The organism is Micromonospora wenchangensis, from assembly GCF_002210435.1.
GTDB classification, from domain to species: Bacteria; Actinomycetota; Actinomycetes; order Mycobacteriales; family Micromonosporaceae; genus Micromonospora; species Micromonospora wenchangensis.
This window is the reverse complement of record NZ_MZMV01000004.1, coordinates 1-115,343: the sequence shown is the minus strand read 5'-3', so window position 1 is coordinate 115,343 and position 115,343 is coordinate 1. Positions and strand designations below refer to the sequence as shown.

At 72.6% G+C, this 115,343-nt stretch carries 92 protein-coding genes and 1 pseudogene (1 of these 93 running past the window's edge); 59 read left to right on the top strand and 34 right to left on the bottom strand.

Going from position 1 to position 115,343, the window contains the following annotated elements:
- From B5D80_RS03565 to B5D80_RS34960, 13 genes and pseudogenes are all read left to right on the top strand, one after another.
- Positions 1 to 578 carry the 3' portion of a sulfotransferase-like domain-containing protein gene (locus B5D80_RS03565; protein ID WP_088642317.1) on the top strand. 157 nt of this gene lie to the left of the window's left edge, so 578 of the gene's 735 nt are visible here — the last part of the coding sequence; its start codon lies off the left edge, out of view; its stop codon occupies positions 576 to 578.
- A gap of 148 nt (positions 579 to 726) precedes the next feature.
- The gene (locus B5D80_RS03560; protein WP_088642316.1) at positions 727 to 1,317 is read left to right on the top strand and encodes a hypothetical protein; all 591 of its coding nucleotides are present in this window, start codon (positions 727 to 729) and stop codon (positions 1,315 to 1,317) included.
- A complete protein-coding gene (locus tag B5D80_RS03555) occupies positions 1,307 to 2,329 on the top strand; it encodes a BtrH N-terminal domain-containing protein (protein ID WP_088642315.1) in 1,023 nt (340 codons plus the stop codon). The genes B5D80_RS03560 and B5D80_RS03555 overlap by 11 nt, the downstream gene beginning before the upstream one ends.
- 20 nt (positions 2,330 to 2,349) lie before the next feature.
- Positions 2,350 to 3,642 carry a DegT/DnrJ/EryC1/StrS family aminotransferase gene (locus B5D80_RS03550; protein ID WP_088642314.1) on the top strand — a complete coding sequence of 431 codons (1,293 nt, stop codon included), beginning with the start codon at positions 2,350 to 2,352 and terminating at the stop codon, positions 3,640 to 3,642.
- Entirely contained in the window at positions 3,639 to 4,469 is an 831-nt protein-coding gene (locus B5D80_RS03545) for a transketolase (protein ID WP_088642313.1), read from the top strand. Before B5D80_RS03550 ends, B5D80_RS03545 begins: the two co-directional genes overlap by 4 nt.
- A complete protein-coding gene (locus B5D80_RS03540) occupies positions 4,466 to 5,413 on the top strand; it encodes a transketolase family protein (protein ID WP_088642312.1) in 948 nt (315 codons plus the stop codon). Before B5D80_RS03545 ends, B5D80_RS03540 begins: the two co-directional genes overlap by 4 nt.
- A gap of 25 nt (positions 5,414 to 5,438) precedes the next feature.
- A complete protein-coding gene (locus B5D80_RS34735; protein ID WP_088642311.1) occupies positions 5,439 to 5,603 on the top strand; it encodes a lysine biosynthesis protein LysW in 165 nt (54 codons plus the stop codon).
- Positions 5,600 to 6,619 carry an N-acetyl-gamma-glutamyl-phosphate reductase gene (gene argC, locus B5D80_RS03530; protein ID WP_088642310.1) on the top strand — a complete coding sequence of 340 codons (1,020 nt, stop codon included), beginning with the start codon at positions 5,600 to 5,602 and terminating at the stop codon, positions 6,617 to 6,619. Before B5D80_RS34735 ends, argC begins: the two co-directional genes overlap by 4 nt.
- A 7-nt stretch (positions 6,620 to 6,626) precedes the next feature.
- Complete coding sequence (locus tag B5D80_RS03525) at positions 6,627 to 7,487, top strand: [LysW]-aminoadipate kinase (RefSeq protein ID WP_088642309.1); 861 nt, start codon at positions 6,627 to 6,629, stop codon at positions 7,485 to 7,487.
- A 2-nt stretch (positions 7,488 to 7,489) separates the two neighbouring features.
- On the top strand, positions 7,490 to 7,684 hold the full coding sequence (locus B5D80_RS03520; RefSeq protein WP_088642308.1) for an MbtH family protein: 195 nt from the start codon (positions 7,490 to 7,492) through the stop codon (positions 7,682 to 7,684).
- A 75-nt stretch (positions 7,685 to 7,759) separates the two neighbouring features.
- Complete coding sequence (locus tag B5D80_RS03515) at positions 7,760 to 15,103, top strand: non-ribosomal peptide synthetase (protein WP_158224108.1); 7,344 nt, start codon at positions 7,760 to 7,762, stop codon at positions 15,101 to 15,103.
- A gap of 3 nt (positions 15,104 to 15,106) precedes the next feature.
- Positions 15,107 to 18,244 carry a non-ribosomal peptide synthetase gene (locus B5D80_RS03510; protein ID WP_088642306.1) on the top strand — a complete coding sequence of 1,046 codons (3,138 nt, stop codon included), beginning with the start codon at positions 15,107 to 15,109 and terminating at the stop codon, positions 18,242 to 18,244.
- 62 nt (positions 18,245 to 18,306) lie between these two features.
- Positions 18,307 to 18,499, top strand: a pseudogene (locus B5D80_RS34960) (site-specific DNA-methyltransferase); the annotation flags it as partial.
- Positions 18,500 to 18,765: 266 nt separating this feature from the next.
- Here B5D80_RS34960 and B5D80_RS03505 read toward each other — a convergent pair.
- Positions 18,766 to 19,473, bottom strand: coding sequence for a TioE family transcriptional regulator (locus tag B5D80_RS03505; protein ID WP_088642305.1), 708 nt, complete (start codon positions 19,471 to 19,473; stop codon positions 18,766 to 18,768).
- A 65-nt stretch (positions 19,474 to 19,538) separates the two neighbouring features.
- On the opposite strand from B5D80_RS03505, the gene B5D80_RS03500 reads away from it, so the two are divergent.
- Together B5D80_RS03500 and B5D80_RS03495 are read left to right on the top strand one after the other, a co-directional pair.
- Positions 19,539 to 21,125, top strand: coding sequence for a DUF6194 family protein (locus tag B5D80_RS03500; protein ID WP_088642304.1), 1,587 nt, complete (start codon positions 19,539 to 19,541; stop codon positions 21,123 to 21,125).
- A 64-nt stretch (positions 21,126 to 21,189) separates the two neighbouring features.
- On the top strand, positions 21,190 to 21,936 hold the full coding sequence (locus B5D80_RS03495; RefSeq protein WP_158224107.1) for a nucleotidyltransferase domain-containing protein: 747 nt from the start codon (positions 21,190 to 21,192) through the stop codon (positions 21,934 to 21,936).
- A gap of 122 nt (positions 21,937 to 22,058) precedes the next feature.
- On the opposite strand, the gene B5D80_RS03490 is transcribed toward B5D80_RS03495, so the two are convergent.
- The 4 genes from B5D80_RS03490 to B5D80_RS03475 form a co-directional block, all read right to left on the bottom strand.
- A complete protein-coding gene (locus tag B5D80_RS03490; RefSeq protein WP_144081553.1) occupies positions 22,059 to 23,723 on the bottom strand; it encodes a glycosyltransferase family 39 protein in 1,665 nt (554 codons plus the stop codon).
- Between the two features lie 424 nt (positions 23,724 to 24,147).
- A complete protein-coding gene (locus tag B5D80_RS03485; protein ID WP_088642301.1) occupies positions 24,148 to 25,113 on the bottom strand; it encodes an ABC transporter permease subunit in 966 nt (321 codons plus the stop codon).
- Positions 25,110 to 26,009: an ABC transporter ATP-binding protein gene (locus tag B5D80_RS03480; protein WP_088642300.1), complete on the bottom strand. Its 900-nt coding sequence runs from the start codon at positions 26,007 to 26,009 to the stop codon at positions 25,110 to 25,112. The genes B5D80_RS03485 and B5D80_RS03480 overlap by 4 nt, the downstream gene beginning before the upstream one ends.
- Positions 26,006 to 26,401, bottom strand: coding sequence for a GntR family transcriptional regulator (locus B5D80_RS03475; RefSeq protein ID WP_088642299.1), 396 nt, complete (start codon positions 26,399 to 26,401; stop codon positions 26,006 to 26,008). Before B5D80_RS03475 ends, B5D80_RS03480 begins: the two co-directional genes overlap by 4 nt.
- A 68-nt stretch (positions 26,402 to 26,469) precedes the next feature.
- Between B5D80_RS03475 and B5D80_RS03470 the strand changes: the two genes are divergently transcribed.
- A complete protein-coding gene (locus B5D80_RS03470; protein ID WP_211291375.1) occupies positions 26,470 to 26,727 on the top strand; it encodes a histidine kinase in 258 nt (85 codons plus the stop codon).
- Between the two features lie 19 nt (positions 26,728 to 26,746).
- On the opposite strand, the gene B5D80_RS03465 is transcribed toward B5D80_RS03470, so the two are convergent.
- The gene (locus B5D80_RS03465; protein ID WP_144081552.1) at positions 26,747 to 29,581 is read right to left on the bottom strand and encodes a CHAT domain-containing protein; all 2,835 of its coding nucleotides are present in this window, start codon (positions 29,579 to 29,581) and stop codon (positions 26,747 to 26,749) included.
- A gap of 83 nt (positions 29,582 to 29,664) precedes the next feature.
- On the opposite strand from B5D80_RS03465, the gene B5D80_RS32725 reads away from it, so the two are divergent.
- On the top strand, positions 29,665 to 30,033 hold the full coding sequence (locus B5D80_RS32725; RefSeq protein WP_144081551.1) for a hypothetical protein: 369 nt from the start codon (positions 29,665 to 29,667) through the stop codon (positions 30,031 to 30,033).
- An 832-nt stretch (positions 30,034 to 30,865) separates the two neighbouring features.
- Here B5D80_RS32725 and B5D80_RS03460 read toward each other — a convergent pair.
- The 3 genes from B5D80_RS03460 to B5D80_RS03450 are packed head-to-tail and all read right to left on the bottom strand — an operon-like array spanning position 30,866 to position 34,004.
- Positions 30,866 to 32,479: a serine/threonine-protein kinase gene (locus tag B5D80_RS03460; protein ID WP_088642297.1), complete on the bottom strand. Its 1,614-nt coding sequence runs from the start codon at positions 32,477 to 32,479 to the stop codon at positions 30,866 to 30,868.
- Positions 32,476 to 33,330, bottom strand: coding sequence for a protein phosphatase 2C domain-containing protein (locus B5D80_RS03455; RefSeq protein WP_088642296.1), 855 nt, complete (start codon positions 33,328 to 33,330; stop codon positions 32,476 to 32,478). The genes B5D80_RS03460 and B5D80_RS03455 overlap by 4 nt, the downstream gene beginning before the upstream one ends.
- Complete coding sequence (locus B5D80_RS03450) at positions 33,327 to 34,004, bottom strand: vWA domain-containing protein (RefSeq protein WP_088642295.1); 678 nt, start codon at positions 34,002 to 34,004, stop codon at positions 33,327 to 33,329. Before B5D80_RS03450 ends, B5D80_RS03455 begins: the two co-directional genes overlap by 4 nt.
- Positions 34,005 to 34,220: 216 nt before the next feature.
- Between B5D80_RS03450 and B5D80_RS03445 the strand changes: the two genes are divergently transcribed.
- Positions 34,221 to 35,447, top strand: coding sequence for a cellulose binding domain-containing protein (locus B5D80_RS03445; RefSeq protein ID WP_088642294.1), 1,227 nt, complete (start codon positions 34,221 to 34,223; stop codon positions 35,445 to 35,447).
- 30 nt (positions 35,448 to 35,477) lie between these two features.
- Here B5D80_RS03445 and B5D80_RS03440 read toward each other — a convergent pair whose 3' ends face one another.
- The 3 genes from B5D80_RS03440 to B5D80_RS03430 all read right to left on the bottom strand — a co-directional run bounded on the left by B5D80_RS03440 (position 35,478) and on the right by B5D80_RS03430 (position 40,847).
- Entirely contained in the window at positions 35,478 to 37,835 is a 2,358-nt protein-coding gene (locus B5D80_RS03440; RefSeq protein WP_158224106.1) for a low temperature requirement protein A, read from the bottom strand.
- 265 nt (positions 37,836 to 38,100) lie between these two features.
- On the bottom strand, positions 38,101 to 39,585 hold the full coding sequence (locus tag B5D80_RS03435) for a poly(ethylene terephthalate) hydrolase family protein (RefSeq protein WP_425437153.1): 1,485 nt from the start codon (positions 39,583 to 39,585) through the stop codon (positions 38,101 to 38,103).
- A gap of 203 nt (positions 39,586 to 39,788) precedes the next feature.
- Positions 39,789 to 40,847: a polysaccharide deacetylase family protein gene (locus tag B5D80_RS03430; RefSeq protein ID WP_088642292.1), complete on the bottom strand. Its 1,059-nt coding sequence runs from the start codon at positions 40,845 to 40,847 to the stop codon at positions 39,789 to 39,791.
- Positions 40,848 to 41,070: 223 nt separating this feature from the next.
- Here B5D80_RS03430 and B5D80_RS03425 point away from each other — a divergent pair, with 223 nt between their 5' ends.
- On the top strand, positions 41,071 to 41,766 hold the full coding sequence (locus B5D80_RS03425) for a histidine phosphatase family protein (RefSeq protein ID WP_088642291.1): 696 nt from the start codon (positions 41,071 to 41,073) through the stop codon (positions 41,764 to 41,766).
- A 5-nt stretch (positions 41,767 to 41,771) separates the two neighbouring features.
- On the opposite strand, the gene B5D80_RS03420 is transcribed toward B5D80_RS03425, so the two are convergent.
- The 4 genes from B5D80_RS03420 to B5D80_RS32720 form a co-directional block, all read right to left on the bottom strand.
- Complete coding sequence (locus B5D80_RS03420) at positions 41,772 to 43,925, bottom strand: peptidase domain-containing ABC transporter (RefSeq protein ID WP_158224105.1); 2,154 nt, start codon at positions 43,923 to 43,925, stop codon at positions 41,772 to 41,774.
- A complete protein-coding gene (locus B5D80_RS03415; RefSeq protein WP_158224104.1) occupies positions 43,922 to 44,914 on the bottom strand; it encodes a TIGR04500 family putative peptide maturation system protein in 993 nt (330 codons plus the stop codon). Before B5D80_RS03415 ends, B5D80_RS03420 begins: the two co-directional genes overlap by 4 nt.
- Positions 44,911 to 45,894 (bottom strand): MvdC/MvdD family ATP grasp protein, encoded by a 984-nt coding sequence (locus B5D80_RS03410; protein ID WP_088642288.1) that lies wholly within the window; start codon positions 45,892 to 45,894, stop codon positions 44,911 to 44,913. The genes B5D80_RS03415 and B5D80_RS03410 overlap by 4 nt, the downstream gene beginning before the upstream one ends.
- A gap of 68 nt (positions 45,895 to 45,962) precedes the next feature.
- Positions 45,963 to 46,136: a putative ATP-grasp target RiPP gene (locus B5D80_RS32720; protein ID WP_144081550.1), complete on the bottom strand. Its 174-nt coding sequence runs from the start codon at positions 46,134 to 46,136 to the stop codon at positions 45,963 to 45,965.
- Between the two features lie 132 nt (positions 46,137 to 46,268).
- Here B5D80_RS32720 and B5D80_RS34725 point away from each other — a divergent pair, with 132 nt between their 5' ends.
- From B5D80_RS34725 to B5D80_RS33610, 5 genes are all read left to right on the top strand, one after another.
- Positions 46,269 to 47,663 (top strand): helix-turn-helix transcriptional regulator, encoded by a 1,395-nt coding sequence (locus B5D80_RS34725; RefSeq protein WP_144081549.1) that lies wholly within the window; start codon positions 46,269 to 46,271, stop codon positions 47,661 to 47,663.
- Positions 47,664 to 48,008: 345 nt separating this feature from the next.
- Positions 48,009 to 49,490: an endo-1,4-beta-xylanase gene (locus B5D80_RS03400; protein WP_088642287.1), complete on the top strand. Its 1,482-nt coding sequence runs from the start codon at positions 48,009 to 48,011 to the stop codon at positions 49,488 to 49,490.
- A gap of 131 nt (positions 49,491 to 49,621) precedes the next feature.
- Positions 49,622 to 51,163: a cellulose binding domain-containing protein gene (locus tag B5D80_RS03395; protein ID WP_088642382.1), complete on the top strand. Its 1,542-nt coding sequence runs from the start codon at positions 49,622 to 49,624 to the stop codon at positions 51,161 to 51,163.
- A gap of 367 nt (positions 51,164 to 51,530) precedes the next feature.
- A complete protein-coding gene (locus B5D80_RS03390) occupies positions 51,531 to 52,304 on the top strand; it encodes a hypothetical protein (protein ID WP_088642286.1) in 774 nt (257 codons plus the stop codon).
- A 194-nt stretch (positions 52,305 to 52,498) separates the two neighbouring features.
- Entirely contained in the window at positions 52,499 to 52,645 is a 147-nt protein-coding gene (locus B5D80_RS33610) for a hypothetical protein (protein ID WP_169733029.1), read from the top strand.
- Here the strand turns inward: B5D80_RS33610 and B5D80_RS03385 are convergent.
- Complete coding sequence (locus B5D80_RS03385; protein ID WP_088642285.1) at positions 52,635 to 53,213, bottom strand: helix-turn-helix transcriptional regulator; 579 nt, start codon at positions 53,211 to 53,213, stop codon at positions 52,635 to 52,637. The two genes, B5D80_RS33610 and B5D80_RS03385, sit on opposite strands and share 11 nt — an antisense overlap.
- Positions 53,214 to 53,260: 47 nt before the next feature.
- On the opposite strand from B5D80_RS03385, the gene B5D80_RS03380 reads away from it, so the two are divergent.
- On the top strand, positions 53,261 to 54,046 hold the full coding sequence (locus B5D80_RS03380; protein ID WP_088642284.1) for a class I SAM-dependent methyltransferase: 786 nt from the start codon (positions 53,261 to 53,263) through the stop codon (positions 54,044 to 54,046).
- A gap of 26 nt (positions 54,047 to 54,072) precedes the next feature.
- Here B5D80_RS03380 and B5D80_RS03375 read toward each other — a convergent pair whose 3' ends face one another.
- Positions 54,073 to 54,387, bottom strand: coding sequence for a hypothetical protein (locus tag B5D80_RS03375; RefSeq protein ID WP_144081548.1), 315 nt, complete (start codon positions 54,385 to 54,387; stop codon positions 54,073 to 54,075).
- 623 nt (positions 54,388 to 55,010) lie between these two features.
- On the opposite strand from B5D80_RS03375, the gene B5D80_RS03370 reads away from it, so the two are divergent.
- The 6 genes from B5D80_RS03370 to trpS all read left to right on the top strand — a co-directional run bounded on the left by B5D80_RS03370 (position 55,011) and on the right by trpS (position 62,145).
- Positions 55,011 to 56,879 (top strand): RiPP maturation radical SAM C-methyltransferase, encoded by a 1,869-nt coding sequence (locus B5D80_RS03370; protein ID WP_088642282.1) that lies wholly within the window; start codon positions 55,011 to 55,013, stop codon positions 56,877 to 56,879.
- Positions 56,876 to 58,246, top strand: coding sequence for a DUF5825 family protein (locus B5D80_RS03365; RefSeq protein ID WP_088642281.1), 1,371 nt, complete (start codon positions 56,876 to 56,878; stop codon positions 58,244 to 58,246). Before B5D80_RS03370 ends, B5D80_RS03365 begins: the two co-directional genes overlap by 4 nt.
- Before the next feature lie 104 nt (positions 58,247 to 58,350).
- The gene (locus B5D80_RS03360; RefSeq protein WP_211291374.1) at positions 58,351 to 58,650 is read left to right on the top strand and encodes a MoaD/ThiS family protein; all 300 of its coding nucleotides are present in this window, start codon (positions 58,351 to 58,353) and stop codon (positions 58,648 to 58,650) included.
- Positions 58,647 to 59,861: a cytochrome P450 family protein gene (locus B5D80_RS03355; RefSeq protein ID WP_088642279.1), complete on the top strand. Its 1,215-nt coding sequence runs from the start codon at positions 58,647 to 58,649 to the stop codon at positions 59,859 to 59,861. Before B5D80_RS03360 ends, B5D80_RS03355 begins: the two co-directional genes overlap by 4 nt.
- Positions 59,858 to 60,871 carry a 2-dehydropantoate 2-reductase gene (locus B5D80_RS03350; protein ID WP_088642278.1) on the top strand — a complete coding sequence of 338 codons (1,014 nt, stop codon included), beginning with the start codon at positions 59,858 to 59,860 and terminating at the stop codon, positions 60,869 to 60,871. Before B5D80_RS03355 ends, B5D80_RS03350 begins: the two co-directional genes overlap by 4 nt.
- Positions 60,872 to 61,029: 158 nt before the next feature.
- Positions 61,030 to 62,145, top strand: coding sequence for a tryptophan--tRNA ligase (gene trpS, locus B5D80_RS03345; protein WP_245854198.1), 1,116 nt, complete (start codon positions 61,030 to 61,032; stop codon positions 62,143 to 62,145).
- Positions 62,146 to 62,243: 98 nt separating this feature from the next.
- Here trpS and B5D80_RS03340 read toward each other — a convergent pair whose 3' ends face one another.
- Positions 62,244 to 63,095 (bottom strand): SAM-dependent methyltransferase, encoded by an 852-nt coding sequence (locus B5D80_RS03340; protein WP_245854197.1) that lies wholly within the window; start codon positions 63,093 to 63,095, stop codon positions 62,244 to 62,246.
- A gap of 536 nt (positions 63,096 to 63,631) precedes the next feature.
- Between B5D80_RS03340 and B5D80_RS03335 the strand changes: the two genes are divergently transcribed.
- From B5D80_RS03335 to B5D80_RS03325, 3 genes are all read left to right on the top strand, one after another.
- The gene (locus B5D80_RS03335) at positions 63,632 to 64,696 is read left to right on the top strand and encodes an SMP-30/gluconolactonase/LRE family protein (protein ID WP_088642276.1); all 1,065 of its coding nucleotides are present in this window, start codon (positions 63,632 to 63,634) and stop codon (positions 64,694 to 64,696) included.
- Positions 64,697 to 64,729: 33 nt separating this feature from the next.
- Positions 64,730 to 66,445, top strand: coding sequence for a PQQ-dependent sugar dehydrogenase (locus B5D80_RS34720; protein WP_088642275.1), 1,716 nt, complete (start codon positions 64,730 to 64,732; stop codon positions 66,443 to 66,445).
- Positions 66,446 to 66,747: 302 nt separating this feature from the next.
- Positions 66,748 to 70,545, top strand: coding sequence for a multifunctional oxoglutarate decarboxylase/oxoglutarate dehydrogenase thiamine pyrophosphate-binding subunit/dihydrolipoyllysine-residue succinyltransferase subunit (locus B5D80_RS03325; protein WP_088642274.1), 3,798 nt, complete (start codon positions 66,748 to 66,750; stop codon positions 70,543 to 70,545).
- A 77-nt stretch (positions 70,546 to 70,622) separates the two neighbouring features.
- On the opposite strand, the gene B5D80_RS03320 is transcribed toward B5D80_RS03325, so the two are convergent.
- Both B5D80_RS03320 and B5D80_RS03315 read right to left on the bottom strand, forming a co-directional pair.
- On the bottom strand, positions 70,623 to 71,273 hold the full coding sequence (locus B5D80_RS03320) for an FMN-dependent NADH-azoreductase (RefSeq protein ID WP_211291373.1): 651 nt from the start codon (positions 71,271 to 71,273) through the stop codon (positions 70,623 to 70,625).
- Positions 71,273 to 72,853 carry an FAD-dependent monooxygenase gene (locus tag B5D80_RS03315; RefSeq protein WP_088642273.1) on the bottom strand — a complete coding sequence of 527 codons (1,581 nt, stop codon included), beginning with the start codon at positions 72,851 to 72,853 and terminating at the stop codon, positions 71,273 to 71,275. The genes B5D80_RS03320 and B5D80_RS03315 overlap by 1 nt, the downstream gene beginning before the upstream one ends.
- 181 nt (positions 72,854 to 73,034) lie before the next feature.
- On the opposite strand from B5D80_RS03315, the gene B5D80_RS03310 reads away from it, so the two are divergent.
- The 8 genes from B5D80_RS03310 to B5D80_RS03275 all read left to right on the top strand — a co-directional run bounded on the left by B5D80_RS03310 (position 73,035) and on the right by B5D80_RS03275 (position 82,468).
- Entirely contained in the window at positions 73,035 to 74,060 is a 1,026-nt protein-coding gene (locus B5D80_RS03310; RefSeq protein WP_088642272.1) for a methyltransferase, read from the top strand.
- A 107-nt stretch (positions 74,061 to 74,167) separates the two neighbouring features.
- Positions 74,168 to 75,739 carry an MFS transporter gene (locus tag B5D80_RS03305; RefSeq protein WP_088642271.1) on the top strand — a complete coding sequence of 524 codons (1,572 nt, stop codon included), beginning with the start codon at positions 74,168 to 74,170 and terminating at the stop codon, positions 75,737 to 75,739.
- Positions 75,740 to 75,842: 103 nt separating this feature from the next.
- Positions 75,843 to 77,507, top strand: coding sequence for an FAD-dependent oxidoreductase (locus tag B5D80_RS34715; RefSeq protein WP_088642270.1), 1,665 nt, complete (start codon positions 75,843 to 75,845; stop codon positions 77,505 to 77,507).
- A gap of 7 nt (positions 77,508 to 77,514) precedes the next feature.
- Positions 77,515 to 78,270 (top strand): SDR family NAD(P)-dependent oxidoreductase, encoded by a 756-nt coding sequence (locus tag B5D80_RS03295; protein WP_088642269.1) that lies wholly within the window; start codon positions 77,515 to 77,517, stop codon positions 78,268 to 78,270.
- A 335-nt stretch (positions 78,271 to 78,605) separates the two neighbouring features.
- Positions 78,606 to 79,439, top strand: a complete 834-nt coding sequence (locus B5D80_RS03290; protein WP_088642268.1) for an AfsR/SARP family transcriptional regulator — start codon at positions 78,606 to 78,608, stop codon at positions 79,437 to 79,439.
- A 267-nt stretch (positions 79,440 to 79,706) separates the two neighbouring features.
- Positions 79,707 to 80,972, top strand: a complete 1,266-nt coding sequence (locus B5D80_RS03285) for a beta-ketoacyl-[acyl-carrier-protein] synthase family protein (protein WP_088642267.1) — start codon at positions 79,707 to 79,709, stop codon at positions 80,970 to 80,972.
- Positions 80,969 to 82,189 carry a ketosynthase chain-length factor gene (locus B5D80_RS03280; RefSeq protein ID WP_088642266.1) on the top strand — a complete coding sequence of 407 codons (1,221 nt, stop codon included), beginning with the start codon at positions 80,969 to 80,971 and terminating at the stop codon, positions 82,187 to 82,189. The genes B5D80_RS03285 and B5D80_RS03280 overlap by 4 nt, the downstream gene beginning before the upstream one ends.
- Before the next feature lie 24 nt (positions 82,190 to 82,213).
- Positions 82,214 to 82,468 (top strand): acyl carrier protein, encoded by a 255-nt coding sequence (locus B5D80_RS03275; RefSeq protein ID WP_088642265.1) that lies wholly within the window; start codon positions 82,214 to 82,216, stop codon positions 82,466 to 82,468.
- Between the two features lie 142 nt (positions 82,469 to 82,610).
- Here B5D80_RS03275 and B5D80_RS03270 read toward each other — a convergent pair whose 3' ends face one another.
- Both B5D80_RS03270 and B5D80_RS03265 read right to left on the bottom strand, forming a co-directional pair.
- Positions 82,611 to 83,048, bottom strand: a complete 438-nt coding sequence (locus B5D80_RS03270; RefSeq protein WP_088642264.1) for a nuclear transport factor 2 family protein — start codon at positions 83,046 to 83,048, stop codon at positions 82,611 to 82,613.
- Between the two features lie 11 nt (positions 83,049 to 83,059).
- Positions 83,060 to 83,509 carry a nuclear transport factor 2 family protein gene (locus tag B5D80_RS03265; protein ID WP_088642263.1) on the bottom strand — a complete coding sequence of 150 codons (450 nt, stop codon included), beginning with the start codon at positions 83,507 to 83,509 and terminating at the stop codon, positions 83,060 to 83,062.
- Between the two features lie 214 nt (positions 83,510 to 83,723).
- On the opposite strand from B5D80_RS03265, the gene fabG reads away from it, so the two are divergent.
- The 10 genes from fabG to B5D80_RS03215 all read left to right on the top strand — a co-directional run bounded on the left by fabG (position 83,724) and on the right by B5D80_RS03215 (position 93,950).
- A complete protein-coding gene (gene fabG, locus B5D80_RS03260; protein ID WP_088642262.1) occupies positions 83,724 to 84,509 on the top strand; it encodes a 3-oxoacyl-ACP reductase FabG in 786 nt (261 codons plus the stop codon).
- A 13-nt stretch (positions 84,510 to 84,522) separates the two neighbouring features.
- Positions 84,523 to 85,467 (top strand): aromatase/cyclase, encoded by a 945-nt coding sequence (locus B5D80_RS03255; protein WP_088642261.1) that lies wholly within the window; start codon positions 84,523 to 84,525, stop codon positions 85,465 to 85,467.
- The gene (locus B5D80_RS03250) at positions 85,460 to 87,058 is read left to right on the top strand and encodes a class I adenylate-forming enzyme family protein (protein ID WP_211291372.1); all 1,599 of its coding nucleotides are present in this window, start codon (positions 85,460 to 85,462) and stop codon (positions 87,056 to 87,058) included. Before B5D80_RS03255 ends, B5D80_RS03250 begins: the two co-directional genes overlap by 8 nt.
- Positions 87,059 to 87,085: 27 nt before the next feature.
- Positions 87,086 to 87,382, top strand: coding sequence for an antibiotic biosynthesis monooxygenase family protein (locus B5D80_RS03245; protein ID WP_144081547.1), 297 nt, complete (start codon positions 87,086 to 87,088; stop codon positions 87,380 to 87,382).
- The gene (locus tag B5D80_RS03240) at positions 87,379 to 88,149 is read left to right on the top strand and encodes an SDR family oxidoreductase (protein WP_088642259.1); all 771 of its coding nucleotides are present in this window, start codon (positions 87,379 to 87,381) and stop codon (positions 88,147 to 88,149) included. The genes B5D80_RS03245 and B5D80_RS03240 overlap by 4 nt, the downstream gene beginning before the upstream one ends.
- A 46-nt stretch (positions 88,150 to 88,195) precedes the next feature.
- Complete coding sequence (locus B5D80_RS03235) at positions 88,196 to 89,416, top strand: FAD-dependent monooxygenase (RefSeq protein ID WP_088642258.1); 1,221 nt, start codon at positions 88,196 to 88,198, stop codon at positions 89,414 to 89,416.
- A 22-nt stretch (positions 89,417 to 89,438) separates the two neighbouring features.
- Positions 89,439 to 90,221, top strand: a complete 783-nt coding sequence (locus tag B5D80_RS03230; protein ID WP_088642257.1) for a cyclase family protein — start codon at positions 89,439 to 89,441, stop codon at positions 90,219 to 90,221.
- A gap of 351 nt (positions 90,222 to 90,572) precedes the next feature.
- Positions 90,573 to 91,685: a ricin-type beta-trefoil lectin domain protein gene (locus B5D80_RS03225; protein WP_088642256.1), complete on the top strand. Its 1,113-nt coding sequence runs from the start codon at positions 90,573 to 90,575 to the stop codon at positions 91,683 to 91,685.
- Positions 91,686 to 91,785: 100 nt separating this feature from the next.
- Positions 91,786 to 93,075, top strand: coding sequence for a poly(ethylene terephthalate) hydrolase family protein (locus B5D80_RS03220; protein ID WP_425437151.1), 1,290 nt, complete (start codon positions 91,786 to 91,788; stop codon positions 93,073 to 93,075).
- 149 nt (positions 93,076 to 93,224) lie between these two features.
- A complete protein-coding gene (locus B5D80_RS03215; RefSeq protein WP_088642255.1) occupies positions 93,225 to 93,950 on the top strand; it encodes a response regulator transcription factor in 726 nt (241 codons plus the stop codon).
- Here B5D80_RS03215 and B5D80_RS03210 read toward each other — a convergent pair.
- The 4 genes from B5D80_RS03210 to B5D80_RS03195 form a co-directional block, all read right to left on the bottom strand.
- Positions 93,890 to 94,735 carry a polyphosphate polymerase domain-containing protein gene (locus B5D80_RS03210; RefSeq protein ID WP_088642254.1) on the bottom strand — a complete coding sequence of 282 codons (846 nt, stop codon included), beginning with the start codon at positions 94,733 to 94,735 and terminating at the stop codon, positions 93,890 to 93,892. The two genes, B5D80_RS03215 and B5D80_RS03210, sit on opposite strands and share 61 nt — an antisense overlap.
- Complete coding sequence (locus B5D80_RS03205) at positions 94,732 to 95,325, bottom strand: DUF4956 domain-containing protein (RefSeq protein WP_088642253.1); 594 nt, start codon at positions 95,323 to 95,325, stop codon at positions 94,732 to 94,734. The genes B5D80_RS03210 and B5D80_RS03205 overlap by 4 nt, the downstream gene beginning before the upstream one ends.
- Before the next feature lie 161 nt (positions 95,326 to 95,486).
- Positions 95,487 to 96,878: a carbohydrate-binding domain-containing protein gene (locus tag B5D80_RS03200; RefSeq protein WP_088642252.1), complete on the bottom strand. Its 1,392-nt coding sequence runs from the start codon at positions 96,876 to 96,878 to the stop codon at positions 95,487 to 95,489.
- A gap of 273 nt (positions 96,879 to 97,151) precedes the next feature.
- Positions 97,152 to 98,132, bottom strand: a complete 981-nt coding sequence (locus tag B5D80_RS03195) for an NAD(P)-dependent alcohol dehydrogenase (RefSeq protein ID WP_088642251.1) — start codon at positions 98,130 to 98,132, stop codon at positions 97,152 to 97,154.
- Between the two features lie 115 nt (positions 98,133 to 98,247).
- On the opposite strand from B5D80_RS03195, the gene B5D80_RS03190 reads away from it, so the two are divergent.
- Positions 98,248 to 98,955: a TetR/AcrR family transcriptional regulator gene (locus tag B5D80_RS03190; protein ID WP_088642250.1), complete on the top strand. Its 708-nt coding sequence runs from the start codon at positions 98,248 to 98,250 to the stop codon at positions 98,953 to 98,955.
- Between the two features lie 359 nt (positions 98,956 to 99,314).
- Positions 99,315 to 101,930, top strand: a complete 2,616-nt coding sequence (rph, locus tag B5D80_RS03185; protein ID WP_088642249.1) for a rifamycin-inactivating phosphotransferase — start codon at positions 99,315 to 99,317, stop codon at positions 101,928 to 101,930.
- A gap of 58 nt (positions 101,931 to 101,988) precedes the next feature.
- Here rph and B5D80_RS03180 read toward each other — a convergent pair whose 3' ends face one another.
- From B5D80_RS03180 to B5D80_RS03165, 4 genes are all read right to left on the bottom strand, one after another.
- The gene (locus B5D80_RS03180; protein WP_088642248.1) at positions 101,989 to 102,219 is read right to left on the bottom strand and encodes a ferredoxin; all 231 of its coding nucleotides are present in this window, start codon (positions 102,217 to 102,219) and stop codon (positions 101,989 to 101,991) included.
- Entirely contained in the window at positions 102,216 to 103,442 is a 1,227-nt protein-coding gene (locus tag B5D80_RS03175) for a cytochrome P450 (RefSeq protein ID WP_088642247.1), read from the bottom strand. Before B5D80_RS03175 ends, B5D80_RS03180 begins: the two co-directional genes overlap by 4 nt.
- A gap of 176 nt (positions 103,443 to 103,618) precedes the next feature.
- The gene (locus tag B5D80_RS03170) at positions 103,619 to 104,485 is read right to left on the bottom strand and encodes a hypothetical protein (RefSeq protein ID WP_088642246.1); all 867 of its coding nucleotides are present in this window, start codon (positions 104,483 to 104,485) and stop codon (positions 103,619 to 103,621) included.
- A 108-nt stretch (positions 104,486 to 104,593) separates the two neighbouring features.
- Positions 104,594 to 107,101 carry a S8 family serine peptidase gene (locus tag B5D80_RS03165; RefSeq protein ID WP_144081546.1) on the bottom strand — a complete coding sequence of 836 codons (2,508 nt, stop codon included), beginning with the start codon at positions 107,099 to 107,101 and terminating at the stop codon, positions 104,594 to 104,596.
- Between the two features lie 138 nt (positions 107,102 to 107,239).
- On the opposite strand from B5D80_RS03165, the gene B5D80_RS03160 reads away from it, so the two are divergent.
- Positions 107,240 to 109,009 carry a sigma-70 family RNA polymerase sigma factor gene (locus tag B5D80_RS03160; RefSeq protein WP_158224103.1) on the top strand — a complete coding sequence of 590 codons (1,770 nt, stop codon included), beginning with the start codon at positions 107,240 to 107,242 and terminating at the stop codon, positions 109,007 to 109,009.
- On the opposite strand, the gene B5D80_RS03155 is transcribed toward B5D80_RS03160, so the two are convergent.
- Entirely contained in the window at positions 109,006 to 109,593 is a 588-nt protein-coding gene (locus B5D80_RS03155) for a TetR/AcrR family transcriptional regulator (RefSeq protein WP_088642243.1), read from the bottom strand. The genes B5D80_RS03160 and B5D80_RS03155 overlap by 4 nt on opposite strands.
- 105 nt (positions 109,594 to 109,698) lie before the next feature.
- On the opposite strand from B5D80_RS03155, the gene B5D80_RS03150 reads away from it, so the two are divergent.
- The 3 genes from B5D80_RS03150 to B5D80_RS03140 are packed head-to-tail and all read left to right on the top strand — an operon-like array spanning position 109,699 to position 111,541.
- Complete coding sequence (locus B5D80_RS03150; protein ID WP_088642242.1) at positions 109,699 to 110,628, top strand: SDR family NAD(P)-dependent oxidoreductase; 930 nt, start codon at positions 109,699 to 109,701, stop codon at positions 110,626 to 110,628.
- Between the two features lie 50 nt (positions 110,629 to 110,678).
- Positions 110,679 to 111,041, top strand: coding sequence for a metalloregulator ArsR/SmtB family transcription factor (locus B5D80_RS03145; RefSeq protein ID WP_088642241.1), 363 nt, complete (start codon positions 110,679 to 110,681; stop codon positions 111,039 to 111,041).
- Entirely contained in the window at positions 111,038 to 111,541 is a 504-nt protein-coding gene (locus tag B5D80_RS03140; RefSeq protein WP_088642240.1) for an SRPBCC family protein, read from the top strand. The genes B5D80_RS03145 and B5D80_RS03140 overlap by 4 nt, the downstream gene beginning before the upstream one ends.
- A 52-nt stretch (positions 111,542 to 111,593) precedes the next feature.
- Here the strand turns inward: B5D80_RS03140 and argS are convergent, their stop codons facing one another.
- Positions 111,594 to 113,312: an arginine--tRNA ligase gene (gene argS / locus B5D80_RS03135; RefSeq protein WP_088642239.1), complete on the bottom strand. Its 1,719-nt coding sequence runs from the start codon at positions 113,310 to 113,312 to the stop codon at positions 111,594 to 111,596.
- A gap of 458 nt (positions 113,313 to 113,770) precedes the next feature.
- Positions 113,771 to 114,205 (bottom strand): PRC-barrel domain-containing protein, encoded by a 435-nt coding sequence (locus tag B5D80_RS03130; RefSeq protein WP_088642377.1) that lies wholly within the window; start codon positions 114,203 to 114,205, stop codon positions 113,771 to 113,773.
- Positions 114,206 to 114,533: 328 nt separating this feature from the next.
- Between B5D80_RS03130 and B5D80_RS03125 the strand changes: the two genes are divergently transcribed.
- Positions 114,534 to 114,827, top strand: a complete 294-nt coding sequence (locus tag B5D80_RS03125; protein WP_088642376.1) for an SCO4848 family membrane protein — start codon at positions 114,534 to 114,536, stop codon at positions 114,825 to 114,827.
- Positions 114,828 to 115,343: the final 516 nt, after the last annotated feature.

Genomic DNA, 115,343 nt, shown 5'->3' with positions numbered 1-115,343 from the left:
GTGACCGGGTCGTGCGCACCCCGCAGGGCGTGCTCGACGCCCTGCGCGCGGTCGCCGCCGAGCGGCCGGTGTTCTTCAAGGACACCATGGACTTCCACTACCCGGAACTGCTCGCCGACCAGGCATTCCTGACGGCCGCCACCCACACGTTCATCGTCCGCCACCCAACCGAGGCCATCGCCTCGCACTTCGCCCTGAACCCGAACCTGGGCCGCGACGAGATCGGCTTCGCCTGGCTGTACGAGGTCTTCGAAGCGGTGCGATCGGCGACCGGAACGACACCGACCGTGATCGACTCGGACGACCTGCTGGACCGGCCGGAGGACACCGTGCGGGCGTACTGCGCGGCGGTGGGCATCCCGTTCGTGCCGGCGGCGTTGAGCTGGCAACCGGGCATGCGGCCGGAGTGGCAGGCGACCGGCCGGTGGCACCGGTCGACGAGTCTGACCGCGGGTTTCGGGCGGCGTGAGGCCGGCGACGGTGCCGCGGTGGTCGACGCGAATCCGGTGCTGCGGGGCTACCGCGATTACCACCTGCCGTACTACGAGCGGTTGCGGGAGGTCGCGCTCCGGCCCTGACCACCGGCCCGGAAATAGTCAGCGGGATTACCTGGGGAGTACTTCGAGGGGCCGATCAGGCCATTCGCGGTAATCACCGTGCAGACGAAACGAGGGATTCGGCGGCCTAGATTGGTGCCATCGCAGTGCGTACCAGCGAGGGAGAGACATGACCGTCTCCAGTACCGTTTCCCGCCAGCGTGATCCGGTCGACATATCCCGTCACCGCAACAACATCGCCATCTCGTCGGCGACGGCGACGAAGGCCGGTCACTTCAACGTGTGGGGCAACTCGTTCGCTGCCGAGCACCTGCCGGCCGGCGGAAGCCTCGTCCACGTGGCAGGCGTACCCTTCCGGTTCCCGCCGGTCTGCGCCGGCCCGGACAACGTCCGCTGCGAAGGACAGTTCGTCCCCGTGACGGAGAGCCGTTACGACTGGATACACGTCCTGGCCGCGGCCGAGCGGCGCTGCGAGGACACCGTGGAGCTGCACTTCGGTGACGGCTCGGTCGACGCCGAGCCGCTGCGGATCTCCGACTTCTGGGCGGCACCGGCCTGGTTCGGCGAACTCCTGGCGTTCCGGAGCCCGGTCATGCACTACCCGCACCACGTGCAGCAGGGAGTGCCGGCGGTCATGTGGGCCCAACGGGTGCCGGTCACCCGGCGGGCCGACCTCGTCGGCATCCGCCTGCCGCGCAACGTCGCGATGCACATCTTCGCGGTCACTCTCGAACACGCGGAGGCCGGTCATGACCGGTGAGGTGTCGACCCGGACCTGCCTGATCGCCGAGCCGGAAATGTGGTACCGCGACCTGATCAGCTGCCTGCAGGCCACGTTCGGCACGCTGGTGGCCAGGCTGGGCGCCGACCCGCTGGCCGTGCTCGGAGCGGGCTGGCGGTTCCTGCACCTGCCGGGGGACGTCCGGTTCGACGAGTTCTACTACCCCTGCCCGGACAGCGACCTCGGCGCGGCCCTGGCCCCGCACCACGAGCTGCGGGCCCGCTGGTGGCAGCCGGCCGACGAGGACGACGTGTGGCGGGAGGTCCGCGAGTCACTGGCCCGCGACCAGCCGGTCGTCGCCGCGGTGGACAACTTCTACCTGCCGTTCCGGCCCGCCTACCGCGACGTGCACGCCGCCCACCTTGTGGTGGTCTACGGCCTGGACGAGGACCGCGGACTCGTGTACGTCTCCGACGCGATGCCGCCGGCCTACCGCGGTCCGGTTCCGATCGAGGAGTTCTCGAACAGTTGGGGTTCGGCCAACCCGGCCGACGTGCAGGACGCGTTCTTCAGCGACTCGCGGATCGGCCGGCGCTGTCTCGACGTCCGGCTCGGCGCCCAGCCCGCGTCGCTGACCCCCGAACTGCTCGGTGGTTACCTGCGCGTCGACGTCGACGGATTCACCACCGCCACCGCCGCCCGCACCGGCCTCGCCGGGTTCGACGCGTTCGCCGGGGAACTGGTCGGGAGATGCCGGGCCGGGGACGCCGCCGCGCTGCGTGAGCTGTACCCGTTCGGCTGGGGCATGCAGGCGCAGGCGTCGCTGCACGGCGAGCTCCTACGCCGCTGCGGCCGGGAGTGGGGCGATCCGGCCCTCGCCGGGGCCGGACGGGCCGTCGAGGCGGTCGCCCACGCCTGGACCGGACTGCGCATCACCGGCGCGCACGGGATCGCCGACGCCCGGGCGGTCGCCGCCGACATCGCCCACCACGCCACCGTCCTGCGTGGCAAGTACGCGTACGCCGTCGACGCCGTCAGCGCGGCGATCTGACCACCCTGGGGGAGACAGCGATGAGCAAGCTGGCAGCGTTCGGCGGCCCGGTCGTCGTGCCGAAGGACCGGCGCGGCGTGGACTGGCCGCTGATCGAGGACGAGGACCGCAAGGCCGTCCTCGACACACTCGACGGGGGCCGGCTGGTGTCCAACACCGAGGGCGTGAACCCGGTCGCCATCCTTGAGGCGAACTGGGCACGGCGGTTCGGCTTCGACCACTGCGTCGGGGTGTCCACCGGTACGGCCGCGCTGTCCCTGGCGCTGGCCGGGCTCGGGATCGGACCGGGTGACGAGGTGATCGTGCCCGCGCTCAGCTTCATCGCCACCGGTCTCGCGCCGGTACACCAGATGGCCGTTCCCGTGTTCGCCGACGTCGACCCGGTCACGTTCAACCTCGACCCGGACGACGTCGCACGTCGGATCACGCCGAGAACAGCGGCGATCATCCCGGTGCACCTGCACGGCGCGCCCGCCGACATGGACCGGATCCTCGACATCGCGCACCGGCACGGCCTCGCGGTGGTCGAGGACGCGGCCCAGGCCCCCGGCGCGACCCACCGGGGCCGGCCGGTCGGCGGGATCGGCGACGCGGGCGCGTTCAGCCTGCAGGTCACGAAGAACATTCCGACCTGCGGCGAAGGCGGGCTGCTCGTAACCGGCCGCGCCGAGCTGGCCGAGGCGGTCCGCCGGGCCCGGCAGTTCGGCGAGGTGATCGAGAGTGGCCGCGACCGTGACTACGTGTCCCACGGCGTGGGCTGGAATCACAAGATGAACGCGATCCAGGCCGCCTTCACCACCGCGCAGCTCGCTCGGTTCGACGAGTACGAACGCCAGCGGCAATGCAACGTCACCGAATTCCTCGCGCGGCTCGCGGCACTTCCCGGCCTGCGCGTACCGACCGCGCTCCCGGGCACCACACACGTCTGGCACATCCTGCGGTTCCGGTTCGAGCGGGCCGGGTTCGGCCTCTCCGACGACGTACGGCCGGCGGCGCTGCGCTCGGTGCTGCGGCGGCTGTTGCGCGCCGAAGGCGTGCCGATGTCGCAGTACCAGCTCATGCCGCTGCCCGACCAGAAGGTGTTCGTCGACCGCGTCGGCTTCGGCGCCGGCTATCCGTGGACCGTGACCGGCGACGCGGCCCCGGACGCGGACCACCCGGTGGCCCGCGCGATCGTCGCCGACTCCCTCACCCTCCAGAAGCGTCACCTCAATCCAGGATCGGGCGAACTGCTGGGCCTCTACGCGGACGCGTTCGAGAAGGTCTGGGCGAATCGCGATACGGTGGCGACGCTCGCGGCGGCGGCGTCATGACGACGGCCGAGGACACGCTGGAGGCGGTCGCGGCCCGCATCCGCACGCACGTCGTCGACATGTGCGCTGGGCCGGAAGGCGGCCACCTCGGCGGCGCGTTGTCCTGCGTCGAGGTGCTCAGCGCACTGTACTTCTCGGTGCTCAGGGTGGACCCGCGGCAGCCGGGCCACCCGGACCGCGACCGCTTCCTGCTCAGCAAGGGTCACGCCGCCCTGGCCCTGTACGCGACGCTCGCCGAGCGGGGCTTCTTTCCGGTCGGGGAGCTTGCCGGATACGGTCGGCCGGGCAGCCGGTTGATGGGCCACCCGGTACGCGCGGTGCCCGGCGTCGAGCTGCCCACCGGATCACTCGGCCACGGGCTCGCGCTGTCCTGTGGGTTCGCGCTGGCCAACCGGTACGCCGGCCGCGACTCGCGCAGCTTCGTGCTCCTCGGCGACGGCGAACTCCAGGAGGGTTCGGTCTGGGAGGCGGCCATCGCAGCCGCATCGCTGCGGCTGGACCGGCTGGTCGCCGTCGTGGACCGCAACGGGCTGCAACTGACGGGTCCGGCCGAGCGGATCGCGCCGATGGAACCGCTTGCCGAACGCTGGCGCAGCTTCGGCTGGGCGGTACGCGAGGTGGACGGCCACGACGCGATCCGACTGGCCGACCACCTCGCTGCCGCACCGTGGGAGCCGGGCCGGCCGAGCGTGCTGATCGCCCGCACGGTCAAGGGGCACGGGCTCTCGTTCCTCGCCGGCCGGACCGACAGCCACTACGTGACGCTGTCGCCGCGCAACCATGCCCGGGCGCTCGCCGCGTTGGCAGCCACGGATGCCGCCCGATGAGCCGCGCCGTCCGGGAGGCGTACCGGGACTGCCTGCTCTCCCTGCTGGACCGGCACCCGGAGGTGATCTGCCTGGACACCGATACCGGCCTGTTCCGCCCGGAGCACGTCTCGGCGGCCGGGGACCAGTACCTCAACCTCGGCATCGCCGAGCACAACCTGATGGGGATCGCCGCCGGGATGGCCGCGTGCGGGCGCACACCGTTCGTGAACACGATGGCCGCGTTCGCCACCTCGCGTGCGCTGGAAGCCATCAAGATCGACATCGCGTACAACCGGCTGCCGGTCCGGATCATGGCCACCCACGGCGGCCTCGCCGCAGGCCACCTCGGCCCGACGCACCAGGCCCTGGAGGACCTCGCCGTGCTGCGGGTGCTCCCCGGGATGACCGTGGTGGTGCCGGTCGACGCGACGGCCACGGAGGCGTTCGTCGCGCAGAGCCTGAGCCTGCCCGGACCGCTCTACGTCCGGCTCGACCGCAAACCGTCCCCGCCGCTGCCGCCGGCCCCGGCCCCGGTCATCGGCCGCGCGCAGACGCTGCGACCGGGCGGCGACGTGGTCCTCGCCTGCTGCGGCCCCTACCCGACACTGGCCTGCCTCGCCGCGGCGGACACCCTCGCCGGGCACGGCATCGAAACCGCCGTGCTGAACCTGCACACGGTGCGCCCCCTCGACACCGAGGCGCTGATCGACGCGGCACGGGCGGCCGCGCTCGTGGTGACGGTCGAGGAGCACTGGTGCGGCGGCGGCCTCGGCGGCGCAGTGACCGAGGCCCTGGCCGAGGCAGCGCCGACGAAGGTCCTGCGGCTGGGGATGCCGGACCAGTTCGCCGACGCGGTCGGCAACCAGGAGTACCTACTCACGTACTACGACATCACGGCGGAACGGATCGTGACCATGGTCCGCACCGCACTCGACGCGACAGCTCGCTTCGGGACCCACTAGCGAAAGGACGTCACCCTTGACCACCATGTCGGACTGTCCACAATGCACGGACGAGGTGTCGATCAGCGATTCGGCACGGCTCAACGAGATCGTCGAGTGTGCCGGCTGCCGGAACGAACTGGAGATCGTCGCCCTGAGCCCGACGGTGCTCGCGCTCGCCCCCGAGATCGAAGAGGACTGGGGCGAGTGATCCGCGTCGCTGTTGTCGGCGCGGCCGGGTTTATCGGCGGGGAACTGCTGCGACTACTCGTCGGCCACCCCGAGGTCGAGGTGACGGCCGCAGTCTCCTCCCGGTTCGCCGGCAAACGGGTCGACGGTGTCCACCCGAACCTGCGATCCGCCACCGACCTGACGTTCTGTCCGGCGGACGACGTGGACGAGTACGACACCGTCTTCCTGGCCACCCCGCACGGCGCCGCGATGGCCCAGATCGAGCGCTGGACCGGACACAGCAAGCAGGTCATCGACCTCACCGGCGACTTCCGGCTGGAGGACACCGAGGTCTTCCAGCGCTACTACCGCTCCTCGCACGTCGCGCCGCACCTGCTCGGCGAATTCGTTCCGGGGATTCCGGAGCTGCACCGGGAGCGCCTACGCGGTGCCGACCTGGTCAGCGTGCCCGGCTGCATGGCCGTGGCCGGCACGCTCTCGCTCCACCCGATCCGAGACCTGATCGGACCGGAAGCCCACCTGGACGCGCGCACCGGATCCAGCGGCTCCGGGGCCACCGCCGGCGAGGACAACCTGCACGCGTTCCGCAGCGGGGCGATGCGGGTGTTCGCGCCCACCGGACACCGGCACGAAGCGGAGATCGCCCGGCACGTCGGCGTACGGGTCACCATGACCGCGACCGGGGTCGAGGCGGTGCGGGGCGTGCAGACGGTCTGCCACGTCACCCCGAAACCCGGCGTCGACGAGAAGGCGGTACGCCGGGCGTTCCGCGAGCGGTACCGCGACGAGCCGTTCGTCCGGCTGGTCGCGCAGCACCGCGGCCGGTACCGGTACCCGGAGCCGAAGATCCTGTCGGGCTCGAACTTCTGCGACGTCGGGTTCGCATTCGACGAGGACACCGGCCGGCTGACCACCATCGCGGCGCTGGACAACCTCATGAAGGGGGGCGCCGGCAACGCGGTCCAGTGCCTGAACATCCGCATGGGCTGGCCGGAGAACCTCGGCCTGTCCTTTCCCGGCCTGCACCCCGTCTAGGAGAGCCGTGACCAGACTGCTGACGGTCGTGAAGTGCGGCGGAAACCCGGCTGTGGACTCCCGGGGCATCTGCGCCGACGTCGCCCGGCTCGTCCACCGGGGCGAGTCCGTCGTCCTGGTGCACGGCGGCTCCGGCGAGATCGCCCGGCTGGCCGGGAAGCTGGGGGTGCCGCAGCGCACCCTGGTCGCCCCGGACGGCGTGTCGGCCCGGTACACCGATCCGGCGATGCTGGAGGTCGTCGTGCTCGCGCTGGCCGGGGCGGTCAAACCGGCGATCGTCGCCGCGCTGTCCGGCCTCGGGGCGCCCGCCGTCGGCCTCACCGGACTCGACGGCGGCATGCTGCGGGCCCGCCGCAAACCGGCCGTCCGGGCGATGGTCGACGGCCGGACCGTGCTGGTGCGTGACAACCACGGCGGACAGATCGCCGCCGTTCGTACCGACCTGCTGGAGGGGCTGCTGCGGTCCGGTTTCGTACCGGTGGTGTCGCCGCCCGCGATCAACGAGCACGACCAGCCGGTGAACGTCAACGCCGACCGGGTGGCGGCGGCGCTCACGGTGGCGCTCGGCGCCGACCGGCTGGTGCTGCTGACCGGCGCGCCGGGTGTGCTCGCCGACGCCGGGGACGAGACCAGCATGCACAGCACCTACGCGGTGCCCCCGGCGGGCGCGCCCGGATCCGTCGCCGGCGGCATGGCGCTCAAACTCGTCGCCGCCCGTGAGGCCCTGGCCGGCGGGGTGACCTCGGTGCGGATCGCCGACGGACGGGTGCCCGAACCAATCAGCCGCGCTCTGGCCGGGGCCGGGACGACGGTGACCATGGCCGGTGCCCAGTCAACGGCCGACCGGTCCGCGCGAAAGGGGAACTGACGATGGACCGCACCTACCTCGTGGTCGTCAACGACGAGGAGCAGTACTCGATCTGGGACGCCAACCGTGACCTGCCGGCCGGGTGGCGGGGTGAGGGCTTCCGTGGCCCCGAGGCCGACTGCCTGGCCCACATCGAGGAGATCTGGACCGACATGCGTCCGCTGAGCCTGCGCCGCGCCATGGCGTCGGGCACCTGACCCGCGAGGCCACGAGTCAAGCCGCCACCACCAGAGGAAGCGTGCGTGATGATCCTCGATCAATTCCATTCCCGCGTGACCCAGGCGCCTGATGCGATCGCCGTACAGGATGGCGACCGGCTGCTCACCTACCTGGAGTTGGCCGGACACGCCTGCGGCCTGGCGGCCCGGCTCGCCCGGCGTGGGGTCCGACCGGGTGACGTGGTCGCCGTTCACATCGACCGGTCGGCCGAGATCGTCGTCGCCGAGCTGGCGGTGCTGCTGGCCGGCGCGGCGTACGTACCGCTCGATCCGGCCCATCCGGCCGCCCGGACCACGGAGCTGCTGGGCCTGTCCGGGGCCGCCGCCGTGATCACCAGCCCGTCGCGCCTGTCGGCCGGCGTGCAGCTCGGCGACCCCGAGGTCGTCGACCTGGCGCAGACGCCCGCCGCACGCTACGAGCCGGTCCCACGACCGGACGACGACGCGCTGGCCTACGTCATCTTCACGTCGGGATCGACGGGTCGGCCCAAGGCGGCCGCGGTACGTCACGGCAGCCTCGCGAACCTCATGCGCTGGCACGAGAGCGCCTTCGGCCTGGGCCCGGGGGACCGCACGACGCTGCTGTGCGCCCCCGGATTCGACGTCTCGGTGTGGGACACCTGGCCCACGTTGGCGGCCGGTGGCACGCTGGTGGTGCCACCGGCGGCCGTGCGCGCCTCCCCACCGGACCTGGTCGGCTGGCTGGCCGACGAGCGGATCACCGCGACCTTCCTGCCCACGCCGCTGGCCGAGGCGGTGCTCGACGTGCCGTGGCCGGCGCACACCGCGCTGCGGTGGCTGCACACCGGCGGTTCCGCGCTGCAGCGCAGCCTGCCGCCCGGTCTGCCGTTCACCCTGGTCAACGTGTACGGGCCGGCCGAGTGCACGGTGGCCGCGACGACCGCCACGGTGCCGTCGGGCGGGCCGGTGCCGCCGCCCATCGGCGTGCCCCTCGACGGCGTGCGCTGCTACGTGCTCGACGGCTCCGACGTGGTGCCTGACGGTAGTCCCGGCGAGATGTGCCTGGCCGGTGCGTGCGTAGCCCGGGGCTACCTGAACGATCCGGTTGCCACCGCGCGGTCGTTCGTGCCCGACGTAGCGGTCCCGGGTCAGCGCATGTACCGCACCGGTGACCTGGTCCGCCGCCGGCCCGACGGGACCTACGAGTACCTCGGCCGGCTCGACGACCAAGTCAAGATCCGCGGATTCCGGATCGAGCCCGGCGAGATCGCGGCCGTCCTGCGGCAGCACCCGGCCGTTCGGGAGTCCTACGTGGCCGCCCAGCGCACCGGGTGCGCGGACCCGGTGCTGCACGCCTACGTCGCCGCGGACGCCACGCCGGCCGAGCTGATCGCCTTCGTGGGGGCCCGGCTGCCCGAGTACATGGTGCCTGCGGCCGTCGTCGTACTGCCCGCGCTGCCGATGACGCCCAACGACAAGGTGGACCGGACTGCGTTGCCCGCGCCCGACCGGGTGGCCGCCGGCCTGACCGCGGTGACCGCACCGCTGCGCACGCCGACCCAGGGCGCGGTGGCCCGGATCGTGTCCGACCTGCTCGGTGGCGTGGCGGTCGGCGCCGACGACGACTTCTTCGCCCTCGGCGGCACCTCGCTGCTGGTCGGCCGGCTCGCGACCCGGATCGGCGTCGAACTCGACGCGAAGCTCAGCCTGGCCGAGCTGGCCCGCGCCCGGACGATCGCCGCGTTCGCCGACCTGGTCGACGGGCGGACCGGCCGATCCGAGGTGGCCACCGACCCGGACCTGAACTCCCCGGTCCCACCGACCCCGCCGTCGATCACCCGGGCCGACCGCGACCAGCCGATTCCCCTGTCGTTCCAGCAGCGACGGGTGTGGTTCTTCGCGCAACTGGCCCCGGACAACATCGCCTACAACTTCCAGGCCACGGTGTCGCTGCACGGCGACGTCGACACCGGCGCGCTCCGCGCCGCGCTCGACGAGATCGTGCGCCGGCACGAGATGCTGCGGACCGCCTTCGTCAGCGTCGACGGCGTCCCGGTGCAGCAGCCGGTCGCCGGCGTGTGCGCCCCCCTGCGCGTCCTGGACGTACCGCGCGAACAGGCCGACGACGTGCTCGCCGTCGAGCTGGCCCAGCCGTTCGACCTGACCAGCGCGCCGCTGGCCCGCTGGCTCCTCCTGCGCCACGGGGACGGCGAGAACACGCTGGTCCACGTCGAACACCACTTCGTCCACGACGGCTGGTCGCTCGCGGTGTTCCTGTCCGAACTGTCGGCCCTGTATCCGGCGTTCGCCGCCGGTCAGCCGTCGCCCCTGCCGGAGCTGACCATCCAGTACGCGGACTACGCGATCTGGCAGCGGGAGTGGATGGACGGCGACGTGCTCAAGGCCCACGTCAACCACTGGACCGCCCGGCTCGCCGGCGCGTCCGACCGGCTGGAGCTGCCGGCCGACCGCCCACGGCCACCGGTCATGAGCCTGCGTGGTGCGGCACCGCGGATCACCGTCCCGACCGAGTTGGCCCGCGCACTGCGCGCGTTCAGCCGGCGGCGCCGGGTGTCGCTGTTCTCGACCATGTACACCGCCTTCGCCGCCCTGCTGCACCGGTACACCGGGCAGCAGGACCTGCTGGTCGGCACCGGCATGGCCAACCGGAGCCTGCCCGAGCTCCAGCCGCTGCTCGGCATGATCGTCAACACGGTCGTCCTGCGGACCCGGCCGCACGGCCGAATGTCGTTCACCGACCTGCTCGACCAGGTCCAGGAAACCGTGCTCGACGCGCTGGCCTGGTCGGACACCCCGCTGGACACCGTGATCGACGCGATCGGGCCGGAACGCGACTCCGCGCGGCTCCCGCTGTTCCAGGTCATGTTCAGCTTCCACGACTCGGCCGTGCCCGACCTCGACTTCGGTGGGCTCACCGGTGCGGTCACCGAGCGGGCAAACGGCTCGGCCAAGGCCGACCTCAACGTCATCGTGGTGCCGCGGGGGGCGCAGCGGGCGGGCCGGGAGTCCCGGCCCGAGGACGACGACCTGCACCTGATCTGGGAGTACTCGACCGATCTGTTCGATGCGTCGACCATGTCCCGGCTGGTCGAGCACTACCTGAACCTGCTCGCCGACGCCCTGGCCCGACCGGACACCCCGATCGACGGGCTGCGGCTCATGTCCGACGACGAGTCACGGCGGCTCCAGCCCTGGAACCGTGGGCCCGGGCTGCCCGACACCGAATCGGGTGGCACGATCCCCGCACTGTTCGCGGCCCAGGTCGCGGTCCGGCCGGACGCGACGGCGCTGGTCTTCGGCGCCGGATCCATGACCTATGCGGAGCTGGACCGGCGCAGCAACGCCCTGGCCTGGCGGCTGCGCCGCCACGGGGTAGTCGCCGACGTGCCGGTCGCGGTGACGGTAGAGCGCGGCGTCGACCTCGTGGTGGCCCTGTTGGCCGTGTCGAAGGCCGGCGGCGCGTACCTGCCGATCGACGCGGACAGCCCGGCGCCCAGGGCGGCGGCCATGATCGCCGCCGCGGGCGTCCGGCTCCGGCTGGCCACCCGGGCCACCGACCGGGCCGCATTACCCGGGGTGGACACGGTGTACGTCGACGCCGAGCCCACCGGCGCCGCCGCCGAGCGCACGGCGCCGCCGGACCTGTCCCACCCGGACAGCCTGGCCTACATCAGCTTCACCTCGGGCTCGACCGGGGTACCGAAGGGTGTCGCCGTGCCACACCGCGGGGTGGCACGGCTCGTCCACGACCCGTCGTTCGCCCCGCTCGGCCCGGGCCAGCGCCTCCTGCACCTCGCCCCGGTCGCGTTCGACGCGTCCACGTGGGAACTGTGGGGTGCGCTGCTGACCGGCGCGACGGCGGTGATCGCGCCGCCCGGTCCGCTCGGGCTGCCGGAGATCGCCGCCCTGCTGCGCACCGCCGACGTGACGGTCGCGTGGCTCACCGCCGGCCTGTTCCACCAGCTTGCCGAGGCGGATCTCGAGGCCGTCGCCGGTGTCCCCGTCCTCCTGGCCGGCGGCGACGCGCTCAGCCCCACCACGGTGCGCGCCGTGCTGTCGGCCCGCGGCCGCCGGCCGCTGGTCAACGGTTACGGCCCGACCGAGAACACCACGTTCACCACGTGCCACGTCATGCACGACCCGGACCAGGTGGCGTCGACGGTGCCCATCGGCCGCCCGATCCAGGGCACCACCGTGCACCTGTTCGACGAGAGCGGTCAGCCGGTGCCGGTCGGTGTGGCCGGCGAGCTGTTCACCGGTGGGGAGGGCCTCGCCCGCGGTTATGTCGGCAACGCCTCGGCCACCGCACGGGCCTTCGTGCCCGATCCCTGCGGGTACGGCACGCGTCTGTACCGGACCGGGGACCTGGCCCGCTGGCGCGCCGACGGGACACTCGAGTTCGTCGGCCGCGCCGACGACCAGATCAAGATCCGTGGCTTCCGGGTCGAGCCCGGTGAGGTCACGTCGGTCCTGCGCACGCATCCGGACGTGGGCGACGCGGTCGTCCTGGTGGCCGGTCAGGGGGCGCAGCGGCACCTGATCGCGTACGTGACACCGGCCGACGGTGTCGACCCGGGCACCCTTCGGCCGGCCTCGTTGCGTGACTTCCTGGTCGATCGTCTGCCGGAGTACCTGGTACCCACCGGGTTCAGAGCCCTCGACCGGTTCCCGCTCAACGCCAACGGCAAGATCGACCGGGCCGCGTTGCCCGCGCCGGAGGCCCAGACCCGCGGGCCGGTCACCCCGCCGCGGGGCGGCACCGAGGAGCGGTTGGCCGACACCTGGCGGCGGCTGCTGCCCGCCCGGGGCCCGTACGACGGCGACATCGGTCGCGAGGACAGCTTCTTCGCCCTCGGCGGCAACTCGCTCCTGGCGTCGCGCCTGATGTTCCGGATCCGCGAGGTGTTCGACGTCGAGCTGCGCATGGCCACCTTCTACGAGAAGCCCACGCTCGTCGACTGTGCCGCCGCGATCGACGCCGCCCGCGACCGGGCCGCACCCGGTCCGGTACGCCCGGCCGCCATCGGCCGCCAGGACCGCCGGGCCTTCCGCGCCCCCGCCCCCGGCCCGCCGCCGGGCCGGAAGACCGCGCCGCACCTGGTCCACCTGGGCGGCGACTGGGCACTGTGGCGGACGGTCTGCCTGCGGGGGGCCGGCTTTCCGGTCCACCTACTGGCCAGCCTCGGTGCCGCCGACCTGGCCGAGGCGGCCGACGCCGTCGTGGCCGCGGGCGAGCCGGCCATGGCCGCCTACTCCGCCGAGTTCGCCGCGGCGGTGCGACGCCAGTCCGCGACCCTGCACGAGGCGGCCAGCCGGCCGGCGCTGCGAGAAGCCGTCGCCTGGCAGAACCGGCACGCGCTGACGACCGGCCTCGATCCGGTCGTCCGGCGCGGGCCGGAGCCGGCCAGGCGGGACACCAAGGCCCGCCAGCACGAGGCGCTCATCGCGAGCTACCTGCAGCGGTACTGCGCGAAGAACGACACCATCGGCTTCTTCGGCCCGGTGAACTGGTCACAGATCGACGACGGCACCGGCATCCGGATCAGGTACGACCCGGCGGGGCGGTTCCTGGCCGATCGCATCACCTACCTGGAGGGCTGGGCGGTGGCCGCGATCCTGGCCGACCACACCACCGCCCTCCGTCCCTGGCTCGTACCGCGGCGGATGCCGTTCGTCGGTCTCGACGACACCCGGCTCCGCGTGCCGCTGGCACCGCCGGTGCCGCTGACCCCGGCCGAGGCGGCGGTCCTGCGGGCCGTCGACGGTGGGCGTGACGCCGGCGCGGTCGCTGCCCTGGCACTCGCTGACGAGTCGGCCGGGCTACGTGACGTCGACGACGTTCTCGCTGTGCTGGCCCGGCTGGCCGACCAGCGTCGGCTGGCCTGGCAGGTCGAGATATCCCCGCCCGACATCCATCCGGAGCGGACCATGCGGGCGCTGCTGGCCCGGGTCACCGACGACGACGTCCGAGCGGCGGCCACCCGGGCGCTCGACGAGCTGACCGCCGCCCGGGACGAGCTGGCCGGCGCGGCCGGCGACCCGGACAGGTTGGCTGCGGCCATGGCCGGCCTGGAGGCGACGTTCACCCGCCTGGCCGGCGTCCCACCCACCCGACGGGCCGGCGAACTGTACGCCGGCCGTACGGTCGCCTACGAGGAGTGCCGACGCGCCGACACCGTGCGGCTCGGTGCCGACACCCTGGACGGGATCCGCGAGGCGCTGGCGCTGGTGCTCGACAGTGCCCGATGGTTCCTCGGCGCCTGTGCCGAGGCGTACACCGGCCACTTCGAGGCGGCCCACCGGAAGCGGGCCACCGAGCTCGGCACCGACGTCGTGCCGTTCGCCGATTTCTGGCTGCTCGTCAACGACGCCCTGTTCCACCGGGCACCGACCCTCATCCAGCCGGCGGTCACGGCGCTGCAGGAGCACTGGTCGGCGATCCTCGATCTGCCCGAGGGCTCCCGGCGGGTCCAGCTACGCTCGACCGACCTGCGGCGACGGGCCGCCAACCGGTTCCCGGCCCCACCGCGGCCGTGGCCGACGGCCGTGTTCCACAGCCCGGACCTGATGATCGCCGGAGCGGACGCCGCCGCCGGCGGGCGGTTCACCTGGGTGCTGGGCGAGGTCCACCCCAGCAGGGTCACCGCCCGCTACGGCACGTGGCTGGAGCTGCACGACGACCCGGACGGCTACCACGCGGCCATGCGGCACGACCTCGCCGGACCGGTCGTCTGGCAGGCCGAGACGGCCGAGATCGGCGGCAGCGCCACCCGGCAGGCCGGTGTGCTGGTGTCTCCGGGCGACCGGTGGCTCGTCTGGTCACACGACGCCAACGGTTACGACCCGGCCACGACCCTGGCCGTGGGTGACTGCGACGTGGTCGACTCGCCGACCGGGCTGCGGGTCCGACACCGCGACGGCACCTTCGAACGCGACCTGCTCCCGGTCCTCGGTGACCTGATCATGAGCGTGATCGTCAACAGTTTCGACCCGGTACCGCCCGCCGCCCACACGCCCCGTGTCACCATCGACGATCTCGTGGTCGGCCGGGAGCGGTGGACGTTCGCCGCTGCCGACCTCGCGTTCGCCGGAACGGCCGACGAGAGCATCCGGTACCTGCAAGCCCGGGGCTGGGCGACCGGCCACGGACTGCCCCGACACGTGTTCCTCCGGTTCACCGGCGAGCGCAAGCCGATCTACGCGGACCTGACCAGCCCGGTGTCGATCGACCTGATCTCCCGGTCGGTCCGACGCTGTCGCCACCGCGCCGGGGCCGAGGCGACGGTGACCGTCGTCGAGATGCTGCCGGAACCGGATCAGGCCTGGCTGGTCGATGCCGACGGCCAGCGTTACACCAGCGAACTGCGCCTGGTCGCAGTGGATCAGAAGACGGCTGACCAGAGTGAGGAGGGCTGAGGCGTGACCGTGTACGAGCTCCCGACGTCGTTCGCCCAGCGGCGGATGTGGCTGCTGGTCGAGATGGACCCCGACCTGCCCACGTACAACATCTCCTGGGCGGTCTGGCTGGACGGACCGCTCGACGTCGACGCGCTGCAGGGAGCCTGGGACGCGGCCCTGGCCCGGCACGAATCCCTGCGCACCACGTTTCGCCACGAGGCCGGCGTGCCCGTGCAGATCATCGACGACGAGCCGGATCCGCGACCGCTGCTGATCACCTCGGTCGAGGACCGGCCCGACGGCGAACGGGTACCTGCCGCCCGGGCGCTGATCCGCGACATGGCCGGCGTCACCTTCGATGTGGCGACCGGGCCGCTCGCCGTCGCCACCCTGGTCCGGATGTCGCCGGAAGCCCATGTCCTCGCGATCGTGGCCCACCACATCGTGGCCGACGGCTGGTCGTTCCGCGTCCTCTTCGACGAGCTGTCCACCGACTACGAGGCGATCGTCCGCGACAGCGCCCCGACCGTCGCGGAGCCGGCGATCCAGTACGCCGACTACGCCATCTGGCAGCTCGGGCACGCCGAGGACGGCGGGTACGCGCCGGCCAGCCGGTTCTGGCAGAGCGAGCTGGCCGACGCGCCGTCGGCGCTGTCGTTGCCGAACGACGAGCCGTACCCGGCCCGCCAGACCTTCGCCGGCCGGTCCAACCACACCACGCTGGACAACGGCCTGGCCGAGGCGCTCCGGCAGCTCGCGGCCCGCCAGGGCACCACGATGTTCGCCGTCCTGCTGGCCGCCTACGCGGTCGTGTTGTCCCGCCTGACCGACAGTGACGACCTGGTGATCGCGGTACCGATGGCCGCCCGGACCCGGCCGGAGACCGAGACCATGGTCGGCCTGCTGATGAACACTGTGCCGATCCGGGTCCGGATCGACCGGGACGCCACGCTCGGCGACCTGGTGCGATCCGTCCACCGCGCGACCGTACGGGCGCTGGCCCATCAGGAGCTGCCGTTCGAGCGGATGGTGGAGCTGCTGCGCCCCGACCGCGATCCGGCCCGGTTCACGCTGACCCAGGTGATGTTCGCGATGGAGGAGTCCTGGGCCGTCCCCGACCGCGGCGGGCTCCACTGGCGACCCGAGCTGGTGGAGAACGGCACGACGAAGTTCGAGATCGAGCTGACCGTCACCGAGGCGGCGGACGGCCCCCAGGTGCGGGTCAACTACCACCGCGACCTCTTCCACGACGCGACCGGCCGCCTCGTGACCGACGGCTTCCAAGCGGTCCTGCGTTGTCTCGCCGACCACCCGGACCGGGGCGTCGCCGACGCGGAGATCATGTCTTCCGATCTGTCGACCCTGGTCACCGACCGCTGGCCGGACGCCGGCCCACACCTCGACCCGGACGCGACGGCGGTGGCCAGACTGCACGCGGCATGTGACGGTCACTCGGTCGTCGTCGCCGGCAGCGACGGCGAGCTGACCGGCACTCAGGTGCGCGACCAGGCCCGGCGGACCGCCGCCGCCTTGGCCGACCGTGGCGTCGGCGCGTCCGACCGGGTGGCGATCCTGCTGCCCCGAGGTGCCCGGCTTCTGCCCACGATCCTCGGCGTCTGGTCGATAGGCGCGGCCTACATACCGCTGGACGCGATCTATCCGGAACAGCGCATCGCCATGATGCTGGCCGACGCCGAAGCGGCTGCGATCGTGGTCGACAGCGGCGTACCGGGCGCGCCGACCCTCCCGCCGACGGCGGTGCCGATACCGGTCGTCGACCTGGCCGCGCTCCCTGCCGGCCCCGAACGACCCGAGCCGGTACTCGACGGGCCGCCGTCTGCCCCGGCCGTGACCATCTTCACCTCGGGGTCGACCGGCCGGCCCAAGGCGGTCACCGTGACCCAGGGCGGTATCGCGGCGCTGCTCGACGCGGTCGGGCCGAAGCTGGCCCTCGGCCCGTGGGAGCGGTTCGTCGCCGTGTCGACGTTCGCGTTCGACATCGCCCTGGTCGAGCTGATCGCGCCGGTACTGGCCGGCGGACGCGTCGTGGTCGCCGACACCGATCAGGTCAAGGACCCGGCCCGACTGCGCGAACTGCTGATCGACAGCGGCGCGACCGCCATGCAGGCCACGCCGACCGGCTGGCGGATGCTCGTCGACGCCGGTGGCGTTCCGGACACCGTGTCGCTGCGGATGACCGCCGGGGAGCCGCTGCCCCGGGACCTCGCCGACGTGCTGGGGGCGGGCCCAGGAACGCGCGTGTGGAACCTGTACGGCCCGACCGAGACAACGGTCTACTCCGGCGGTGCGGCCGTCGCCGGATCGCCGGCCCCGATCGAGATCGGCTCGATCATCGCCGGGACCCGGCTGTACGTGCTCGACGCCCGGCAGCGGCCGGTCCCGCCCGGCGTCTTCGGGGAGGTCTGCATCGGCGGAGCCGGGGTGGCCCTCGGCTATCACGGTTCGCCCGGGATGACCGCGGCCCGCTTCCTGCCCGACCCGTTCGACCCGCGACCGGGCGCCCGCCTGTACCGGACCGGTGATGTCGGCCGGTGGCGCCGGACCGGCCGGATCGAGCTGGCGGGCCGGGTCGACCGGCAGATCAAGATCCGCGGGTACCGGATCGAGAGCGGCGAGGTCGAGGCGGCCCTACGAAGCCACCCTGACGTCGCCGAGGCCGTGGTGTCGGTGCGTGGCGGTGGTGACGACGTGCGCCTCGTCGGCTACGTCGTCACCGCGAACGGTGCCGACCAGCCGCCCGCCGGGCTCGGCGAACACCTGCGGCGGACGCTTCCCGACTACATGGTTCCGGCCGCGTACGTGGTGCTGCCCACGTTGCCGCTCACGCGCAGCGGCAAGGTCGACCACCGCAACCTGCCCGAGCCCGACTGGAACGCGTCGTCGAGCAGGGAGCGGGTCGCCCCGCGCACACCGGTCGAGGCCCGACTGGCCGCGATCATGGCAGAGTTGCTGCTGCTACCGGCACCGGTCGGCGTGCGGGACAACTTCTTCGCCCTCGGCGGGCACTCGCTGACGGCGGCCCGGTTGATGGCCCGGATCCGCGCCGACTACGGCATCGACCTACCGATCCGGACGCTGTTCTCCGATCCCACGGTCGCCGGTCTGGCCGCCACGATGGCCGCCGGTCGGCCCGGCTGACCCGATCACCGGTCCCCGCGACGCCGACCCGCCGGCTGAGCCCCCGCGCGGCCAGGGCCGTGTCCAGCGGTCCGGACAAGGGCAACCTCACACCGCGACCTGACCGGTCTCGCCGACGGATTCGCCCAGATCCTGGCCGGCTGCGCCACCCTGCTGCGCGCCGGCCACGTCCCGACCGAACGGTGCGTCGCTCTCCTCGCCGCCCGACCGTCGTTCTTCCAACTCCAACAGGGCCGCAAGGCCAGGGCCGCCGGACGCGTTGGGTCACTGACACTGGCCTGCCCCCTTGGTTCCAACCAAGGGAAACTCGTGGTCCCCCGAGTTGCGGAATTCCGGGCGTCGTCTCTCAGGCGGCTCGAATAAAGTAATCGGCGATAGTAAATGTGACGAGGTGGGCGCCGTGTTGGTTTCCGCCGCGGCCGACCTGAAGGAGAAGACGGTGGACGCAAGAATGATCGTCGCGACCGGTGCCGTATCGGCCATCATCCTGGTGGGCTGATGGCTTCACGCGTTGTTGTGCGTCAGGTCGAGGAGGACAGGTAGTCCGCGAGGCGGGCCGAGCCGGTGAGCATCGCCCGACCGCGGGCTGTGATCCGTTCGCGCCACTGGTCGATCGACGCTGCCAGCGGGCCGGGGCCGCCGGCAGCGTGGACTTGCTCGATCACGGCCGCGATGTGCTGCAGCGGGTAGCCGCCTCGGCGCAGCAGGTGGGCGAGTTCGGCGTCGCGTACGTCGTCGGCGTGGTAGGTGCGGGCGGTCCGTGACCGGGCTGGGGCCAGGATTCCGGCTCGTTCCCATTTACGCAGGGTGGCCGGGGTGACACCGAGCCGATGGGCGAGGACTCCGATCGTGATGGGCCGATCTGAGGTCAGCGTGGCCGGCGGGCCGGAGGCGAGTAGGACGACCGCTGCGGCGACTCGTTCCACGGTCTCCCGGTCGCGGTGAAGCTGTATGTGCGCGGTGTCGAGCGCGGCCAGCGCCGTCGGGAGGTCGTCGCCGAGCACGGATTTCATGATCTCCCCGGCGGCGCGGTGGCCGTATCCCGCGATGAGCGCGACGTAGGCGGTCAGCGCGCGCACGTGGTCATCGGTGTAGACCCGGTAGCCGGTGGCCGTGCGGGCGGCGGGCGGGATCGTCCCGGCCTGCTCGTAGTTGCGGACCGCCTGCGCGGACAGCCCGACTGCCCGGCCCAGATCCACCGGCCGGTACCTCGCAGTTTGAGGCTTCACGTGGCAGTCTCCGAGCAGGAATCGAGTGAAGTTTCACAGGTTGGTTCAACGATACGGTTGAGGTCATGGCTTTCGACGCCGAGTTGCTGTCCCTTGTCCGTGCCCGCCGGCCGCGCCTGCTCGCGATCGGTGAGCCCTACCACGGGGAGCCGGCGTTCCCCCGTCTGCGTAACCGGATCCTCGAAACCCTCGTCGGGCGCGGCTTCCGGTCGATCGCGATCGAATCGGACCGGGCCGCCGGCCTCGCCGTCGACGACTACGTCCAGGGTCGGCGCGACGAGGTGGACCTGAGCACCGGCATCAGTCACGGCTGGGGTGCTCACCCGGCCACCCGTGAACTGGTGGACTGGTTGCGCGAACACAACGAGAAACTGCCACCGGCAGAGCGCGTCACCTTCCATGGCTTCGACGCCCCGACCGAGATCACCGGTGCGCCGAGTCCCGGCCCGCTGCTGCGTGAGCTGTGCGAATACCTCGGCGCGGCGACGACCGATCTCGACCGCCTGGTCGGCGAGGAAGACCGCTGGAGCGCCCCGGAGATCATGTATGACGCGTCGCGTTCACCGGGCCGCTCACCGCAGGCCGCCGCGCTACGCGGCCTGGCCGAGGACCTACGATCCCAGCTGTACGCCGACGCGCCCCGTCTCATCGGCGACACCTCCGTCGAGGCTTGGAACCGAGCCAGGGTGCTCGCCACCACGGCGATCGGCCTGCTCACCTACCACGGCGCAATGGCCGAGCCGGGCACCCAGTCCCAGCGGATCGGCCGCCTGCTCGCGGCACGGGACGCGCTGATGGCGCAGAATCTGCTCGACATCCTCGCCCTGGAACGCGACCGCGGACCGGTACTGGTCTCCGCCAACAACGCCCACCTCCAGCGGCACCCGAGCCGGTGGGACACCCACTGGGATGGTCAGGACCTCGCAGCACAGTGGAACGGCGCCGGCTCGATCGTGTCGCCACTGCTCGGCGGCAGATACCTGTACGTGGCCGGCAGCCTCGGGGCGAGCGGACCGGTCGGCCTCGGCCAACCGGAAGTCGGCACCTACGAGGAACGCCTCGGCCCGCAGACCGGTGTCTTCGCACCGCCCGACGGCAGCGGCCTGCGCCCACGCGTGACGGACCTGCTCGGGTACTTCCCGCTGGACACGGCCACGATCGAGACCTGCGACGCGATCCTGCACATCGGCTCGGAACCCGGCGCGGCTGACGCGGCCCGGATCGCCGGCCGTCCCGCAGTGACCGAGACGCGGATCGAAGCCGGCTCCGAGATGCCGTCCTACACCTGGGGCGACCGGTTCTTCTTCGCCGGCGAGGACCGGATGCGGCCGTTCGCCACGATCGTCGGGCACGACGTGCCCGGTTTCGACGAACGGTCCCGGCTGTCCGGGCCCGGACGATACCGGCTCAACATCGAGGTCGGGCGCGCCGAGTTCCGCAACCTGTTCGGCTACGGGCCGGAGGAGTTCGCCGCGCACAGCGACGAACTCGACTTCACGCAGACCGACCAGCTGATGCCCCATCCCGCCTACGCCGTGCAGGGCTGGGTCTGCGTGGTCAACCCGGGCCCGGCCACCGCGGAAGAGGTGGAACGACTGCTGGATCAGGCACGTGCCCGCGCCGCTGATCGCGAGCACCGCAGGAACCGATGATCGAAGTACGCGCTGCGAGCCCGCCGGCTCCCACAGGCGTGCAGACCCGGGCAGAGTGGATTCGGTGGCCGTGAACAGTGACAACTACAACGTGGACAAGATCGTCGATGCAGTTCGGGCCACCCGTCCCGACGTCGAGGGCATCGTCCTGGTGGGCAGCTTCGCCCGTGGCGAGCAGCACGCGCTCTCCGATCTGGACGTCATCTGCCTCGGCAACGATCTTCCGGAGTACGAGCTGACGGTGTGGGACTCGCGCCTGGTGGCGTTGCAGGGGAAATCGGTGACCCAGGCGCAGGGGGACCTTCTCGACCCTGCGATCTGCGCCCAGGCTGTGCCCTCGTGGCGTACCGCACGGATCCTGCACGATCCGGACGGAGTCGCCGCCTCTGTGCGGGCCCAGGCTCAGGCGTGGGACTGGCCGCTGGTGCAGGGGCGGCTGGAGCAGTGGGCGGCTGAGACGGTCACCGGCTTCGCCGAGGAGGCGCTGAAGCTCATGGCGGCGATCCGTGACCGCAGGGACGTCGCGGCGGCTGCCCAGGCGCAGTTGATCGCGGTCCACCTGACGCCCGTCATGGCCGCCGCGCGTCACGAGTTGTTCACCAGCGAGAATGCCTTGTGGCACGGCACCGCCGGCGACCCCAGGTGGTTCGAGGCGCTCGCTCGGGTCCTGCCGTCCGAGCACTGGACCGCCGCGCGTGGTGCTGTCGGTCTCTACCTGTACGCGGTGGACGCAACATACGCGTGGATGTCGCCCGCCCAGCGCGGCGTGGCGGATTTCGTCCGGGCGAGTACGGGAGAGCTGGACAGATGACAGCGCCGGCCATCGCCGCCTCCAGGCCGGCGGCGGCTCGGCGGACGCCCGGGCAGCGCTGACACCTCATCGCCTCTCGGTCTCCCGGCCTGTCGAGGAGCAGCCGGTTCGTCTGCCCAGAGCTACTGACGTTGGTGGCAGACGTAAACTCGATACCCCCCGATGTCCCGGATTTCGATTACCTGAACCCCGGTGGGGATCGATCGTGCAAAGGTGTCCGCAAGTCCGCTCGCGCGGGGCAGTACGTATGCCACCCGATCCGCCCGTTCCACCTGGGCGCGATACGGTCGGTACCGATCGTGCCCCCGGTTCAGGTTGTCATCAACCACGGCGCAACGAATCTCTTCCGCGCTCGCGTAGGCCAGTCTGTCGCAGGTCCAATATTCGGTGTAGATCCGGGTGAGACCGGCGGCGAGCAGCTGATCCTTCAATTGCCTCTCGTTGTCCGCCTCTGCCGCGTACTGTGGCTGATGAACAACTAGTTGTCCGCTGGCGACCAGTAGGCTGCCCACCAGCGCACCGATCGTCGCGACCCGGGCGACAGTCAACGCGAAGCAGCCGCCTACCTCTCGCACCGTCGTCAGATGGTTCGCACCGGGGTTGCCCGGTGCTGCGGAACTCAGGCCGGCCCACAGCGGCCAGAGAAGTGCTGGCAGCGAGACGAGCCCGTAGTGGAGATAGCGGGCGCTCTCCACGGGGGTCAGTGCTGATGAGGCGCTGAGCACGTAGGCGATCAGGGTCAGCCCACCACCGGCGAGGAGAGCGAGCCGGCCGGCGTGTAGCCGTCGATCCCGGGTGTCGGCCCGACGAAACGAAACGGCCGCCATCATGGTCGCCGCGATCAGCAGAATCAGGTAGACGGGCCCCCACCACATTTGCCACGTTTCGCAGTGGCTCGGGCCACACACGCCGGAACTCAGTGGTAGACCGAGAAGAACTGCTCCGTGCAGTCGGTCGACCAACGGGGCCGGCTCGGCGGTGCCGCTGACGGAAAGCAGGACCGACAGTGAGTCGGGGTTGCCGGGTCGGAGGTTGTCCCAGATCAGGGGAGCCACCCCGAGGGCGAAGCCGGTGGCGGCAAGGAGGAGCCGCCCTTTGGTCAACACCTCTCGGCCTGCCCAACCTGCCAGGAACACGGCCGTGGCTACGTAGGGCAGTGCAAGCCAGTGGGTCCACACGACGTAGCCGGCTAGTAGCCCCCAACCGAAGTAGATTCCCGGCCCGCGCGCCCGGCGCAACGCCAGGAGTGCCGATGCCGCCATCAACGCCGCCGTGGCCGTGGCTACGTCGGAGTATCCACCGACACCGAGTACCTGATCTTTCACGACACGATCCGACCCGAATGCCATGATCGTTACAGCGAAGGTGGCGAACCATGGCGTGTAGAGAGTCTTCGTCAATTGGTAGAGTGCCAACAGGAACAACGCGTACATGACCAGGGCCGGCACCCGGATTACCCACCATTGCGTGCCGAAAAGCTGGACCAGGGGTGCCGCCAGATAGGAATGAAGCGCCCCCATGTAGTGCTGGCCGTAGAAGAATACCGGCCAGTGCCGACCCTCCCCGATGTGCAGTGCCGCCAATCCGGCGGTGCCTTCATCGCTGTTGGACGGTGGAACGTCAAGCGCCACCAGGAGGACCCGATAAAGGAGGCCGGCGAGACCGACGGCAGTGGCCAGGCGGCCGGGGGTCACGATGCGGGCCGCTTTTCGGGTGTTCGGCCCATCCGAGGGGGCGGCAGTTGCAACGTCATGATGACGAATTTGCTCACTGCTGACTGGCTGCACCGCCGCGCCCCCGTAGGTACGAAGTCTTTGAGCCAGGGCAGGATAGCCTATCGCCTGGTGATTCCGGCGCAACCCGGTTGCTGGCGATCAGGCCGGCGGCGGAGGGCATGTGGAGTGCGGTGAGGGCTGACCGGGGTTGGCTCAACCAGTGCGGCAATTCGTGGAAAGCGGGTGTAGGCCGCCTACGATCCTCTACGCGCTGTAGGTTGCCGGGCCCACCGAGAGTGCGCCCGCGCCGGGTTCGGCTTCGAACGCGACAAGATGGTCTTCCGTCGTTCTTCACCCGAGAGCGAGGTACTGCGCATCGAGTTCCAGGCATCCGACCACCCGAGCAGGGCGATCAGTGGCGGGTCGCGGATGAGGCGGGCCCGGCCGAGGTGACCGACCTGGCGAGGAAGGCGATCTGGCAGTGGGCGACCGGCCGCTAGATCATGCGGCGTCGTACCCGCCACACCACCACGCCGATCAGCACCGCCGCGACGGCGACGAACAGGGCCGCCTCGATGAGCTGGAACGTCCAGAACCGGTCGGCCGGATGGTAGACCCCGAACTCCTGGACGCCCCGGGCGTGCAGGAACTGGTTGAGGTTGGTGCCGGCCCGGTCGGCGGCGTCCTGAAGCTCGTGGTACTCGGTCGAGCTGAGCCTGTGCCCGGTCGCGTCCGCGTAGCCGCGTTCGATCATCCAGTCGGCGACGCCGGGTCCGGTCCGGGCGTTCGTGCCGCCGACGGGGACCGGCTGCATGGCGGTGAGCGGGGTGGCGTACGCGGGGCGGGCCACCAGCGCCACCGACATCCGGGCGGCGAGGAACGCCCCGAACGCGACGCCGAAGGCGGGCAGGCTGCGCCGCAGGATCGCCCCGGCGGCGGTGGCGACGGCGAACGCGAACAGCGCGTACGCCACCGGGACGAGCCCCTCCAGGTCGAACGCGTCGTACTGGAACCGCCCCTCCCACGCGTCGAACGGCTGCCGGAACCAGGTGAGCACCGCGGTGAACGTCCCGGTGAGCGCGACGGTGACGCCGGCCAGTGCCACGAGCTTGGCCGCGAGCCAGCGCATCCGTGGCACGGCCTGCGTCCAGGCGAGCTGCCAGGTGCCGTCCTCCAGCTCACGGGCGAGCAGCGGCGCCCCGAGGAACGCACCGACGACGACGGGGACCAGGTAGAAGGCCGCGAGGAGGTTCTCGACGTACCCGTAGTCCTCGTCGAGCAGGCGGAAGGAGGCCGCGCAGGCCGCGTCGACGGCGGCCTGCCCCGCGCACCGGGCGGGACCGCCGGGGAACAGGTCGTGCGCCTGCGTCCCGAGCACGAGCAGGGCGATGCCGAACAGGCCGACGAGCAGGCCCAGCACGCCGACCTCGGTGCGGTGCTGCCGCCAGATCAACCAGGTCATGCCGGCACCTCCGGGGTGGTCGCCGCGTCCGGCCCGCAGGGGTGGCGCAGGTAGGCCAGTACCAGGTCCTCCAAGGCGACGGGCTGGGCCTGCCACCCGGGCGCGGTGGGGAGCGCGCGGTCGCGTACCAGCAGGGTGGTGTGCCGGTCGCTGTGGACGGCCTGCACGACGGTGTCGGCCCGGTCCACGTCGGTGGCCGTGCGCGGGCCGACGAGCAGCCGGTGTTCGGCGAGGAGGGTGTCGATGTCGCCGGTGAGGGTGACCCGGCCGTGGTTGAGCACGACCAGGTGGTCGCAGACGCGTTCCAGTTCGTGCACGACGTGGGAGGAGAACAGGATGCTCACCCCGCCCTCGGCCACCGCGCCCATCAGGACCTGGAGGAACTCGTGCCGGGCCAGCGGGTCGAGGCTGGCCACCGGTTCGTCGAGGACGAGCAGATCCGGTCGCTTCGCCAGGGCCAGCGCCAACGCCACCTGGGCCTGCTGCCCGCCGGAGAGCGCACCGGCCCTCCGGTCGAGCGGGATGCCCAGCCTCGCCAGCCGGCGTTCGGCCAGCTTCTGGTCGAAGCGCAGGTTGCAGGCCCGCCCGAAGCGGAGCATCTCGGCGACGGTGAAGCGTTTGTACAGCGGGTGGTCCTGGGCCAGGAACCCGACCCGGGACAGCGTCTGCGGGGTGCTGGCGGTGACGTCGTGGCCGAGAACCTCCACCGTCCCGGTGCTCGGCGTCAGCAACCCGACGACCAGGCGCAGCAGCGTGGTCTTGCCCGCGCCGTTCGGCCCGACCAGGGCGGTCACGCCGCCCGCCGGCAGGGTCAGGGTGCAGTCGCGCAGCGCCCAGCCCTTGCGGTAACGCTTGCCCACCCCGTCGGTGCGCAGCGCGATCCCGGTGGCCGTCATGCCACGTCCTCGTTCCTCGTCTGCTGGTGGACGCTGGTGAAGAGCGCGGTGACCGCCTGTTCGTCGAGGCCGGCCGCGTAGGCGCGGCGCAGCCAGGTCGCGAGGCCGCGACGCAGCGAGGTGTACGTCGACGCCGGCATCGCCGCCGACTGCTGCTCGTTGACGAACGTGCCCTGGCCGGGCCGGCCGGTGACCAGGTTCTCCTGCTCCATCTGCCGGTACGCCTTGGCGACGGTGTTCGGGTTGATCGCCAGGTGTTCGACCACCTCGCGGATGAGCGGAAGGCGGTCGCCGGGTTGCAGGAAGCCCAGCAGCACCGCCTGGCGGACCTGCTGCACGAGTTGCAGGTACGGCGGCACACCGGAGTGGGTGTCGAGCCGGAAGACGAACACGGCAGCTCCTTACTGCTCTACTAGGTAACTAGTAAAGCAGTAAGGAGCTGGTCAACGCCACCGGCACCGTGACGGTCCACGCCGGGGCGTCCGGCGGCACGAGCCCGCTGCGGATCGAGAACACCGGTCGCCGGCTGCCGCCCGAGCTGGTCCCCGCCCTCACCGAACCGTTCCGGCGCGGCACGGAACGGGTCCGCACCGACGAACACGCCGGCTTCGGACCCGGCCCGGACATCGTGCGCGCCCACGCCGCCCGCCCCGACGGAGGTCTCACGGTCACGGTCCGGCTCCCCCGCACGCCGGACGACCCGCCCCGGGCAGGCTGACCGGCCGACCCGGGCAGGGCTACGGACCGGTGTGGATCAGCGCCGCCCACACCTCCGGGCGGTCCGGGTGCGAACGTCGTACCCGGTCGATGGCCCGGTCCAGCGCGGCGGCCGCGCCGTCGGCGTCCAGCCGTCCCCCCGTCCTCAGCCCGGCGTAGACGTCGTCGGCGACCTGGGCCGCCACCCGGTCGGCGACCGCCCACTGGCTGCCGATGACGTGCCGGAAGCCGGCCATCTGCAACGCCGCGGTGAGATGGATGCCCTCGTCGGGCAGGTCCCGACCACCGGCCGCGGTACGACACGCGGACAGGTAGGCCAGGTCGCAACCGCCTGCCGACTGGCTGCGGGTGGCGAGCCGGCCGGCCAGGTCCAGGACGCTGAGCCTGCCGTCGACCAGGCGGAGGGAGGCGGCGCTGGGCCGCTGGAAGTCCTGGTCGCCGTGGCAGGCGAAGTGGGCCCAACTGTGCTGTTCGAGCGCGGTCAGCACGCTCCCGACGGTGGCGCTGCGGCCGGAGAGCACCCGCAGGCCGGGCACGTGCGAGCTGACCGCGCGCAGCTCGTCGCTGACCGCGGGCAGCGGCGCCTGGCCGGGGAGGGTGCCGAGCCCCACCGCGAACGCCTGCGGCGCTGCGTCAGGCGTGGGGGTGGCGCGGGCGCGCAGCAGCGCGGACAGGCTCGGGGTGTAGGACGACACGCAGCGGGCGGCTACCGAGATCCGGCGTCTCGCGGCGAGTGGAGCGCTCGCGCCGAACCGGCCGGCGGCGTGCAGCGGCAGCATCGTCAGCGGCCCGGTAGGGCACCACCACACCCGGTGCCGCTCCTGCGGCCCACCACCGAGGATGTCGTCGAGGGCCGCGCAGACGGACTCCCCGACGGTGTCCCAGAGCCACCGTTGCAGGGCCACCAGCGTCTGGTGCAGCGCGGCCCGTTCGACCGGTCCGCCGCCCTCCTCCACCGCCCGCTGCACCTCGAGGAACGCCGAGGCGCGGCGCTGTGCCGTGTCGTGGGACAGCCACGGGAGCGGCACGGCGCGTATCCCGTCGGCGGTGACGATGATCGCGTCGCTGCGCCAGCGCGACGTGTTGACCAGCACCGCCGCCCCGCCCGTGGTGGCCGGCTGGAGGGCGGCGAACGACGGCGGGTGCAGGAAGTTCTCGAAGCCCGGCAGCCGGCGGGCCTCGGCCGCGAGCTGCTCCCAGCGTTCCGCCAACCGGCGGCGGTGACCGGCGTCCTCGGCCTCGGCGCGGTGCGGTCCGCCCAACGCGCTGCTCAGCAGGTCGCGGCCCAGCTCCCAGCCGGGACGGGCCGGCAGCTCGACGGTCGCCCCGGTGCCGTCCAGCTCCCGGCGCGTCCGGTCGAGTTCGTCGGCGAGCGCGGGTGCGACCGCGGCCAGCGCGGACAGGTCGCTGCGGGTCTGCAGGGCCTGCGACCACAACACCTGACGGCCCTGCTCCAGCAGCTCCACCGCGCGGTGCGGCTGCCCGGCGGCGAGCGCCCAGGCGGCCGCGTCACCGGCCAGCCCGGACACCGCGGCCAGCCGTTTCTCCTGTACGGTACGGTCCAGGCCCCGCCACGCCAGCAGCGGCAGCAGACCCACGGCGGTGCCGTACGCCTCCAGGGCCAGCTCCGCGTTCCCGGCCTCGGCGGCGGTCTGCGCCCAGGTGCGGGCCGCGGTCATCCGGATCTCGACGGCTCCCGCCCGGGACGCCGACGACGACCGCCACATGCCGACCGCGGCGTCGAGGTCGGCCGGGTCGTGATCGATCAGGTAGCGGATCCGCAGGGCCGTGCCGAGCACGTTGAGGGCCCGTGCCCGGTCCGGGTGGCCGGGCGAGAACCCGGCCAGGGCGGCCATGCCGGTGTCGACGGCGTCGCTGACCCCGGCCGGGTCGCTGCTCATCCGGGCCCGGATGAGCAGCGAGTGGGCCAGGCTGACCAGGTGGCCGGCCCGTTGGGTGCCGGCCGTCGGCGCGTCGACGGCCTGCCTGGAACTGCGGATCGCCTCGTCCAGGTGCGCCGGCGAGTTGCTGCTGAGGCCGTGCATGACCAGCAGGGCGCCGTGGGTGGACAGCAGTTGCGCGCGGACCGTGCCGATGCTCGGCAGGTCGGCGACGACCTGCCGGCTGACCCGGACCGCCTCGTGCAGGTCGGTGTCGTCGCCGCCGTCGCGGCTCACCCAGCGTTGCACCAGCGCGATCACCAGCACACCGTTGAGGGCGGCCCGGTCGACGTGCCGCGCGGGCATGTCGGCCAGACCGCTGCGGCAGTGCTCGACCGCCTCGTCGATGTCACCCTGGCCACCGGTCCGGACGAACCGCATGACCAGGCAGAGCGCCAGCAGTTGGTGGGCGGTGAGCACGTGGTCCGGGTCGGTCGAGCGGTGCACCTCCCGGCTGAGGCGCACGGCCGTGTCGATGTCCGCGAGCTGGCCGAACCGCTCGAAACTGAGCCGGTACACGTTCACGCAGCGGATCAGCACGTCGATCCGGACCGGGTCGTCCTCGTCGACGGCGGCCACCGCGACGTCCGCGTGCCGCTTCGCCGTGGATAGGTCCGACACCTCGCGCCGCTGTTCGAACCGGAAACCGACGACCATGGCGAGCTGGGCGTTGACGTACGGCCACCACGGATCGTCGGGTGGGGTCAGCGCCGTCGCCCTCCCGGCGGCGGCCACGGCGGCGTCGAGCTGCTTCGGATCCGAGGTGCGGCCCCGCAACATCAGGACGGTGGAGAGCGCGGCGAGCACGTCCACCCGGGACGGGTCCGCCGCGAGCAGCTCCCGCGCCACGCCCTCGGCCCGGACCAGCAGCGACTCGTCGCCACTGTCGTTGTAGGCGACGATGAGCGGATCCACCGCATCGATGGACCGCTCCGGCGATGGCACCGACTCAGTAGATTCGACGGCAGCTCGGGCGTCAACCGATGGGAGTGTCGTACATGGAGCAACGCCGTCTGCTGGCCGCGTTGTGCGCCGCCGTGCCGACCCTGCGGGAACGTGCGGAGGCGGGGGCGTGGAGCGACCTGCTCGACGAACTCCTCGACGAACTGGCCGCCGGCAGGCCGGTGGAGGAGGTCTGCCGGCAGCTCGGCTGGACGACCGGGACCGGGACCGAGCGCAGCGTCGGCGTCGACCCGGCGGACCACGCCGGAGGCGCCCGGCTGGAGGGTCTCGCGCCGGTGGTGCTCGACGGCGACTACCGCTGCCCGCTGCACCGCTGCTCGCGCCGGGCCCACCGCGACGACCGGGGCCGGGTGCCGCACTGCGCGCTGGCCGACACGGCGATGACGTACCGGTCCGAGCCATGATCGAGGTGCTGCTGGGCGAGGTCGGACGGCGGATCAACGACCGCTGGCTGACCCGGGCGCTCGGCCCGGCCCTGCTGTGGCTCGCGGTGGCCGCCTTCGCCGTCCTGCCGGGGCGTGGTGGCGTCTTCGACGTGCCCGGGGCGGCGCTCGCCGCCGCCGACGCCGTCGACCACCTGCGGCAGCGGATCGGCCTGGCCCTGGTGGTCGGGGCGCTCGTCGTCGCGGCCGCGGCGGCGGCCGCCGCCTGCGCCCAGGCGGCCGCCGCAGCCGTCCGCCTCGTCTGGCTGGGCACCTGGGCCGGCCCGGCCCGCCGGCTGGCGACCGCGCTGACCGCCCGCCGCCGTGCCGCCGCCGCGCGCCGGTTGGCCGCCCGTGGGCGGGTGGTTCCGGCGGTGTACCTGCCGGCCCGACCCACCTGGATCGGCGACCGGATCCGGCTCGCCGACGACCGGGTGACCGCGCAGTACGGGCTCCGCCTGGGCCTGATCTGGCCGCGCCTGTGGCTGCTGCTCACGCCCGAGGGGCGCACCGACGTGATGCAGGCGCGTGACCGGCTCGACCGGGCCGTCGCCGGGGCCGGCTGGGCGGTGCTCTGTCTCGCGCTGACCCCGTGGTGGTGGCCGGCGGCGGCGCTCGGCGTGACCCTCGGTGCCGTCTGCTGGTGGCGGGCCCGGTCGGCGGCGGGCCTGTTCGCCGACATCGTGGAGGCGACCGTCGACCTGCGGCACCGCGGCCTGGTCGCCGAGCTGGGCTTCCCGGTCGAGCCGGGGCGTCCGCTGTCGCCGTCGACCGCTGCCGCCGTCAACGACCTGCTGCACAAGGGTGCCAGCGGTCACGGGCAGTACGACCGGGTCGGCGCGGAGAGCGAGCCGACGTGGTATCCGTCGTCGTCGGTGACGAGCGACAACCGGGAACGCCAGCAGCCGGACGACGAGCCGTCGCCGTCCGGGTCGAACACCACGTTGACCTGAGGGCCGCCGGTCGCGGTGCGGATGCCGATGATCGTCGCCACGGGGAACGGACCGTTCTTCGTGAGGGTGGCGGCCCGGGCGAGCTGGGTCCGGCTCCGGTCGTCCAGATCCGGTTCGTCGGTGTTGATCTCGCACAGGAAGCCGCGTACGGCGGTGACCGAGGACTTCGTCCGGGTGGACGTCCGGTCCAGACCGGTGCCCACCCGGACGTCGGTGAAGAGACAGACCCGGGTCAGCGGAATGAGTTCCCTCAGATCGAGGGTGGTCCGCAGGGGCAGGTCGGGATAACGGGTCGCCCCGGCCGCACCGCCGGTGGGCCGGGTCAGACCCGGGATCCCCGTCGGCAACGGGGGATAGGACGGCTGCCCGAGAAGTCCGGTCGGCAGAACCGGCCTGGTCGGGTAGGGCCTGCCCGGGGAGTCGTCGTTGCCACTGAGCAGGCCGGCCAGCACCGCGACCGCGGCCAGTGCCGCGACGGCCAGACCCCAACCCCGGCCGGTCGGTCGGGAACCGGCCACCGCAGGGGCGGGGACGACGGGGCGTACCGGGTCCGCACGGGCGGCGGCCGGGCGGGTCGGCTCCGGGCCGGTCGGGGGAGCCGCCCGGCGCGGCGGTGGCGTCGGTGGGGTGCGGCGGATGCTCCGCTCCAGGGCGTCCGACCACTGCTGCGGGGCGGGTCGCAGGTGCGGGGCGGGGTCCAGGCTCCGGCCGGCGAGGGTGACCAGCTGCCGGTCGAGCCGGGGCCGGGCCGCCTGAGGGTCACGGGTCTGCTGGTCACCGGCGAACAGGCGCACCGCGAGCAGCCCGAACTTGTACGCGTCGGTGGCGGGCGTGGCCAGCTCCTCGGCGTCCGCGTCCGGCACGTGCCACTCGGGGGTCTCGGCCTGCGCCAGCACCGAGTCGCCGTCCAGCCGCATCGCGTCGCAGTCGATGAAGTAGCACCGGGGCCGGGAGTCGAGGCTGAACAGCAGGTTGTTCGGTGACAGGTCGCCGACGCAGACGCCGAGCCGGTGCAGCAGCGTCAACGCCTCGCCGGTGTCCCGCAGCAGTTCCAGGCGCATCCGGTCGTCGACGTGCAGCCCACGGTCGAGCAGGTAGGCGTCGCTGTTCAACAGGTACTGCACCTGGGCCAGGACGGTGTCCGGCCCGCGTGGCAGTTGGATGCGGACCCGGAACCGGTCGGGTACCCGGGGCATCAGGAACCCCCGGACCACGCCCTCCTTACGGACGACCGCGGTGGGCCAGGCGGCGAGACCGAGCAGCGTCTCCGCATCCGGTCCGGCCCCGGCGGCGAGCCGGACGAAGCGGTTCAACGTGGTGACGTCGACGTCGTCGACGAACCGGGTCGCGTACTCCTTGTAGACCCACCGGGGGTCCTCGGTGAGGGCGTAGACGGTGCCCTGGCCGCCGGTGCCGATCCGGGTACGCGGGCCGAGCGCGGACAGGCTCACCTCGGGCGGCAGCGGACCGGTCATGACGGCTCGGGCGGCACCGGCCAGACGGCCAGCACCGTGCGGTCGTCGTCCCACGACCCGCCGGTGAAGTCGAGCATCCAGGCGAGCCGGGTCATCGCGGGCGGCGTGGTCAGCGCGTCGCCGAACAGCCGTCCGAGGTCCCCGGTGCCGGGGCCGAGCGGCTCGGCGAAGCCGTCGGTGGCCAGCACCAGCACGTCGTCCGCGGCGAGCGTCACCGCCACCGGGTCGACCTCGGCGGGCACCCGGGGCAGGGCGGCGACGCCGTCGGGGAGCAGTTCGCCCCCCGGGTCGGCCGGGTCGGTGAACAGTGGCTCCCAGCCGCCGTCGCGCAGCCGCCAGGCGGTCGAGTCGCCGACCCGGACCAGGTGGGCGACCGCCCGTCCGGGGCCGTCCGGGCGGACCAGGGCGACGACCACGGTGCTGGCGAGCAGCGTCTCGGCCCGCTGCGGATCGGTCTCGCCCAGTTGCCGCCCGGCGTACTCGACCAGCGCCCAGCCCGCGCAGCGCAGCAGGTCGTGCCAGTCGACGGGGTCGGCGGCGCGTTGCAGGTAGTCGACGACCGTCCGGCACACCATTGTCGCGCCCAGGTGGGACAGCGGGGCGTTGGAGACCCCGTCGGCCACCACCGCGATCACCGAACCGGCCGCCGTGGCCAGCGCGAAGTCGTCCTGCCGGGGTACGCCGGACGCCCGGTGGCCGGGGCCGCGCACCGAGGCCGCCCGTACCTCGAAACCGGCCGCCGCCCAGCCGTCGGCCACGGTGTCCGGCCGGTACGGCTGCGTCTGCGGGGCGCGGGCCGGCGTCTGCGGGCCCGGCACCCCGATCAGCGGCGGTGCCCAGTCGAAGCTCACACCACGTCCACGGCCATCCGGAAGCTGTCCGGTCGCTCCACGACCAGCTCTGCGGTGTCACCCCCGACGGCCTGCCCCGACCTGATGACGCTGCGGGTCAGGGCGGTGCAGAACTCGGCGATCGCGAAGCCCACCTCCACCCCCGGCGTGGCCACGAACGCGAACTCGGGCCGGGTCGCCACGTGCAGGATCGTCTCGGCCCGCGCCTCACCGATGCCACACGCGATGATGTTGGGTGCGGTCGGGGTGCGCTCCCGGTCGGTCAGCTCGGCGTAGACCGGCTCCCACTGGCCCGGGTCGGTCGGCTGCCCGTCGCTGAGGAAGAACACCGCCGGCCGGTGCACCGCGAAGCCCTCCCGCTTGAGGGCCCGCACGTCGGCCGGGATCCGGTCGACCAGCAGACTGAACGCGACGCCGTAGGCGGTACCGGCGCGCACCGACAACTGCGGCAGCGCCGTCTCGTTGCGCAGGTCGGACAGGGCCGAGTGGACGATCACGTCGTCGGAGAAGCCGATGATCGAGAACCTGACCTTCGCCGCCGCGAGGGGTTCGCGCAGCAGGGCGTCGTGCAGCGACTGGAGCCCGGCGTTCAGCTCACCCACCACCGGTGTCATGGAGACGGACTCGTCCGCCACCAGGTAGACCGGCAGCACCCGCCCGGCAGTCTCCGCCATGCGTACCCCCAACCGTCGTCAGTGGACGAGCTCAACGTAACACTGTGTGTCTATGTGGCGATGGCGGTCCGCGACGCACCGTCCGGCGGTCGTCGGCGCGGTCCGGACCGGTCGCGCGGCCGGCGTCGGACCCGGTCGGGCCGAGGCGGGCCGGATCCGCGCACCGGATGGTGCAAGTCGTTGACAACCATCGATGTGCTGCCGCACGGTTGACGTATGTCAGGGGTCCGTTCGTCCGTGCCGCGCCGCCGCGTGCGGCCCGGTCTGCTCGCCGCCGTCGTCTCGTCGGTCGCCGTGTTCGGTATGGGGTCGATGGCCGTACCGGCCGCCGACGCCGGAACCACGACGCCCCACGCACCGGCCGCCGGTGGACTCCCCGGGGTCGCGCCCGCACCCGCCGCGGCGCCCCTGACGGGAACGGCCACGACGCCGCCGCCGACCGCGGCACCCACCACCCCGCCGGGCACACCTGACACCTCGCCCTTCCCGCCGGGCGTGCCCACGAACGTCACCGCCAGCCAGGTCCGTACGGGGTCCGTCACCCTCACCTGGACGGCTGCGGCCCCCGGCTGCTGCGCCATCGCCGGCTACGACATCACGTACTACAGCCCCTTCGACGACGTCGTCATGTCGGCGAGCGTCGGCAACGTCACCACCACCACGATCAGCAACTACATCAGCGCGGGCCGGCAGTACTCGTTCCGGGTCTCCGCCCGGGACGTCGTCGGGCACCGCTCGCTGGCGTCGGAGCCGGTGACCGTGGTCACCCCGGTCACCGACACCGGGCCGGACACCACCCCACCGAGCGCCCCGCAGAAGCTGACCCTCGGCGACGTGACCGACTCGACCGCCACGCTCTCCTGGTCGCCGTCGACCGACGACGTCGGGGTGAGCGGCTACAACGTCTACCGCTTCGACGGCTGGTTCACCTCGTTCCTGGTCGCCACCGTGCCCACGACTACGTACACGATCGCGCTCCCGCCGCCACCGCCGCCGTCGACGCCGCTGCGTTACCAGTTCTACGTGCGGGCCCGGGACGCGGCCGGCAACGTCTCGATCGCCTCCAACACGGTCTACGCGCCGACGACGCCCACCCCGCCGACGACGCCGATGCCGCCGCCGCCCACCTGCCGGGTGACCTACCAGAACCAGTCCGAGTGGCAGGGCGGGTTCGTCACCGTCGTGACGGTCCAGAACACCGCGACCACGCCGGTGGAGGGCTGGACGCTCACCTTCGGCTTCCGGGGGGACCAGCGGATCACCTCCGCCTGGAACGCGACGACCAGCCAGAGCGGGGCCTCGGTGACGGCCCGCAACGTCGACTGGAACCGCGTCGTCCCGGCGAACGGCTCGGTCAGCTTCGGCATCCAGGGCAGCTGGAACGCCAGCAACGCGCCGCCGACCGGCTTCGCGCTCAACGGCGGCCCCTGCACGCTCGGCTGAGCCCCGCACCGGCGGGCCGGCGGACCCGGGTCACGTCCGGGCGGGCCGGCGGGTCCGTGGGTCACCTGCCTGCACCGCCTCGACGACGGCGAAGACGACGCCGAGGACGGTCAGCAGCACCAGTGAGACGACGGACGGCAGGGCGACGGTCACCGGTGCCAGGACGGTGACCATGCCCGCGCCGACGAGCCGGTGGGGACTGACGGTCCGGAAGATCCGCAGCCAGAACATCTGGTTGCTGAACAGGTACAACGCCACGCCGAGGAACAACGTGTAGTGACCCAGCAGGGCACTGTCCCGGTCCTGGGACGCGGCCAGGGTCTGGTGCAGGCCGTAGGCGACCAGGACGATGCCGGCCACCATCGGCAGGTGCAGATAGGTGTACGCGTCCCGCGCGGCGCGGATCCGGCGGTCCCCCTCGTACTCCCCGAGGGCGATCCGGGCCGCGTCGATGCCGGTGAAGTAACTCCACCAGATGGTGCCGAGGGCGACCACGGACGCGACGACGACCACCAACGTGGGCGCGGCGATCGGTTCGTCGTCGATCGCGACACCGACGGAGAGGACCGCCTCGCCGAAGGCGATCAGGATGACCAGGGCGTGCCGGTCGGCCCAGTGCCGCACCAGCCTGATCCGCCACAGCCGCCCACCGGCCCGGTACCCGGCGACGTACTGCACGAGCAGCGCGGCCACCCAGGGCAGCGTCATGGCGGGGTGCCGGGTCACCGTGTCGGGGGCGGTCAGCTCGACGACGGCGATCGCCAGCAGGATGACGATGGTCGCCCCGGTGGCAAGGAACCGGTTGCGGGCGCCGTGCAGGTCGGAGTTCTCCCGGACGATCTGCCGGAAGATCAACGCCTGCATGAGCTGGATGGCGATGTAACACCCGATGACCAGCAGCGGGCCGGGCAGGCTGTCGGGCAGGGGGACGAAGGCCTGCGGGATCGCCAGGCCGATCAGCAGCACCGCGGTCATGATGCCCGCCGTGCTCAGCCGTACCACCGTGCTGTCGTGCCGGACGGCGTTGGCGAGCCAGGTGTACGACGTCCAGGCCCACCAGAGCAGGGCCAGCAGGATCATGCCCTGGGCCAGCCCGAGCAGGGTCGGGAAGCGGTTCATCAACGCGGTGACCTCGATGAAGGCGTACACGAACACGAGGTCGACGAAGAGTTCCCGGGGGTCGACCGTCCCGACATGGATCTTCTCCGACTCGACCGCCTCGTGGAGCTGCCGGTGCCGCTGCCGGAAGGCGGTGTTGTCCAGCACCAACATCGCGCATGTGGCGACGACCAGCACCACAAGCGCCTGCACCTCGGTTATCCGACCGACCACCGTCAGCAGCGCCGTCAGCAGCGCCACCCCCGTCAGCGGACCCCGACCCAGCAGCCGGACCGACCGCCACTCCACCGCGACGAGCGCCCCCAGGTAGAGCAGCACGCCGCCGTACAGGACGGCGATGCCGGCCGACGGCCACGGATGGTTGCTCTTCGGGGTGGTGTGCGTGTTGAGGTGTTTGAGTCCCAGCGCGAAGAAGATCAACCCGCCGATCATCGGCAGGTGCAGCCCGCTGTAGACATCGCGACCGACCCGGGCGCGGGCCCTGCCGGCGCTGGCCTTCAGGGCCCGTTCGATGATCACCTTGGCCAGGTCGAAGTAGCTCCACCACAGCGCGAAGACCACGGTGATGCCCAGCACGGCCCCGACGGCCAACTGGGAGGTCACCGGGCGGTCCACCCCGAGCCCCTCGCTGGCGCCGATCGAGATGATGGTCTCGCCGAGCGCGATGAGCACGATCAGGGCGTGCCGTTCGGCCAGGTGCCACGGCGAGACGACCCGCCAGCCGCCCCTGCTGGCCACCACGAGGATGAGAGAGTCGATCAGGAGAGCGCCCGCGAACAGCGCCACCTGCACCAGTGCGGGGTCGACGTGCGGCGGCAGCAGGGGCGGCACCAGGGCGGAGGCGAGCAGCACCAGCCCGCCGGCGATGAAGATCAACCAGGCGACGCCCGCCGACCGCCGTCCACTCTCGCCCCGGTGGCGGACGAAGGTCAGGACGACCATGGTGGTCGCCCGGATGAGCAGATAGCCGCAGATCAGCACCAGTGGGCCGGGCAGCCCGCCCGGCCGGTCGGTGAACGCCTCGGGTATCGCGACCCCGATCACCAGCAGGGCGGCGGAGATGCCGAGCATGACCGGGGGCATGATCCCCCGGTCGAGGTGCACCACGTTGCCGAGCCAGACGCACGGCGTCCAGCAGTGCCAGATGAGCAGGATCACGAGCGCGCCCTGGACCAGCCCGAGGGGGCTGAAATGCTCGCCCATCAGCGTGGTGACGGCCAGGAACGCGAACACGAAGAGCAGATCGACGAAGAGCTCGACCCAGCTCACATCGCCGATGGCCCCGGGGTCACGGGCCACCAGACGCCGACCCCCGGCTGTCGGGTGTGGCGCGGGATCATCCCTCCGCACCCGATAAGCCTCGCAAACCGGACACGGCTTGTCCCGCCAACGTCGATTAGCGGAGCGAACGCCCGGATCCGAGCGGAAGTCACCTACGCGGCGTACGGCCGTGCCGGTGCCACCCCGGGTACGGGGGACACCGGCACGGTCCGCGTGGTGCGGAGACGGTCGCCGGCCGGGGCCGGGCGGACCGTCAGGTCAGCGGCGTCAGCGTGAACCGCTGGTTGGTCTGACCGTGACAGTCGTAGAGCTGGACCTGAGCGCCGTTGGCGGTGCTCCAGACGTCCAGGCACCGCCCGGACTGCACGCTGCTGATGGTGCCGTTGGCGTTGACGTTCCACTGCTGGTTGGTCTGGCTGTGGCAGCCGTAGATCTGGACCGCCGCACCGTTGCCGGAGCCGGCCGCGTCCAGGCACATGTCGCCGTACACCCGGAGTTGCTTGTTCGCGGTGTACGTCCACGACTGGTTGGCCTGCCGGTTGCAGTCCCAGAGCTGCACCCGGGTGCCGTTGGCGCGGGAGGCGTTGGGCACGTCGAGGCACCGGTTGGACTGCGCGCCGACGATCAGGCTGGCGGCACCGGGCGGACTGCTGGTCGGTGAGCCGGTAGGCGTCTGGGACGGGGTCGGGGGCGGGGTGTCCGACGGCGTCGGCGGCGGGGTGGTCGGCGTCGACGGCAGCAGCGGGCAGGTGCTGCGGTAGCTGACCACGCCGTTGTTGTCCGCCAGCGGGCAGAGGAACTGGCTGTACCGGGCGTCGTTGTCGACGAACATCTTGAGGAACGGCAGCATGGTCCGGATCAGCACCGGGTTCGACCGGCCGACCATGAACCCGTGGTCGGCCCCCGCGACCTCCAGGTAGGCGCTCTCCGTCGTGGCCGGGAGGCTGTTGTACAGGCCGGTGGCGTAGGACGGGGTGACCACGGTGTCCGCCTGCCCGGCGAAGACCATCGTGGGCACCCGGTCGTTGGCCAGGTTCGACGACGGCGAGTACGGCGCGATGCCGACCGCCGCCTTCAGCGCCGGTCGGCGGAGGGCCGCGCTCAGCGCCCCGCCGCCACCCATCGAGTGACCGGAGACGGCCAGCCGGTTGGGGTCGATCCGGTCCCGCACCGGGCTCTGCTGCACCAGGTAGTCCAGCGCGGCGAGCAACTGGGTGCCCCGGGCGGTGTCGAAGTCGTTGCGGCTGTTGGTCTCGATGCCGATCACCACGAAGCCGTGCGAGGCCAGCCACGGCCCCATCCAGGCCAGCTCGGCGGAGAACAGCGCGTTGTAACCAGGCGAGATGGCGACCGCGCCGAAGGTGCCCTGGCTGGTGTCGGTCGGGTAGTAGATCCGGCCGCCGTTGAAGCCGTACCCGGTCGGGACGGCGACCGAGGTGTTGGCGAACGGGCCGGTCACTGACGCGACGCTGCTCCGGGTGGGGTCGGGGCCCCGCTGGTACGGGTTGTCGGCGGCCGACGCGGTCCCGGTCGTCACCGTCATGGTGAACAACCCGACGACGGCGGCGGCGATCCCGGCGGCGGCGAGCGTGAGCAGCCTTCCCCGCCGGCGGGGGGAGACCCGGGCGGGGCGGGGCTGCGCCGGGGGCGGGGAGTGCGGTGCGTGTCCTCGCACTGTCGGTACCTCCTGGTGGTGGGTGGTGGTGGCCCGCAGCATGCTGTTAACGTTCACGGTCATCGATGGATTTCAGGTTGGCAGGTAATCCCGGGGTTTTCAACCGGTAGTTTCGAGCGTGTTACCCGATAGTTTCGGAGCCCACCTCGACGGGCGGGTACGCGGCGGCCCTCCCCGGACGCCAGGCGTCCGGGGAGGGCCGGTGGTCGCGGACGGGCCGGAGGGCGGTACGGCCCGGGGGCCCGTGGCTCGCGGCCGTCCGTCGGTCAGCTCGCGGTGCAGGAGCGGATCTGCGGCCGGGCGCTGCTGTTGCCGTTCATCATCGTGGTGAAGCCGAAGGTGTTGCCGCTGCCGTTGGACCGCATCGTCATCACGTAACCGGAGCTGTCCCAGCTGGGGGTGCCGTTCCAGGTGGTGTTGACCCGCTGCGGCGCGGTCAGCGCGACCACCACCGTCCAGTTGCTGCCGCCCTGGACCGTCACCGAGGTGTTGTACCGGTCGCCCCACACGTTGGGGTACGTCGCCGTCGCGGTGCACCCGCCACCGGCCGGCGGGGTGGTCGGGGTGCCGGTGGGCGGGGTGGTCGGGGTACCGGTCGGCGGGGTGCCGTCCGGGGCCACCGCCCGGCCGGTGCTCGGCGAGATCATGCCGGGGCAGAGGCCGCGGCTGTTCAGGTTGGCCATGATCTGCGGGATCGCGTCGCGGGTGTTCTGGATGCCGTCGTGCATCAGGATCACCTGGCCGTCCTGGAGCCGGCCGGCGTTGGAGACGATCTGGCTGACGCTCGCGCCGTTCCAGTCCTGGGAGTCGACGTCCCAGATCACCTGGCGCATGCCGAGCGACGAGGCGACCGACTGGAGGGTCGAGTTGGTCTCGCCGTAGGGCGGGCGGAACAACTGCGGCCGTACGCCGGTCGCCGACTGGATCGCCGAGTTGGTCTGGGAGAGGTCGGACTGCATCTGGCTCTGACCCATCGAGGTCATGTGCGCGTGGTTCCAGCTGTGGTTGCCGATCCACATGCCGGCGTCGACCTGAGCCCGGGCGGCGGACGGGTTGCCCTGGACGTTCTGCCCGACGTTGAACATGGTCGCCCGGACGTTGTTGGCACGCAGCACGTTCAGCAGCGTGCCGGTGCTGCCGGTCGGGCCGTCGTCGAAGGTGAGACCGACGTAGCCGTTGCAGGCGGCGGCGCTGGACGGGGTGGCGGAGACCGCGACGCCGACGGCGCCCAGCGCCACGGTGGTGGCGAGCACCGCCAGCCGGACGGTCAGGCGGGAGGCTCGGGAGCGGGACGGGTGGCCGGAGCCACCGGTGCTGGAGATCATGCGCAGGTCCTCCTGGGGGCGGTGCTACCTGGGGCGGGGGTTCTATCGAGATGCATTGATGTCGCTGTGAATCGGAGTATTGCAGCGGGATTTCGAACGCGTCAACGACTTTCGGAAACTTTTCGGAAACGTGTCAGGTCGGGGTGGTCGGGACGGCCGCGTACCGCCGTCGCCCCCGCCGTCCCGGGTCGCCCCGCGCCGGCTACCGCCGCACAGTGGAGCCGTGGACACCGTCGCGGAGCTGACCATCGTCCGGCACGGGCAGAGCGTCGCCAACGTCGCGTTCGCCGAGGCCCACGCGCGGGGCGTCGCCACCCACGGGCTCACCGGGCGCGACGCCGACGTCCCGCTGTCGCCGCTGGGCCGGCGACAGGCCACCCGGCTCGGCCGCTGGCTCGCGGCGCAACCCGCCGACCGGCGTCCCGACCACGTGGTCTGCTCCCCGTACCGGCGGGCCCGGCAGACCTGGGCGCGGGTGGCGGACACCGTTGCCGCCCTCGGTGTCGCCCCGGCCCCGGTCGACCTCGACGGGCGGCTGGTCGACCGGCTCATGGGCGAGCTGGAACTCCTGACCCCGCTCATGATCGCCGAACGGTTCCCCGCCGAGGCGGCCCGGCTCGCCGCCGACGGCCTCCACGCCTACCGGCCACCCGGCGGCGAGACGTTCGACGACGTCGCCGCCCGCGTCCGCGCCGCCCTGGCCGACCTGCACCGCCGGCACGCCGGCCGGCGGGTGTGGGTGGTGGCCCACGACGCCGTGGTCGTCGCCGCCCGGCACGTCCTGGAGGGGCTGTCGTTCGCCGACCTCGACGCGATCCTCGCCACCACCCCGGTCGCCAACACCTCACTCACCCGTTACGTGCCCGTCCACGGCCGCCTCGACCTCGTCGAGTTCGCCGCCGTCCCGCACGCGCCGTGACCGGCTCAGCGGACCGGGTCGGGCCAGGGCCGGGCCGCGCCGGGCACCCCGGCCAGTCGGGCGAACGGCCCACCGGCGGCCAGCAGCACCCCCGGCGGTCCGCTCTCCACCAGCCGTCCCCGGTCGAGCACCAGCACCAGGTCGGCGTCCGCGACCGTCGACAGCCGGTGCGCGATCACCAGCCGGGTCACCGGCAGCGTCCGCAGGCTCGCCTCGACGGCCGCCTCCGTCACCGTGTCCAGCGCGCTTGTCGCCTCGTCCAGGATGAGCAGGGCCGGGTCGGCCAGCAACGCGCGGGCCAGCGCGACCCGCTGCCGCTGCCCGCCGGACAGTCCGACACCGCCGTCGCCGAGGTGGGTGTGCAGCCCCATCGGCAGGGCCGCCACGTCGTCGTGCAGCGCGGCCAGCCGGACCGCCCGGTCGACGGCCGCGTCGGAGGCGTCCGGGCGGGACAGCGTCAACGCCTCGCGCAGGGTGCCCGCGCCGAGGTAGGTCTCCTGCAGGACCACCCCGATCTGCCGGCGCACCGAGGACAGGTCAAGCGTGGCGAGGTCGTGGCCGTCGACGTGGATGCGGCCCTCGGTCGGGGCGTACAGGCCGGTCAGCAGGCCGACCAGGGTGCTCTTGCCGCTGCCGGAGCCGCCCACCACCGCCACCTTGCTGCCGGGCCGGATCACGGCGGTGACGTCGCGCAGCGCCCAGGGCGAGCGCCGGTCGTACCGGAAACCCACCCTGGTGAGGGTGACCAGCCCGGTCAGCCGGGGCGCGGGCGCACCAGGGGTGGGCTGCTCGACAGGTGCGTCCACGATGTCGGCCAGCCGGTCCATGGTGGGGGCGAGCAGGGTGAACGACGGCAGCCGCTGGGCCAGCGCGACCGCCGGGGTGATCGCGGCGACCGCCAGCGCGGACAGGCCGGCGGCCCGGCCCGGCGAGTCGGCCTGCCGGACCGCGACCAGCAGCATCAGCACCGGGCACGCCATCGACCAGGCGGCGAGCAGCGCGTCCGAGACCGCCGCCAGCCGGGCCAGCCGGTGCGCCGCCGACACACCCCGGTCGAACGACTCCTGCCAGCGCTCCCGCACCCGCTGCTGGGCCCCGGCGACCCGGATCGCCGCCATGCCCTGCACCGCCTCGGAGAGCCGGGCCGCCTCCTCACCGGAGGCGAGCAGTTCCTCCCGTTGCAGCGCGCCGGAGCGGCGGCCGACCCACAGCGCCGTGCCCGCCTGCACCGCGATCACGGCGGCGGCCACCAGCCCCAGCACCGGCGCCAGCACGGTCACCACGGTCAGGTAGCCGACCACCAGCAGCCCGTCCAGGGCGGTGGCGACCAGCGCCGACGCCAGCAGGTCCCGGACGCCGGCCACCGCCCGGACCCGGTCGACCAGGTCGCCGGCCGACCGGCGGTGGAAGTACCGGTAGACCACCTCGAACAGCCGGTGCACCGTCTCGGTGCCGAGCCGGCTGCCGATGCGCCGTTGCAGGCTGGTCACGGTCAGCCCCCGGGCCAGGGACAACGCCCCGGTGAGCAGGGCCAGCGCGGCGACGGCGGCGAGCCAGGTCGCCGCCGGGGGCGCGGCGGCGTCGATGAGCGCGGCGGTCGCCCACGGCACGGCCAGGCCGGTCGCGGTGAGCAGCACCGAGGTCGCCGCCAGCAGCGCGAGCAGCCCGGTGTGCCGGCGCAGCACCGGCACCAGCAGGTCGCGCACCGGCGACGGTGCCGCCGGTGCCGGCGGAGCGGGACCGTCGGGTGCGGCCAGCAGCACCACCCCGGTGGTGCCGGCGCAGAACTGGGCGGGGGAGAGCCGTCGGCGGCCAACGGCCGGGTCGACCACGTCGACGCCGTGGCGGCCGGTCCGCTCCACCACCAGGTAGTGGTCGCCGTTCCAGTGGGCCAGCAGCGGCATCGGCAGCTCGCCCAGCCGGGTGGCGTCCACGCGTAGCGCCGGCAGGGCGATCGCCCGGCAACGCAGCCCGTGCTGCTGCGCCTCGTCGCGCAGGTCGCGCAGGCTCAGGCCGTCCCGGCCGACGTCGAGCCGGGCCCGCAGGTACGACACCGGGACCGCCCGGCCGTGGGCGGCGAGCAGCATGGCCAGCGCGCTGGGCCCACAGTCGGTGGCGGCGACCTGGAGCACCACCGGCACCCGTCGCCGGCCGGTCACCGGACCCGGGTCGTCCGGTCCCGGGGCAGCCAGAACCACTCGACGTCGGTGCCGGCCCGTCGCTGCGCCAGCCACTCGTCGAACATGGCCCGCTCGACCAGCGCCCGGGTGTCGTCGTCGAGGACGGCCGGCTCGCGGTCGACCACCACCGCCGTCACCGCCGTACCGGCGATGGTGGTCGGCACCGGCCCGGTGGCGTCGCGCAGCTCCGGCGGGGCCGCGACCGCCACCGTCCGCAGGGTGCCGGCGGCCCGGCCGGCACGGACGGCGTCGGCCACCGCCGCGAGCGCCGTCGCGCGGTCGGCGGGGGGCGTCCCCTCGGCGGTCCAGGCGATCAGGAGCCGGTCGAACGTGGACCGGTGCGCGGCGAACCACTCCGGCAGCCGGTCACCCACCACCCGGGCACGGAGCCGGGCGACCGCCACGGTGTGCGCGATCAGGTCGGCGAAGTCCTCGGCGGTGAGCCCCCGGTCGGCGAGCCACCGCGCGGTCGACTCGGCGTCGAGCAGCCCCTTGGCCCGGCGGTACGCGTCGGCCGCCGCCTGGAGCTCGTCGTCGTCGACCTCGACCGGGTGCTGCTCCAGCTCCTCGGCTACCAGGCCGGTGTCGACCAGCCGGGCGAGCACCTCGTGGTCGTACCAGAGGAAGTCGAGGGCGGTGAGCGCCTCGCCCACCCGCAGCGTGCGGGTGCCGACCCGGGCGAGGTGGTGGTCGGAGTGCCGGACCGCCCCGCGCAGCGGCCAGGGCAGTGCCGGCGTCGGGCTGTACGCCACGGAGACCGTGCCGGCGGGTTCGCGCAGCAGCACGTCGAAGGAGACGGACCCGTCGGCCACCTCCTCGTCGCGCACGACCGCCGGATCGGCACCGGGCCAGCGTTCCCGCAGCGGGGTGAGGCGTCGGCGGGCCTCGGGCAGGCCGGCGCGGTCGACGGTCAGCTCCCGTACGAGGGTGACGGCGGCGTCGAGCAGGGCCGGGTCCAGGGTGGTCACGTGGTGGCTCCGTTGGTGGGGGCGGGCGTGGTGAGCAGGTCGACCACGGCGGCGGTGATGGGCAGCCCGGTCTCCTCCTCCACCCACAGGTACTGGCCGGTGGGGTTGATCTCGATGTAGACGTACCGGCCGTCGGGGGTGACGATCAGGTCGAGGGCGCTGTAGCGCAGGCCGAGCGCGCGGGTCAGCGCCTTGCACCTGGCGGCGACGTCGTCGGGCAGGTCGTAGCGGCTCAGCGGGGTGTTCCGGTCGTCCTGGCGACGCCAGTCGTGCCGGGCGTGGTTGGACCGCTGGGAGTCGATGGCGGCGGTGAACACCCGGTCGCCGACGACGGTGACCCGCAGCTCGACCCGCTTGGGCACCCGTTCCTGCGCGATGAGGGGGCAGTGGCGTACCCCGTCGACGTGGCCGACGTCGCGGTGGGTGACCGGTTCGGTGAAGCGCATCAGTTCGTCGCGGAGGCTGGTCAGCCCGACCTGCTTGGTGATCATCCGGCCGCCGGTGTGCGTGAACAGGTCGAGCACGTCGCGGGGGTCGTTGCCGACGGCGGTCGCCGGCACGTCGAAGCCGAGGCGCAGGGCGAGCTGGAGCTGGCGGACCTTCTGCTGGGCCCGCAGCACCACCGGCCGGGCGGCGGGCAGCGCCGGCACGTCGAGGGTCTCCCAGACGTCGCCGACGAACTGCCGGCTCTCCTGGACCACGAAGCCGGCGTGGGGTTCGCCCAGGTGGGGCGGGGCGACCGGGACGCCGGGCCGGCGGAACCAGACGGCGGTCACCGCGTCGAGGTCGACGGTCCCGCCCGGGCCGGCGTGCCGGACCAGGGTACGGGTCAGCCGACCGTCCCGGATGGTCACCGACAGTGAGGCGCGGGACGGCACGTCGGCCGGGTCGAAGCGGACCCAGCTGACGCCACGCCGGCCCAGCTCCACCTCGGCCGCGTCGGCGTGCACGTCGTCGGGGGCGGTCAGGATGAGGATCATGAGTGCTCCGGGCGGGGGGCCGCCGACGTCCGGCCACCTCGGTGGGCCGGACCGCCGACGGTGACGGATCAGTCGAAGTCGGTGTCGGTGTCCGGTCGACCCCCGCCGGGGATGTCGTCGATGGTCTTCGACGAGCCCGCCCCGTTGCGGGGCAGCCCACCGAGCATCCGGGCGAGCTGGTCGTCGGCCAGCTCCACCCCGTCGGCGGGAATGGTGTCGATCTCCACGGTCCTACGCTTCATGGTGCTACCTCTATCCGTTCGCGAACGCCCACCGGCCGGCTGGACCGGCAGGTGCATGCAGTCTGGGCGGCCCGGGGTGACCTGGGCACCAGGGAAATCCCCAGGGTTGGCCCCGGGTTCTACGCTCAGCCGGTGTCCACCGAGATCACGGCCGAGCGCCTGCTGTCGGCGGCCGACCGTGCCGACCCGGACGAGGCCGCGCGCCTGCTGTTCCGGGCCTTCCTCACGCTGTCCCGCACCGCCGACAGCGACCAGTTGCTTCCGCTGCTGACCCGGGTGCGGCAGGCCCACGAGGCGAGCGGCTCGGCGCGTACCGCACTGATCTACCGCACCCTGGCGGGGACGGCGGCCACCCGGGCCGGCCTCGCCGAGGGCCCGGAGCACCTCGACGCCGCCGTCCGGATCTTCGACGAGCACGCCTTCGGCGACGACCCGGTGCTGGTGGAGTGCGCGTTGACCGCCGTGATGACGCTGATGCGTCCGGACGAGGCGCGCCGGTTCGCCCCGCTGCTCGCCGGCCTGGACCTGCCGCCCGCCGACCGGGCCCGGCTGCTCGCCCTGGTCGGGGTCGGTGACTGCTGGGCGGGCAACCTGGTCCGGGGCCAGGCCGAGTTGCGGGAGGCGGCCCGGCTGGCCGCCCAGTGCGGCACCCCGGACGTGCAGGCCGAGGCGACCTCCTGGCTGGCCAAGTGCGACGCGTTGCGCGGTGACCTGGACGATGCCGCCGTCCACCTGGACCAGGCCCGCGAGCTGGCCGCGCAGGTCGGTTCGGCCTGGGTGGCCCGCCACCTGCCCGAGTGCACGGCCGCGCTGGCGTTCGTCCGGGGTGACCGGGAGACCTGGGCCGGGCTGCTCGAACTCGTGGTGGCCAGGGACGTCGGGGTGACCGCCGGCCTCCAGTACGAGCACCGCTGGGAGTTGGCCACCCACCACGCCCTCGCCGGCCGCTCCCGGCTGGCCGGCGACCTGCTCGCCGGGGTCGACGACCCGCCCGCCTCGTGGCCGGGCGGACCGGTGCTGCCGGCGTGGCGGGCCTGGATCCTCGACCCGGGCACGGCCACCACGGCGACCCTCACGGCGGCGGTGGAGCTGCTGACCCGCCCGGTCGAGCAGTTGCTCGCCGCCCGGGTGGCCTGGCTGCTGGGCGTGCACCACGGGCGGGCCGGCCGGCGGGGCGAGGCGGCCCGGCTGCTGGAGCAGGCGTGCGCGGGGTACGCCCGGACCGGTGCCGCCGGGATGCTCACGCTGGTGATGCGGGATCTGCGGTCCCTCGGTACGACCCCGGCGGGTGCCGGTACCCCGCTGGTCGTCGACCCGCCGTTCCCGGTGCCGGCCGGTGGGCCGACGCTGACCGAGGCCGAGGCCCGGGTCGCCACCGCGATCGCCAACGGGCTCAGCAACCGGGAGGCGGCGCAGCGGCTCTTCGTCTCGGTGAAGACGATCGAGTTCCACCTGGGCAACATCTTCCGCAAGCTCGGCGTCCGTAACCGTACGGAGTTGGCGGCCAGGCGGGCCCGTACCCGCTGAGCGTGCCGCCGGTCCGTGGTCGGGCCGTCGCGCAGGGTCCACGACCCCCGGGCTGGGCCCGACACCTGTCGCAGATCGAATCCATTCGATATAGCATCACGGCAGGGCAGCGTCACCCCGCACGGGCGTAGGACGCGGAGTGTTCGCCATCCACCGGGCGGACCGGGCAGCCGACCGGTGGTCACCGACGAGGGCGCGGCCGGGTCGACACCGGCTCGACGTCCCCCTGTGACGTGCTGGTCCCGCCGCAGGCATGGAGTCCCGGTCGTCGATCCCACGAGCGGTCGACCGGTCGCGTGCCGTCCCGACGGTGACCGGACGGAACACCGAGGAGGAAACGCACAGATGAACGACGTACCCGCTCGACCGCAACGCCGTACCAGGAGGGCCAGCCGGCTGCTGCTGGGCGGCGCCTGCGCCCTGGCGATCACCGTGTCGTCGATGGCCGTGGCGACCCTGGCCCACGCCGACCTCAGCGGACCGCCCGGGACCACGCTGAAGGCCGCCGCCGAACGTAGCGGCCGGTACTTCGGGGCCGCGATGGGGTCGGACCGGCTCAGCGACTCCGGCTTCCTGAACATCGCCAGCCGTGAGTTCGACATGATGACGGCCGTCAACGAGATGAAGCCGGACGCGACCGAGCCCAACCCCGGGCAGTTCGACTTCAGCAGGGGTGACGCGATCTACAACTGGGCCACCCAGCGCGGCATGCGGTTCCGGGGCCACACCCTGGCCTGGCACGCCCAGCAGCCGAGGTTCTGGGGCAGCCTGAGCGGCAGCGCGCTGCGGCAGGCGATGATCAGCCACATCAACGGCGTGATGGCCCACTACAAGGGCAAGCTCTACGCCTGGGACGTGGTGAACGAGGCGTACGCCGAGAACGGCACCCGCCGCTCCTCCAACCTCCAGTCCACCGGCAACGACTGGATCGAGGTGGCGTTCCGCACCGCGCGGGCCGCCGACCCGTCGGTGAAGCTCTGCTACAACGACTACAACATCGAGAACTGGACGTACGCCAAGACGCAGGGCGTCTACAACATGATCAAGGACTTCAAGGCGCGCGGTGTGCCGATCGACTGCGTCGGCCTGCAGACCCACTTCACCGGTGGCAGCTCGCTGCCGGGCAACTTCCAGACCACGCTGTCCAGCTTCGCCGCCCTCGGGGTGGACGTGGCGCTGACCGAGGCCGACGTCACCAACGCCTCGACCAGCCAGTACCAGGGCCTGACCCAGGCCTGCATGAACGTCCCGCGCTGCGTCGGCATCACCACCTGGGGCATCCGGGACAGCGACTCCTGGCGGGGCAGCGAGAACCCGCTGCTGTTCGACCGCAGCAGCAACCCGAAGCCGGCGTACACCGCCGTCCTCAACGCGCTCAACTCGGCCTCCACCACCGTCCCGGGGACCTCGACCCCGCCGCCCACCACCCCGCCGACGACGCCGCCGACCACCCCGCCCACCACGCCGCCGACCACCCCACCGACCACCGCTCCGCCGACCACGCCGCCGCCGACCGGGCAGCCGGGCGGCTGCGCCGCGACGTACCGCACGGTCAGCAGTTGGAACGGCGGCTTCCAGGGTGAGGTCGTCGTGGCCAACACCGGCTCCACCGCCATCACCGGCTGGACGGTGCAGTTGACGCTGGCCGGCGGGCAGACCATCGCCAACGTCTGGAACGGCAGCAACACCGGCACCAGCGGCACGGTCAGCATCCGCAACGCGGACTACAACGGCTCCATCGGCGCGAACGCCTCGACCACCTTCGGGTTCCTGGTCAACGGCAACAGCAGCACCGCGCCCGGCAACCTCTCCTGCACCAGTTCCTGACGGCGGGCCGTCCCGACGCCGGCCGGGCCCGGAGCACCCGCTCCGGGCCACGGTCGGCGGCGCGCCGCCTGTCGATTCTTGCCGGTGCTTCTGCCTGTTCCCGGGGCGGCGGAATCACTTGACTCATGGTCATGACGCAAACCTGGAACGCGACCCGCCGCTCGGTGGTCGCCGGCGTGCTGCTCGGCGCCACGGTGGTGGTCGGTCCGCTGACGGCACCCTCGAACGCCGCCCCCAGCCAGCCGTTCGGCGCGTCGGCGACCGCGCCGACGGCCGGGAACGACCGCTCCCTGCTCGACCTGATCCCGGCGCAGGCCCGGGACCGGATGCTCGCCCAGGCCCCGCTGGTCGACGCGGCCAACGTCGTGCGCACCGCCGTCGAGGCCGGCGCGCCGCGTGGCTACGCCGGCATCGGACTGGTGGACGACCACGTCACCCTCTGGTGGAAGGGCGCCCTGCCCGGTGACGTCGCGGCGGCGGTGGCCACCGCCCGCCGTACCGCCCCGGTCGAGGTCGTCGGGGCCACGTACTCCCGCACCGAGTTGAAGCGGGCGGCGGCGAAGCTCGCCCCCGTGGTGGACGCCGACCCGAAGGACGCCGCGCACGCCGTCCGGCTGCGTACCGACGGCTCCGGAATCGAGGTCGCCGTCGACCCGAAGATCAGCGCCAGGCAGCCGAAACTACCGGCGACCGGGGTCGCCACCCGCACCGTCGTCCGGGAGCGGATGGTCGAGCGGTCCCGGTACAACGACGCCGCGCCGTACGACGGCGGGATCGGCATCGGCCTGACCACCTACGGCTGCACCGCCGGTTTCGGCGTCCGCAACCACACCACCAACGTGGGCTACCTGCTCACCGCGGAACACTGCGGCCCGATCGGGCAGCCCTGGCACGTCGCCTGGAACACGAGCACCAACACCGGCACGCTGGTCGGCTACTCGGTCGCCAGCAACGACGACCACGACACCATGCTGGTCTCCACCTCCTCGCCGGGTAGCCACATCTACGTCGGCGGGCAGAACGACGAGGTGCGCGCCGAGGTGACCGGCTGGACCGAGGTCTTCCCCGGGCAGCTGCTCTGCCAGTCGGGGTACACCTCGGCCGGTGAGCTCGGCGGGCCGGTCTGCAACCTGCGGGTCGAGTTCCACTACGACGACATCGAGGACCTGGTCGAGGCCACCCAGCTCGACGGCGACGAGTCGGCCCGGGGCGGCGACAGCGGCGGGCCGGTCTACTACGTCAACCCCAACGGCACCGTCCTCGCGGCGGGCACCACCACCCGGTCGGCCGGTCCCGGCTTCGGTTTCCAGGACTTCGCCACCGCCCGGGACGACTACGGCGACATCCGGCCGGCGACCGCACTGGCGAGCACCTGCCGCGTCTCGTACGTGGTGACCAGCTCGTGGGGCACCGGCTTCAACGCCAGCGTCACCGTCTACAACGACGGCCCGGCCGTCAACGGCTGGTCGCTCGGCTGGACCTTCCCCGGCAGCCAGCTCATCCAGGGTCACTGGAACGGCGTCTTCCAGCAGACCGGCGCGGCGGTCACGGTGGGCAACGAGAGCCACAACGCCAACATCCCGACCAACGGCGCGGTGAGCTTCGGCTTCACCGCCGACGGTTCCCCCGCCGTCCCGGTGCCCTTCACGCTCAACGGCACCACCTGCAACTGACCGGTCCGGCTGCGGTGGGACGCCGCAGCGGGTGAGCACCCGAGGGCCCCGCCGGGCTGACCGGCGGGGCCCTCGCCCGTGCCGTCGGTCGACCCGGCCGGCCCGCTCCGCCGGGGTGAGCTGCACTGACGGTTGTCGATATTGCTAGGGCGGGACGGGCGTGCTGGAATGGCTCACAGCACCGCAGCACGGGGGCAACCGCGCTGGGGAACCGGTGTGCGCGGGAGCAGCGCGGTGCCGGCAGCACGCCGCCTCGGACGGTGCGTGCCGTACGCCGGGCCATCGCCACGACGACGGGCAGTCGACCCGCCGGCCGGCAGTTCCACCGGCCCCGCCCACCGGCAGCGATCCCCCATGGAGGACGACCATGCGCAGTTCCCTCGCGGTTCTCACCGCGGCCCTGATCCTCGGCGTCACCGCCGGCAGCGTCCCGGCCGGTGTCTCGGACGCCGCCCCGCGCTCGTGCCACCGCGACCTGTTGTTCTGCGAGGACTTCGAGCGCCTGCCGCCCGGGGGCCCCAGCACGCTGAAGTGGGGCGTCGACACCCGCCACGGCACGCTGACCGTCGAGCGCGCCAGGCACGGCAACCAGGTGCTGCACGTCCGGACCGTCGACAACGGCCGGGCCTTCCTGCGGGTCGACGACTTCGCCGCGCCGGGCAACCGTTTCTACGGGCGGATGCGGCTGCGCGTCGACGCCTTCCCGACCGCCCCGGACTGGGCGCACTTCACGCTGGTGGAGGCGACCGGCAGCGGCAGCGCGGAGGTCGTCCGCCCGATCGGCGGCCAGTACGCGCCCACCGTCCCCGGCACCTTCTGGGGGGTGGGCGCGGACGGTGGCCCGACCGGCGACTGGACCAACTGGCGGGAGTCGGCCCCGGTCACCGAGGACACCTGGCAGTGCTTCGAGTGGAAGCTCGACCCGACGGACAACCGGGTCGCGGTGTGGATCGACGGGGTGGCGAACCCGGAGCTGACCGCCTCCACCACCGACCACGGCGGCAACGACGTCCCGTTCGTCCTGCCGGCGGTGGACACCGTGAAGATCGGCTGGCAGCTCTACCAGGGCGGCACGACGCCTGGTGAGTTCAACCTCTGGATCGACGACATCGCGCTGTCCACCAGGCGGCTCGGCTGCTGACACCCGGCTGCTGACACCCGGCTGCGGCGACCGACCGCCGACGGGCGGACCGGCCGGGGGCCGAGCGGTCCCCGGCCGGCACCGTCCGATCCGGAGGGTCGGGGCTCCGGTTCGGTGCCGGGAGCGGGTTTCCCGACCGGGGCGGCGGGGGTAGAGACGGCACCGTCCGTCAGCCCACCGTCGAGGAGAGTGTCATGTCGGTACAGGCGTTCCTCTATGTCGTCGCGGTCATCCTGCTCGTGCTCGCCGCGCTGCCCATTCCCAGCCGTGGCGTCTCGCTCGCCCTGCTCGGGGCGGCGTGCGCCCTGCTGGCCTACGCCTGGCCGGTGATCACCGGCTGACCGGCGGCGGGTGGTGGTGCGGGCCCAGGTGACTGCGCTCACCCTCGTGGTCGAGGATGCAGAGGATCTCGGCCGGGCCGTCGTGCGCGCCGAACGCGTGCGGGACCAGGGTGGAGAACTCGGCGGCCTCGTTGGTGCCGACGAGGATCGTCCGCTCGCCGAGGCGCAGGACGATCGTGCCGGACAGCACGGTGAACCAGTCCCGCCCCGGGTGCACCCGCAGGTCGGTCGGGACGTCCCGGGTGATCCGCAGCTTGGCGACCGTCTGGTTGCTGTCCCGGGACAGCAACCAGGTGGTGACGCCCCGGTTCTCGTCGCAGTGCGGGCGGATCACGACGTCGTCGTCGGCGTCGGACTCGACCAGCCGGTCGAGCGTGATGCCGAGCACCCGGGCGATGGTGGCGACCTGGTCCAGGGCGATCCGGCGGTGCCCGGTCTCGATCCGGCTGAGCGTGGAGGGGCTGATCAGGCAGCGCCGGGCCAACTCCTCCAGCGACCAGCCGCGGGCCAGCCGCAGGCTGCGTACGCGCTGACGGACCAGGTCCTCCAGATCCCTGTCTTGCTTCATGCGCAAGATGCTATGCCGTAGGGGCATGGCCCGGCTACCGTCGCCGCATGGCACACGACCACCTGATCGAGCTGCTCGACCTGGACGCCGAGGTCCTGCACGACTACTTCCGCGACGTGATCGGCTGGGTCGGCCGGGAGGCCGTCGGGCAGCCCCACGTGGTCGACCTGGGGGCCGGCAGCGGCACGGCCTCCCTCGCCCTCGCCCGGGAGCTGCCCGACGCCACCGTCACCGCGGTCGACCTCTCCCCGGAGATGCTGGCCCACCTGCGTTCCCGGGCCGACGCGGCCGGGCTGGGCGACCGCATCCGGACCGTGCAGGCCGACCTCGACCAACCCTGGCCCGACCTCGGGCCGGCCGGGGTGATCTGGGCCGCCGCGTCCCTGCACCACCTGGCCGATCCGGCGACCGCGCTCGCCTCGGCGTTCGGCGCGTTGCGGCCGGACGGGCTGCTGGTGGTCGCCGAGGTGGACGCGTTCCCCCGCTTCCTCACCGGCACGCCGGGCGAGCAGGTGGAGCGGCGGGTGCACGCCGAGGCGGCGAAGCGCCGGCACGAGGCGGGCCTGCACATGCACGAGAACTGGGGGGAGCGGATGACACAGGCCGGCTTCCGCTCGGTGACCGAGCGGCGTTTCGACATCGACCTGCGCCCCCCGTTGCCCGCCGCCGCCGTCCGCTACGCGCAGGTCTCGCTGGGCCGGATGCGGCACGGGCTGGCGGACCGGCTGTCCCCGGCCGACCTCGCCGCCCTCGACGCGGCCGTGGCGGGACTGCCGGGCCGCGACGACCTCAGCGTCCGTACCGAGCGGACGGTCTGGCTGGCCCGCCGCTGAGCACCGGCCCGTGGCGGCCGGGCGGGTCAGGCGCAGCCGCGGTACTGCAACGCGGCGTCCTTCATGTACGCCCAGAGCGGCAGGCCGTTCCAGTAGTCGTAGGTCAGCGTCCAGCCGTTGGCGGTGTTGCCGGTCGGGCCGGTGACGACCTGCCCGTAGCGGCGGGTGCCGTACAGGGTCGACTCGTTGGGCGCGGTGTACATGCCCGCGTAGTCCCAGACGACGGTGAAGCTGCTCGTCGTGCAGGCCGCCTGCGCCGCTCCGGCCGGTGCCAGGGCCGTCAGGGTCGTCGCCGCCAGGCAGGCCGCGAGGGTACGCAGCAGATGTCGTCGGATGGTCATCGGGTCCTCCACCGGATCGTCGGGGATGGATCTGTCACTCGGAGGCTAGACCATCGGGCGGTGGTCGGGGAGCCGATCACGGTCGCCCTCCCGTGCGGGTGGTCCGCACCGCCCCCGCCGCGATTGCCCCCCGCCATTCCGATCGATTATTCCGCTGGCGGTTGACCATTCAACATCTGCGCCGGCAAAAATTGCCTCAGCGTGCGGTGCCGCCGCATTCGCCATTATTGGCAATTTCGGAGCCGAGAATCCCACGAATCCTTGCCTGACGACAACTGCGCTTGACCGTCATCAATTACAGCGTTAACGTGTGTTAAGGCTGGAGGTCGTACGGCAGGCCTGACGTCATGCAGGTCCGGTAGTGCGACAGGCTCGGTGGCGAGCGTCGGCCGCCCCGCCCGGGACGGCGCAGAAAGCCGGGCGAAAGCCGCCGGAAAATGATCTGAAAAGCCTCCCCGTGGCCCCCTCGCGGCCCGGGCCGGCACGCTGCGGTGAAGCGCCGGCACCCGTCCGGTGAGCCACCGTGGAAAAGATCGGGCAGCGGCCCCGCAATTGCGGTGCCGCGCGCCCCGCGAAACGACCGCACATTATCGACCGCGACGGAAGAAGCTGGGTGGAATACCGTGAAGCTCCTGATGGTCGCCATGCCCTGGCAGGGTCTCGACACCCCGTCCAGCGCGCTGGGAATCCTGGGGCAGTGTGTCCGGAGGCACGCCGCCGACTGGGAGATCGACGAACTGTACGCCAACCTCCGGTGGGCCGAGCACCTGCTCGTCGAGAGCGGCGGCACCCTCACGCCGACCGACTACGGCAACGTGGCGGACCAGGTGTTCCACGGCGTCGGCGACTGGGTCTTCACCCCGGCGCTGTACGACGTCGACAGCTACCGGGTCACCGAGTTCGCCGAGTTCCTCAGGCAGCGCGGCGTGGAGCCGGACGCCCCCGTGGCCATGCAGCGGCACGCCCGTGGGTTCGTCCGACGGCTCGCCGAACAGATCGCCGCCGATCCTCCTGACCTGGTCGGCTTCACCAGCACCTTCATGCAGAACGTGCCCTCCCTGGCGTTGGCGCGGGAGCTGAAACGACTCGTGCCGGGCATCCGCACCGCGATGGGCGGCAGCAACTGCGACGGGCTCCAGGGCCCGGCCCTGCACCGCAACTTCCCCCAACTCGACTTCGTGCTCAGCGGCGAGGGCGAACGCTCGCTGCCCATGCTGCTCGACCGGATCGCCTCGGGCGCCGACCTCGCGGACGTGCCGGGGCTCAGCTGGCGGCACGAGGGGCGGACGGTGGTGAATCCGCCGGCACGCGGCGCGCTGCCGTTCGCGATGGTGCCCGCGCCCAACTACGACAGCTACTTCCGGGCCCTGGCGGAGACGTCGTTCGCGCCCCAGGTCCGGCCGATGGTGGTCCTGGAGACCTCGCGGGGCTGCTGGTGGGGCGAGGTCCACCAGTGCACGTTCTGCGGGCTGAACGGATCGAACATCGACTTCCGCAGCAAGGCCCCCGACCGCATCGCCGGTGAGGTGGTGGAACTGGCGCAGCGGTACCGGGTCCTGGACCTCATCATGGTCGACAACATCCTGGACATGAAGTACCTGAACACCGCCATCCCGGCGATGGCCGCCCTCGACTGCGACCTGCGGGTGCACTACGAGATCAAGTCCAACATGACCCGGGACCAGCTGCGCAGCCTGAAACAGGCGAACGTCACCTACGTGCAGCCCGGCATCGAGAGCCTGAGCAGTCACGTGCTGCGCCTGATGGACAAGGGCGTCAGCGCCGCGCACAACGTCCGGATGCTGCGCGACGGTCACGACCTCGGCCTCAACGTCACCTGGAACATCCTCTACGGCTTCCCCGGCGAGACCGAGGACGACTACCGCCGGCTGCTGGGCAAGTTCGCCACGCTGGAACACCTCCAACCGCCGACCGGGGCCTGGCGGATAGCGCTGGAACGCTTCAGCCCCTACTTCGAGGACCCGACCCAGGGGTTCATGTACCGCCGGCCGGCCGAGATATACGACTTCATCTACCAGGTCCCGCGCGACGAGTTGTACGACCTGGTCTACCTCTTCGACACCCGCGACCAGGGCATCGTCGGCCCGATCGAGGACGAGCTGAAGCAGGGCGTCGAACGCTGGGCGCAGGCGTACCGGGGCGGCGACCTGTCCTACTGGGTCGACGACCGGGGCCGGGTGACCATCGAGGACCGCCGGGCCAGCTGGCCCGAGGAGACGATCGAGCTGGACGACGTCCACAGCAACGTCTACCTCGGCATGTTCCAGGTCGCCGGCCGGGCGGGCATCGCCCGACGGCTCGCCGACAGCGGGCACCAGGTCACCGGCGACGGGCTCGACCGGATGCTCCGCTGGTTCGTCGACCGTGGCCTGGCCTTCGAGGACGAGGAACGGTACGTCGCCGTCGCCCTCGACGTCGACCCGTACCGCCGGAAGCTGATCGACGGCAGGGAGGTGGTGGCGTCCCGATGAGCACGTCACTGACGATCGACGACCTGCGGGCCCCCGGCGGCCCCGCCCCGGCGGGCGGCCGGCCGGCCACGCTCACCCTCGACCCGGCGGAGCTGCCCACCAGCGGGGAGTTCGCGGAGCTGCTGACCAGGGTGCCCGTCGGCGGGGTACGACTGGCGGAACCCGTCGACCTGTCCGCACTGCCCGACCGGACCGCCGCGCGGATCGTCGCGTTGCTGCGCGAGTGCTCCTCGATCGGCGTACCTGTCACCTGGTCGCTGGTCCTGGACGCGGAACGGCGGCACCTCGTGCGGCACCTCGACCACCTGCCCGCCCCCGTGCGGGCGACGGTGCGCGGCAGCGGGACCACGGCGGTCGACAGCTGGCGCTCCACCCGGACGTTCGGCCTGCTCCACTTCCGTCGGGGCCCGGGGTTCCTGGCCGTCGTCGACCAGCGTCAACGGCCCGTGCGCCGGCTGGTCCTGGACGATCCCACCCGGATCGACGTCTTCCTCCGGGCGCTGCCGGGCTGCCCGTGGGCCGAGCTGACCGCCGGGCCGGCCGAGGCCGCCGCCGCCCGTCGGCTGGTGGACGACGGGCTGCTGCTGCGCCTCGGCGACCACTGCGTGACGCTGCCGGTGCACATGCGTTCGTGGCCGCTGGGCGCGGCCCTGCTGGGCGGCACCCTGGCCTCGGCGGGGAAGAAGCGCGACGACGCACCCGACCCGGCCGACGCGGACCCCGTCCCGGGAGGACCGGGCGACCTGCCCCGGGTGGTCCGGTTCGCCCCCGCCGCCGCCCGCCGTTTCGTCGCCGACGCCGTACGGGAGTACCGGCGGTGTCTGGACAGCCGGGACGCCGACGGCGTGCCCCACCACCCGCCCCGCGCGTCGGCGCTGCTGTTCGGGCAGGTGGACGACGCCGCGCTCACCGTCACCGACATCGAGTTCGTGCCGAACGTCAGGGGCCGGGACGAGAGCGTCATCGCCGAGTTCGAGGAGCGGATCGCCCCCCGCTTCGGCGAGGTCTACCGGGACACCGAACGCGGGTTCTGGTGCGCCGACGAGGGGGTGCTGCGGGCCATCAAACAGCACTCCGTGAACGGTCGGGAACTGCTCGGCTCGGTGCACTCCCACCCGAACTGGCACGAGATCGGCCCACCGCACGAACGCGGGCAGCGGCTCAGCGAGCAGCCCACCGGGATGGACGAGTACCTGTTCCGCCAGTCCGGCTGGCCGGTGAACGTGATCTGGTACGTCCGGGCCAGCGGTGACCGGCTGATCCACCGGGTGGCGGGCTGGCGGCCCGGACCGCAGGGGTGCGAGCCGCTGGACGTACGCCTGCCGTCGGCGCTGCGTACCGAGATCGAGATCGAGTTTCCACCCTGACCGCCGCGCCGCGACCGCCGGTGACGTCAGGAAACCTGTCCAGGAGGGACCCAGTCATGTCCGAATCTGCCCATGGCACCGGCGCACCGTCGCCGGTGCCCGTCGTGACCGTCAAGGTCCCGGCGGCCTTCCACGCGCTGACCGGCGGTCGGCGGCTGTTCTCCGTCGAGGGCGACAGCATCCACGAGGTGCTCGTCCGGCTCGACCGTGCCGCCCCGGGGCTGCTCGACAAGATCGTGGACGGGGACCAGCGGGTCAAGCGCTACGTCAACGTCTACCTCAACGACGACGACATCAGGGGCCTCGACGGCCTGGAGACGAAGGTCGGCCGGGACGACCTGGTCTGGATCATCCCGGCGGTGGCCGGTGGCAGCGGCGAGCCGGGAGGTCGGGGGTCACGATGACGGAGGTGCTGCCCACGACGTACTTCACCGACCCGGGGGACTCGCCCCACGCGGCGACGACGGAGTTGCGCTCCCGGTGCCCGGTGCACCGGATGGACGTCCCGCCCGGCGCCGAGGCGTACGCCGTCCTCGCGAACCGGGTCGTCGAGGAGGCGTTCGGCGACCCACGACTGTCCAAGCAGATCGAGAACCTGCCCGCCCGGTACCGGGACAAGGCGGCGACCAACAGCCTGCTGGTCGTCGGCAACCTGGGCTTCGCCGACCCGCCGAAGCACACCCGGCTCAAGAAGCCGATCAGCCGCGCGTTCCTGCCCGCCGTGGTGGCCCGGCTCCGGCCGCGCATCCAGGCCGTCGTCGACGACCTCATCGACGCGTTCCCCGACGGCGGCGAGATCGACCTGGTGACCGCGTTCGCGCTGCCGTTGCCGCTCATCGTCATCTGCGAGTACCTGGGCATCCCGGTGCAGGACCGGCCGCTGTTCCAGCGGTGGAGCTACGTGCTCAGCCAGGACCCGTTGCAGCACGCGGAGAGCGAACTGAAGGCGGCGAGCGACGAGTTCTCCGACTACTTCACCGCCCTGGTGGCGCAGCGGCGGGCGAACCTCGGTACCGACCTGCTGAGCGAACTCGTCCGGGCCCGGGACGACGACGCGCTCACCGACCGGGAGCTGTTGTCGACGATCCTGCTGCTGATCATCGCCGGGCACAAGACGGTCGCGAACATGGTCGGCAACGGCACGCTGCTGCTGCTGCGGCACCCCGACCAGCTCGCGATGCTGCGCGCCGACCCGGGCGGAATCCCCGGGGCGATCGAGGAGATCCTGCGCTACGAGGGGTCGGCGGGCTGGGCCTCGTTGCGGGTCGCCACGCAGGACATGCGCCTCGGCGGGGTGGACATCCCCCAGGGCAGCTTCGTGCACCTGTCGCTCTCCGCCGCCGGCCACGATCCCGAGGTGTACGACGACCCGGAACGGTTCGACGTCACCCGTTCGCCGAACCGGCACCTGTCCTTCGGCCACGGCACGCACTTCTGCATCGGGGCCCCGCTGGCCCGGCTCCAGGGCGAGATCGCCTTCTCCACCCTGCTGCGCCGCCTGCCGGACCTCGCCCTCGCGGTGCCCGCCGAGAAGGTCGCCTGGGTGGCGGACAGCTCGCTGAGCCGGGGCCTGGAGGCGCTTCCACTGCGGGTCGGCAGGCGGTTGCCCCGATGACGGCCCGACCGCAGGTGGGCGTCGGGGCGGGCGGTACCGACGCCGGCCCGGCGGGCGGGGACGGCCCGCCGGTCGACGCGAGCATCGCCGTGGTCGGGGCCGGCGGCGTGGGTGGGCACCTCGGTGGCCGCCTCGCCGCCGCCGGGCACGACGTCCGGTTCCTCGCCCGGGGTACGACCCTCGCCGCGTTGCGCCGTACGGGGTTGCGGGTCACCGGCGACGCGGGGGACTGGGTGGCCCCGGCGCTGCGCGCGTCGGACGACCCGCGGGACCTGGGCCCCGTCGACTACGTGCTGCTCTGCGTCAAGACCCCGCACCTGCCCCCGGCCCTGGACGCGCTGGCCCCGCTGGTCGGCCCGGACACCGCGGTGGTCACCGTGCAGAACGGGGTCGAGGCGCCGGAGCAGGTGGCGGCCCGGATCGGCCGCGCCCGGGTGCTGCCCGGCCTGGCCCGGGTGGTCGCCACCCCCGTCGCACCGGGTGAGGTGCGCTACCACGGTCCGCCGGGGGCGCTGGGCTTCGCGGAGTGGGACGGCGGCGCGTCCGACCGGGTGACCCGCCTGCGCGGGCTGCTGCGCCGGGCGGGGGTGGACGTGCTGGAACCGGGCGACATCTGGGCCGCGCTGTGGGCGAAGTTCCTGCTGGTGGTGCCGGTCGGCAGTCTCGGCGCGGCCACCGGCGGGGCGACGGTCGGTGAACTCCGTTCCCGCCCCGGCACCCGCCGGATGCTGGTCACGGGCATGCGCGAGATATACGAGACCGGAATTGCGCTCGGAATCGCGCTGCCGCCGGACGCGCCGGATACGGCGGTGGCGCTGATGGACCGGCAACCGGCGGACAGCACCACCTCCCTGCAAAGGGACATCCTCGCCGGGAGACTGTCGGAGTTCGATGCCTGGACGGGTGCCGTCGTCCGACTGGCGGGGCGGGCCGGGCGACCAGTGCCGCTGCACGCGATGTTGCACGAACTGCTCGCCACGCGCATATCCCGGAGCGTCGGGCAGAAGTGAGGGTCGGCCGTCCGTCGGGTCGGGGCCAACGGCCGAGGTCAGTTCGGTGGTCCGTGCCCGGGAGGCCGTGACGCCGTTTCGGATCGGGGTCCCTTTGCCGTTCCCCGATGCGCGGGCCGTGCAATCATGGCGTCGAGACCGACCCTTCAGGAGATCCTGTGAATACCGCCGTACCCCAGACCGAAGACGCCGGCGCCGCTGCCTCGGCCGGGCCGACCGACACGCTCGGGACGTCCGCCGCGCAGGCCCGCAGCGCCGTGCTGGAGGAGCTGATCCGCAAGGACCCGGGGCGGTTCCGGGTGCTCACCGGTGACCGCCCCACGGGCCGCCTGCACCTCGGTCACTTCTTCGGCACGCTGCACAACCGGGTCCGGCTCCAGGAACTCGGGGTGGAGCTGTTCGTGGTCATCGCGGACTACCAGGTCCTCACCGACCGCGACGTGGCGGACAATCTGCTCCAGCACGTCGAGGAACTGGTCCTGGACTACCTGGCCATCGGGGTGGACCCGGCCCGCAGCACGATCTTCACGCACGGGGCGGTGCCGGCACTCAACCAGTTGATGCTGCCGTTTCTCAGCCTCGTCTCGGTCTCCGAACTCAACCGCAATCCCACCGTCAAGGACGAGATTTCCCACTCGCGGCAGTCGGCGGTCAGCGGGTTGATGTTCACCTATCCCGTCCACCAGGCCGCCGACATCCTGTTCTGCAAGGCGAATCTGGTTCCGGTCGGCCAGGACCAGCTTCCGCACCTCGAACTCACCCGGACGGTCGCCCGTCGTTTCAACGACCGGTACGGTGCCGGTTCGGCGGTGTTCCCCCAGCCCGACGCGTTGTTGTCCAGCGCCCCGCTGCTGCTCGGCACGGACGGCACCAAGATGAGCAAGAGCCGGAACAACGCCATCACGCTGGCCGCCACCGCCGACGAGACCGCCCGGCTGGTCAAGGGGGCGAAGACGGACTCGGAGCGGCACATCAGCTACGACCCGGCCACCCGCCCGGAGGTGTCGTCGCTGCTGCTGCTGGCGGCCCTGTGCCAGGGGCGCAGCCCGGAGCAGGTGGCCGCCGACATCGGGTCGGCGGGGGCCGCGGCGCTCAAGAAGGTCGTCACCGAGTCGGTCAACGAGTACCTGGCCCCGATCCGGGCCCGCCGGGCCGAGTACGGCCAGGACCGGGCCCACCTGCGGGCCGTGCTGAGCGAGGGCAACGAGCGGGCGCGGGCGGTCGCCGACGCCACCCTGGCCGAGGTACGGGCGGCGATGAACACCTGCTACTGACGCCGGCCGTGGCCGGTGGCGGGCCCGGGAAGCCTGCCGCCGGCCACGGCCGGCCCCCGGGTGGGGACCGGTCGCGTCGCCGACGGCAGCGCCCGTGCTCAGGCCTTGCGGGCCACCCCACCGACGATGGTGTGGTAGGTGGCGGTCTGCTTGGTGTCCTCCTCGCCGTCGGGGTGCCACTCGGCCAGCGGGACCAGACCGGGCGGGACCAGCTCCAGGTCGCCGAAGAAGCCGAGGATCTCGTCCCGGGTACGCCACCGGCCGGTGCCCAGCGTCTCGTTGAAGACCTTCTCCACCGCCCGCGCCTTCGCCGAGACCTCCGGCTGGGCCGCACCTGGGTCGTAGAAGTGCGAGATGGCCAGGTAGCTGCCGGAGGGAAGGGCGTCGATCAGCCGGCGGGCCACCCCGGCGGGGTCGTCGTCGTCGTGCAGGTGGTGCAGGATCGCCAGGAGCAGCAGCCCGACCGGCTGGTCGAAGTCGATCAGCTTGCGCTCGCGCAGCTCGGCCAGCAGTTCGTCCGGCTGCCGGACGTCGGCGCCGACCACGGTGGTGGTCCGGGCGTCCGCGAGCAGGGCCCGCCCGTGGGCGAGGGCCATCGGGTCGTTGTCCACGTAGACCACCCGGGCGTCCGGGTCGACCTGGTGGGCGATCTCGTGCACGTTGCCCCGGGTGGGCAGGCCGGAGCCGAGGTCGAGGAACTGGCGGATGCCCGCTTCGGCGGCCAGGTAGCGGACCGACCGGCGCAGGAAGGCCCGGCAGGCCCGCCCGGCCTCCGGCCCGTCCGGGGTGACCTGCATCGCCATCTGGGCGGCGTGCCGGTCGACCGCGAAGTTGTCCTTGCCGCCGAGGTAGTAGTCGTACACCCGGGCGATGCTGGGCCGGGTGGTGTCGACGCCCGGCGGCGCCGCCTTGTCGCTCGTCAACGCTTCGATCCCTCCGAACAGGGCCATGGTCGGTGAATACTGGCGGGGAGACCACGACACCCATGGCTGCCGAACCGGTGCCGGCCACGACGTGGGCCGGATCTGCCCTGAGGGTAGATGAGCGCGCTCCCATCGTCGATTCCGCATCCGTCGGTGACGCGACAGGTGGGTGCGAATCAGGACTGTCGGCGCTTTCCGCGACCCGATCGGAGTCCACAGTCGAGCCGTCCACGATGGCCCGCGGCGGAACGGTGCATCGGCGGCGGCGACGGGTTCCGCCGGAGCGGCCGGACGGTCGCCACGGCATCCATCGACCGGGCCCGATCAGCATGTGGACCGGTTCGACGGTCGGTGACCGGGTGACTCCGGTGATCCGGCGACATCGACCAGCATCTTAGTGAGAAATCCGGATCATTGCCGGGATCGGCGGATCGCCACCCATGCGGTGCGGTGGTTCCTAATTTATGCTGCCCCATGATGCATCGATACCGGTAGATCAGTCTCGGTGCCACCACCCCGCGACCGCCGACGACGGCGGGTCCGTTCGCCGATCGGAGTTCCCGATGGTCCTGCAACCGGCCGCCACCGCGCTGGCCAGCATCCTGCTCGCCCTGCCCGCCGCCGTCCCGGCGGGCACCGACACCGCGCCCGCGCCGTCCCTGCGGGCCGCACCGTCGGCCGGGCAGCCCGCCGCCCTGGCCGGCCCGCCCGGCGCGCCACCCGGGGTCTGCCCGACCGGCACCGGCTACGGCCCGCCGCTGCCGTCCACCTCGGTCACGGCCACGAAGATCCGTGGCGGCTTCGCGTTCCTGGAGGGGCCCGTCTGGATCGCCGACCGGGGCTACCTGCTCTTCTCCGACATGGCCGCGCCGACCGGGTCGGAGAACGTCCAGCCGTCGACGATCCGGCGGTTCACCCCGCCGGCCACCTTCGACACGTTCCTCGGCAACGCCGGCAGCAACGGGCTCGCGCTCACCCCCGACGGGCAGCAGCTCGTGGCCGCCACACACGACCAGCGCAGCGTCTCGACGTACCGGCTCGACAACCTGGCCCGGGGGGTCGTCGCCGCCAACTACCAGGGTCGGGCGTTCAACTCGCCGAACGACGTGGCGGTCCGCTCGGACGGCGTCGTCTACTTCACCGACCCCAACTTCCAGCGGGGCAACCGCCCCGACCAGATGAGCGGGCGGACCAGCGTCTTCCGCGTCTCCGGCGGCCAGGTGTCGCTGGTCGACGACGCGCTGCGCCAGCCCAACGGCATCGCCCTCTCCCCGGACGGCGGCACCCTCTACGTGGGCGCCTACGGCGAGAACAAGATCTACAAGTACGCCGTCCAGCCCGACGGCAGCACCGGCCCCCGCAGCGTGTTCGTCAACTACGTCGGTGGCCCGGACGGCGGCACGATCGACTGCGCCGGCAACGTCTACTGGACTTCAGGCGGCGACGGGCTGGTGCACGTCTACTCGCCCACGGGCAGCCAGCTCGGCACGATCCGCTCCGGCTCCAGCGGCACCACCAACGTGGCGTTCGGCGGGTCCGACCGGCGCACCCTCTACGTCACCTCGGGCCGGACGAACGACTCCGGGCTGTACAGCGTGCGGCTCAACGTGCCCGGCTACCCGTACTGACCACGACCAGGCTCTCAGAAAGGGACCCACCGCGTGCGAACCAGTTATCGCCATCCCCGCCGCGTCGTCGGCCTGGCGCTGCTGACCAGCGCCTGCACCGTCCTGGCCGGCGCACCCGTCACCGCCGGCCCGCCGGTCACGCCGGCCGGGACGACCCTCGTCCGGGCCGCCGCCGACACCCGGCCGCCCACCGCGCCGAGCTACCTGCGCAGCACCCGGCTGACCTGTCAGTCGGTCACGCTCGCCTGGTCGGCGTCCCGGGACGACGTCGGGGTCGCGTACTACGACATCTACCATGACGGCCAACTCGTCACCTCGGTCGCCGGCAACACGCTCACCGCCACCCTCACCGTCGCGCAGGGCGTCACCTGGGGGTGGTACGTCAACGCCCGGGACGCCGCCGGCAACGTGTCGCAGGCCAGCGCCACGCTCTCCGTGACGCCGCCGTTCTGCCAGTCGGACACCCAGCGGCCCACCACCCCGACCAACCTCGCCGCGACCGCCAACGGCACCGACGTGACCCTGACCTGGACGGCGTCCACCGACAACGTGGCGGTCACCCGGTACGACATCCTGCGCGGCGGGGTGACGGTCGGCTCGGTCACCGGCACGGCCGGCAACCCGCCGGCGACCTCGTTCACCGACACCGGGCTGACCGCCGACACCGAGTACCGCTACACGGTCGTCGCCCGGGACGCACAGGGCAACACCTCCACGGCGAGCAACGCGGTGACCGTACGTACCGGGTCGGCCTGCACCAGCGCGGTCTGCGGCACGACGGTGGTCACCACCGAGCGGGACCTGCCGTGGGGGCTGGTGCAACTGCCCGACGGCACGGTGCTCTACGGCCGGCGTGACCTGTTCGACGTCGTCGCGATGAACCCGGACGGCAGCAACAAGCGCAGCATCGGCACGGTGCCCAACGTGGCCGGCACCAACGGCGAGGGCGGGGTGCTCGGGCTGGCCGTGTCGTCGAGCTTCACCACCGACCGGTGGCTGTACATCTACCACACCACCACGACCGACAACCGGATCGTCCGCATCCGCTACGACGGCACGTTGCAGACCGGCACGGTGCAGGTGCTGCTGACCGGCATCCCGCGCAACAAGTACCACAACGGCGGGCGGCTGCGGTTCGGCCCCGACGGGATGCTCTACGCCGCCACCGGCGACGGGCAGAGCCCGGACCGTGCCCAGGACGTCAACGACCTGGGCGGCAAGGTGCTCCGGATCCGCCCCGACGGCACCGTGCCGTCGGACAACCCGTTCGGCAACGCGGTCTGGAGCTACGGGCACCGCAACCCGCAGGGGCTGGCGTTCGACTCCCGGGGCCGCCTCTTCGAGCAGGAGTTCGGCAACAACGTCATGGACGAGACCAACATCATCGTCCGGGGCGGCAACTACGGGTGGCCGGCCTGCGAGGGCACCACGGGCAGCTGCGCCAACCCGAACTTCATCGCCCCGATCCGCACCTACCCGGTGGCCGAGGCGTCGTGCAGCGGTCTGGCCATCGTCCGGGACGTGCTCTATCTCGGCTGCCTGCGGGGCAACCGGATGTACCGGGCGGTGATCAGCGGGGACACCCTCACCGACGTGCAGCAGTACTTCGTCGGCACGTACAGCCGGCTGCGGACCGTCGAGCCGACCCTCGACGGGAACCTGTGGCTGACCACGAGCACCGGCGGTGACAAGGACAGCATCCCCAACAACAGCAACGAGCGGATCCTCAAGGTGACCCTGGGCAGGTAGCCGGCCCGCGACCGGCCCACCACCTGCGGTGCGGTCGCCGACCACCCCGGTCGGCGACCGCACCGGCCCGGCGTCGGGCACCCCCACCGCCCGGGAAGCCGTCCCGGGCGGTGCCGGCCCCGTCGCCGCGGACCGGGTCGCACCGTGAGCGGGAGCGGATTTCCGGTGGAGCCGGAGCAGACGGCGGGCCGTGTCCACAATGCCGGCAGGTGTCGGCGTAGCCTGAATCGAACGTGGTTTCCGTCCACCGTGACGAGATCGTCGCGTGCCGTCAATCTGTGGTGAAAGAGGCGAACCCGGCTGTGTCGACCCAGCAGACCTCGCAGGACAGTCCGCTCGCGGATTTCGGTCCCAACGAGTGGATCGTCGACGAGATGTACCAGCGCTATCTGGCCGATCCGACGAGCGTCGACCATGCCTGGCACGACTTCTTCGCCGACTACCGACCGGGGGCGGGCACGACTGCCCCGCCACCGGGCGCGACCGCCCCGCCACCGGGCACGACCGCCCCGCCGCAGGACGCGGCCCCGCCGCGGGAGGCGACCGCTCCGGACCCGGTGAGGGCCGCGGACACCCGTGCCGGGGCGGCGACCGGAACGGGCGCACCGGCCCCGCCGCCCGCCCGGACCGGGAAGGCTCCCGCGTCCGGCGAGCGCGCCGGGTCGCCAGGTGAGCGGTCCGGCGGAACCCGGGCGGCCGGTGGGGCGACGTCCGGCGGCGGCGCGTCGGGTGACCCGGCCACCGCCGCGAGCACGGTCCCGCTGCGCGGGGTCGCGGCCCGCATCGTGCAGAACATGAACAGCTCGCTGCACGTGCCGACCGCCACCAGTGTCCGCGCCGTGCCGGCCAAGCTGCTGGTGGACAACCGCATCGTGATCAACAACCATCTCGCCCGGGGCCGGGGCGGCAAGGTCAGCTTCACCCACCTGATCGGCTGGGCGTTGGTGCGTGCGGTCGTCGCGCACCCCGAGATGAACAACTCCTACGCCGAGGTGGACGGCAAGCCGGCGCTGGTGCAGCCGGAGCACGTCAACCTCGGTATCGCGATCGACCTGGCCCGGCCGGACGGCACCCGCACCCTGGTCGTACCGTCGATCAAGAAGTGCGAAGGCATGGACTTCCGGCAGTTCTGGCAGGCGTACGAGGACCTGGTCCGGCGCGCCCGCCGCAACGAGCTGACCATGGAGGACCACGCCGGCACGACGATCTCGCTGACCAACCCGGGTGGCATCGGCACCGTGCACTCGGTGCCCCGGCTGATGCCCGGCCAGAGCGCGATCATCGGGGTCGGCGCGATGGAGTACCCGGCGCCGTACTCGGGGATGTCCGACGAGACCCTGGCCGACCACGGCATCAGCAAGGTCACCACGCTGACCAGCACGTACGACCACCGGGTGATCCAGGGCGCGCAGTCCGGCGAGTTCCTCAAGACTGTGCACGAACTGCTGCTCGGCGGGCACGGCCTGTACGACGACATCTTCACCTCGCTGCGGATCCCGTACGAGCCGGTGCGCTGGATGCGGGACGTGGCCCGGACCTCCGAGGGGCAGATCGACAAGGCCGCCCGGGTGATCGAGCTGATCCACGCCTACCGGGTGCGCGGGCACCTGATGGCCGACACCGACCCGCTCGAGTTCACCATCCGCCGGCACCCCGACCTGGACGTCCTGCAACACGGCCTGACCCTGTGGGACCTCGACCGGACCTTCCCGGTCGGTGGCTTCGCCGGCCGGCAGAAGATGCGGCTGCGCGACGTGCTCGGCGTCCTGCGGGACACCTACTGCCGCCGGGTCGGCGTCGAGTACATGCACATCCAGGAGCCGGAGGAACGGCGCTGGATCCAGGAACGCATCGAGATCAGGTACACCAAGCCGGACCCGGACGAACAGCGGCACCTGCTCAACCGGCTCAACGCCGCCGAGGCGTTCGAGACCTTCCTGCAGACCAAGTACGTCGGTCAGCGCCGCTTCTCGCTGGAGGGCGGCGAGTCGCTGATCCCGCTGCTCGACGAGGTGCTCCAGGCCTGCGCCGAGGGCGGCTTCCACGAGCTGGTCATCGGCATGGCCCACCGGGGTCGGCTCAACGTGCTCGCCAACATCGTCGGCAAGCCGTACGAGAAGATCTTCAACGAGTTCGAGGGCCAGATGGACCCGGACTCGGCGCACGGCTCCGGCGACGTGAAGTACCACCTCGGGCAGACCGGCAAGTACACCACGCCCGACGGGCAGCACTGCACCACCGTCAGCGTGGTGGCCAACCCGTCGCACCTGGAGGCCGTCGACCCGGTGCTGGAGGGCATCGTCCGGGCCAAGCAGGACCGGCTCGACCTGGGACTGGAGGGCTACACCGTGCTGCCGGTACTGGTCCACGGTGACGCCGCGTTCGCCGGCCAGGGGGTCGTCGCCGAGACGCTCAACCTGTCCCAGCTGCGTGGTTACCGCACCGGCGGCACCGTGCACGTGGTGGTCAACAACCAGGTCGGCTTCACCACCGCCCCCGAGTACAGCCGTTCGTCGCTCTACTGCACCGACGTGGCCCGGATGATCCAGGCGCCCATCTTCCACGTCAACGGCGACGACCCGGAGGCGGTCATCCGGGTCGCCCGGCTGGCCTTCGAGTACCGGCAGGCGTTCAACAAGGACGTCGTGATCGACCTGGTCTGCTACCGCCGCCGTGGGCACAACGAGGGCGACGACCCGTCGATGACCAACCCCCGGATGTACGAGATCATCGACGCCAAGCGCAGCGTCCGGAAGATCTACACCGAGGAGTTGATCGGCCGGGGCGATATCACCGTCGAGACCGCCCAGCAGCAGCTCCGCGAGTACCAGGCCGAGCTGGAGCGGGTCTTCAAGGCCAGCCGGGACGCGGCCGGCGCGCCGTCGCGGGTCCGTCCGTCCTGGGGCCAGGAGCCCGAACCGCAGGTCGACACCGCCGTCGACGCGGCGGTCGTCCGCGCGGTCGGGGAGGCCCACCTGCACCTGCCGGAGGGGTTCACCGCGCACAAGCGGGTCCAGCAGGTGTTGCAGCGGCGGGCGCGGATGGCGGTCGAGGGCGGTATCGACTGGGGCTTCGGCGAGCTGATCGCCTTCGGCTCGCTGCTGACCCAGGGCGTCACCGTCCGGCTGGCCGGCCAGGACTCACGGCGCGGCACGTTCACCTCGCGGCACGCGGCGGTCGTCGACGCGCCGACCGGCGAGTCCTACCTGCCGCTGTCCCGCCTGGCCACCGGCGACGCCCGGTTCTTCGTGCACGACTCGCTGCTCTCCGAGTACGCCGCCATGGGCTTCGAGTACGGCTACTCGGTGGAGAACCCCGAGGCGCTGGTGCTCTGGGAGGCGCAGTTCGGCGACTTCGCCAACGGCGCGCAGTCCATCATCGACGAGTTCCTCAGCTCCGGTGAGCTGAAGTGGGGTCAGCGGTCGTCGCTGGTGCTGCTGCTGCCGCACGGGCAGGAGGGACAGGGCCCGGACCACTCGTCCGGGCGGCCGGAGCGCTTCCTGCAACTGTGCGGGCAGGACAACATGCGGGTCGCCATCCCCAGCACCCCGGCGAACTACTTCCACCTGCTGCGCCGGCAGGCCCTGTCGGCCAAGCGCAAGCCGCTGGTGGTCTTCTCGCCGAAGTCGTTGCTGCGGCACCGGCTCTGCGTCTCGGACGTGGCGGACTTCACCACCGGCGGGTTCCAGCCGGTGCTGGCCGACGGCGGGCCGGGTGTGGAGCCGCCGTCCGCCGAGGCGGTCAGGCGGGTGCTGCTCTGCTCCGGCAAGGTCTACTACGACCTGGTGCAGGCCCGTGCCGACCGCAACATCGGCGACACCGCCATCGTCCGGCTGGAGCAGCTCTACCCGCTGCCGGTCGAGGAACTCAGGGCGGTGCTCGACCGGTACCCGCACGCGGAGGACTTCGCCTGGGTGCAGGAGGAGCCGGCCAACCAGGGCGCCTGGTCGTTCGTGGCGCTCAACCTGGTGGAGCACCTGGACGGGCTGCGGCTGCGTCGCATCTCCCGCCCGGCGGCCGCCGCCCCGGCGGTCGGCTCCGCCAAGCAGCACGAGGTCGAGCAGGCCGCGATCATCGACGCGGCGCTGCCGCAGCCCTGAGGCAGGAGTGACGAACGGACGGGGCGGCCGGCCGGTGTGGCGCGGCCGCCCCGTCCGCCAGGGTTCGGGTGGTCCGGTCAGCCGGTGGCTTCGGTCGCGGCGTACATCTCCCGGATGGTGCGGTGGGCCCGCTCCCGGGACTCGGCTGCCAACGGCTTGAACTGCGCGAGCTTCGGCATCGACTCGGCCAACGTCATCTCGGCGTGCACGTAGGTGATGTCGGTGAGACCGACCTGACCCAGCGCGGCGGTGATCCACGGCTCCTGGAAGTCGAACGGCGCGCGTGGGGTGCCCGGGGCGTACGAACCGCCCCGGGCGGTGATCACGACGACCTTCTTGCCAATCAGCTTGCCCTGCCGGGTCTCGGTGTCGAAGGTACGGCCGGGCAGGACGATCCGGTCCACCCAGCTCTTGAACACCGCCGGGACGGCGAAGTTGTACATCGGCAGGCCGAAGACGTAGGTGTCGGCCGCCTCCAGTTCGGCGATGAGCTGCTCGGTCACGGCCCAGCTCGCCGCGGCCTCGGGCGAACGCGACTCCGGCGGCGCGAAGGCGTGCGCCAGGCTCGGCAGGTCCGGGTAGGGGACGGGGTCCGCCGCCAGGTCGCGGTAGGTGACCTGGCCGTCGGGATGGGCCGCCCGCCAGTTGCGGGCGAAGTCGGCGGTCAGCTCTCGGGTGACCGAGTCATCCGTACGGGTCGAGGTGTCGATGTGGAGCAGCTGTGGCACTACAACTCCTTGTTCCGTGGCGACGGGTCCGTCGGCAGACCGGCGGGGGACGGTCTGTCGCGTGACGCCGGTTCGTGGGATGACGGTTCGGGGGGTGAGGCGGACACCGGCCGGCCGGCCGGGCCGAACCACCGGGTCAACGCCACCTCCAACTCGTCGGTCAGGGCCGCGGTGGGATCGTCGCTCGCCCACGCGAGGTAACCGTCCGGTCGCAACAATAGTGCTGCGGCGGGCGCTTCGGTGTCACACTCCGCAGATATCACGTCGACCCGGTCGGCCCAGCCGGCGGCGGCCGGTCGGAGCCTCGCGGAGCCGGTCAGGTCCAGCAGCACGCCACGGCCGGACCGCAGCAGGTGCACCGCCCGGGAGGTGCCCTCCGGCCCCCGCAGTGCCAGGTCGGGCATCCGGCGTCCCACCAGCGGATGACCGTCACCGAGGTCGTAGCGGATGTCGACGCCGGTGACCATCCCCGCGAGGTAGCGGTTGACCTCGGCGAAGTCCATCAGCCGGGCGAACAGCTCCCGCAGCGGGGTGATCTCCTCGGCCGGGTCCATCAGGGCCAGTTGGGCCCGGGTGTTGTGACACACCTGCCTGGCGACCGGGTGCCGCTCGGCGTGGTAGCTGTCGAGCAACTCCCGCGTACCCCAGCCGGCGATCACCCCACCGAGCTTCCAGCCGAGGTTGACCGCGTCCTGCATGCCGGTGTTGAGACCCTGCCCGCCGGCCGGGAAGTGGACGTGGGCGGCGTCCCCGGCGAGCAGCACCCGACCGTCGCGGTACCGGGCGGCCTGCCGGGTGGCGTTGCCGAACCGGGAGGTCCAGCGCGGCTCGCTCATCTCCAGTTCCACCCCGGCGACCCGCTTGACCGCCGCCCGTAGCTCGTCGAGGGTCACCGGGAGGTCGCGGGACGCCTGGGGGGTGTGGAACTCCACGGCCACCACCCGGTGGTACCCGTCGTCGAGCGGCACCACGCCGAACAACCCTCCGGCCAGCCGGCGCAGTTGCGGGCCCGGTGGCTGTTCCTCGGCCAGTCGCACGTCGCCGAGCAGGGCGTTCATCGTCGACGACGTGCCGGGGAAGTCGATGCCACCGAGCTTGCGGACGGTGCTGCCGCCCCCGTCGCAACCCACCAGATAGGCGGTGCGGAGCTGGTGTACGCCCTGCGGGGTGCGGACGTCCACCACCACCCCGTCGACCTCCTGCCGGAAGCCGACGATCTCGTGGCCGTAGCGCAGCTCCGCACCGAGTTCCACGGCCCGCTCGGCGAGGATCTCCTCGGTCCGGGCCTGGGGCACCATCAGCGCGTACGTGTGGTTGCCGTCCAGCGCCGAGAGGTCCAACCGGCGCAGGCCGGCGAAGTGCGCCGTCGGCCAGACCGGTGAGCCCTCCCGGAACCTGTCCAGCAGCCCCCGCTGGTCGAGCACCTCCACCGTCCGGGCGTGCAGCCCCAGTGCCCGGGACTGGCCGCTGGGGCGGTGCAACCGTTCCAGCACCAGCGTCCGTACGCCCGCCAGCCGTAGTTCGTTTGCGAGCATCAGTCCCACCGGGCCGGCCCCGGCGATCACCACGTCGTGTCTCATTCCCACCGTCCTGCCGTGCCGTCGGTGTCCGCCGCACCCAGGTGTGCCGGCCGACCGGTGTCCAGGGTGGTGCCGACGGCGGCCGCCGGGCCAGTTCCACCCGCCCCGTTCGAGTGGGGTGCGAGGCCGGCGCGAGCCGGGCTGACCACGATCGAGGCACGACGACCTCGGGAGGCAACAGATGAACGCGACGCCACAGGTGACCGACGGGGTGGCGACGGCCCGGTTGAGCACCGCGTACCGGCAGGCCAAGGTGCTGCACAGCGCGGTCGAACTGGGGGTCTTCGACCTCCTGGCGAAGGGGCCCGCCGGTGAGCCGCAACTGCGCGCGGAACTGGGCCTGCACCCCCGGCTGGCGCGGGCCTTCCTCGACGCGCTGGTGGCGCTGGGCCTGCTGGTGGTGGCCGACGGGCGGTACCGCAACTCGGCGGTGGCCGAGGAGTTCCTGGTCCAGGGCGGCGAGGTGCACCTCGGCGGGGTGATCCGGATGGCCAGCAACCGTCACTACCAGACCTGGTCCCGGCTCACCGAGGCGCTGCGCGACGGTGCGCCGAAGACGCCGAGCCGGGGCGGCCCCAACACGATGCGGGCCCTGTACGCCAACCCGGACGACGCCCGCAACTTCCTGCGGCACATGGACTCGATCAACGGTTTCGTCGGTCCGGCCCTCGCCGAGGCGGTCGACTGGAGCCGGTACGGCTCGTTCGTGGACGTCGGGGGTGCGCGGGGCAACATCGCCGTGCAGCTGTGCCGGCGGTGGCCACACCTCGGTGGCGGTGTGTTCGAGCTGCCGGAGGTAGAGCCGCTGTTCCACGAGTACCTGGCGGAGCTGGGGCTGACCGGATCGATCGGGTTCCACAGCGGGGACTTCTTCGTCGACCCGCTGCCCCGTACCGATGTGTTGATCTTCGGCCACGTGTTGCACGACTGGGACGCGCAGGAGCGGCAGACGCTGCTGCACCGGGCGTTCCAGGCGTTGCCCTCCGGCGGGGCGGTGGTGGTCTACGACCAGATGACCGACGAGGCGCAGCCGGAGCTGTACAGCGCTCTGGCCAGCCTCAACGTGGCACTGATGACCGTCGGTGGGGCGGAGTACCCGATCGAGGAGTGCCGGGCGATGGCCGAGAAGGCCGGTTTCCGGGTGCTCGGCGGCAGCCGCCTGCACACGATCGGCAACGACTACGTGCTGGTGGCCGAGAAGCCCTGAGTGCGGCGTGCCGGCCGAACGGCTTACGCTGCTGGACGGTAACGGCGCAACTTCGGTGGGTACCTGCGGCCCGAGGCCCTGTCCTCATCGGGAAGGGCAGGTGTGACGTGGCGCAGGAGAAGACCGCACCGACGGAGGTCGGGGAGACCGGGTCGACGCCGGTCGGGCGTCGGCTGACCCTCGCGGTGAGCGGCCTGCTGCTGGGGATGCTGCTCGCCTCGCTGGACCAGACGGTGGTGGCGACGGCGCTGTGGACGATCGTGCGTGACCTCGACCCGGCGCACGGGCTGTCCCGGCTGTCCTGGGTGGTGACGGTGTACGTGCTGGCCGCCACCGCCACCACCCCGCTCTACGGCCGGATCTCCGACCTGGTCGGCCGACGGCCGCTGTACGCGATCGGGGTGGGCTTCTTCCTGCTCGGTTCGGCGTTCGCCGCCGTCTCGCAGAGCCTGGAGCAGTTGATCGCGGCCCGGGTGGTCCAGGGGATCGGTGCGGGTGGACTGATCGGGTTGACCTTCGCGGTGGTCGCCGACCTCGCGCCGGGCCGCAGCCGGGGCCGCTACCAGGGCTATTTCGGTGCCGTCTTCGCGGTGGGCAGCATCGCCGGACCGTTGCTCGGCGGCTTCGTCGCACAGCAGTCGGGTTGGCCCGACGGCTTCGCGGCGTGGCGCTGGATCTTCCTGGTCAACGTACCGCTGGGTCTGGTGGGGTTGGCGCTGGTGCTGCCCGGCGTGCCGCGCCGGACCGGCCCTCCGACGCCGGTCCGGGTGGACGTGCCGGGGGCGCTGCTCCTGGTAACCGGCGTGTGCGCGGCGCTGCTGGTGGCGGAGTGGGGTGGTCGGCGCTACCCCTGGTCGTCGCCGCCGGTGCTCGCCCTGGCCGGCACCGCCGTGCTGCTGCTGGTGGCCTTCCTATTCTGGGAGGCCCGTCTCGGTCGCGCCCGGCCCGGGACGGGTCGGTGGGTGGCGGCTCCGCTGGTGCCGCTGCGGATGTTCGCCGAACCGGTGCTGCGCACGGCCGTCCCGGTGGCCGCCGCGGTGGGTGCCATCACCTTCGGGGCGATCATCTACCTGTCGCTCTATCTCCAGATCACCCAGGGTCTCGGTCCGGCGGCGGCCGGGCTGCACCTGGTGCCGATGATGGTCGGTGTGCTGCTGGGTTCCACCGGATCGGGCGCGGTGATCTCCCGGGTGGGCCGGTACGAGTTCTTTCCGGCGCTCGGCACCGGGCTGGCCGCCCTCGGCCTGCTGCTGCTGGCCCGGCTGGGGGCGGCCAGCAGTCCGCTGGCGCTCGGCGTGGACATCTTCCTGCTCGGCCTCGGTCTCGGGCTGGTGACGCAGGTGGTGGTGCTGGCGGTCCAGAACGCGGTCAGCCGACCGCAGCTCGGTGCGGCGACCGGCACGGTCACCTTCTTCCGCCAGCTCGGCGGGTCGTTCGGTGCCGCCGTGTTCGGCGCGATCCTCACCGCCGGGCTGGCCGCCGGGGCCGACGTCGTCGGCGATCCGGCCCGGCTGCGTACGGTCGCGCCGGCCGAGGCGCGGGCGGCCGTGACCGCCTTCGTGGACGCCCTGCACGTCGTGTTCCTGAGCGCTGCTGCGATCATGGTGGTCGCCTTCCTGCTCTCGCTGCGCCTGTTGGTGGTGCTGCGCCGGGCCGGTGCCGCCCCGGCGGCCGGCTGAACCGTTCCCACCGGCGCGTTTGAGCCGCGATGTAGTTGCCTGCTAGCTCCCGCTGCCAGCCTTGGTTCCGATCGGCAACCAGGGTCACGACGGGAGTGGGCCGATGACACAGGAGAACGACGCACCGCAGGTGCTCGTGGTGGGCGCGGGACCGGTCGGACTGACCGTGGCGCACGAGTTGCTGCGTCGTGGCGTCCGCGTCCGGTTGGTCGACGCCGCCCCCGGGCCGGCGCGGACCAGCCGCGCGCTGGCCACCCATGCGCGGACGCTGGAGACGTACGACCAGATGGGGCTGTTGGAACGGTTGCAGCCGCGTGGCCGCCGGGTCCAGGCGTTCACACTGCACCAGGACGGCACGGTGCTGACCCGGCTGGGGACCGACTACAGCCACCTGCCGACCCGCTTCCCGTACACGGTGATGATCGATCAGGTGATCACCGAGGAGGTGCTGCGGACGGCGGTCGAGGAACTGGGCGGCCGGGTCGAGTGGGGCGTGCGGTTGGAGTCGTTGTCCCAACGCGACGACGCGGTGGGCGTCCGGCTGCGCGGACCGGCCGACGCCGTGACCGAGCTGACCGTGCCCTGGCTGGTGGGCTGCGACGGTGGGCACAGCACGGTCCGTAGGTGTCTGGGCCTGCGCCTGGTCGGCAGTTCCAGCGAGACCTGGCTGATCGCCGACGCCACGGTGGACGCCGACGTGCCCCAGGACAGCATCCACTGGGTCCGGACCAGGCGGGGCACGGTGATGCTGGTGCCCTTCCCCGAGCCGGGCCGCTGGCGGCTGCTGGACACCGCCGAGGCGGACCACGCCGACGACCCGGACGTGATCGGCGCGCGCTTCTCGACCAAGCTCTCCGCCGGGCTCGGCCGGCCGGTCCGGGTGCAGCGACCGACCTGGGTCTCCGTGTTCACCATCCAGCAACGGATGATCGAGCAGATGCGGGTGGGCCGCTGCTTCGTGGCGGGCGACGCCGCGCACGTGCACAGTCCCGCGTCCGGTCAGGGCATGAACACCGGCATCCAGGACGGCTACAACCTGGCGTGGAAGCTCGCCATGGTGGTGGCCGGGCGGGCGGACGCGACGATGCTGGACTCCTACCCGGCCGAGCGGGTGCCGATCGGCCGGGTGCTGCTCGGCTCCACCCGCAAGGCGACCGCTGCGGTGCAGCTCAGGAATCCGGTACTCGGCACGGTCCTGCCGCTCGTCGTCCGGCTGGTCAACCGGGTGCCGGCCCTGCGGGGGCGGGTCCAGCGGAAGATCATGGGCGAGATGTCGGCGCTCGGCGTCAGCTATCCGGGCAGCCCGTTGACCGTGGCGGCGGACCCGGGTCCGGGTCCGGCCCCCGGCGGCCGGGTGGCCCAGGTGACGGCGGCGGGCGCGCTGGACCCGGGCTGGGCGCAGGTACTGGCGGAGCTGCGCGATCCCCGCTGGTCGCTGCTGGTCGGCGAGGCCGCCGTGCGGGCGGTCGCGGAGTTGCCCGCCGACGTCGCGGCGTGGCTCTCGGTGCGTACCGTGGTCGCGTCGTCCGCCCGGGTCGACACGGCCGGTGCGGCGGAGGGGACGGGTGGGGCGGAGGCCGCCCGGCACCGGCCGCTCCCGGACCCCGCCGGCCGGGTCCGTGCCGATCTGGGGCTCGGCCCCCGGGGGTGGCTGCTGGTGCGACCGGACGGCTATCTGGCGGCCCGGGGCGACGACTTCTCGGCCGGGTCGGTCACCGGCGCGATCCCCGGTGTCGGGGTGGCGCGCTCCGCGTCGAGTGCGGTCTGAGGCCGGCATGGACGTCGGACTCACCGACCGCCGGGTGCTGGTGACCGGTGCCACCGGGGGGATCGGCCGGGCGTTGACCCGGGCGTTCGCCGCCGAGGGGGCCCGGGTCGCGGTGGCGTACCACCGCGATCAGGCCGCCGCGCAGGCTGCCGTGCGCGAGTCGGGCGGGGAGCAGCGGGCGCTTGCCGTGCGGTACGACCTGGCCGATCCGGCGTGCGGGGACACCGCGGTGGGTGCCGTCACGGACCGCTGGGGTGGCCTGGACGTGCTGGTGGCGAACGCGATCCGGCCGCCCACCTTCCGGCCGGGCGCGGCGTCCTTCGAGGACGTCCCGGTCGCGGACTGGCTGCCGTTCGTGCAGGACAACCTGGGGCGGACGGTGGCCACGGTGCAGGCCGCGGTGGGTGCCATGCGCCGTGGCGGCTGGGGGCGGATCGTGTTGATCTCCACCCATCTGGTGCGGCAGGGGGCGGCGGGGCGGGAGTTCTACACCGCCACCAAGGCTGCGTTGCACGGGCTCGCCAGCAGTCTCGCCTGGGACGTGGGCCGGGACGGCATCCTGGTCAACGTGGTGGCCCCCGGTCTGACCCTGACCGACCGGGTGGCGGCGATGCCCCGGCAGGTGCGGGCGCGGGAGGCGGCGGCCACCCCCAGCGGCCGGTTGACGACGCCGGAGGAGGTGGCCCGCGCGGTGCTCTTTCTCGGCTCGGCGCTCAACGGCAACATCACCGGTGAGGTGCTCACCGTGGCCGGTGGCCACTGAGGCCGCCCGGCATGGCGAGATTTGCCCACCGCCGTCCCGCTATTGGTGCGCATAACGCATTGCGGCCGGGTGTTACCTTAATGATCGCCGTGATCCAACAATATTTGTCCCGATCGATATTTGCTGTGTAGGATCACTTTTGCGGATCGGATGGCAGAGGTGGTGGGTGGCGACACTTTCCGCCCGGCTCGACAGAGGGGAATCTGCCGTAACAGTCGGAGGTATGGCCGCAAAGCGCGCCAAACGGGCATCGGATTTTCTTGCGATTCCGGACACTTCATCGGCGTGGCGCACCGTGAGGGGCATCAGGCCCAGCAGTATGGGGGGAGCAGAAATTGGAATTCGGACTGCTAGGTCCCATTCTCATTGACGGACAGGACTGCACCGCACTGCTCGCGGCGGCGAAGCCGCGTAAAGTGCTCGCCCTGCTCCTTCTCTACGCCAACCAGGTCGTGCCGGTCACCGCCATCATGACGGAACTCTGGGACGCCACCGCGCCCCGCAGCGCCCAGACGACGGTCCAGACCTACATCCTCCGCCTGCGCAAGTTGCTCGCCACCGTCGCGGGCTGCTCACCCCAGCAGGTCTCCCGGGAACTGCTGAAGACGAAATCGAGCGGCTACCTGCTCCAGGTGGGCCCCGGCGCGCTCGATCTGCACCGCTTCGACCAGTGCGCGGCCAAGGGCCGCAGGGCCCTCTCCGTCGGCGACAACGAATCCGCCGCCAGACTCCTCGACGATGCGCTGGAGTGCTGGCGCGGGCCGGCGCTCGTCGACGTGCCCGCCGGCCAACTGCTGGACGCCCAGGTCACCCGACTGACCGAAGCGCGGCTGACCGCCCTGCAACAACGGATCGAGGCCAAGCTCCGGCTCGGCTACCACCACGAGCTGCTCGGCGAGATCAGCGCCCTGACCACCGAACACCCACTGCACGAGAACCTGCACGCCCAGCTCATGCTCGCGCTCTACCGGTGCGGCCGCCGGCCGGACGCTCTGGAGGTCTTCCACCGTCTCCGCAACGACCTCATCAACGAGCTGGGCCTGGAACCGTCGGCCAAGATGCAGCGGCTGCACCAGGCGATCCTCGTCGCCGACCCGGTCCTCGACGGTCCACAGCGCGCCGACGGCCTCGCGGTGGACTACATCTTCCGGCTCGGCCAGCTCGTCTGACCCCCGGTGGCCGGCCGGACCGGTCCACCGTCACCACGGCTGCGGCCGGCACCGAAGCGGTGCCGGCCGCAGCCGTGTCGGCATCACCCCCTCGGCGTCGTGCCCCCGACGCGCGCCGACGCCGCAATTGTTTTAGTGCCGCTCAAGCACACGTCTAGCTCGCCCCAACACACTGGTGGAACCAGCGGACGTCCACCGGAGAATGCGTCGGACGCCCGCAGACAGCCGCGCAGTGGGCGGCATCAACGCACCGATCGGGAGAAGCCGATGAGGCGTCGTGTGGTCATTACCGGAATCGGCATCGTCGCACCAGGGGGTATCGGCAGGAAGAATTTCTGGGAGCTGCTTACCTCCGGGCGTACCGCGACTCGGGGAATAACCTTCTTCGACCCGTCCGGATTCCGCTCGCGCATCGCCGCCGAATGTGATTTCGACGCCGCCGCGCAGGGCCTGAGCTTTCAGGAGATCCGACGGATGGACCGGGCCGCGCAGTTCGCCGTGGTCAGTGCCCGGGAGGCGCTGGCCGACAGCGGACTCACCCCCGGGGAGTTGGACCCGTACCGCACCGGTGTGGTCGTTGGCACCGCCGTCGGCGCCACCACCGGGTTGGAACAGGAGTACGTGGTGGTGAGCGACGGCGGGCGGCGGACCCTGGTCGACCACGAGTACGCCGTCCCCCAGCTCTACGGCTACTTCGTACCCAGCTCGTTCGCGGTGGAGGTGGCCCGCGCGGTCGGCGCGCAGGGCCCCGCCACCGTCGTCTCCACCGGCTGCACGTCCGGGATCGACGCGGTGGCCCACGCGGTCGAACTGATCCGCGAGGGCTCCGCCGACGTGATGGTCGCGGGGGCGACCGACGCGCCGATCTCCCCCATCACCGTCGCCTGCTTCGACGCCATCCGGGCCACCAGTCCCCGCAACGACGACCCCGGCACCGCGTCCCGGCCGTTCGACCGGACCCGCAACGGTTTCGTCCTCGGTGAGGGCGCAGCGGTCTTCGTCCTCGAGGAACTGGGGCACGCCCGGCAGCGGGGCGTCCGGGGATACGCCGAGATCGGCGGCTTCGCCGGGCGGTGCAACGCCCACCACATGACCGGGCTGAAGCCGGACGGGCGGGAGATGGGGGAGGCGATCCTGGTCGCGTTGCGCGAGGCGCGGGTCGACCCGACCGACGTCGACTACATCAACGCCCACGGCTCCGGCACCCAGCAGAACGACCGCCACGAGACCGCCGCCTTCAAACGCAGCCTCGGCGACCACGCCTACCGCACGCCGGTCAGCTCGATCAAGTCGATGGTCGGGCACTCACTCGGGGCGATCGGGTCGATCGAGATCGCCGCCTGCGCGCTCGCCATCGAACACCAGGTGGTTCCGCCGACGGCCAACCTGCGCGAGCGGGACCCGAGCTGCGACCTGGACTACGTGCCGCTGGTGGCCCGGGACCACCCGGTCCGCACCGTCCTGACGGTGGGCAGCGGGTTCGGCGGGTTCCAGAGCGCGATGGTCCTCACCGCGCCGGGGGCACCCGCATGACCGCCACGGTGATCACCGGACTCGGCGTGCTGGCACCCAACGGCCTCGACACCGCCGACTACTGGTCCTCGGTCCTGGCCGGCCGCAGCGCCATCCGCCGGCTGTCGCACTTCGACCCGTCCCGCTACCCGGCGGTCCTCGCCGGTGAGATCCACGGCTTCGACGCGGCGGCCCGACTGCCCAGCCGGCTGCTGCCGCAGACCGACCGGATGACCCGGCTCGCGCTGGTGGCCGCGGACGCCGCCCTCGCCGACGCCGGGGTGGTCCCCGCCGAACTGCCCGAGTACGGGATGGGGGTGGTCACGGCCAGCGCCTCCGGCGGTTTCGAGTTCGGCCAGAACGAGTTGCAGAACCTGTGGAGCCGGGGCGGGGAGCACGTCAGCGCGTACCAGTCCTTCGCCTGGTTCTACGCGGTCAACACCGGACAGATCTCCATCCGGCACGGCCTGCGCGGGCACAGCGGTGTCCTCGTCGGCGAGCAGGCCGGCGGCCTGGATGCCCTGGGCCAGGCCCGCCGGCAGAACCGCAACGGCACGCCGCTGGTGGTGACCGGTGGTGTCGACGGATCACTGTGCCCGTGGGGTTGGGTCGCCCAACTCCCCAGCGGGCGGCTGAGCCACAGCACCGACCCGGCGGCCGGGTTCCTCCCGTTCGACGAGCGGGCCTGCGGTCACGTGCCGGGCGAGGGGGGCGCGATCCTGATCGCCGAGGAGCTGACCGCAGCCCGGCGGCGTGGCGCCCGGCAGGTCTACGGCGAGGTCGCCGGGTACGCCAGCACCTTCGACCCGGCCCCCGGCACGGGTGGGGAGCCGGGGCTGCGCCGCGCGATCACCCTCGCCCTGGCCGACGCCGACCTGACCGCCGACGCCGTCGACGTGGTCTTCGCCGACGCGGCCGGCGTCGCGGAGCTGGACCTCGCGGAGGCCGAAGCGATCGACGCGGTCTTCGGCCCGGGGGCGGTGCCGGTGACGGCGCCGAAGACCATGACCGGGCGGCTCTACTCCGGGGGCGCCCCCCTCGACCTGGCCACCGCGCTGCTGGCGTTGCGGCACGGGGTCATCCCACCCACTGTCAACGTCCGCACCCCCGCACCCGGCATCGACCTCGATCTCGTGCTCGCCCAGCCCCGCCCGGCGACGCTGCGCACCGCGCTGGTGCTGGCCCGGGGATACGGCGGCTTCAACTCCGCGGTGCTGCTACGGACCGTGGACCACTAACCACTTTCGAGAAGGGACCCACCCGTGCGACTGCTCACCGTCACCGAACTCCTCCAGGTCGTCCGCGAGTGCGCCGGAGGCGACGACCACCGGGGTGCCGAGGCCGACCTCGCCGACACCCCGTTCGAGGAACTGGGGTACGACTCGCTGGCGCTGCTGGAGACCGCCGGCCGGCTGGAACGGGAGTACCACGTGAAGCTGACCGACGAGATGGTCGGTGAGGCGCGTACCCCGCAGCGCCTGGCCGACCTGGTCAACGGTGAACTGCAACGCCGGTGACGCACCCCTGACCGGCACCGGTACCGCTCCGGCGGCACCGGTGCCGGTCGGCCGGTGGCGTCGGACCACCGCCGCACGTGCACGTGCGAACGCCCGGCCGGGAAATCCCGGCCGGGCGTCGCGTCGTTCCGCGGTACGGCGGTCAGCCCACGTCGTCGTGTCGCACGTACCGCTCCCGGATCCGCCACCGGCCACCGGAGCGCACCAGCGTGTCCCGGCACCTGGTGCTGCGCCACAGGTGCGGCGAGCCGGCGGCCGGCGTCTCGACCACCATCGCGTACGAGGTGGCCTGCACCGACCCATCGGGCAGCCACACCGCCTGGAGCATCCCGGTCCAGTGCCGGTGCACCACCCGCTGCGCCCGCGCCTCGGCCACCAGCCGGTGCGCGACGACGGCGATCGTCGCGCGTCCCCGCGCCGGCTCCGGCCGGGCGTTGTTGGCGATGGTGGCGTCGTCGGTGAAGGTGTCCAGCCAGCGCTCCACCTCGCCGTCGTCGATGGCGGACATGTGTTCGGCGTAGAACTGTTGCAACTGCGTGTAGGTGGCGTTCTCCACCGGTCGCGGCTCGATGCTGGTCACCGGGCGGCCCGTCAGCTCAGGTCGTCGCGGTGGACGTGCCGCTCGCGGACCAGCCAGCCGCCGCCGTCGGTCGGGACCAGCAGGTCCTCGCAGACGCAACTGCGCCAGACGACCGGCTCGCCGCCCTTCGGCGTGCGGATCACCAGCGCGTACGAGCGGGCGTGCAACCCGCCGTCGGCCGCCGGCCGCAGGTGCAACATCCCCAGCCAGTGCCGGTGGACGACGCCGTCGGCGGCCAGTCGGGCGGTCGCCTCGGCCGCACCCGCCGCGATCGCGGCCCGCCCCCGGGCGGGTTCGGGGTCGACGCTGGTGCCGAAGACGCCGTCCTCGGTGAAGGTCCGCGCCCACGGCTCGGCCTCGCCACGGTCGAGCAACTGCATCTGCTCGGCGTAGAACTGCTGCACCCGGTGGTGGACCGCCGCGTCCACGAAACCCACCGAAGTCTCGGTCGATGCTGCCATGTCGGCACTCCCTCGTCGCACGGTACTGGTCCTCCGAGGCTGTCCGAGCCCGGTGGAGCGGCACTAGAACGCAGGTCGACCCGGAGCCGGGCGGGGCCGGTCCACCGTCGGTCCAGTGCAGGTCCGCTCCGGTGCGAGTGGCGGTCGAGGTGGGACTGCCAGTCTCGACGTCTACCGGGCCCACGGCGTGGTTCCGGCCGAGGCAGGAGGCGAGATGACGAACGAGACGCGGCGGGTGGCGGTGGTCACCGGTGGTACGAGCGGCATTGGTCTCGCCGTGACCAGGGCGCTCGCGGAGCAGGGGATGAGGGTCTTCCTCTGCGCCCGGGACGCCGACGCGGTGGCGGCGACGGTCAAGGGCATGCGGGACGAGAACCTGGACGTGGACGGCGCGACGTGTGACGTCCGTGATCCCGAGCAGGTCCGACGGTTCGTCACGGCGGCCGTGGACCGCTTCGGCCCGGTGGACGTGCTGGTGAACAACGCCGGCCGCAGCGGCGGCGGGGTGACCGCCGAGATCGCCGACGACCTCTGGTACGACGTGATCAACACCAACCTCAACGGCGTCTTCCTGATGACCCGGGAGGTGCTGACCACCGGCGGGATGCGGCACCGGGACAGCGGCCGGATCGTGAACATCGCCTCCACCGGGGGCAAGCAGGGCGTGGTGCTCGGTGCCCCCTACTCCGCGTCCAAGCACGGCGTGATCGGCCTGACCAAGGCGCTGGGTCTGGAACTCGCCAAGACCGGGATCACCGTCAACGCGGTCTGCCCCGGCTATGTCGAGACCCCGATGGCGCAGCGGGTGCGGGCCGGCTACGCGGCGGTCTGGGAGACCACCGAGGACGCGGTGCTGCAACGGTTCGAAGCCAAGATCCCACTGGGCCGGTACAGCAGCGCCGAGGAGGTCGCCGCGATGGTCTCGTACCTGCTCAGTGACGCTGCCGCCCCGGTCACCGCGCAGGCGTTGAACGTCTGCGGCGGACTCGGCAACTACTGATCGGAGAGCGGACGTGAGCGACAACCAGCACACCGAGCACAGCGTCACCGTTGACGCGCCGGCCCGGTCGGTCTACGACCTCGTCGCCGACGTGACCAGGTGGCCGGCCTTCTTCGCCCCCACCGTGCACGCCCGGGTGCTCGAACACCGCGACGGGCGGGAACGGATCCAGCTCTGGGCGTACGCCAACGGCGAGGTGCGCACCTGGACCTCGCGGCGGGAGCTGGACCCGGACCGGCTCCGCGTCGACTTCCGGCAGGAGGTCTCCACGCCGCCGGTGGCGGCGATGGGCGGGCAGTGGCGGATGGAGCCGCTCGACGAGGGGCGGACCCGGCTGGTGCTGACCCACGACTACCGGGCCGTCGACGACGACCCGGCCGGTGCGGAGTGGATCGCCCGTGCCGTCGACCGCAACAGCGAGTCCGAGCTGGCCGGCGTCAAGCGGATCGCGGAGGAACACGCCCGGCTGGACGAGCTGCTGCTCACCTTCGAGGACGAGGTGGAGATCGCGGGCGCGGCGCCGGACGTCTTCGACTTCCTCAACCGGGCCGACGAGTGGCCCGAGCGGCTGCCCCACGTGGACCGGCTGGAGCTGCGTGAGGACGTGCCCGGCATCCAGCACATGGTGATGGACACCCGCACCGCCGACGGCTCGGTGCACACCACCACGTCGGTGCGGGTCTGCTTCTCGCCGACCGGCATCGTCTACAAGCAGACCCAGGTGCCGAAGTTGATGACCGCGCACACCGGGGAGTGGCGGCTGGACGAGGGCGCGGACGGGGTCCGGCTCACCTCGCGGCACACGGTGCTGCTCAAGCCGTCAGCGATCGACGGGGTGCTCGGCGCGCAGGCGACCATCGCCGACGCCCGGTCCTACGTCCGCACGGCGCTGGGCCGTAACAGCCTCGCCACCATGGGGCTGGCCAAGCGGTACGCGGAGGCGTTGACCCGTGGCTGAGACCGGTCGTCGGATCGCCGTGGCGACCGCCGCCAACCGTCCCTCGTTGGTCTACCCGGTGGGGCGGTTGGACGCCATGCTGACCACCGCGGCCTCCTCCTACCCGGATCGACTGGCGATCTGTTCGGCCACCCGTGAGCTGCGCTACCGCGACTTCGACCGGGCGGTGGACCGGCTGGCGGCCGGGTTGCGGTCCCGGTTCAGCGGCGCGGCGGTCGCCCTCACCTCGGTGCTGGACCCGGATTTCGCGGTGGCCTACTACGCCGTCGCGCGCAGCGGCAACCGGGTGGTGATCGTCAACCCGCTGCTGCCGGCCGAGGTGCTGACCCATGTGCTGGGTGTCTCGGGCGCGGTCATGCTGTTCGCCACGCCGGCGCTCGCCGGTCGGCTGGCCGGCGTCCGGGACCGCCTGCCGCGGTTGGCCGACGTGGTGCTGATCGGCCCGGACGCCTCCTCCGCCGGGGAGGAGACGCTGTCCGGGTTCGTCGCGTCGTCACCGGCGGAGCCGGTGGGCGGGACGCCTGCGGTGGCGGAGGACGACGTGGCGGTGGTGCAGTTCACCAGCGGTACGACCGGCCTGCCCAAGGGGGTGCTGCTCAGCCACCGCAACGTGACGGTCAACGCGGCGCAGGTGGCGGCGGCCCACCACGTCACCGGCTCCTCGGTGACCTTCAACTACCTGCCGACCTTCCACCCGATGCACCTGAACTCCGCGGTCTGCGCCGGGGCGACCCAGGTGCTGTGCGACAGCCGGGACGTGGTCGACTCGGTGCGGATGGCCAACCGTTACGGGGCCACCCACTACTACAGCCTGCCGGTCCGGTTGGCCCGGTTGGCGGTGGACCCGCGCCTTGCCGGGCTGCGGTTCGAGACGGTCACGGTCATCGCCTCGGGCGGTTCGGCGCTGTCCGCACGGGCCACCACCCGGCTGGCCGAGCACTTCGCGGTGCCGGTGATCCAGGGGTACGGCCTGGCGGAGACCTCGCCGTTGACCCACTCCGACGATCCCCGCCGCCCGCAGCTGTCCTCGGTCGGCCAACCGGTGGCGGACACCGAGTGCCGGGTGGTGGACGTCGACTCGGGCCGGGTGGTGTCGACCGGCGAGATGGGCGAGGTGCAGGTGCGGGGCCCGCAGATGATGGTGGGTTACCTGCACCAGGACGAACCGGCCACGGACCCCGACGGGTGGCTCGCCACCGGCGACGTCGGCCATCTCGACGAGGACGGCCGGCTCTATCTGGTGGACCGGATCAAAGACACCTTCAAGTGCGACAACTGGCTGGTGGCGCCCTCGGAGATCGAGCGGGTGCTGGAACGGCACCCGGCCGTACGCGAGTGCGTGGTGGTCGACCTGCCGCACGAGTTCAGCGGTGCCGTGGCCGCCGCGTTCGTGGTGCTCCGCCCGGAGGCGGACACCGCCGACCGGCCGGCCCTCGCCGCCGGGATCAGCGCGTTCGTCAACGAGGCGGTCGCGTCCTACCAGCACCTGCACCACGTCGCGATCGTGGACGAGATCCCACGGTCGGCGAACGGCAAGATCCAGCGCCGCGACCTGCGTGCCGCGATGCTGGCCCACCACGACGGTCGATGACGACGTACGCCGAGAGGAGTGGCCACCATGGTCATGTTCATCACGAAGTTCACTGTCAAGGGCGAGCCGGAGCAGTTCGAGAAGTTCTTCGCCGAGCACGCCGGGTTCATGAGCAGCCAGCCGGGCTTCGTCTCCTTCCAGCTGGTCAGGGCGGCCGGTGACCCGCACAGCTACCTCAACATCGGCCAGTGGCAGACGGTGGAGGACCAGCGGCGGGTCACCCAGAGCGCCGAGTTCCGGTCGCACGCCGCGACGATGCGGGAACTGGTCGACGTGGAGGCCGGGGTGTACCTGCCGGTGGCGTCCGCGGGGCAGCCGCTGTGACCGAGCGCAACGGCACCGCCGACCTGGGTCTGCACGGCCGGGTGGCGCTGGTCACCGGCGGTACCCGGGGGGTGGGCCTGGCGGTGGCCCGGCGGTTGTGCGCCGCCGGCTGCCCGGTGGTCCTGGGCTACCGCGCGGACCACGCGGCGGCGGAGCGGGCGGTGAAGTCGCTGGCCGGGCTGCCGGGCGCGGTGGACGCGGTCGCGGCGGACGTCTCCCGGCCGGCCGGCGTCGCGGCGCTGCTCGACGCGGTCCGTAGCCGGCACGGCGGGCTGGACATCTTCGTGCACAACGCCGCGCACTTCACCCCGATGCCGGCGACGCGGCTGGCCGCCCGGGGGGTTCGCGCCGACCTGGCGACGGCGTTGACCCCGCTGGCCGCCGGTGCGGCCGGCGTGGCCGAGCTGATGGCGGGTCGTCCCGGCCGGATCGTCGTGGTGTCCAGCAGCGGCGCCCGGGACGTCGTGCCGGCCTACGCGAGCCTCGGGATGGCGAAGGCCGCCCTGGAGAGCCTGGTCCGCTACCTGGCGGTGGAGCTGGCGGCCCGGGGGATCACCGTCAACGCGGTCTCCACCGCCAAGATCGACAAGGGTGCGGACACCCCCGCTCCGGAGGTCGCGGCGGTGCTCGCCGGGCGTACCCCGGCGGGTCGGCTCACCACACCGCAGGACGTGGCGGGCGTCGTGGCGCTGCTCTGCACCGACGAGGCCGCCTGGTTGCAGGGCCAGGTCGTCACCGCCGACGGCGGCCTGGGCCTGCGCGGCTGACCGGCCGGCACCGCGACACACGAGCGACGCGTTCGGGAGGACGACGATGGACGACGAGACCGACTTCTGTGTGGTGGGGGCGGGCCCCGCCGGCCTGGTGCTGGCGTTGCTGCTGCTCCGGTCGGGGGCGCGGGTCACCGTGCTGGAACGTGCCAGCTCGTTCTCCCGGGACTACCGGGGGGAGATCCTCCAACCCGGTGGGCTGGCCCTGCTCGACCAGTTGGGCGTGCTGGCCGGCGCACGTGCCCGGGGCGGTTACGCGCACCGCCGGTTCCGGCTGGTCGAGCGGGGCCGGGCGCTGCTCGACATCGACTACCGGCGGCTGCCCGCCCCGTACGACCACCTGCTGAGCCTGCCGCAGCGGCACCTGCTGGAGGAACTGCTGGCGCAGTGCCGGGGCCGGGACGGCTTCGACTACCGCGCCGGCACCCGGATCAGTGAGCTGGTACGCGAGGACGGTCGGGTCCGGGGGGTGGTCGCCGACGGCCCGGACGGCCGACGCACCGTCCGGGCGCACTGCGTGGTCGGCGCGGACGGCCGCTTCTCCAAGACCCGGCGGCTGGCCGGCATCGACGGGCAACGCCTGGAGGCGTTCGACCACGACGTGCTGTGGTTCAAGGTGCCGCTGCCCTGTCCCGCCGACCCGCCGGACGTGACGATCTTCCGCTCGTCGGCCAACCCGGTGCTGGCCTACCACTCCTATCCGGATCGACTCCAGCTCGGCTGGACGCTGCCGCACCGGGGCTACGCGGCGGTCGCCGAACACGGCATCGAGCACGTCAAGCAGCAGATCGGCAGGGCGATCCCCCAGTACGCCGAGTTGATCGACGCCCACCTGCACACGCTCGCCGACCTGTCCCTGCTGGACGTCTTCGCCGGTTGCGCCGACCGGTGGGCGCTGGACGGCCTGCTGCTGATCGGCGACAGCGCCCACACCCACAGTCCGATCGGCGCCCAGGGCATCAACCTGGCGATCCAGGATGCGGTGCTGGCCCACCCGGTGCTGGTCGACTCGCTGCGCAGTCGCGATGCCGGCGCCGCCCGGTTGGACCGGTTCACCGGGCAACGTCGGCGCAGCGTGGAGCGGGTCCTGAAACTCCAGGTCCTGCAGAGCCGGGCGATGCTCTCGCAGAACCGGGTCGGCAACGCGCTGCGGCCCCGGGCGGCCCGCCTGCTGGCCCACACCCCGGTCTACCCCCGGGTGCTGCGCCGGATCGCGTACGGCGACCGCCCGGTGGTGCTGGCCGCCGATCTCCTCACCCGCTGACCCCGTACCCCGAAGGAGCGCCGTGCGCATCATCGACCTCTCCGCACCGGTGGACGCCGCCGGTTGGGAACCCGAGCCGCTCACCCTCACCACCATGTCGGCGGCCGACGGGGCCAAGCATCTCGCCGCGGAGATGCGGGAACACTTCGGCATGGAGATCGACCCGGCGGACCTGCCGGACGGGGAGTTCCTCACCAACGACACGGTCTCCCTCACCACCCACACGGGCACGCACATCGACGCGCCGGCACACTACGGCTCGCGGGCCGCGTACGGCCGGCCGCGGACGATCGACGAGCTTCCGGTCGACTGGTTCCACCGTCCCGGGGTGGTGCTCGATCTGACCTCGGCACCGGTCGGCGCGGTGGACGCGGACTTCATCCGGGACGCCCTGGCGCGGGTCGACTACCGTCCCGCGCCGATGGACATCGTGCTGTTGCACACCGGTGCCGACCGGTTGGCCGGTTCGCAGCGGTACTTCACCGACTTCGTCGGTCTGGACGCCTCGGCGGTGCACCACCTGCTGGATCTCGGCGTCCGGGTGATCGGCACGGACGCGTTCAGCCTGGACGCCCCGTTCACCCACATCATCGAGCGTTATCAACGTACCCGGAACCGGGCGGACCTCTGGCCGGCGCACATGGCCGGCCGGCAGCGGGAGTTCTGCCAGATCGAGCGGCTGGCGAATCTGGACGCGTTGCCGCGTCCGCACGGTTTCACGGTCTCCTGCCCCCCGGTGAAGGTCGCCGGGGCGGGTGCCGGGTGGGCGCGGGCGATCGCCCTGGTCCCCGGGGAGGCCGACTGACGGCAGGGCCGCAGCACCGCCGTCGCCGGCGGCACCCGGAGCGGACGGGTGTCGCCGGCGACGGCCGTTCCGGGCGTCCGGTCACCTTCCGTCCGGGGCCGGCGGTGGGCCGGAACTGGACCAGGTCAGCGACAAGTATTTACAATGGTCGTTGTTAACGCTCACACCCGTCCCGGTGCCGAGGCCGCCCCGTCCCGTCGGGGCGGCGATCGGCGTGTGCCCGGCGGGATCCGGCGGCCGGTGGCCGTCCGGTCCGGCCGATCCGCGTTACCGGCGTGCCGCCCCTCACCACGGCGACCGTCCGGCCGGCCCACGCCCTCGGCCAGCTCCACCGAACCAGGGGAGAAATCCATGCGAACGAGGGCACGATGGCTCGCGGCGCTCGCCGTACTCGGCGTCATGACCGCCGGGGTGGTGACACCGACCGGCCCCGCCCACGCCGAATCCAACGGCGGGGTACGGGTCATGCCGCTCGGCGACTCCATCACCGAGGGCACCCAGGTGCCCGGCGGCTACCGGATCGGGCTCTGGCAGCGCCTGGCCGCCGGCCGGTACACGATCGACTTCACCGGATCGCAGTTCAACGGGCCGGGCAGTCTCGGTGACCACGACCACGAGGGGCACCCCGGCTGGCGCATCGACCAGATCGACGCCAACATCGTCGGCTGGCTGAACAGCCAACGGCCGCAGAGCGTGCTGCTGCACATCGGCACCAACGACATCCTCCAGAACTACAACGTGGGCACCGCGCCGAACCGGCTCTCCACCCTGATCGACAAGATCACCACCACCGTGCCCACCGCCGAGGTGTTCGTCGCGCAGCTCATCCCGCTGTCCAACAGCAACCAGGAGAACGCCGTACGGACCTTCAACGCGGCGATCCCCGGCATCGTGTCGAGCAAGGTGAACGCCGGCAAGCGGGTGCACCTGGTCGACATGCACAGCGCCCTGTCCACCGCCGACCTGATCGACGGCATCCACCCCACCTCCGGCGGCTACGACAAGATGGCCGCCCGCTGGTACAGCGCGTTGCAGTCGGTGCCCGGCAGCATCGGCAACCCGGGCAACAGCGGCGGACAGACCACCACGATCGTGGGCACCCCGTCGGGCCGGTGCGTCGACGTGCCCGGTTCCGCCATCACCAACGGGCTCCAGATGCAGCTCTGGGACTGCCACGGCGGCACCAACCAGCAGTGGACGTACACCTCCGGCCGGGCGTTGACCGTGCTCGGCACCAGGTGCCTGGACGCCGCCGGCTACGGCACCACCCCGGGCACCCTGGTCACCACGTACGACTGCCACGGCGGAACGAACCAGCAGTGGAACGTCAACGCCAACGGCACCATCACCGGCGTCCAGTCCGGCCTCTGCCTCGACGCCAACGGCGGGGCCACCGCCAACGGCACGAAGCTCGTCCTGTGGACCTGCAACGGCCAGGCCAACCAGCAGTGGAGCCGGCGGTAGCCCGCAGCCCCGTGACACGAAGGAGAAGCCTGAAGTGACACCACCGACGGATCGACCCCCGACCCCGCCCCCGACCGGCCGCCGGACCTCCGTACCCCGAGTGGCGAGCTGGCTCTCGGCCGGCCTCGCGGTGGTCCTCGGCCTGATGATGGCCGGGACCACGCCGTACGCCGCCGCGGCGGACAACCCCTACCAGCGCGGCCCGGACCCGACCCCGGCGAGTGTGGCCGCCACCCGGGGGCCGTTCGCCACCACGCAGGCGACCGTGCCGGCGGGCAACGGCTTCAACGGCGGGTTCGTCTACTACCCGACCGACACCAGCCTGGGCACCTGGGGCGCGGTGGCGATCGTGCCCGGGTACTCCGCCCTGTTCGCCAACGAGGAGGCCTGGATGGGCCCCTGGCTGGCGTCCTTCGGGTTCGTGGTGCTCGGGATCGAGACCAACAGCCGGACCGACGGCGCCGACGCCCGGGCCACCCAACTGCTCGCGGGGCTGGACTACCTCACCCGGACCAGCCCGGTGCGCAGCCGGGTGGACCCCAACCGGCTCAGCGTGATGGGCCACTCCGCGGGTGGAGCCGGCACCCTGCTGGCCGCGCTGCGGCGGCCGTCGCTGCGGACGGCGGTCGGCCTCGCCCCGGGTACGCCCGGCAACAACCTGAACATGTCCACCACCCAGGTGCCCACCCTGCTCCTGTCCGGGCAGAACGACGGCACCGTCACCCCGTCCTACGTGCAGGGCATCTACAACACCCTGCCCGCCGGAGTGGAGCACGCCTGGGCGGAACTGGCCGGCAACGACCACCTGTCGTTCACCAGGTCGAACCCGACCGAGATGCGGCTGCTGATCCCCTGGCTCAAGATCTTCCTGGACTACGACACCCGCTACACCCAGTTCCTCTGCCCGCTGTCGAACAGCACCGGCGTCTCCCGCTACAGCTCCACCTGCCCCCTGGTGCCGCCGGGCGGGCCGACGATCCCGCCCACGACCACGCCACCCCCCACCACCCCACCCCCCACCACCCCGCCGCCGACCACTCCGCCGCCCACCACGCCCCCGCCGACCACTCCGCCGCCGACGACCCCGCCGCCCGGCACCGCCTGCACCGCGACGTACCGCACGATCGGCTCGTGGTCTGGTGGCTTCCAGGGCGAGGTCACGGTGACCGCCGGAAGCGCCGCCGTCGACGGCTGGACCACCCGCTGGCAGTTGGGCAGCGGGCAGGGCATCAGCCAGGTCTGGAACGGCACGCTGAGCACCAGCGGCACGACCGCGACGGTGCGCAACGCCGACTACAACGGCACCCTCGCCCCCGGCACCTCGACGACCTTCGGCTTCCTCGGCACCGGTGCGCCGACCAGCCCGTCGCCGACCTGCACCAGCCCCTGAGCGACACCGCCGCCCACTCGACGCCACGTCGGGTGGGCGGCGGCGGGCGACCGTCCGGTCGTCGGTGGCAGGTCGTTCACAGCTGATCCACAGCCGACTGCGAGGCCCTTCCCCACCATGTCCCGTACGAACAGTGCGTGATTACCCCGATGTCCAGGGTGCTCGTCGTGGACGATGATCCGAACCTGCGGATGCTGCTCTCGGCGACGTTGGGGAGACACGACTTCGAGGTCCGGGTGGCCGCCGACGGCCGGGAGGCGCTGGTCGTGGCGGCGGCCTTCGACCCGCACCTGGTGGTGCTCGACGTGATGCTGCCGGACGTGGACGGTTTCCAGGTCGCACGCAGCCTGTGGGCCGGGCCGGGCCCCGGGGTGCCGGTGCTGTTCCTCACCGCCCGCGACGAGGTGGCCGACCGCATCGCCGGGCTGGCCGCCGGGGCCGACGACTACGTCACCAAGCCGTTCAGCCTGGAGGAACTGGTGCTCCGGGTGCGGGCGGTCCTGCGGCGGTGCGGGGCCGACCGACAGGCGCGGGACGACGGTCTGCTGCGCTTCGCCGACCTGGAACTGGACGAGGCGGCCCACGAGGTGCGCCGGGGCGGGCACCCGGTGCAGTTGTCGCCCACCGAGTTAAACCTGCTGCGGTTCCTGCTCGGCAACGCGGGCCGGGTGGTCAGCAAGGCGCAGATCCTCGACGGGGTGTGGCACTACCGCTTCGGCGGCGACGGGCGGATCGTCGAGTCGTACGTCCACTGCCTGCGCAGGAAGATCGACCGTTGGGACCCGCCCCTGATCCACACCGTCCGGGGCGTCGGTTACGCGTTACGGCTGCCACCGGGTTCGGCGGCGACGTCACCTCCGACGCCGACCGGGTGAGGCGTCCCCTGCCCGGCGGGTGCGGCGTGGAAGTGCCGGCGCAGGGTGCGTCGCCAGCGCCCGGCGGGTAGCTCCGGGTCGAGCGCGGCCAGCCCGGTCGCGTACTTGGAGATGGCCACCGGGCGGTGGCCCTGCCGCCAGAGCAGCCGGTCGACGTGGGAGGCGGTGGAGCCGGTCTTGGTCTCGATGATCGCCAGTTCGGGCAGTGCCAGCCGACGACCGTGCCGGTCCTCCCAGCGCAGCGCGACGTCGATGGTCGCCCGGCTGGCGGTCGCCGGCAGGTAGAGCGTGCTGCGCAGGTAGCTGGTGGTGAGGGTCGGCGAGAAGGCCAGGGTGGGGCCGGCGCTCAGCGCGGCGAGCACCCCGTCGACGAACGACCGGCCGGGGGCGAGGGTGCCGCTGTCGTCGGGGTGGTAGGGCAACCGTTCCTTGACGGTGCCGCCCCGGGTGCCCTCCGTCTTCACCTCCAGCCAGCACAGGCCGGAGTCGAGGTAGGTCCGCGTCCTGATCTTGAAGCGGCGGCGGCGGCGACGGGCGGTGAGCCGGAAGCTGACCAGGTCGGCGGTGTCGAAGTAGATCGACTCGTAGCGGAACGCACGCCTGCCGTCGATCTCCAGCACCTGGTCGGTGTGGTCGAGCCCGGCGAGCAGGCCCGGCAGCTCGGCCAGCGGCAGGAGGTACTTGCGGTCGAACCGGGTCTGTAGCGCGGCGCGCTCGGTCAGTTCCGCGAGCCCGATCGGCGTGAGCTGGGCCAGCGCCCCGATCGGCGATTCGACGGCGGTCACCGTACGGCGCCCGCGTCGACCGGCCGCCGCCCGCCGGTGGCGGTGACCCTGGGCCGCGAGTAGCGCACGTCCACGACCGTGGTGTCGTTGACCAGGTCGACCCGTTCCACGTTGACGTTGTGCACCCGGGCACCGAGCAGTTGCTCCAGGTGCGCGGTGAGGGCGACCGAGTCGGTGACCGCGCTGTCCAGCACGATGACGTGCCGCCGGTACCGGCGCAGCAGCCGGGGATGGTCCCCGACGAACATCACGGCGAGGATCAGCGCCGTCAGCGCGCCGACCGTCCAGACCGAGGTGCCGGAGAGCGGGCCGAGGATGCCGAGCGCGAGCGCCGAGAAGTAGTACGCCACCTCGTGCTGGTCGAGTTCCGTGGAGCGGAGCCGGATGATCGACAGCACTCCGAAGAGGCCCAGTCCGAGTCCGGCGCCGACGGTACTGCTGCTCAGTGAGCTGGCCACGGCGAAGACGCCGACGTTGACGCCGAGGTAGGCCACCACCAGGTCCCGCCGTCGGTGGCGCGGGAAGTACAGCGCGAAGACGAGCAGGACCACGGCGACCAGGTCCACTCCGGCCAGGACCAAGCGCGACATATTTGCTCCTTGGGGTGTCCGCCGGCCGGTTCCCGTGTGTACGGCGTCCGGCGGTGGGGCATCGGATCTGGCGGTGGTGCACCGGCGGGGCCGACGGTGGACACCGTCGGCCCCGCCGTGCGGTCCGGACCCGTCGGCCCGGACCGCGGGGGGCCGTGGGCTCAGAACCGCCCGTACCGGCCGGCGGTGACGCCGGTCAGCACCCGGGTGGCCCCGGTGATGCTGCCGCCGGTGTAGAGACCGCCGACGTTGGTGCCGGTCACGCTGCCGCCGGTGTAGATGTCGTACCGCTGGCCGTTGGTGATCCGGTTGGACGAGAAGACGACCTCCCGCACGGTGGCCGAGGTCCGGTACGAGCCCAGCACCGTGCTGCCGGACACCACGTGCACGATGGTGTTGGCGGCCAGGTTGGCGTTGAACCGGGGGGCCACCCAGCCCTGGCCGGTGTTCGGCACCGCCTGGAACACGGCCAGCGAGGTCAGCGCCGCGCCCACCACGGTGCCGCCGGTGAAGGTGATCGGGCCGTCGGCGTCGATCGCGCCCTCGCCGCCGCCCCGGGTGCTGGAGCCCCGGGCCACCACGGTGCCACCGGCGAAGGTGAGCGACCCGTTGGAGTCGAAGCCGTCCGTGCCGCCGGTGGCCACCACCGTGCCACCGGTGACCTTGATGAACGCGATCGCGGACGGCTCCATGTGGCCGAGGCCCTCCTCGGCGGCGTTGACCGCGTCGTCGCTGGCCACGACGGTGATGTTGCCGCCGCTGATGGTGGTCCGGAGCCCTTCCAGCGCCTCGTAGGACCGGGTGACGTTGATGGTGCCGCCGGAGATGTTCAGGTCGTTCTCACCCTTGATGGCGTCGTCGGCGACCGAGGCCGTGATCGTGCCGTTGGTGATGGTGAGCACGCCCTTGCCGGCCTCGGTGTCGTTGGACTTGAGCCCGTCACCGCCGGACGAGGTCACGGCGATCGTGCCGCCGTTGACGGTGAGCGAGTCCTTGCCCCGGATCGCGTCGTCGACCGCGTTGACGGTGATGGTGCCGGACTGGATGACCAGGTCGTCCTTGCTGACGATGCCGTCGGCGTGGTTGGCGCGCACGGTCAACGCGCCGGTGCCGCCGATGGTCAGGTCGGCGGCGCTGAACAGGGCGGCGTCCGGCTCGCCGGTGTTGGTGTACGTCGCCGCGTCGGTGAGGTTGTTGCTGGTGCCGGCGGCCAGCGTGAGGGTTACCGCGCTGGCGTTCGTCACGTACAGCGGCGAGGAGGTGGCGTTGGTGATCGAGGCGCCGGCGAGGACGAGTTCCACGGTGCCGGTGACGGCGGTGTCGACCTTGACGTAGCCGTTGTTCAGCGTGCCCCTGATCTCGTAGGAGCCCGGCGCGGTGATGGTGACGGCGCTGCCGGCGACGGTGACGTTGCTGCCGGTGACGCTCGCGCTGGAACCGTTGAGGGTGATCGTGGCGGTCGCGGCGGCGACGGCGGCGACGGCGAGCGGGCCGGCGAGCAGGGTGGCGGTGAGGCCGGCCAGGACGGCGGTACGGCGGGCGGTGGCTGTCATGGGGGTCCTGTTCCTCGGGTACGGGCGGAGGGGGTGCGCTGGGCCCGGGCGCGGTGCGGACGCCTCGACGACCCGGCCGTCGGCAAGGTGAACGGCGGGTGAACGAGGCTTGGCATTGACGATGCTAAATGAGATACGCCGCTTGTCGACAGTGTCGGAGCGGGAAATCGAAGCGCTTTCACCATTGCCAGCTGATTGACAGGTGACCCTGACGAAACTCTGAGCCGGGCGCACTTGACCGGGGAATCGGGGACCTGACCGAAACGGCGGCGGTCAGATGGTGACGACCACCTTCGCCCGGGCGTGTTCGCCTTCGAGGTAGGCGATGGCGCGGGGCACCTCGGACAACGGATACGTCCGGTCGATGGCCGGGGTGAGCCGGCCGGCCTCGGCGTACGCGCGGAGCGCGTCGAGGTGTTCCCGGCCGGGGGTCGCCGTCAGGACGACGATGCGCTGCCCGACGAAGGGGGCGAGCAGCCGCCCCCGGGTGAGGAGCCGGACCGGCCCGAGCAGGCTGCCACCCCGGTACACGCCGCCGCCGGAGAGCACCAGCGTCCCGGTCGGGGTCAGGGCCCGCCGCAGCGCGGTGAGCGAACGGTTGCCGACCAGGTCGAACACCACGTCGTGCCGGCCGACCCGGGTGAAGTCCGCGCGGGTGTAGTCGACGACGTGGTCGCAGCCGAGGGAGCGGACCAGGTCGACGTTGCGGGTGCTGCACACCCCGGTCACCGTCGCGCCGAGCGCCCTGGCGAGCTGGACGGCCAGGGTGCCGACGCCGCCGGAGGCGCCGTTGACGAGCACCCGCTGGCCGGGTGCGACCCGGGCCGCGTCGCGCAGCCCCTGTAGTGCGGTGACCCCGGCCAGCGGCAGGGCCGCCGCCTGCGGCGCGGTCAGGTTCGCCGGCCTCGGCGCGACCAGGGTGGCGGGAACGCACACGTACTCGGCGAACGCGCCGTTGGCGTCCCCGAGGTCGCCGAAGACGGCGTCGCCCGGACGTCGGTCCCGCACGTCGACGCCGACGGCCTCGACCCGGCCGGCGAAGTCGCGCCCCCGGATCCGGGCCCGGGGCCGCGTCGGGCCCAGGGCCAGCCGCGCCATCCGGGGATCGCCTCGCATCACGTGCCAGTCGTACGCGTTGAGCGCGGCGGCCTCGACCCGGACGAGCACCTCGTCGGCGGCGGGCACCGGCACGTCGACGTCGGCGAGGGTCAACGTCTCCGGCGGCCCGTACCGGTCCTGCACGATCGCCTTCATGGCTCCTCCTCAAGAAGTGTACGGCGTACACCTGCCGTGTCTCCACGGTAGGTGTACGCCGTACACCTGTCAATGCGGTTATGGTTTTCCTCGCCGACCGAGGACGGGAACCGAGATGGCCGAGCAGGCTGAGACGCTGCGCCGGACGCCGCTGAACAGGGATCGCATCCTGCGCGCCGCCGTCACGCTGGCCGACGGGGCCGGGATCGAGTCGCTCAGCATGCGCAACCTCGCCCAGGAGTTGGGCGTCGTGCCGATGGCCCTCTACAAGCACGTGGCCAACAAGGACGAACTGCTCGACGGCATGATCGACGTGGTGGTCGGCGAGATCGAGCCGCTCACCCCGGGCGTCGGCTGGCAACCCGCGATCCGTCGACGGGTCCTCTCGGCCCGGCAGGTGCTGCGCCGGCACCCCTGGGCGTCGCTGGCCATCGAGTCGCGGAGCGCGGCGACGCCGGCCGTCCTCGGCTACCTCGACTCGATGATCGGGGCGCTGCGGGCCGGCGGGCTCTCCGCCGACCTCACCCACCACGTCATGCACGCCCTGGGCAGCCGCATCCTGGGCTTCAGCCAGGAGTTGTTCGACGCGTCCCGGCAGGCCGGCCGGACCGGACCGACCACCCCGGCACCCCCCGCGCCCCTGCCGCCGGAGGTCGCGGCCCGGTTCCCGCACGTCGCGGAGATCGCCACCGCCGCCGCGCACGACACCGGCACCGTCGTCGGGGCGGGCTGCGACGACCAGTTCGAGTTCGAGTTCGCGCTGGACCTGCTGCTGGACGGCATCGAACGGCTGCGCGCGCGGGGCTGGACGTCGGCGCACTGACCGGTTGAGGTGGACGCGCCGGTCACCGGCGTGTCGCGTCGTATCGCGCCCCGGCCCCGATATCGACAGCCGACCTGGTGGAAACGTTTTCGCCGGGCGCGTTCACCATTTCCTCGCGCGCACCATTTCCTGCTCTCCCAACATATAGCGCACGGGGGGACTTGCCGCAAGACCCGGGTCACCCCGCAGAATCGTCAGCCGTGGCCGCCACCTGCGGAAATGCATCACGTGGGTGCGTCGGCGGCCTCGTCACCGGCGGAAGGCGAAATGATGTCCACGTACCCGACGACATATTCGGGGCCGCTGATCCGCCCCGCCGCCGCCCCGCGGCCGGGCCCGACCGTCCCGGGGTGCTCCCGATGAGCGGGCGGTACGTACTGGGGCTGTGTGAGGTCGACCCGACGCAGCGGAACCTGGTCGGCGGCAAGGGCGCCCACCTCGGTGGGCTGACCCGGCTCGACGGGGTCCGGGTGCCGGCGGGCTTCTGCGTGACGACGGACGCCTTCCGGCGGGTCACCGCGCTGGCACCGGGACTCGACGGGCAACTCGATCGACTGGCCCGGCTGGCACCCACCGACCGGGCGGCGATCGGCACCCTCAGCGCGCAGCTCCGCCGGACCGTCGAGGACGTCACCGTTCCCGACGACGTCGCGACGGAGATCACCCGTGCCCTCGAAGCGCTCGGCGGGCACGGCGGCTACGCCGTCCGGTCCAGCGCGACGGCGGAGGACCTGCCGACCGCCTCCTTCGCGGGGCAGCAGGACAGCTACCTCAACGTGGTCGGCCCGACCGCGGTGCTGCGGCAGATCAGCAGGTGCTGGGGTTCGCTGTTTACCGCACGGGCCGTCACCTACCGCCAGCGCAACGGCATCGACCACCGCAGGGTCGCGATGGCGGTGGTCGTCCAGCGGATGGTCCCCGCCGGGGCGGCGGGCGTCCTGTTCACCGCCGATCCCGTCACCGGCAACCGGCGGGTCTCCTTCGTGGAGGCCGGGTTCGGCCTCGGTGAGGCCCTGATCTCCGGGCTGGTCGACGCGGACGTCTTCCGGGTCCGCGACGACCGCGTCGTCGCCCGGACGATCGCCGCCAAACGCCACGCCGTGCGGACCACGACGACCGGCGGAACCCGGGTGGTGGCGATCGACCCGCAGCGGCAGGACCAGCCGGCACTGACCGACCCGCAGGTCGTCCGGCTGGTGCGGTTGGGGCGGCGGATCGAGGCGCACTTCGGTCAGCCGCAGGACGTGGAGTGGTGCCTGGTCGACGACGACTTCCAGATCGTCCAGACCCGACCGGTCACCACGCTGTTCCCCGTCCCGGTGGCCGACGACAACGACAACCACGTCTACGTCTCCGTGGGCCACCAGCAGATGATGACCGACCCGATGAAGCCCCTCGGGTACTCGATGTACCAGCTGATCGCCGCCCGGCCCATGTACGAGGCCGCCGGCCGGTTGTTCGCCGACGTGACGCCCGAGCTGGCGTCGCCGACCGGCCGCGTCGGCCTGCTGGCGGCCCTGGGCAGATCCGACCCGCTGATCGGGGACGCGTTGCGGACCGTCGTGCAGCGCGGTGACTTCGTCCGGGAGGTGCCGGACGAGAAGCCCGCCGGGCCGCCGGCCGGGGCGGCGGCACCGCCCGTCGAGACCGACCCCGCGCTGGTCACCGAGTTGATCAGGCAGATCGACGACGCCAACGCCGCCCTGCGTCGCGAGATCCGGACGAAGTCCGGGCCGGCGCTGCTCGACTTCATCCGGACCGACTTCCCCCGGCTGACCCGGATGATGATCGATCCGAGGAGCATCCCGGTCATCATGGCCGGGATGGAGGCGGTCTGGTGGCTCAACGAGCACCTTCAGGAGTGGCTCGGTGAGCGCAACGCCGCCGACCCGCTCACCCAGTCCGTCCCGCACAACGTCACCTCGGAGATGGGCCTGGCCCTGCTGGACGTCGCCGATGCGATCCGGCCGTACCCGCAGGTCGTGGCCTTCCTGCACCGGGTCGCCGACGGCGACGAGCCGGGCGACGACCTGCTGGCCGGGTTGCGACGGTACGCCGGTGGCCCCCAGGCGTGCGCGGCCATCGGGTCCTGGCTCGACCGGTACGGCATGCGGGGAGTCGGCGAGATCGACATCACCCGGCCCCGCTGGAGGGAACGTCCCGCCATGCTGGTGCCGCTGATCCTGGGCAACGTCAGGAACTTCGCGCCGGGGGCCGGCGGACGGCACTTCGCACAGGGCCTGCGGACGGCCCGGGACAAGGAACGGGAGGTGCTGGAGCGGCTGCGGGCCCTGCCCGACGGCGGCGCGGACAAGGCCGAACGGACCAAACGGATGATCGACCGGGCCCGGACGTTCGTCGGCTACCGGGAGTACCCGAAGTACGGCATGGTCACCCGCACCTTCGCCTACAAGCAGGCCCTGCTGGGCGAGGCGGACCGGCTGGTGGCGGCCGGGGTGCTGCGCGACCGGGAGGACATCTGGTATCTCACGTTGCCCGAACTCGACGAGGTCGTCCGTACCCACCGGGTCGACGACGGGCTCGTCCGCCGACGGATGGCGGAGCACCTGTCGTACCAGGCGCTCACCCCGCCCCGGGTGCTCACCTCGGAGGGCGAGATCGTCGCCGGGGCGTACCGGCGGGACGACGTGCCGGCCGGCGCGCTGGTCGGCCTGGCGGTCTCCGCCGGGACCGTCGAGGGGCGGGCCCGGGTCGTCGGGGACGTGGCACGGGCCGACCTCGCGCCGGGGGACATCCTCGTCACCAGGTACACCGATCCCAGTTGGACGCCGCTGTTCGTCGCCGCCACCGCCCTGGTGACAGAGGTCGGCGGCCTGATGACGCACGGCGCGGTGATCGCCCGGGAGTACGGCCTGCCGGCCGTCGTCGGGGTCGTCGACGCCACCCGGCTGATCCGCGACGGGCAGCGCATCCGGGTGCACGGCACCGACGGGTACGTCGAACTGCTGCCCTGAACGGCGCAGCCCGGCGGGCGTCGGGACGGGGCGGCACCCCACCCGACGCCCGCCGGGGTCAGTCGATCCGGATCGCGCCGGCCGGGCAGAGGTCGGCGGCCCGCTGGACGCGGTCGAGCAGCGCGCCCCCCGGCGTGGGGTCGCGCAGCAGCACCAGCCCGTCGGTGTCGTCCTGGTCGAAGACCTCGGGGGCGGTCACCACGCAGTTGCCCGCCCCGCAGCAGCGGTCCCGGTCGACGGTCACCCGCGACGTCGTCTCCCCGGACGCCTGCCGGGGTCCGGGCGTCACCAGGTCACCGGGAGGGCGTCGAGGCCGAACACGATCGAGGTGTCCCGGGTGCTCAGCTCCTGCGGGTCGGCGGCCACCCGCAGGTCGGGGAAGCGGCGGGCCAGTTCCACCAGCGCCATGCGCAGTTCGGCGCGGGCGAGGGGCTGCCCGATGCACTGGTGCACCCCGAACCCGAAGGCCAGGTGCTGGTGGGCCTGCCGGTACGGGTCGAACTCGTCGGGGTCGTCGAAGACCCCGGGGTCGCGGTTGGCCAGGGAGAGCAGGGCGATGGCGCCCTCACCGGCGCGGATCAGCCGGCCGCCGATCTCGACGTCCTCGGTGGCCAGCCGGAACAGCCCGTTGCGGACGATGCTGAGGTAGCGCAGCAGCTCGTCGACCAGCCCCGGGGCGAGGTCGGGCCGGTCGCGCAGGATCGCCCACTGTTCCCGGTGGCGGGTGAGCAGCAGGACGCTCAACCCGAGCATGTTGGCGGTGGTCTCGTGACCGGCGATGAGCAGCAGCAGGGCCATCCCGCCGAGTTCGTCGACGTCGAGTTCGCCCGGCTCGACGCGTTCCCGGATCAGCCGGCTGAGCAGGTCGTCCGCGTCGTCGGGGCGGGCCCGCTTGGCGTCGATCAGCGACCGGAGGTACTCCCGCAGCTCCTGGGCGGCGTGCTGGAACTGCTCGGCGGGTGCCCGACGGTCGAGCAGCAACCGGCTGCGGGACTGGAAGAAGTCGTGGTCGGCGTAGGGGACGCCGAGCAGGTGACAGATCACCTTGGACGGCAGGGGCAGGGCGAACGTCGACACCAGGTCGGCCGGGGAGCCGGCGGCGGCCAGGTCGGCCAGGGCGTCGGCGACGGTCTGGTGGATCAGTGGCTCGATCCGCTGGACATTCTTGATCATGAATTCGGCGGTGAGCATCCGGCGTAGCCGCAGGTGCGCCGCACCGTCCATCCGGATGAAGGCCCCCTGGGAGTTCGACGTGACGTCGGGCGGCAGCGGGCGGAGCAGGGGGAAGCCGGGGCGGAGCAGATCGGAGCTGAACCCCGGGTGGCGCAGTAGCTGACGTACCTCGGTGTGCCGGGTGACCAGCCAGGCGGTGGCGCCGGTGGGTAGCTGGACCCGGGTCACCGCCCGTTCGGCGAGGGGCTGCCGTTCGGCGTCGTCGATCAGGGCGAACGGGCTGCGGGCCGGGTTGACCGGCGGCCAGTGGGGCAGTTCGGTTTCCGTGGTCTGTGTCATGTAGACACTCCTGCCATGACTGTGAGTAGTCGCACCGCTTCGTGACGTTACCTACCGACGGAGGTCGACACAACCCCGGGCCGGCCCCGACCTCGTCCGGGGGCGGACGACCCGCGGCCCGCACCGAACGGATCGGCACGGGCCGCGGGGTGGCCGTCGTCCGACGACCCGACCGGTCAGTTCGCGCACACGGCGTACGCGCGCACCTTCCAGGTGCCGCTGAAACCGTCCCCGTCCTCGGCGGCGCTGACGGTCACCGTGGTCGACGAGGTGGGCCGCATCCCGGTCAGGCGCACCTGCCCCTCACCGCCGACGATCTCGCCGCCCACCCCGTGCACCCGCTTGCCCGCCGGGCAGGTCGCGGTGGCCGACCGGGTGGCCGTCGAACTGGCCACGCTGTCCACCAGCACCCGCTGGTCACCGGCGAGCGGGTCCACGCAGACCACCGAGACGTCCACCGACCAGTTGCCGGCGAACGCGTTGCCGGCCTCGACGCCGGCCACCGTCACGCTGCTCTGGTTGACCCGCAGATCCTCCAGCAGCACGTCGCTGGCCCCCGAACCGAGGGCCAGCGCCGCGCCCCCGCCACCGATCGCCCGCTTCCCCGCCGGGCAGAACACCTCCAGGAACTTCGGGTTCACCGAGTTGATCGCCGAGTGTCCGGTCACCACCTCCAGACCCGCCGGCGGCGTGGCGCAGAGCGCGGTGGCGGTGACCGCCCAGTTCCCGGCGACGCCGTCCGGGTCCTCGCGCCCGGTCACCGAGTAGAGGCCGGCGTCGGCCAACGGCTGCACGATGTCCATGCCCACCTGGCCGAGGCCCGATCCGGTGATCGCCCCACCACCGCCGATGACCGCGGTGCCGGCCGGGCAGACGGCGCTCTGCGACTTGGCGACGCTGTTGCTCGGCCCGACCGTGGTCAGGACCGACAGGCCGGGCACCGCCGCCACCGGCCCGCTGAGCGCGAGCTGACCGAGCACGACCGTGCTCAGCAGGGCACCGCCCAGGGCGACCGTCCGCCGCGTCCACGTCTGTCCACGCATGATGTGCTCTCCTTGAGTGCGTACGGTCCGGGAACCGGCCGGTCCCCGGTCAGGTTCGGAACAGGGGCGGGAGCCGGGTGATGCCCGGCCCCCGCCGGTACGGGTCGGTCAGCCGACGAGGTGCCGGATGCGGACCGGCACGGAGTCCGTGCCGACCAGCCCCGTCGCGTCGAAGACCTCCAGCCACACCGACCAGGTGGTGGTGTCGGTCCCGCTGGTCAGCTGGGCCAGCGCCGCGGTGAACGAGGCACAGTTCTTCGGCGTGCCCTTGTCGTCGACCGGCTCGCCGGTGGGCACCCCGCCGCCCTGGCACAGCACCTGCTTGACGCCACCGTCGCCGTACGCGGTCCACCGGAAGCGGGTCCCCGCGACCGTGCCGTCCTCGGCGTCGGTGCCGGTCCCGGTGAACGCGACCGACTTCGGCCCGGCCTCGACAGTGGTCAGGTCCAGCGCCGTGGCCGGCTTGGTGATCGTGGCGGTCGGCCGGGACTGCCCGGCCGGGGCCGCGGTGACCGAGAAGGCGCGCTGCACGCTGGACCCGGCCGTCGCGAACGTCACCGTGTACGCCCCCGGCGTGACCGCGTTCGCCGGCAGCACCGCCTGGTGGCCGGTCTTCTCCAGGACCACCGTGTCGCCCCGGCGCACCGTCCAGGTCACCTGGGCGTCGGGGACCGGCCCGAACTCGTCCGGGTCGTTCGAGGTGCCGAGCAGCCCGACCGGCTGCCCCGCGACGAGGGTCAGCCCCGCCGGCGGCGAGACGATGGCCACCTTCGTCGGGCTGTCCACCACCGTCACGGTCACCGACGCCGAGCCGGTACGCCCCAGGCTGTCGGTGGCGCTGGCGGTGACGACGTGGCTGCCGGCCGACAGCGACGGCACGAACGTCTGCGACCCGGTCGCCAGCTCACCGTCGATGCTGCTGGTCCAGGTGAGCGGCAGCTCCTTGCCCAGGAAGTCGGTCGCGGTGCCCCACAGGTCGACCGACTGGCCCACCGCGAACTTCTGCTTCGTCTTCGGGGTGCTGATGCTCACCGCCGGCTTGCCGACGGTCACGTCCAACGCCTCGGCGACGGCGGCCAGCGCGTCGATCCGCCGCTGGCTGCCGGTCACCTTGCCGCCCAGCCCGCCGACGTGCGCGGTGTCGTTGAGGATCCTGCGGACCTGCTCGGAGGTGAGCATCGGGTCGGCGGCCATCACCAGGGCGGCCACCCCGCCCACGAACGGCGAGGCGACGCTGGTGCCGCAGGTGGTCTTCGTGGTGTTGACCGCAGGCGTACCCGGGTCGGTCAGCCCCGGCACACACATCGGACCGTAGATCTCCACCGACGTGGTGAGGTCCTTGGTGCCCCAGTTCGACCCGCCGGACACGGTCGCGTCCGGGTTCATCCCGCCCACGCACATCACGTGGGTGCTCTCGCAGGGCACCCAGAGGGTGTCGCCGTCGACGTTCGTGCCGTTGTTCCCGGCGGCGGCGACGATCAGCGCCCCGGTGTCCCGGACGTGCTTCATCCGCCTGTCGGTCCAGGTGCGGGCGTGGCTGACACCGAGGTCCACGTCCCGGGTGAAGCTGAGGTTGACCACGTCCGGGTGGGTCGCCTCGGCGGCCTTCTCCAGCCGCCGCAGGACCGTCCAGTAGTCGATGCCGTTGCGGACGCCGACCAGCTCCTGCACCACCGGCCCGGCCGGTCCGGCGGTGCCGTAGTCGTTGTCGACCCGGCCCATCCCGGCGAGCACCACGCTGGTGGCGTGCCAAGGGCAGGGAGTGCCGCCGGTGCAGTCGTTGGTGTTGGTCTCGCCCCACTCCGCCTTGTGCAGGGTCACCTTGCTCGGGAAGTCGGCGTTGAACTGGAACCCGCCGTCCTGCACCAGGTACTTCACCTGCTTGGTCAGCTTGCCCTTGCTGTCCAGCAGTTGCCAGGCCGGCGCGACCCCCACGTCCAGCGCGCCACCGGCCCGCATGAACGACCAGTCGAAGACGTTCTTGCCGATGTCCGGGGCCTCGAAGACCTGGCCGTCGGCGATACCGGACGGCTCCACCAGCCAGTCGAGGACCACCTCGGTGCCCGTCCGCCACTCGGCGGCGGCCAGCGCGAGCAGGCGCAACGCCCGCTCGTCGCCGACCCGGTAGCCGCCGGACTGCCGGGGCTCGGCGGCGAGCAGGTCGGCGACCAGCCCGGCCGGGTCGGCCCTGGTGACGTCCACCCGGACCAGGTGGTCCTGCCCCTCGGCGTCCGGTGCGAACGAGTCGAGCACCTCGCCACCCCAGCGGGCCAGGAAGGCGTCCAACTCGGACTGGCCGGCGGTCCGCACCATCACCTCGTCGAGGACCAGGCCGGCGGGCTTCCCGTCCGGCCCGGCCACCACGCCGACCTCCCGGTCGGTGCCGGTCCGACCGACCGGGTCGAGCCGCAGCCGGGGCGCGGCCAGGCCCGGGTCGACCCGGAAGGCCAGCGGCTCGACGCCGGTGGCGTCGACCCGCCCGGTCGGTCCACCCGGTGTGGGGGCGGCGTCGGCGTCCGTGGTCGCGACGAGTCCGGCGGCGAGCGCCGCCACCACTACGGTGGTCAGGTACCGGCGGACGCGGGTCCGGTGGGTCGCGGATCGTGTCGTTGTCATGGGTGTCTCCCGGTGTCGGCGGTGCGATGACACCGGTAGGAGCGCGCCGGGGTCGGCATGCCAACAGAAAGTTCCCGGGGAATTTTTTCTTCGCTCTACTGGACCGGTCGACGAGCGGTGGGGGCACGGATGAACGTGATGGCGCAGGACGACCGGGCGCTCGTCGAGGCGCTGCGGCGGGGCGACCGGACCGGCCTGGAGGGCATCTACCGGCGCTACGCCGACCGGCTCTACACGTACGCCCGGACGATGCTGCACGAGCCGGAGGCCGCCGCGGACGCCGTGCACGACGCGTTCCTCACCGCCGGCCAGCGCATCGACCAGCTCCGTGACCCGGACCGGCTGCGTTCCTGGCTGTACGCGATCGTGCGCAGCGAATGCCTGCGGCAGTTGCGGGAACGGTCCCGGTCCGCGCCGCTCGCGGAGGCGGCCGAGCCGGTGGCCGACACCGGCGACCCGGCCGCCGCCGTCAACGCCGACCAGGTACGCGCCCTCGTGCACCTGGCGGCCGACGCGCTCAACCCCGGCGACCGCGAGGTGGTGCACCTGGCGATCCGCCACGACCTCTCCTCCGCCGACATCGGTACGGCGCTGGGGGTGCCCGCGAACCACGCGCACGCCCGGCTGTCCCGGGCCCGGTCGCAGCTCGAACGGGCGCTCGGCACGCTGCTCGTCGCCCGCAGCGGGGCGCGGGACTGCCCGGTCCTGGCCGAGCTGCTCGGCGACTGGCAGGGCCGGCTCACCCCGGTCCTGCGCAAGCGGGTCGCCCGGCACATCGACGACTGCGCGCGGTGCGGGCTGCTCCGGCGCGAACAGTGCAATCCGGCGGCGCTGCTGACCGCGTACACCGCGCCGGGGTTCCTGGTGGTGGCCGAGACGGTGTGGTCGCGCCTGGCCGAGGCGGGTTCCACCGCCGTGCAGGCCACCGCCGGGCTGCCGACCGGCACCGGTCCGGCCGCCGCCGACCCGCCCGGGTCCACCGTCGGGGGCGACGCCACCGACGTCACCGCAGCCCACGGCCCCGCCGGGCCGGCCCCGGCGGCCGATTCCGGCCCCACCGGTCCGACGTCGCCCGCCGAGCCGATGTCCCCTGCCGAGCCGCAGTCGCCTGCCGAGCGGTCATCGCCGGCTGACCCGCAGCCGCCTGCCGAGCCGGTGTCGGCTGCCGGTCCGCCGTCGCCGGCCGGGTCCGTCGGCGTCGCGGGCCGGTCCGACGCCGCCGGGCGGGACGGGGCGAACCCGGCCGGCGTGGCGGCGGCACCGGCCGCGACCCGGGACCGGCGGCGTCGGCGGCGGACGGCCGTGACCGCCGGACTGTTGCTGCTCCTGGTGGTGGCCGGCACCTGGGCGGTGTCGGCGGCCCGGCCGGACGCCGAGCAGGTGTCGGTGACGTCAGGCGTCCCCTCCGGTGCGGCGGCGGTCACGGCGTCCGGCGTCGCCACCGCGGCTCCGTCGGCCCGGCCGACCCCGGGGCCCGGCGTGAGCGGTGCCGGTGGCCCGTCCGCGCCCGGCGGTGCACCTACCGACGCCGCGACGGGTGCCGTCCCGGGTCCGACGCCGGCACCCTCCCGGTCGCCGGCCGCGCCCCGCCCGACGACGGGTGCGCAGCTCGCCGCGCCCTTCACGGTGTCGGCGAACGCGCACGTCCGCTGCGGCACGGACGCCTACGCCCTGGTCGTCCGGGCCACCGGCAGCGGTGCGCTGGTCAGCGCGCAGGTGCGGTACACCCCCGCCGGGGGTGTCCCGACGAGCCGGGCGATGACGGTGGACGGATCGTCCGCCCGGGTGACCGTGGGCCAGCTCCGGGCGTCCGCCGTGACCTGGACGGTACGGGTGACCGCCGTCGACGGCCGGACCGCGCAGAGCCCGTCGTCCACGGTGGCCGATCCGTGCGTCCGGCCGGGCTAGGCGGGCGGGGACGACCCCTGCCCGGGGGCGCGGACGCCGGCGAGCAGCACGGCCAGGTACAGCTCGACCCGGTCGTCGGGCGCGTCGGCGATCCGGGCGGCGAACGCGGTGCCGCAGACCAGGTGCTGCAGGTCGTCCAGGGTGAGTCCGGGGCGTAGCTGACCGGCCCGCGTCGCCCGCTCCAGCACGGTCGCGGCCAGTGCGGCCAACTCCCCCCGGCGGGTCGTGGTCGGTGCGGTGGCGTCCTCGTCCGGGCTGGTCGAGAGCACTTCGGCGAGGGTCGGTTCGGTGAGCTGGCCGAGCAGGATGCTGCGGAGCAGCCGTTGCAGTCCCGCCCACGGGTCGTCGTCGCGGCTCGCCGCCTGCGCCTGGTCGAGCAGGGCGGCGAAGGCGTCGGCGGCGAGCGCCTCCAGCAGGGCGCGCCGGGTCGGGAAGTGCCGGTAGACGGTGCCGACCCCGACCCCGGCCCGCCGGGCGATGTCGTTGAGCTGCAACGACAGGTCACCCTCCGCCACCAGCGCACGGGCGGTGGCCAGCACCCGGTCGCGGTTGCGCGCGGCGTCCGCGCGCAGTGTCGTCGTCACCGGGCCAGCCTAACCCAACGGATTGCCCATCCAATCGGATTGACAATCCGTTTAATCCGGGCTTGAATCGGATAGGTAATCCGCTCCTCCGTCGGAAGGCACGCCATGCACCGCGCACCCGGTTGGACCGCCGCCGATCTCACCGACCAGTCCGGCCGGACCTTCGTGGTCACCGGCGCCAGCAGCGGCCTCGGCACGGCGATCACCCGCCACCTGGCCGCCCGGGGCGGCCGGGTGGTGATGGCCGTCCGGGACACCGCCAAGGGCGCCCGGGTCCGGGCCGGACTCCTCGACGCCCATCCCCGGGCCGATCTCGTCGTCCGTCGGTTGGACCTGCTCGACCTCGATTCCGTCCACGCCTTTGTCGAAGGTCTCGACCGCGACGTCGACACGGTGGACGCGCTGGTCAACAACGCCGGGATCGGCACCGTCCCCCGGCGGTTGAGCCCGCAGGGGGTGGAGAGCCAGTTCGCCACCAACCACCTCGGGCACTTCGCCCTCACCGTCCGGCTGCTGCCCGTGCTGACCGTCGGCCGGAATCCGGTCGTGGTCACCGTCTCCTCCGGTCTCTACCGGCTCGGCCGGCTCGACCTGACCGACCTGGCCGCCGAACGCCGCTACTCCGCCACCGGCGCCTACGCCACGTCGAAGCTGGCCAACGTGCTGTTCGGGCTGGAACTCGACCGCCGGCTGCGGGCCGCCGGCTCCCCGGTGCGCAGCCTGCTCACCCACCCCGGGATGACCAGGACCGACCTCTCCCGGGACCTGCCGCCACTCGCCCGCCGGATCGAGACCGTGCTCGCGGGTCCGCTGCGCCGCCCACTCGACGAGGCCGCCGCCCCGATGCTCTTCGCCGCCACCGTCCCGACCGCGCCCACCGGCCGGCACATCGGCCCCGGCCGGCGCTTCCGCCGCGCCGAGCCCACCTTCGCACCGTTGCGCGGCCGCGCCACCGACCGGCGGCTCGCCACCGACCTGTGGGCCCGCTCCGAGGAGATCACCGGGGTGCGCCTGACGCCCACCCCGCTGCGCTGAGCGGCGGCGGCCGACCGGCAAAAGCGTAACCCATAGGTTACGCTTCACCGGTGGACGAGGTGGCGGCGGCGATATCCGATCCGGTCCGTCGTCACATCCTCGAGCTGCTGCGCGACGGCGACCTCCCCGCCGGGGAGATCGCCGACCGGTTCCCGATCAGCAGGCCGGCGGTCAGCCGTCACCTGCGGGTGCTGCGGGAGAGCGGCCTGGTCCGCAGCGAGCTGGTCGGCCGGCAACGGCGCTACCGGCTCGACGCCGACCGGTTCACCGAGCTCGCCGACTGGCTCGCCCGGTTCCGCCGCCCACGCGGCTGGGCGCAGCACCTCGACGCGCTCGAAACGGAGGTCCACCGCACCCGCCGGGAGCGCCGCGCGCGCGACACGACGGACCGAGCCAGAGGAGAAACCGCGTGACCGGCACCCCCACCGGACGGCTGTTCCGTACCGCCACCGGCACCGACCTGGTGCTGGTACGCACCTTCCGCGCCCCCGTCGCGGACGTCTGGGCGAGCGTCACCGAACCCGAGCGCACCGCCCGCTGGTTCGGCCCCTGGGAGGGCGACGCCGGCCCCGGCCGGACGATCCGGTTGCAGATGGTCTTCGAGGACGACGCCCCGTGGACCGAGCTGCGGATCGAGACCTGCGAGCCGCCCCGGCACCTGGCCGTGTCGTCGGCCGACGGGTCGGGCGGCTGGCGGATCGAGCTGCTGCTCACCGAGACGGCCGGCGGCACCGAGCTGCGGTTCACCCACCACCTCGACAGCGAGGAGCACGTCGGCGAGATCGGCCCCGGCTGGGAGTACTACCTCGACCTGCTGGTGGCCGCCGGGACGGACGCCCCGAAGGCCGGGTTCGACGACTACTACCCGGCGATGAAGCCGTACTACGAGGGGCTGCGCGGTCCGACGGCCTGAGCCCCGCCGGGGCCGCGCGTCAGGTCGCCCCGGCGCGGCCCCGGCGTCGCGCTCACATCCGGTCGAGCGTCCGGATGCCGAGCAGGTCCAGTCCCTGCCGCAGGGTCCGTCCCGTCAGGTCGGTCAGCAGCAGTCGGCTCGCCCGCAGTTCCCCGTCCGCCCGCAGCACCGGGCACCGCTCGTAGAACGTGCTGAACCGGGTGGCCAGCCGGTGCAGGTAGCCGGCGAGGTGGTGGAACTGCGCCGTCCGGGCCACCTCGTGGACGACGCCGGCGAACCCGAGCAGTTCGAACGCCAACGCCCGCTCCGCCGGGGTACCGAGGACCACCCCGGTCGCCGCCCCCGGCACCGTGCCGGCCCGCCGCAGCACCGACCGGGTCCGGGTGTACGCGTACTGGAGGTAGGGGGCGGTGTTGCCGTCGAGGGCGAGCATCCGCTCCCAGTCGAGCACGTAGTCGCGGGTCCGGTCGGTGGCCAGGTCGGCGTACTTGACCGCGCCGATGCCGACGGCCCGGCCGATCTCGGCCGCCGCTGCCTCGTCCAGGTCCGGGTTGCGGGTCCGGGCCAGCGCGGTCGCCCGGGTGACCGCCTCCGTCAGCAGGTCGACCAGCTTCACCGAGCCACCGGCCCGGCTGCGCAGCATCCGCCCGTCCGGGCCGAGGACGGAGCCGAAGCCCAGGTGCTCGGCGCGGGCCGGGGGACGCAGCCAACCCGCCTGCCCGGCCACCGCGAACACCATCGCGAAGTGCTGCCGCTGCGGCAGGCCCACCACGTAGAGCAGCCGGGTCGCACCCAGCTCGTCGACGCGCAGCCGCAGCGCCGCCAGGTCCGTCGCCGGGTACCCGTACCCACCGTCGCCCTTGCGCACGATCAACGGCAGCGCGACGCCGTCGCGCCCGACGAACCCGGGCGGGAAGACGCAGGTCGCCCCGGCGCTGTCGGTCAGCAACCCGAGCCGGTCGAGGTCGGTCACCACCGCGCCGAGCCGGTCGTTGTACGCGCTCTCGCCCCGGAAGTCCTCCGCGGTCAGGGTGACGTCGAGCAGCTCGTACACGGTCAGGAAGTACCGCTGGGACTGCCCGACCAGCAACCGCCACAGCCGGCGGGTCTCCGGGTCGCCGGCCTGCAACGCGACCACCCGCTGCCGGGCGCGTTCCCGGAACGCCGGGTCGGCGTCGAACTTCGACCGGGCCGCCCGGTAGAACCCGTCCAGGTCGCCGATGGACAGCTCCTGCGCCGCCTCCGTCTCACCGAGGTCCACCAGGTGCGCGATCAGCATCCCGAACGGGGTGCCCCAGTCGCCCAGGTGGTTGACCCGCACGACGCGGTGCCCGAGCCAGCCCAGCACCCGCACGGCCGCGTCGCCGATGACCGTCGAGCGCAGGTGCCCGACGTGCATCTCCTTCGCCACGTTCGGCCCCGAGTAGTCGACCACCACGGTCTCGGGCTCGCCGGTCACCGGCACCCCGAGCCGCTCGTCGCCGGCGAGCGCGGCGACCATCCCGGCCAGCGCCCCGTCGGCGAGGGTCAGGTTGACGAAGCCGGGGCCGGAGACCTCCGCCACCGCGCAGACGTCGTCGAGGTCCGCGCGGTCCAGCACCGCCTGGGCGATCTCGCGCGGGGGCCGGCCGAGCCGCCGGGCCAGCGCCAGCGCCGCGTCGGACTGGAAGTCCGCCCGCGGCGAGCGCCGCACGGTGGGCGCGACCGGTTCGCCGGCCACGGCGGCGAACGCGGGCGTCAGCCGGTCGGTGAGCAACCTTTCAAGATCCATTGGTACGCCGATCTGCTCGGATCCGTCAGCCAGGCGGATCCCCGGACGGGGGAGCCTGCGGACGGACCGAGGACAGCGGTGGTGACCGGCGGCTCGATCCGCCGGTCGCAGGGGAATGGGTCAGCGCGGGCGGGCGACGGATCGCCGGCGTCGCTCCGCACCGACCACGACGTCGTACGACGTCCGGGTGTGCTGAGCGGTCGCGCTGGTCATGCCGGCAGCCTACCGGACCGGCGGTGTGGCCGATCCGTCCTGCCGGTCGGGTCCGGTCCCCTGCGTGGCTGGTCGGCCCTGCGGGCCTGGTCGGCTCTGCTGGCCGTGTCTGGTCCCGTCGCGGCCTGGTCGGTCGCCCTGCCGACACCTCCCGCCCCGGCCGGGTCGGCTCTGCTGGGCGCGTCCGGTCGCGGCCTGGTCGGTCCGCCGCGAGTGCCCGTCGGGCGGACCGGGCTCCCCGGCGGTCAGCCCCGGCGGTAGCTCTGCGCGTAGTAGTCACCGACCTGGTCGCGGTAGTCCGGCCGGGCACCGTCCTCGGGATCGAAGGCCGGTGAGTCCTTGACCTGCTCCCGGCTCCGGTCGACGTGCACCACCCGGTCCCCGTGGTCCACCCGAGCGACCGTGCCGACCGGCAGCAGGACCTTCCGCCCGAAGATCCACGGCCCGGTGTCCACCACCAGCCAGCGGGCGCCCGCCTCCTCGCTCGCCTCGTCGATCGCGCCGATCCGCCCGTCGGTCGCCTCCACCCGGTAGCCGGTCAGGTCGAGCGGTGTTCCCGGGCCGGGCGCGTCCGGCCCGTCGTGCGGTTCCCGGTCGGGCCGCTCACCCGGCTCGGTCTGGTCGTATCCGCCGGCCAGCGCCGCCGGGTCACGCCATGCCCACGGGTTGAACGGTTGCATCCGGGTCACCTCCACCTGGTCGTCGACACCCGACAGGTGCCCGGACCCCCAGCAGCGGAAACACCGCGCCACCAGATCCGCCCCGCCCCGGGGCCCGGCCCGCCTCGCCCGCCGCCGCTGGAGCGCGTCAGCGGTCGCCCCGGTGAGCCGGACGGGTCGCCGTCGCCGTCCCGAGCCCGTTGATCAAGAAGTTTGCGTCACGGACGTCCCCGAGGACGACCGGAACCTCTTGGTCGACACGGTCCGGGGGTGGAGCGTCGCCGTTCGGGGGCGGTGGCGGGAGTGGGGCGGGCCGGCAGGCGGCGGGGCGCTGGGATACTCGTCGACCATGGTGTTGTCGCGGGGTTGGTCGTCGTTCCTGGTCGGCGTCGGGGTGTGGACCTGGGTGATCTGGCCGAGGTTCGGGCTCGCCATCTGGAACGACACGCGGGCCTGGTCGGGCGGGGCGGTCGGCGTGGGCGCCCCGACCGGATTCCTCTGGATCCACGCGGTGCTCATCGCGGCCTCGTTGGCCATCGGCTCCACTGCCGGTGTGCTCGGCATCCGGGGATGGCGGGCGGCCCGTCGCCTGTCCCGCAGGCGTCAGCCGGGCGAGGTGGAGCCCGATGACCAGCGGATTTGACGATCAAACCTGAGGCCGCGTAACTTTCTCTCTGCCAGCGCGGAACGGGCAAACGGGATTAAAGCCCCGGGGACCGGATTCGATGTGTGGCACCGGGTCGTCGGGGGCACTATCTCCCACACGACGCGGTCCGGGTGGGGCTCGACCGAACGCCGCAGGGCGGATTTGGTCGGGCGGAACCGACCGGGTAAGGTTGTCGACCGGCAGGGCACCGGGCGAGCATGCGGGAGACCGCAGCGGCCGGTTCTGCCAAATCCGATGATCAATCGCAGCGCTGGCCGCTGCGTGCGCTCAGCGGGGCAATGCCGTACGAAGCGTGACACACCGGGACAGACCGGTTGACACGGGGAAGACGGTGAGGTAACGTAGTAAAAGTGCCCGGCGCGAGAGCGCGGGGCGCAGTGAACGAAATACCCCGGTCGGGTCACCGTTAGTGCGGTGTTCTGGTTGGTGTGTGGTTGTTCTTTGAGAACTCAACAGGGTGCTTGTAAAGCCAGTGCCAATTGTTTATACCCC

Bases quoted from the DNA above. Each gene is read 5' to 3' on its own strand.
- B5D80_RS03395 (WP_088642382.1), top strand. From the start codon at position 49,622: ATGACGCAAACCTGGAACGCGACCCGCCGCTCGGTGGTCGCCGGCGTG.
- B5D80_RS03485 (WP_088642301.1), bottom strand. From the start codon at position 25,113: ATGACCTGGTTGATCTGGCGGCAGCACCGCACCGAGGTCGGCGTGCTG.
- B5D80_RS03265 (WP_088642263.1), bottom strand. From the start codon at position 83,509: ATGGCAGCATCGACCGAGACTTCGGTGGGTTTCGTGGACGCGGCGGTC.
- B5D80_RS03215 (WP_088642255.1), top strand. From the start codon at position 93,225: ATGTCCAGGGTGCTCGTCGTGGACGATGATCCGAACCTGCGGATGCTG.
- fabG (WP_088642262.1), top strand. From the start codon at position 83,724: ATGACGAACGAGACGCGGCGGGTGGCGGTGGTCACCGGTGGTACGAGC.
- B5D80_RS03200 (WP_088642252.1), bottom strand. From the start codon at position 96,878: ATGACAGCCACCGCCCGCCGTACCGCCGTCCTGGCCGGCCTCACCGCC.
- B5D80_RS03500 (WP_088642304.1), top strand. From the start codon at position 19,539: ATGGCTTTCGACGCCGAGTTGCTGTCCCTTGTCCGTGCCCGCCGGCCG.
- B5D80_RS03170 (WP_088642246.1), bottom strand. From the start codon at position 104,485: ATGCGTGGACAGACGTGGACGCGGCGGACGGTCGCCCTGGGCGGTGCC.
- B5D80_RS03550 (WP_088642314.1), top strand. From the start codon at position 2,350: ATGAGCAAGCTGGCAGCGTTCGGCGGCCCGGTCGTCGTGCCGAAGGAC.
- B5D80_RS03280 (WP_088642266.1), top strand. From the start codon at position 80,969: ATGACCGCCACGGTGATCACCGGACTCGGCGTGCTGGCACCCAACGGC.
- argS (WP_088642239.1), bottom strand. From the start codon at position 113,312: ATGGATCTTGAAAGGTTGCTCACCGACCGGCTGACGCCCGCGTTCGCC.
- B5D80_RS03450 (WP_088642295.1), bottom strand. From the start codon at position 34,004: ATGGCGGAGACTGCCGGGCGGGTGCTGCCGGTCTACCTGGTGGCGGAC.
- B5D80_RS03335 (WP_088642276.1), top strand. From the start codon at position 63,632: ATGGTCCTGCAACCGGCCGCCACCGCGCTGGCCAGCATCCTGCTCGCC.
- B5D80_RS03315 (WP_088642273.1), bottom strand. From the start codon at position 72,853: ATGAGACACGACGTGGTGATCGCCGGGGCCGGCCCGGTGGGACTGATG.
- B5D80_RS03150 (WP_088642242.1), top strand. From the start codon at position 109,699: ATGCACCGCGCACCCGGTTGGACCGCCGCCGATCTCACCGACCAGTCC.
- B5D80_RS03460 (WP_088642297.1), bottom strand. From the start codon at position 32,479: ATGACCGGTCCGCTGCCGCCCGAGGTGAGCCTGTCCGCGCTCGGCCCG.
- B5D80_RS03195 (WP_088642251.1), bottom strand. From the start codon at position 98,132: ATGAAGGCGATCGTGCAGGACCGGTACGGGCCGCCGGAGACGTTGACC.
- B5D80_RS03380 (WP_088642284.1), top strand. From the start codon at position 53,261: ATGGCACACGACCACCTGATCGAGCTGCTCGACCTGGACGCCGAGGTC.
- B5D80_RS03295 (WP_088642269.1), top strand. From the start codon at position 77,515: ATGGACGTCGGACTCACCGACCGCCGGGTGCTGGTGACCGGTGCCACC.
- B5D80_RS03285 (WP_088642267.1), top strand. From the start codon at position 79,707: ATGAGGCGTCGTGTGGTCATTACCGGAATCGGCATCGTCGCACCAGGG.
- B5D80_RS03435 (WP_425437153.1), bottom strand. From the start codon at position 39,585: ATGACCGTGAACGTTAACAGCATGCTGCGGGCCACCACCACCCACCAC.
- B5D80_RS03555 (WP_088642315.1), top strand. From the start codon at position 1,307: ATGACCGGTGAGGTGTCGACCCGGACCTGCCTGATCGCCGAGCCGGAA.
- B5D80_RS03375 (WP_144081548.1), bottom strand. From the start codon at position 54,387: ATGACCATCCGACGACATCTGCTGCGTACCCTCGCGGCCTGCCTGGCG.
- B5D80_RS03400 (WP_088642287.1), top strand. From the start codon at position 48,009: ATGAACGACGTACCCGCTCGACCGCAACGCCGTACCAGGAGGGCCAGC.
- B5D80_RS33610 (WP_169733029.1), top strand. From the start codon at position 52,499: ATGTCGGTACAGGCGTTCCTCTATGTCGTCGCGGTCATCCTGCTCGTG.
- B5D80_RS03385 (WP_088642285.1), bottom strand. From the start codon at position 53,213: ATGAAGCAAGACAGGGATCTGGAGGACCTGGTCCGTCAGCGCGTACGC.
- B5D80_RS03480 (WP_088642300.1), bottom strand. From the start codon at position 26,009: ATGACGGCCACCGGGATCGCGCTGCGCACCGACGGGGTGGGCAAGCGT.
- B5D80_RS03245 (WP_144081547.1), top strand. From the start codon at position 87,086: ATGGTCATGTTCATCACGAAGTTCACTGTCAAGGGCGAGCCGGAGCAG.
- B5D80_RS03125 (WP_088642376.1), top strand. From the start codon at position 114,534: ATGGTGTTGTCGCGGGGTTGGTCGTCGTTCCTGGTCGGCGTCGGGGTG.
- B5D80_RS03235 (WP_088642258.1), top strand. From the start codon at position 88,196: ATGGACGACGAGACCGACTTCTGTGTGGTGGGGGCGGGCCCCGCCGGC.
- B5D80_RS03205 (WP_088642253.1), bottom strand. From the start codon at position 95,325: ATGTCGCGCTTGGTCCTGGCCGGAGTGGACCTGGTCGCCGTGGTCCTG.
- B5D80_RS03545 (WP_088642313.1), top strand. From the start codon at position 3,639: ATGACGACGGCCGAGGACACGCTGGAGGCGGTCGCGGCCCGCATCCGC.
- B5D80_RS03520 (WP_088642308.1), top strand. From the start codon at position 7,490: ATGGACCGCACCTACCTCGTGGTCGTCAACGACGAGGAGCAGTACTCG.
- B5D80_RS03355 (WP_088642279.1), top strand. From the start codon at position 58,647: ATGACGGAGGTGCTGCCCACGACGTACTTCACCGACCCGGGGGACTCG.
- B5D80_RS03365 (WP_088642281.1), top strand. From the start codon at position 56,876: ATGAGCACGTCACTGACGATCGACGACCTGCGGGCCCCCGGCGGCCCC.
- B5D80_RS03390 (WP_088642286.1), top strand. From the start codon at position 51,531: ATGCGCAGTTCCCTCGCGGTTCTCACCGCGGCCCTGATCCTCGGCGTC.
- B5D80_RS03175 (WP_088642247.1), bottom strand. From the start codon at position 103,442: ATGACACAGACCACGGAAACCGAACTGCCCCACTGGCCGCCGGTCAAC.
- B5D80_RS03225 (WP_088642256.1), top strand. From the start codon at position 90,573: ATGCGAACGAGGGCACGATGGCTCGCGGCGCTCGCCGTACTCGGCGTC.
- B5D80_RS03130 (WP_088642377.1), bottom strand. From the start codon at position 114,205: ATGCAACCGTTCAACCCGTGGGCATGGCGTGACCCGGCGGCGCTGGCC.
- B5D80_RS03350 (WP_088642278.1), top strand. From the start codon at position 59,858: ATGACGGCCCGACCGCAGGTGGGCGTCGGGGCGGGCGGTACCGACGCC.
- B5D80_RS32725 (WP_144081551.1), top strand. From the start codon at position 29,665: ATGGAGCAACGCCGTCTGCTGGCCGCGTTGTGCGCCGCCGTGCCGACC.
- B5D80_RS03410 (WP_088642288.1), bottom strand. From the start codon at position 45,894: ATGATCCTCATCCTGACCGCCCCCGACGACGTGCACGCCGACGCGGCC.
- rph (WP_088642249.1), top strand. From the start codon at position 99,315: ATGAGCGGGCGGTACGTACTGGGGCTGTGTGAGGTCGACCCGACGCAG.
- B5D80_RS03160 (WP_158224103.1), top strand. From the start codon at position 107,240: ATGGCGCAGGACGACCGGGCGCTCGTCGAGGCGCTGCGGCGGGGCGAC.
- B5D80_RS03310 (WP_088642272.1), top strand. From the start codon at position 73,035: ATGAACGCGACGCCACAGGTGACCGACGGGGTGGCGACGGCCCGGTTG.
- B5D80_RS03430 (WP_088642292.1), bottom strand. From the start codon at position 40,847: ATGATCTCCAGCACCGGTGGCTCCGGCCACCCGTCCCGCTCCCGAGCC.
- B5D80_RS03165 (WP_144081546.1), bottom strand. From the start codon at position 107,101: ATGACAACGACACGATCCGCGACCCACCGGACCCGCGTCCGCCGGTAC.
- B5D80_RS34715 (WP_088642270.1), top strand. From the start codon at position 75,843: ATGACACAGGAGAACGACGCACCGCAGGTGCTCGTGGTGGGCGCGGGA.
- B5D80_RS32720 (WP_144081550.1), bottom strand. From the start codon at position 46,136: ATGAAGCGTAGGACCGTGGAGATCGACACCATTCCCGCCGACGGGGTG.
- B5D80_RS03340 (WP_245854197.1), bottom strand. From the start codon at position 63,095: ATGGCCCTGTTCGGAGGGATCGAAGCGTTGACGAGCGACAAGGCGGCG.
- B5D80_RS03445 (WP_088642294.1), top strand. From the start codon at position 34,221: ATGTCAGGGGTCCGTTCGTCCGTGCCGCGCCGCCGCGTGCGGCCCGGT.
- B5D80_RS34735 (WP_088642311.1), top strand. From the start codon at position 5,439: ATGTCGGACTGTCCACAATGCACGGACGAGGTGTCGATCAGCGATTCG.
- B5D80_RS03190 (WP_088642250.1), top strand. From the start codon at position 98,248: ATGGCCGAGCAGGCTGAGACGCTGCGCCGGACGCCGCTGAACAGGGAT.
- B5D80_RS03540 (WP_088642312.1), top strand. From the start codon at position 4,466: ATGAGCCGCGCCGTCCGGGAGGCGTACCGGGACTGCCTGCTCTCCCTG.
- B5D80_RS03560 (WP_088642316.1), top strand. From the start codon at position 727: ATGACCGTCTCCAGTACCGTTTCCCGCCAGCGTGATCCGGTCGACATA.